The following is a 115,343-nucleotide window of genomic DNA, read 5'->3' on the forward strand; positions in this document are numbered from 1 at the left end:
AGATCGGTTCCAGTTATATCAAAGGTTCTTATAATGGAAAGGAAACCATTAAGGTATTAAGAGGAGAAACTCTCCTGGGTTATGGGATAACAGGGGACAATGGATATATAATAAACTTTTCCCAGCCTATCACTGTAGGAACTCAATTAATCCTGAAAATAGAAGAAACAAATCTAACAAAAGTCGTTACCTATAACCCGGCAGTTCTTAATAATGTGAATGATAAACAAAAAATTATTTCCGGCCGGGTAACACCGGGTGCATTGGTAACGGCAAGTGTTAACGGAAATGTGATCCCGTTAAAAGGACAGGTTGGAAACGATGGGAAATTTGAATTCACCCAGTCAACTTTACTCAAATATGGACAATCAATCAGAGTAGTTTCAGTGACTGATGATATACAGAGCGTTATTACAACCAAGGTAACTGCAGCTCCAGCTCCAATGAAACCTAAAGTAAATACCGTTACAAATAAAAATACATATATATCTGGTTATGCGGAACCAGGAAACACAGTCATAATTTATGCAGGAAAAATAAAATACACAGCAAAGGCATCCATGACTTCAGGCTACTATAGAATATTTCTGCTGAATAAGCGACCGTTGGCTTCTGGAACAACTGTTTCAATATACAGTGTCGCTGATCGCTATAACAGTACGAGCTCCAAATTAACCGTTAAGGTGTTAGATAAAGTCCCTCCTCCAGCACCAAGAGTGAATAAAATTACGAACAAATCATTCACGCTGACCGGCAGTGCAGAGGCCAATTCCGTCCTCTATGTCTCTAAAAACAGCAAGAGCTTTAAAACGGTAAAGGTAAATTCGAAAGGGAAATTTTATATAAGAGTCCCTTTACAGGCTGCAAATACTCGTTTTGAACTATATGCGAAGGATGTAGCAGGAAATCAAGGATCAAAAACAAAGATATACGTTTCTAATCAAAAACGGCCAGTAAAAAAACTGATTTATACACCTGTAATAAGACAAATGCCAGAACTGCCTAGAGGATGCGAGGTTACCAGCCTGGCTATGATGCTAAATCAGGCTGGTGTGAAGGCAAATAAAATGACTCTAGCAAAACAGGTAAAAAAAGATCCTACTAAATACAGATATACCAATGGAAAAAAATATTTTGGCAATCCAAACTACGGTTTTGTAGGAAATATGTATACCTTCAGCAAACCTGGATTTGGAGTGTTTAATAAGCCTATAGCCGAGCTGGCAAATACATATATGCCAGGCAGAATCGTGAATCTATCAGGACAATCCTTTGAATCTGTCTTGAACTATGTTGGGGCGGGACGTCCTGTGTGGGTTATCAATACAAGCTGGTTCAGTTACGTTCCAGGCAAGTACTGGCAAACATGGTATACTCCGCAGGGACCTGTAAGAATCACGATGAAAGAACACTCTGTCCTAATAACAGGGTATGACAGTAAGTATGTATATTTTAATGATCCTTTGGATGGAACTAAAAATAAGAAACGACTTAAGAAACACTTTATCGAAGGGTGGACCCAGTACGGGAAACAAGCAATCAGTTATTATTGATTGATGTGAAGTGTAAATGTAATTAAGAAAACTACTATATTGTTCTATAAAAAACCAAATCGCACTTGATTTGGTCTTTTTTATTCTGGTTATGAATTTGATCTTTTGAATTGTAACCTTTTCATATCTAATTATAAGCAGGATATAGGTCTATTTAATCATTTCTGTAATTACCATAAACTAACAGGTTTAACCTTCTCATAGTTTTAAAAGATGTGCCGATAAATAAGATAAGAGTTTACATGAGGAGGTATGTCAAACGTCATTCTCTCATTCTATTAATAAACAGATGCCAGCCAAAGCCGTGGAGAAAATAAGACTGGAAGTGTATCGATGAAAAATATTGGAAAAGTGCTTGTTCTATCAACGAGCATATTAGTAGGGAGTTCATCTCTTCCTTTTGTGCCGAATTATGTTGAAACAGCAGAGGCTGCTTCCGTACGTATAAATACTGCTTATGCAACTACTGCTAATTTAAATATGAGATCTGGGCCTGGAACGAACTACAAAGTAACATTCACGGTTCCAAAAGGGAAAACAATCTCTGCAACAGAACGGTCAGGGAATTGGTACAAGGTTACCTATACCTATATTGTAAATAAAAAGAAAACGACCAAAACAGGATGGGTCACTGGTGCTTACCTGAGAGTTTACCAGGCGAATCAAAAGACTTCCGTAAGAAAAACATCTTCAGCAACAGCAGTCGTATCTACTGCAAAAACTACCTATCAGACTACTGATAAACTAAATATTCGTTCAGGGGCAGGAACGAAGTATAAAGTTACCAGAACCATCCCGAAAGGCGTAATCGTTTATTCAACTGCCAGGATGGGAAGCTGGTATAAAGTTTCTTACACATATACGGCAAATAAGAAAAAGTATACAGTCAATGGCTGGGTAAGCGGGGGTTATCTTAAGGAGTATTATCAATACTACAATATAAAGGGTACTTATTATTTTACTTACAAAAGTACCAGCCTTTTTGCCACACCAGATACTAAAAAGAAAGCAGTCTTCGCTATAGGGACTAACAATGGTTTTTACACCACTCAAAAAGTAACAAATAGTGTTGGACAAATGTGGTACAAGGTTTCTTATCAAGGCAAAAATGTTTTCATTAACTCAAAAGATGTAAAACAGGCAGCTTTCCAATCCTTTCTGAAGTCCGAATTTATAACGAATAAGGATGCTTATTTATTTTCTTCCTACGGAATCTCATATGGAAAGTTGATTAAGATTCCAAAAAATACAAAATTTTCTTCAACTACAAGAGTTGGAGATTGGTATAAGGTAACCTATGGAGGAAAAACAGGATATATTTACTCAAAGGATTTTATAAAGTATGTTCCTCCTGTTGTGCAGCCAGTACCTGAAGCCACACCGGTTGAACAAACTCCGGAACCGGCACCTGCTCCTGTGGAGACAACTGTACCAGAAAAAGAGCCCGTTAGTGAGCCAGTCCAGGCACCAATACAGCCAGTTCAGACATCACCAGTTCAGACTCAGCTGCCTGCACTGCCTGCACTGACAGAAACGGCGATAAGCGGCAAAACCTTTGTAACTACTTCTAGCTTAAACCTTAGGCAAACTGCGGGAACAGACTCTGCGATACTAGCTGTCATCCCAAATGCTACCTTTGTTTTTCCCAACGCGCTAGTCTCAAATGGCTGGTACAAGGTTTCATACGCTGGGAAAACAGGATATGTGTCAGGGACTTACCTTAAAGAAGTCGTTACAGGTGATCCTATGCATAGAGAAGGTTATCAATTTATTGATTTAAGAAAACCGTCTAAGGTTTCTGCAGCACAAATAGATTTATATATTAATAACTACCTGAATGGCAAAGTGAGTGTATTGAAAGGAAAGGGACAAGCATTTATTAATGCCGGCAACAAATACGGTGTAAATTCCCTTTACTTAGCAGCTCACGCTATTCATGAGAGCGGTTATGGTACTTCTAATATCTCACTAGGCAAATATAACTTATTTGGCTTCGGAGCATATGATGCTTCACCGTTCATCGCTGCAGTCCGTTTTAGTTCCGTAGAGCAGAATATTGAATATATTGCTCAAGAAATGAAGGCCACTTATCTGAACCCTCTTAGCTGGAAATATAAAGGGGCTCATCTTGGATTTAGTACAAAGACAGTATCTTCAGGCACCAGGATTGATGCGAATAGTGAGGGTATGAATTTTTATTATGCTAGTGATGTAAAGTGGGGTCAAAAAATCGCAGCCCATATGCAAAAAATTCTACCTTACAACAAAGCCGATTATGATTCAGCGCAAATTAATAGTACAAGCTTTCTTTTCCCTTCCAGACCACTTGGTTTTGATCGATTCCCGCTGGGAGTTAAAGCAATGGCCAAGACAACTATAAATCTGAGCAGCCAAAAAGGCAGTACAGTAATTGCTGCTTACCTGAAGGAAGGCACTATTTTCGACATTGTCGAAAAGCATAATGATTATTGGGTAAAAGTCATGCTGGACAATAAAGAATATTGGACAAACGATATAAAGTTCGACCGTTATAATCAGTTCATTTCTGTTAAAAATCTAGGAAGAGTTACAGCGGATTCATTGAATATTCGTCCGACTGCTTCAACAGCCCTAAGCCCTATCGGTACCTTTACACTAAATGAATATGTACATCTGGTTTTAGACACTGCCGGAAATCCAACCACGGATAGCACTAAGGGCTGGTATCAGGTGAAACTTGCTGATGGCCGGACTGGCTGGGTTAGTAAACTCTACATTATTCAAGAATTGAAATGATTCTTAAGGGTTTACCTGCACCTTGTAAGTCAGGTAAACCTTTAACTTAATTTATTAATAACGGATGTGACCGAACATCGATAGAAAAAATACAACAAGGTGGGAAAAAAGTGAGATTTGCTTCTTTAGGTAAAACGATCCTGTGTTTTTTGGTCTTATTTTCTTTTTTAGTATCTTTTCATGCTGAAAGTACAGAGGCAGCCTATTCTTTTCAGGCTAAAGTAACTGCGGATGTACTTAATGTTCGTTCTAAACCAGGTACAACCTATTCGATAGTAGGCAAAGTTTCGAAAGGTCAGGTTGTAACTGTTTTAGAACAGAAAAATGGCTGGTCCAGAATAAGCTATGGAACAAAGAGTGGCTGGGTTTCTTCGAAATACTTAACAGCTATCACTTGGACAGGTTATGTAACAGCTACAAAGTTAAATTTGCGAAGTACACCTGGAGGGAGTGTAATAGGAACACTTTCTAAGGGGACGGCACTTACTGTATATGGTAAGGATGGGACATGGTTAAAGGTATATTCGTCATCAATACGAAAAACGGGATGGGTTTCTGCATCCTATGTTACAACTCAAAAACCGATTATAAAGGCAACGTATACAAAATTAGTTTTTAAGGTTAACAGTAATTTAAGGAAAGGACCAGGTACCAGCTATCCAATTTTATCGACAGAAAGCGCTGGAACTTTCGTTGATAAGCTAAGTGAAAAGGATGGATGGGTACAGGTTAAAAAACTAAATGGAATGATTGGGTGGGTATCTGCAAGTCTTGTTAGAGATCCCGCTACAGTTTTAAAGGGCAGGGTAATAGTACTTGATGCTGGCCATGGTGGTTATGACAGCGGGGCAAGAGGAGTCACTTTTCTGGAAAAAAACCTAACTTTTACAACAACCCTTACACTAACGCCGCTATTACAAAAAGCGGGGGCAAAGGTTATATTGACACGCAGCACTGATAAGTATTTAACTCTGGCACAACGAGTTAACATAAGTAATTATTATAAAGCAAATGCATTCCTAAGCCTTCATTATAATGCTTACTCTACAACGAGCACAGGATTAATGACGTTTTATTATAACTACTCGAAGGATGCCCCATTAGCAAGATCAATTCAAAATGGGATTGTTGCTTCTACTAAGCTAAGGAATATGGGTGCCAAATACGGCAATTACCACGTACTTCGTGACAACAGACAGCCAGCTGCATTAGTTGAATTAGGGTTTTTATCTAATCCTTATGAAGAAAAACTAGTTGCTACTTCTTCCTATCAGCAGAAAGCAGCACAAGGACTGTATAATGGATTATTCCTTTATTTCCTTCCTAGATAAATGAACAAATTAATAATAAGTGTGACTAACCTCAGTTTAATACTGAGGTTTTTCTTCTCGAAATTTATAAAATTATCTCCTCATTTATGAACGCTCAGAAAATATAATAAAATAGACAGCAAAGAAGTTGCTATCTGTCTTTATATAAGTCAAAAAGTATACACTTAGTTTTCATTGATATATAGACCGATTTTGCCTGTATCCCAGCTGTTGTATATCATTACTTTTACTATCGATGTATTTTGAAATTCTTGAATAATAGTTCCCTCTTTCGATATGGACACAGTATTATCAGATTTATTCCAGTATACATAGCTTCCTTTTATATAACATAAATCCCCATAATCCTCATTTACGCCTAAGCTTAAACCTGTTCCGCTTGTAAAGTGTTCTTCGACTATAGCCAATATTAGGGGAATGCTAGTCCAACTTTCTGTAGTATTTTTAACGATACCCAAGACAATATAAGTCCCGGCTGGGTCATACAATAAAGTAAAAGTTGAATCTGAGGCCGTGCCACTGGCGATATCCACGCCATTTTTTGTTACTGAATAACCTTCTGCATTCAATATAATAAGGTAGTTTCCAAAAATGACTTTTTGGTTCTCCTGAATAGTTCTCTTGCTAGTGATGATATCTACCGCTGTATAAGTAATTGTTTGTTCTGTGGGCTCATGTGAAATTTTCCCCTGTTTTATTAATCCATAATGATTGCCATTGCTTTCATTCCATCCGTGATGGTTTCAGTTATTACTTTGATTGCTTTTGGCCAATGCTAACTTATTCATAGGGGAAACAATAAGTAAAGCTGTAACTATTGCTCCAACAAAGACTAATCTCTTTCCCATTTAAATCCACCTCCATTGTTAATTATTAACAATTTTATATTAACCCAAATGACTGGAAAAAATTTTTGTTTTTATAGAGGTTTTAGAACACTTTTTACTATAAAAATACGGCAAAACAGTCATTACATTATATTTTATTCATTAACTCCTATTTTAGTATAAATGCTTGTTCAACTACTCTTTTAGAATTCCTGTAGAGAGCTAATTCTCAACTTTGAAAAAAATAAGGTCCCTCAGTAAGATATGAGTATAGACACCACTCTAACTCAAAACCCTAGGAGGAACCCTTACTATGAAGTTTAAAATGCAGGACAAACAAAATCAACTAATAGAAAGAATTTCAGATAGCCATCTTGTAGTTGGTGTGGATATTGCACAAGAATTACACGTAGCTAGAGCTGTGAATTTCCGTGGAATAATAGTCGGAGATTCACTTACATTTGAAAATAATGAAGAAGGTTTTGCTAAATTACTACAGTGGATAAACCAGTTAAAAACCTTAAGAAAAGACAACCTGGGATAAAAAAAGCACAAGCGTTAATTGAATTAGCTGTGCATTCAGTCGGCACTCGACAAGCACTCGAAGCTTATAAACTACACTTGGAACAGTTAATTGAAGAGTTTGATTTAGCCACTGTGCAACTTGAACGAATTGAACAAGAAGTCACTTCCCTACTTAAACAAATTCCTTTCGCAAGAAAGTTGCTTGCCATCAAAGGAATTAGTGAAATTGCACTTGCAGGCATTCTTGGAGAATCAGGTGACCTCAGTGGTTTTGCGCATGGTAATTCTCTATTGCGCCATGCTGGATTACATCTTTCAGAGGCCAGTTCAGGTAAATGGAAAGGACAAATTGTCCTTTCTAAGCGTGGCAGATCTCGTTTACGGCGGTTTTTGTATTTAGCGACAATGAGTCTTGTCATGAACAACCCTGATTTTAAAGAGCTGCACGCCAATAATGTTAATGTGAAGAAGATGAAGAAAATGAAATCAATAATGAAATTAATCCATAAACTCGCCAGAGTATTAGTAGGAATGGCCAGAAAGAATGATTCTTATCGTTCCGAGAAGATCCAATCGATTTCACCAATAGCTGCCTAACGTTTAGTTGATAATTAAAGAAACACTTTAGATTTAATACCTTTCGAATACTGACTTATTCGCAGGACTCAAAGAAAGTACGAGTACCGGATTTATTGAACAAAAGGGCTCCGACCCGTTCCTTTAGAAAGACCGGCCTCTACCACTTGGATAGGTGTAACGAAGGAATGAGAGGGCATTTGACCCGTTGAGACATGGGAGTGAAAACCTCCAAGGGTAGCGTGGAGAAAATGTACATTATATGGAAATCATTGGATTTAGCATTAAATCCTTTATTAAAGTACGCCTTCTTGTAGCCATAATGTTCAAACTCATTCAATCAATCCCCTACTATTCTTTCAAGTGATTTGAAATCCTGCGAATAAGTGAGTATTCGAGAGATAATCGTATCTAACTGAGGGAGTTAAATAAGCTTCTTGGGTAATACCACCATATATTTGAAAAAACTCAAAAACGACAAAAGCAGTGGGATTTCAGGTGTGAAATCCACTGCTTTTGTAATTGTTTTATATTTGCTATTTTCTGTGTGTGGACTCAAAATAGAAAGGCTTAGCCTAATGCCAACCTTTAAAAAATTATTTTAATTCCTGGATAATATATTGCTCGTATTTTGATTGTTTGCTTACCCAACCAATGCGCCCGTCAGCAAGCTTTACTTTATACCAAGTTTTTGATCCATCCATTGTCGGATTACCTGCTGTATCTAAAACAAGATGGACATATTGGTTTAAGTAAAAGGTACCAATAGCTGCTTGAGAAGTCGAAGCAGTTGGACGAATATTTAAGGAACTTACTGTAACACGACCAAGATTCTTAACTGATAAATAATCTTTATACTTATCAAACTGTATATCCTTAGTCCAGTAATCCTTATTGTTAAATTTAATCTTTATCCAGTAATCATTATGCTTTTCGCTAATGTCAAAAAGGGTACCTTTCTTAAGTGTAATGGCAACGACGGTACTTCCCTTTTGGGTTGTTAACTTGATGTCCTTGTTGGCTACAGCTTTAATGCCAGCAGGGAAAACATCTGCACCAGCAGGTCTTGAAGGATAATCAAACATCCTGGTATCAACAGCTGCGTTATCATAATCATTATTATTATAAGGAAGGATCCTTTGCATGTGAGCCGCGATCTTTTGTCCCCACTTAGGATCGCTAGCATAATAGAAATTCATGCCTTCACTGTTTGAGTTGATTCTGGTATTGCCGTATACCGTTTTAGTACTGAAGCCTAAATATGCCCCATTATATTTCCAGCTATTTGGATTAAGGTAGGATGCTTTCATTTCTTGAGCAATGTATTCGATATTCTGTTCTATGGTAGAGAATCGTACTGCTCCGACAAATGGTGCTGCATCATAGGCTCCGAAACCAAATAAATTCTTCTTTCCTAATGAAATATTAGAAGTACCATAACCGCTTTCCAATATCGCGTGAGCAGCTAAATACAGGGCGTTAACACCATATTTATTACCAGCATTAATTATAGCTTGTCCCTTTCCTTTCAACACACTGGCTTTTGAACCCAGGTAGTTATTAATATATGAATCAATTTGTGCTGAAGTAACCTTAGAAGGCTTTCTTAAGTCAATGAACTGGTATCCATTCCTGTGAAACGGATCTCCAGTGGTTACTTCTTTAAAATAGTCACCTGATACATAACCTGAAACCCCATTAGCAGTTACCTTAACCCATCCATTTGAAACCTTATGTGTTGGATAATAGAAGGCACCACCAGGCAAAACAGTTAAGATTGATGATTCAGTATTAGCAGCTTGTCTTAGGTTCAAACTAGCGGTTGTTACAAAAAGTTTTCCGCTGATCGGAGTCTCTGTTATCACAGGAGGCTGATTTGCTTCATTTTGATTCTGATTTACGGCCCCATAATATCTGTCTAAATCACTTATGTGAATATATCCTGCTTTTCCACCATAGGATAATCTCAGCCAATTTCCCACAATAAGACCAGATGAGACGATAGAACTTTTAGGTACACTCGTTAGCTTTGAATGAATGTTCCCGTAGGATGCATATAAAAAAGTGTCTTTATCTGTAATGTAATTTGTCTTCCCAAAGGTCTTTACAGAAGTAAGAAAAACATTACCAGATGGGAGGTAGGCAACTTTGCCTTTATACGACACTCTTAACCATGTTTGACCAAGACTATTAATTACTTTTTGGGATGAATAAAACACATTGTTACTGCCAATAGAGGAAATGGCTTTTTTCTTAGTATCTGGTGTGGCATAAATACCAGTTGTCTTCTTAGTGTAATAGTAAGTTGTCTTAGTTTTATAATACCTATAGTATTCTTTTAAGTAGCTTTTACTTATCCATCCACCTGTTGTGACTCTTTTACCTTTTGAAGTATAAGTATAGTAGACTTTTTGCCAGCTTCCTTTCCGTTCTGTGGAAGATACAATAGCATATTTAGGCAAAGTTTTTACAATTTTGTAATTGGTCCCTGCACCAGACCGCATATGTATTCTAGTTGTAGTCTGGTAATGAGTTTTGGATATTTTACTTGAGCTCGCTGCAGTGCTCTGTTTTGAAATAGTACCTGACGAAGACTTTATGACTGATGATTTGTTAACAGGTTTATAGGTCTTTAAAAAAGAAACCGAAACCCATCCTGTCTTTGTGTAATTCTTTTCTTTAGAAGAGTATGTATACGAAACTTTGTACCAGCTGCCAATGCGTTCAGTCGCTGTGACCAGTTTTCCTTTTGGGATTGTTATCAATACCTTGTACTTTGTCCCTGCACCAGATCTCAAATTAAGGTTTGCTATCGTCTGGTATGTTGTCTTATTAATTTTCGTCACAGCGGCAGCTTCGGCCTGTAGTACTGTTAATGGGGTAACTGGAATAGACGCGCTTCCAACTAATAAACTAGTCGATAAAACCAATATTTTTCCTATACTCTTCATTTCTCCACTCCTTTTAATTTTCACACTCCAAGAAAACTAAATTAGATTTGCATATATTGAGTTAACCGCTCTATCAAAATATGACTTAATTTTTCTATCGGCAAAAACGTTAGATTTATAAGCCTTTAGTATTGTAACATAATGGAAAATATTAAAATAGTAAAATATACCTAATTACATAAAAATCCCGAACAATGAAACTCCAATAGAGTAATCACATTATTCGGGATCTGATTATGAAATAATTTATTTTAACTTTAAATGATTTTTTAGTTCCTTCTGAACCCTTTGCTTTTCTTCCTCTGAAACCACTTGATAATAAATATTGTTAATTCTTGTTCCTTTCCCGGAGACTTGTAGCTGGTCGATGTTATGACGAGCATCTTTATAGTTTTTTTGTATTTCAACTATCTCATTAAAGGTCATGTTTGTCCTTATATTTTTCCCTAGTGCTGCAAAAATATCATCAAACTGGGTTAAAAAATTTACGCTTGCCCCTTTGTCTATTACGCCCTGGATAACCTGCCGCTGCCTTTGCTGACGTCCGAAATCACCTTTAGGATCGTTTTTCCTCATTCTGACGAAAGATAAAGCCTCTTTCCCATTTAAGTTAAGCTCTCCCTCATTAAATTGGTGGCCACCTTCAGTAAAGCTGAAATTATTATTTACGGTGATACCACCCACTGCGTCGACAATATCCTCAAAGCTTTCCATATTGATTTTCACATAATAATCAATCGGTATATCCAAGAAATCTTCCACCGTGGCCATGGACATTTCTTCACCGCCAAATGCATAAGCATGGTTGATTTTATCAACAGTCCCATGTCCAATAATATCTGTTCTAGTATCCCGCGGAATACTTAGCATTTTTACTGAATTTTTTTCAGGGTTAACTGTTAATACAATCATCGTATCAGAGCGCCCTTTGTCTCCTTCTCGTTCATCGACTCCCAGCATTAAGACTGAAAAAGGATCTTTCTTTCCAAAATCGATTTCATTTGTCCGTAAATCAGAAATTTTTCTATCTGTAGGTTGATGCATGGTTTTAACAGCATCTGTTAAAGATTTATAGACAGAAAAGGAATACAACCCTACACCTAAAATTAACAAAACAAAAATCAAACCTATAATACTAAGCCATTTACTTTTCTTTTGTTTATTTCGATCGGTTCTCATACCGCAATTCCTCCAAAAAATTACCATTTACTTTTGATTCTAAATAATACAATATCAAAAATGTTGATAGAAGAATATAGAAACTTTGTTTAAAAATCCTTTTTATTGTAAGAAAGTGGTAAAAAATTAAATTTGGTTATAAATTACAGTTAAAATACAACTAAGTTATGGTAAAATTAGACTGTATTTTTAAATTTTTTGGCAATTAAATATCTAAACGTAACATAATGTAAGAATTATTTAATCTTATTTTAATATTTTATAGAAGAAAATGTCGATTGATGTTAAAATTTATACAGATTTTTGAATTTAATTTATTAAGGGGATAAAGGAATGCAAGAAGAAATTAAGTTACGTGATTTAATAGAAGTTATTATCAAAGGTAAAAAGCTAATTATAGCTATTATGATAATTTTTGTTTTATTGGCAACAACATTAAGTTACTTGGTTATAAAACCAACCTATGAAACAAAAGCGACTATTTTAGTAAACAATTTGCAGATAGAGGAAGGGGATGAAATATCAGCATATCTTAATGAAGTTATTTCTCCTCAAGTATATAGTGAAAGAATAACATCCCAGCATTTGTTAAATAGGGTCATTGATAATCACAGTTTAGATAATGAGTGGGATGTTAAAACTCTGAAAGAGAAATTAACAGTTGAAACTGAAAAAGATTCAAAAATACTTATTATAACTTTACAAGGTAATGATCCGAAAATAATTAAAAAAACACTGGAAGCTATAATTAAAGAGGCAAATGAGTTTATTGGTGAATCTATTTCAAAGCGTCTATTAATAACAGCAGAACAATATAAAGAGCAAACTAATGAAGAGAAAGAAAAATTAGAAGAGGTACTGAAACGATATAATGCTGCCCGAGTAGATGAGGATTTACCTACGATTGTTTTACTTGATGCATTGATATCTGGGCAGAAACAATATTTATTAGATGTGGATGAAAAGTATTTAGATGAACTTCAAAGCCTTGACAAGAATAAACAAGTAGAATTTCAAAAGTTAAACAACCAAGTCAACACTCTTACTACCCTTTTTAATGAGTACAATGCTAAATATGAAAAAGCGAGGAGTGTCTCGCAATTATTTAATGTCGAAAATGAACTAACTGTTGTTTCAGGACCTGAATTGCCATTAGAACCGATTTCGCCAAAGAAAGCTAGGAATATAGTAACATCCTTGGTACTTGGATTTATGGCTGGAGTAGGAGTTGTGTTTTTCCGTTATTATTTGGATCAAACAAAGAAAGGCTCTAATTAGGGCCTTTTTATGTGAACATTATAATATTTCATTTTAATGATTATGAGATTACCTAGAAGTGAAAGGTATTCGTAAACAAATGTCAGGTAAAATTAAAATGTATTCTATTTTAAAAAACGAAAAATGAGGGGATAACAGTTGAGTTATAAAAAACGTGTTCCTATGATAATTTTATTAGATTCAATAGTAGTGTTATCTTCAATCTTCTTAGGTTTTTTCATTTTAAATCCATCTATGAATATCTTTACATTGCCTCTGCTATGGATTAGTTCTATTGCATTGTTATTAAGTCATCAAATTTCAGCGATGATTTATCATCTTTATCAAAAAGCATGGGAGTATGCAAGTGTCGGGGAACTAACAGCAATTGTTAAAGCGGTAACATTGTCGGTCTCTTTAGCGGGAGTTGTCCAGTTAGTTTTAGTTCAGGATATTTATTTTAGAGTGATGGGGATTACATGGATGCTACATGTAATACTCATTGGTGGCACACGTTTTTCGTGGCGAGTCTTTCGAGATAGATTTATTTCTCCAAGTCCAAATATGAAACGGACGTTAATCGTAGGTGCTGGATCAGCAGGGACAATGGTTGCTAGGCAACTATTAAGGAATCCGGATGCTGATTTATATCCCATTGCGTTTGTGGATGATCATCCTAAAAAGTACAGGCTACAAATCTACGGAATAGAAGTTCAAGGGAAAATTAAAGATATTCCTCTTTTGGCAGAAGAGCTAAATATAGAAAATATAGTAATTGCGATACCTTCTCTTCAAAAACAAGAACTTAAAAGGATATATGAAGAATGTGCAAAAACCCAAGCCAAGACCAAAATTCTTCCAATGATAGAAGATCTCGTTACTGGTAGAGTTTCTGTAAGTCAAATTCGTGATGTTCAAGTAGAAGACTTATTGGGACGGGAACCAGTAGAGTTGGACTTGAGTAGTATATCAGAGAAAGTCACTGGGAAAATAGTGCTAGTCACTGGAGCTGGCGGATCTATAGGTTCAGAAATTTGCAGACAAGTTTCACAGTTTTTCCCTCAAAAAATTGTTCTCGTAGGTCATGGAGAAAATAGTATTTACACAATTGATATGGAACTTCGTAACCAATTTGGGCAAGTGATTGAAATCATTCCGTTAATCGGTGATGTTCAGGACCGAAATAGAATGTTTGAGATTATGGAAGAACATAAACCTAATGTTGTTTACCATGCAGCCGCTCATAAACACGTTCCGTTAATGGAATATAATCCACGTGAAGCAGTAAAAAACAATGTTTTTGGAACAAAAAATGTTGCAGAGGCAGCCGATAAGTTTAGGGTAGAAACCTTTGTATTAATTTCCTCTGACAAAGCCGTAAATCCTACGAACATAATGGGGTCAACAAAGAGAATTGCAGAAATGATAATCCAAAGATTAGACCAGAATAGCCAAACAAAATTTGTCGCAGTTAGATTTGGTAATGTTCTTGGCAGTCGAGGCAGTGTAATACCGCTATTTAAAAAGCAAATTCAAGCAGGTGGACCTGTTACAGTCACTCATCCTGATATGACAAGGTACTTTATGACGATTCCTGAAGCATCTCGATTGGTAATTCAAGCAGGTACACTTGCTCGAGGTGGAGAGATATTTGTCCTTGATATGGGCGAGCCTGTGAAAATTACTGACCTTGCGAAAAACCTGATTAGACTCTCGGGATATACAATAGAAGAGATAGGGATTAACTATTCAGGATTAAGACCCGGGGAGAAAATGTTTGAAGAGTTGCTGAATGAAAGAGAAATTTATCCAGAACCAATTTTCCCTAAAATCTTTATTGGCAAAGCTGTACTTGAGCAGGAAGAGGAAGTCAATTATCTTCTTGAAAGATTTGAAAACTTCGATTCTAAGCAACTAAAGGACTTTGTAATTAATTTGGCTAACCGGAGAGAGAATAGGTTTTTTTTGGTAGCGAAATGACCACACCTTCAAGATAACCGGTATCAAATAAGAAAAATTACTAAATAGTAAGCCCCTGTCTATATTTATATGGGCAAGGGCTGTTATTTTGATGTCCTTGGTCAGTTAGTAGAGTTATTCTAGAACGGATTTATCCAAAAAGTTCTGTTAATAAAAAACAACAGATAGAAAAATATAGATTGATGGAAGGAAGATATTAATTATGGGAGATAGAATATTTCTCTCTTCGCCTCACATGAGTGACGAAGGTTATGAAATGCAATATGTTAAGGATGCTTTTGATACAAATTGGATAGCACCTTTGGGTGAAAATGTGAATCAGTTTGAAAATGAACTGGCAACTAAAGTTGGCTCTAAAGATGCTGCAGCATTATCCTCAGGGACAGCAGCAATTCACATGGCTTTAAGAGCAGCTGGGGTCGTTGAAGGCGATATAGTGTTTTGTCCTACACTGACATTCTCAGCGACTGCCAATCCTATCATTTATCAAAATGCTATTCCTGTCTTTATAGATAGTGATTACGAGACTTGGAATATGTGCCCTAAAGCGCTGGAGAAAGCCTTTGAGAAGTATCCGAATGTTAAAGCAGTTCTTGTTGTTCATTTATATGGGCTTTCTGCAGATATGGATAAGATAATGGAGCTTTGTAAAAGACATAAAGTAATATTGATTGAGGATGCAGCAGAATCCTTAGGGACTTATTATAAAGGTAAACATACTGGGACTTTCGGAGAGTATGGAATTTTTTCTTTTAATGGCAATAAGATAATAACTACATCTAGTGGTGGAATGCTAGTCTCTAATGATGAAGAAAGAATTTCAAAAGTGAAATTCTGGTCTACGCAATCCAGGGATCAAGCGAGGCATTATCAACATAGTGAATTAGGATTTAACTATCGAATGAGTAATGTTGTTGCTGGTATTGGAAGAGGTCAACTTAAAGTATTAGATAAAAGAGTGAAAAAGAAGAATTATATATTTGAGTTTTATAAAAAAGAGCTGGGTGAACTTGAAGGGGTAAATTTCATGCCTAGTAACGAATGGAATGAACCAAATTATTGGTTAAGTAGCTTGACTTTAAGTGGCCGTGTAAGACCGATTGATGTTATGGATGCTCTTGAAAAAGAAAATATAGAATCAAGACCAGTATGGAAGCCTATGCATTTGCAACCATTCTTTAAAAAATATGATTTTATAGGAATAGATGTATCTGAAAGATTGTTTGAAAACGGTATTTGCTTACCGTCAGATACAAAGATGACAGATGATGATCTTTTTAGAGTCGTAGAAGTTATTAAAGGATTGTGGTCGAAGTGATAAATCCTTATAAAAGAATATTTAAAAGACCTCTAGATTTGATACTATCTTTATTTGCAATTATTTGTCTCAGCCCCCTAATTCTAATTATTGCCATTTTGGTAAGGATTAAACTTGGAAGTCCGGTCCTATTTAAACAAAAAAGACCTGGGTATAATGAGAAGGTTTTTACAATGTATAAATTTAGAACTATGACCGATGAGAGAGGTTTAAATGGAGAATTGCTTCCAGATAGTATACGATTAACTACGTTTGGGAAGTTTTTACGTTCTTCTTCACTGGATGAACTCCCTGAACTATTTAATATCCTTTTAGGTGATATGTCGATTATTGGACCAAGACCTCTCTTGGCACAATATTTACCTTTATATAATCCACGTCAAAAGCGACGTCATGAAGTTAGACCAGGTTTATCTGGATTAGCCCAAGTAAGTGGCAGAAATGCATTAAGCTGGGAAGAAAAATTTAATTTTGATATAGAATACGTAGACAATGTTAGTTTTCTTGGAGATTTGAAGATTATTCTTTTAACTTTCAAAAAGGTTTTGGTGAGAGAGGGAATAAATTCAGAAACAGCTGCAACAATGGAGTATTTTGAGGGTAATAAGATTAAGGAGGAATAACTGAATGAAAGACATAGTAATTATCGGTGCGGGTGGGTTTGGAAGAGAAGTTGCTTGGCTTATTGAAGAAATTAATAAAGTTAAACATGAATGGAATATTTTTGGATTTGTCGATGATAATGACAATATACATGGAACAGAAATATTTGGATACCCTGTTGTTGGAGATATCGAGTGGTTAAGAGGCCAAGAACTGCATGTAGTAAATGCAATTGGAGATCCATTAATTAAAAAGGATGTTATTAACCGAATGATAGGGAGTAAGAATAAATATCCCGTTTTAATCCATCCAAGTGTAATTTACTCAAATAGTGTAATTTTTGGAGAAGGTAGTATTATATGTCCGGGGACTATACTAACCGTAGACATTCAAATTGGCAAACATGTAATTATTAATATAGATAGTACTATAGGTCATGACGCTGTAATTGGTGACTATACAACCATACTTCCAAGTGTAAATGTATCTGGTTATGTAGAAACTAAGGAATGTGTAAGTGTGGGAACTGGATCGGCAATTATACAAGGTATAACCATTGGGGAAAATACTATCATTGGTGCAGGATCAGTGGTGGTAAAAGATTTACCTGCTAACTGTACAGCTGTAGGTGGCCCTGCAAAGCCTATTAAGTATCATATATAAATATAGCACAAGAATAAAATTTTTAAGTAATTTGTGTTGAATATTGGACTAGATTTATACACAACTCAAGTATGATGTAAGGAGCAATCAATGTAATGAATATACTTTTTTTATCACTTTCAGACTTTTCGACCATAGAAGAAAAAGGTATATACACCGATTTAATGCGAGAGTTTGTAAGTGAAAATCATAATGTATATATTATTTCTCCAACTGAAAAGTGGAAGGATAGACCAACAAAGTTAATAGATAAAGGGAGTTATAAGATACTTAAACTACAAATTGGTAATACACAGAAGACTAATTTGATAGAAAAAGGTGTTTCAACCCTCACATTGGAATCCAAGTTTCTAAAAGGAATAAAAAAGTATTTTTCAGACATTAAATTTGATTTAGTTATTTATTCTACACCGCCAATAACCTTACAAAAAGCAGTTGAATTTATAAAAAAAAGAGACAATGCAAAAACTTATTTATTGTTAAAAGATATATTCCCACAAAATGCAGTCGATCTAGGCATGTTGAAAAAGACAGGGATAAAAGGCCTTTTATATTTTTATTTTAGAAACAAGGAAAAAAAGCTTTATCATATTTCTGATTATATTGGATGTATGTCACAAGCAAACGTAGATTTTTTATTAAATAATAATCCTGAATTATCTCGTGAAAATGTTGAGGTATGTCCAAATAGTATAGAGCCTTTAATAATAGAAAAAGATGAAAATAGGATTGCTGAGATAAAAATCAAATATGAAATACCAATAAATAAAACAGTATTGATATATGGAGGGAATTTGGGTCAACCTCAGGGCCTTGATTTTTTAATTGAATGTTTGCGAGCTAATGAGAGAAATGAAAATATGTTTTTTATTATAGCTGGGTCAGGAACGGAATATTATAAACTCAAAAATTTTTTTGAGAACGAAAATCCCAAAAATGCACGGTTGTTCCCACACTTACCAAAAGATGATTATGATTTACTAGCTAACTCTTGTGATGTAGGGTTAATATTTCTAGATAAAAGATTTACAATTCCAAACTTCCCTTCGAGGCTGCTTTCTTATTTGCAGGCATCGATGCCAGTGTTGGCAGCAACAGATATTAGCACTGATATTGGGCAGATAATAGAGGGAGCCAATTTTGGCCTTTGGTGTGAAAGTGGAAATCTTGAAATGTTTAATAGTCATATTGATAAATTGTGTAATAGTAACCTAAGAGAGCAAATGGGTGTAAACGCAAGAAGATTTTTAGAAAATAACTATACGTCTAAACACTCATATGAAATAATAATGAGTCATTTTAAATAAGAAAGAGGTCTAATAATAATTATGTTTAAGGATCAAACTTTGTTAATAACTGGAGGTACCGGTTCTTTTGGACATGCAGTTATGAAAAGATTTCTAGATACTGATATTAAGGAAATAAGAATATTTTCTCGTGATGAAAAAAAACAAGATGATATGAGAAAACAATATAGGAATGACAAACTTAAATTTTATTTAGGGGATGTACGTGATTTGGCAAGTGTGAAAAATGCCATGCATGGAGTTGATTACATTTTTCACGCAGCTGCCTTAAAACAAGTTCCTTCATGTGAATTTTTCCCTTTAGAGGCTGTGAAAACCAATGTAATAGGAACAGATAATGTTCTAACTGGTGCTGTCGAAACAGGAGTTAAAAAAGTAATTTGTCTTTCCACAGATAAAGCAGCTTACCCAATTAATGCTATGGGAATATCTAAAGCCATGATGGAAAAAGTTTTTGTCGCAAAGTCAAATACGGTTGATTCAAACAAAACTCTTATTTGTGGAACTCGTTATGGGAATGTAATGGCTTCTAGAGGTTCTGTAATTCCACTATTTATTGAACAACTGAAAAGTGGTAAACCTCTAACAGTAACAGACCCAAACATGACAAGATTTTTAATGAGTCTTGAAGAAGCAGTAGAACTAGTAGTCTTTGCATTTGAAAATGCCGCGGCAGGGGATATTATGGTTCAAAAAGCACCAGCCTCAACAATTGGCGATTTAGCGCAAGCGATTAAGGAATTATTTAATGTTCAAAATGAAATAACAGTTATTGGTACACGGCACGGTGAAAAATTATATGAAACGTTACTTACTAGAGAGGAACATGTAGTTGCAGAAGATATGGGTGGTTTTTATAGGGTTCCTGCTGATAAGAGAGATCTAAACTATGATAAGTACTTTGTGGAAGGCGATCAGAAATTATCAGTTCAGGAAGAATACAATTCTCATAATACACAGAGGTTAAATATCGACCAAATTAAGGATAAACTTCTAATGTTAGATTATGTCCAAGAAGAGTTGAAAAGATGGAATCGAGTATGAAAATATTAGTTACTGGTGCAAATGGCTTCATTGGTAAGAATTTGGTATCGGAATTAAAAAACCGCAACTATTCGGAAATCTATGAGTATGTGAAGGATACAGATCAATCTTTGCTTAATGAATATTGTAAGAATGCTGACTTTGTATTCCATCTTGCTGGGGTAAATCGTCCTGAACACCTATCTGAATTTATGGAAGGTAACTATGGTTTTACTTTTAAGTTGTTAGAAACTTTGAAAAAACATAAAAACACCTGTCCTGTAATGATTTCTTCATCTACCCAAGCAATGCTGGACAATTCTTATGGTATTAGTAAGAAGGCCGGTGAAGATTTGTTATTCGATTACAGTAAAGAAACAGGAGCAAAGGTATTAGTTTACCGTTTCCCTAATGTATTTGGTAAATGGTGTAAACCGAATTATAACAGCGTAGTCGCTACATTCTGTCATAATATTGCTAATGAGTTACCTATCAAAGTAAATGATCCGAGTGTTGCTATGAATTTAGTTTACATTGACGATTTGGTTGAAGAACTTATCAATGCAATGAACGGAAATGAAAACTTGGTTGGTCATATTTGTGAGATTCCAATGATGCACAACATAACACTACAGAAGATAGTTGACTTACTATACTCATTTAAAAATAGTCGTAACGAACGGTCAATTCCTGATATGTCTGAAGAGTTCACAAAGAAATTATATAGTACGTATTTGAGTTATCTTCCCGAGAATAAATTCAGTTATGAACTTAAAATGAACGTAGATTCAAGAGGCTCATTCACCGAGTTTATCAAGACTCCCGAAAGAGGCCAAGTGTCTGTTAACATATCTAAACCGGGTATAACAAAAGGAAACCATTGGCATCATACGAAAAATGAGAAGTTTCTTGTTGTGAGTGGAAAAGGAGTTATTCGTTTTAGGAAAATTGGATCGGAAGACATCATCAAATATTTTGTTAGTGGAGACAAATTAGAAGTAGTAGATATACCACCTGGTTACACTCATAATATTGAAAATCTAGGTAAAACAGATATGGTAACGATAATGTGGGTTAATGAATTTTTTGATCCTAATAGACCAGACACATACTACTTGGAGGTTTAGCAATGAAAAAATTAAAAGTCATGACAGTTGTGGGTACGAGGCCTGAAATAATAAGGCTTTCAGCTGTTCTGAATAAATTAGAGGAATCAAACGCTATTGACCATATATTAGTTCATACTGGTCAAAATTATGATTATGAATTGAATGAAGTGTTTTTTAAAGACTTTAATTTGAAGAAACCTGATTATTTTCTAGAGGCGGCTACGGGAACTGCAGTAGAAACAATAGGGAATATTTTGGTTAAAATTGACCCTGTTTTGGAGGCAGTTAAACCAGAGGCTCTTTTAGTTCTCGGAGATACAAATAGCTGCTTATGTGCGATTGCAGCCAAAAGGAAACGAATACCGATTTTTCATATGGAAGCTGGTAACAGATGTTTTGACCAAAGAGTTCCGGAAGAAACAAATAGAAAGATAGTGGATCATACTGCGGATATCAATTTAACTTATAGCGATATAGCAAGAGAATATTTGTTAAGAGAAGGACTACCCGCGGATAGGATAATTAAAACTGGAAGCCCAATGTTTGAGGTTCTTAACTCTCGAAAAATGGACATCGAATCATCGGATATATTGGAAAGATTGAATCTTGAAGAAGAAAACTATTTTGTAATATCGGCACATAGAGAGGAAAATATAAATTCAGAAGTTAATTTTATGGACCTGGTTGGAAGTTTAAATGAAATTGCAAGAAAATATAAAAAGCCTGTTATTGTTAGTACACATCCTAGAACTAAAAAAATGATTGACATAAAGGGAATAGAATTTAACCCTCTGGTGAAAATCATGAAACCCTTGGGTTTTAATGATTATGTTAAACTTCAAATTAAGGCTAAAGCAGTTCTTAGTGATAGTGGGACAATTAGTGAAGAATCTTCGATTCTTGGATTTAAAGCCCTTAACATAAGACAAGCTCATGAGAGACCAGAGGCTATGGAAGAAGCATCTGTGATGATGGTGGGCTTAAAAAAAGAAAGAGTTTTGCAGGGATTGGAGATTTTAGAGTTACAAGAAAAGAATACCTTAAGAGTTGTAAATGACTATAGTATGCCTAATGTATCTGAAAAAGTATTAAGGATAATATTATCCTATACGGATTATGTGAATAGCGTTGTTTGGAGGAAGAGCATGTAATGAAAATTGCTAAAATTGCTCTTATTTGTCCTTCCAATTTGCTCTATATGCCATATGTAAATAATTACTTAAAAATAATTGAGTCCAATAATGTTGCATATGAAATCATTAATTGGGACAGATTTAATATCGAAGATGAGAATGATACCCTAAAGTATAAAGATTCTAAAATAGGACATCAGAGAAACTATTTAGATTATTTTAAGTATAAACAATTTTTAATTAAAGTATTAAAGACAAAAAAATATGATAAAGTAATTGTATTTGGCATCCAATTGTCATATTTTTTAAAAAGATTTTTAATTCAAGAATATAAGGGGAATTATATTCTGGATATCCGTGATCACAATCAAATAATAAACTTTTTTGGGATAAAAAAAATAGTTGATAACTCTAATTTTACTGTTATTTCTTCTCCAGGGTATAAGGATTGGTTACCGATGAGTAATAAATATATAGTCAATCATAATACAGTTATAGATTGTATAGAGGATTTAATGGAGGCTAAACTTAAATCCAACCTAAATAAAATTAATGTATCCTTTATTGGGGCAATAAGGGATTATAACATTAATTTTGACTTTATAAATGTCTTAAGAAACGATGAAAATATTAATATGTTTTATCATGGAGAAGGAGACATTAATAAAGATATTGAGGAACATTTAAAAAAGAATGAAATAAAAAACGTTTTATTAACAGGAAGATTTAATAAAGAAGATGAAGCTTATTTATATAAAAAAAGCGATTTGATTAATGTACTAAGATTTAATGATGGAATTAATAACAAAACTGCGCTCCCTAATCGATTGTATAATGCCATTCTTTATGGTAAACCACTCTTAGCTTTTGAAGGAACATACTTAGCTGAGCAAATTAAAGAGTATAATCTTGGTTTGGTAATAAGTTCATTTAACAATGTTGAAGAAAAAATAAAAATGTATATCAAAAGTTTTGATATTGAAAGTTTTGATAATGGTAGAAAAAAATTTTTTGAAAAAACGATTTCAGACAACCAGTATTTTAAAAGCCAATTAAATAAATTTTTAGGAATTTAAAAATGGAAAAAAACCATATGAATAAGAATGCATTGAATGAAAATAAAATAAATATTTTATCATCAAATAAATTTATATTTATAGTAACATTTTTCCTTCTTATTATTATCACTTCGATTTTCACTTTTTCATTTTCGGTATTTGTAGCTCAAATATTATTTGCTACTTTTACTATAATTTTTATTAATAGAAAATTTGAACGAAGTGCAAACATATATCTTTTAATATATTTAGTTTCTATTTCTTTTGTATTTTTAATTTACTATGCAAACCAGATATATTATGGTTCTCCGTATTATATTGGTGGGTCAGATGATTTGAATTTTGAAAAGTGGGGCATTGATGTATATGATGCAAATCTAGTTAATCCCCATAAAGTATTAGAATCCGGGATAATTGGTCAGTTTCACAACTCACCTTTTTTTGCTGTATATATGTCTATATTGATAAGATTTTCTAACATCTTTGGTGAGTATAGTACTTTTCTTCCTAGAATTCTAAATGTATATTATTTAATCTGGATTTGTATGTTGTTAGAATTTTTACTGAAAAAATACGCTGACTTTTCTTTTAGAAAAATAAAGCTAAGCATTATTATATTCGCATTGACACCAAATATACAATTTATTAATGCCCATGTTTTCAGAGACACTTTCAATTTACTTCAAATAATGCTGATAGTAATTTTATTTGATCAACTAATAAGTCGAAATTTAATCTTAAAAAAGTTAATCTATATAATTTTTCTTTCATTTATAATTTTTATAACGTTTTATACCCGGACAAATTCTTTAGTTTTTTCAGGTGTATTAATTATCTTTATATTGGCTGTACGATTAAAAATCAACCTGCATTTTTATCTCCTAGCAATCATTCCGTTTGTCATTCTTAGTGATTTTACAGAATTAATCGGATTAAAGAAGTTTACAGAAATTTATGGTAGTTATGTACAAACAAATGCCGGTGACGGATTAAGTAGGATCGTGTTTACACAGCCACTAGTACCTTTTGGAATAATATTACGTGGGTTTTATGCTTTTATAACACCTTTCCCGAATTTTTTTGATTTATTCAAAGAACCGAATAAGGTTTTGTTTGATATAACCATGTTATTAGTTTATTTAGGTGTTGTACTACAAATATTCGCTATTCCTTTTATTATAAAAAGGATATTTAAAATTGATTGGTTATCGTTATCCTTCTTAATATGGTTTCTGGCGATAATTGCTACTACATTTACATTTAGGCATATACTTATTTACTATCCTTTTTTGGTTGCTGTGGGGGTTGATGGTTATATTTTATCTAGCAAAATAAATAGAAAGATATCTGTATTCTTTGTTGGATTAATGGGTATATCCTTAGCGGTCATCTATATCTCACTTAAATTTTTATAGGAGTGTTCTAATGAAAATTTTGTTTGTTTCAATGGTTAGTTTTGAAAATAATACATCTGCCACAATACAAAATAAGGGTATTATAAAAGGCTTATCATCTATAGGTCATGAAGTTGATATTCTGACTTTAAGGCCAGATCCAAATTCTTTCAGTTTTGATGATTCGATAAATGATATTAAGGATGTTATTAAGGATGCATATTATATTGATATTGATAAAAAGTATTCAGCCTTAATGTCTAAAAAATCAATGAGTATGACACAAATAGAAAATACTGCTAAGGTTAATATTCTTAAATTAATAAAAAAAAATGTAAGAAAATTTTTAAAAAAAATTTATGAACATACTTCTATTTTTGATGCTCAGAAGATAAATGTTAAAGGTGTATCAAATGTTAACATTGATTATTCAAAATACGATTTCATAATATCAGCTTCGGACCCTAAATCCTCACATTTAATAGTTGAAAAGATTATTAAAGAGAACAAATTGTTTAAAGGTAAATACATTCAATATTGGGGGGACCCAATGTACAATGATATTACTCGTGAAAGTGACTGGAGAGATGTATTAGTTAAACATAAGGAAAAGAGATTGCTATCTTTAGCTGATAAAATTGTTTATGCCTCTCCATTAACATTAAAGATTCAAAAAAAAACATACCCAGAGCTAGCATATAAAATGGATTACGCTAATCAAGTATATATTAATGAATCATATGAGCAAAAAGGTTTAGAAAAAGTGGAGAGAGTAAGTTCAAGAATCACAGTTGGATATTTTGGTGCTTATGATTCTTCTGTTAGGAACATAGTGCCATTGTATAATGCGGGTAAGACGGCGGACTTTAATTTGAATATATGTGGTGCAACTGATTTATCGCTGCCAAGTATAAATAATGTATATATTCATGGAATGCTATCCTATCAGCAGGCGGTCAAAATGGAGAAGGAGTCAAATATTTTGATTTGTATTTGTAATAAGAGAGGGACACAAATACCTGGTAAATTATACTATAGTACAGGCTATCAAAAGCCTATTGTTGTTATATTGGATAGCGAATACAAAGAAGAGTTAAAAGAATATTTACAATCGTTCAAAAGGTTTATTTTATGTGAAAATGAAGAAGGTTCTATTAAGGAAGCAATAGAAAAAGCTAAGAACCAATTAGCAAAGAGAGATTTTCCAATTTCAAAGAATTTAACTCCGGAATTTATGGCCCAGAAAATATTGGATATTAATTAAGTATTTATTACAGTGAGCAAGGATATGAAATTTATCATATGAAACTAAATCAAATAATCAAACAAACTCAAAATTCGAATGTTGTAAAAAATGGAGTATGGCTATATGTTCTTCAAATATTCAATACAATTATACCTTTAATAACATTACCATATGTCACTAGAATTCTTGGACCGACACATTTCGGAATGTTTTCGGCTGCTTTAAATTTAGTCGGATATTTTCAAATTATCGTGGAGTATGGTTTTAACTTATCAGGTGTGAGGAAAATATCCCTTGCAAAAGATAAGAATGAAATATCAGGAATTTATAGTCGGATTACTTTCAGTAAAATTCTGTTATTTTTTATTAGTATTTCAATTATGATTTTTGTATCCTTCTTAGCAGGTATTTCCAAAGTCCAATTTATATGTATGTTTATACTATACATAATGGTCTTAGGTACAGCACTCCAACAAACTTGGATTTTCCAAGGATTACAATTCATGAAATATATTACTATTATTAGTGTTTTATCGAGAACTGTGTCTGTATTAATGATTTTTTTATTGATAAAAAACCCCGAGCATTTATATTTATACTGTATTTTGTATTCATTGACTTTTCTTCTTATGGGAATAATTAGTCTTTTAATCATTAAGTTTAAGATAAAATTACATTTAAAGATTGTTAACTGGAAAGACATTCTAGAAGAGCTTAAAGATGGTTGGGATTTATTTACTACAAGTGCCATGACTAAAATATTTAGTGGCATCGGTATAACTGTATTGATATTTACAAATACAAGTAGCAGTGTAGGAATATATTCTGCTATTCAAAAGATACCATTAATTATAATATTATTTTATACTCCAATTGATCAGGTAATATTCCCGTATATAAGCCGGCACTATGATACTTCATTTAAAAATGGCTATGAAAAGGTTAAAGGTATAGCGAAAATTGTTGTCCCAATTGTTCTTATTTTAAGTTTAACAATGATTCTTGCATCTAAATTAATTATTGATATATTATTTGGTGAGCAATATTCAGTTTACTCATATTTACTATTACCGCTTGTGATATGGATGAGTTTAAGCATTTTCAACAATTTATTAGGCATTCAAATTTTAGTGGCAAGTGGACATTCTAAAGAATATAGTTCCTCTTTCAAGATTGGTGTTATAGCAATAATTATATTTAATGTCGTGTTAGGAATTATAGGTGGTATGAAAGGCATTGCTATAGCTGCCATGCTTGCAGAATGCATACTGACTATAGCAATAATTTATCAAATTAAAAAAATAAAGCACTCGGATACTCCTAAGGTGAAATCGACTTAAATTACAAATCAATTTAGCGCATACAACTATTTATTAAAAGATATGTTTAAATGGTACATGCTTTGTTTATAAAGCTTCTGTAATTGAGATAATCTAAAGAAGTTGGTTGATGACATGAAAAATAAAGTTATTGTTGTATTTGGTACGAGGCCAGAGGCTATAAAGATGTGCCCATTAATTCAGGAATTAAAAACGCGCCCGAACTTGAGTACAATTGTTTGTGTTACGGGCCAGCATAGAGAAATGTTAGATCAAGTCTTAAAGGCATTTAATATCATCCCGGATTATGATTTATCTATTATGAAAGAAAAACAAACCTTATTTGATGTAACAATTGGTATACTTGAAAAAATGAAAGAAGTGTTAGTTGAAACAAATCCTGACGTGGTTTTGGTTCATGGTGATACTTCTACTACTTTTGCTACAGCATTAGCATGTTTCTATTTGCAAATACCTGTTGGACATGTTGAAGCCGGATTAAGAACTTATAATATAACTTCTCCCTATCCAGAAGAGTTCAATCGACAAGCAGTAGGAATTGTTGCAAAGTATAATTTTGCACCCACTAATATGTCTAAAGAAAATCTTCTAAAAGAAGGGAAAAATTCATCTGCAATATTTGTAACTGGTAATACTGCCATTGATGCCCTTAGGACTACTGTAAAAGAAGACTACTTTCATGAGCATCTTGAATGGGCGACTGGCAGCAGACTCATTATGATTACTGCTCATAGAAGAGAAAACCTTGGCGAACCGATGAAAAATATGTTTAAAGCTATTAAAAGAATTGTCAATGAACATAAAGATCTTAAGGCTATATATCCTATTCATATGAACCCAGTAGTGAGAGAAGCGGCTAATGAGATTTTAGGTGATTGTAATAGAATAAAGATAATAGAACCATTGGATGTTTTGGATTTTCATAACTTTCTTTCGAGGTCATATTTGATTCTTACTGATAGTGGCGGAATACAAGAAGAGGCACCTAGTTTAGGTAAGCCTGTACTTGTTATGCGTGATACTACCGAGCGTCCAGAAGGTATAGCTGCTGGCACTTTAAAACTAGTTGGAACTGATGAAGAGGTAATTTATCAATCGTTTAAAAAGCTAATTGTAAATAACGAAGAATATGAAAAAATGAGTTGTGCTAGTAATCCATATGGTGATGGACATGCAAGTAAGAGAATAGCAGATGTCTTGGAAAAGAGTTTAACGATACAAAAAAATTGAAGAATCAAATATAACAAAAAAATAGCTTCCCATCTTCTTTTTTTTATCGAAATTTCAAGATTTTAATAATATACTGATATTTACAATTCACTCTTTGATCCTTAAAATGTTTTGATTATTTTTATGGGAAGAATAAGTTCCCAAACTAGTTAACATACAATAACGAAGCCCGTGAAGAGGTTATACCCTATGCTTAAAACTAAAAGAGAAATAGAATTAACCCGAATTTTTAGTATCTTATTTTTTCCGTTATTATTATTTAATGTACTAGGAGAAACAGTACTTCAGCCTTATAGAGATCAAGCTAGGGTTGCAGTTGATATTACCCTTGTTATTTCCTTTCTTTTACTTATATATTTGTTAATAAAAGATAAAGGTATTGGATTTGAGTATAAGAAAATATATTTAGGTTTTATTTTATTGAGTGGTATTTACTTACTTACCCACATAATAAATGATAATTTTAAGGAAAATGAACAGCTTCTACTTTTATATCTCACTTTTGCTTTTATAATATTAACTATGAAAATTAAATGGCGCCCGGATCATATCATTATCTTTGGTTATATTGTAAATATGGTTATTATATTTTTCTTTTTTCATTGGATTAATAATGATTATACTTTAAAAATGTATAAAGGGATTTTTGGAAACTCAAATGTGTTTGCAACCTTCCTTTTTTCTCTTCTATATTTTCAAGCAATTAATATTTATAATAAATCGGTAATTAATAGAGTATTATTTTTATTGGGGACAGCATTAAACCTAATATTAATTTATATGACAACTTCGAGAGCAGCTTTATTATCTGTTGTTGTTATACTTGGTTCATGGTTATTATTGAAATTTTCGAGACAATTATTCTCAAAGCTTTTTTACCTAGTTATAGCCGCCAATTTCCTTTTTTTAGGATTGTATGTATTATTGGCTAAGTCATCGTACGCAGATACAATTAATAATCTATCTCTTAGATATACTCAAAAGCTTTTCTTTTCAGGAAGGGAAAATATTTGGGGTGATGTAATAGATTTTGGCATGACTTCACCACTGTATGGTCACAAGGTAGGAATCCATATTAAAGAATATATATTTACTAGTCCTGTCTATCATGTTCATAATCAATATCTGCAAGTTTTCGTTGAAGTTGGATTTTTAGGATTATTTACTTTCCTACTTCTATTATTTTTTATTTGGAAGTCTTTTCAAAAAAATTTAGACTGTAATTATGTTCAATGGTCAGCGTGTTTCTTTCTAGGTTTGCTAGTATTCCAAAACATAGAAATCTCACTATTTTTTAATATGCAAGCTATTGGAATGATTCAATGGCTAATTATATCTATTGGTGTCAGTATGTCAATGCAAAAGATTGAATATAACAATCATGAGCCAAATATTAGACGAAGGTATAGAGGGAAATTGCTATCCAAAGTATAAAGTACTGCTGCAGAAAATAAATGATAGGGGTATCCCTGTCGTCAATTCAGGTTGTGGATAAAAGGGGGATAAGAATGCACTCAGTCCGAACCCCTTTTTCACTTTTATTAATTTTACCTAAGGACAGACTTTCCCAAAGTCCATTTTTACGGCATTTTTGGGCCTTCCCATATCCAATTGGATATCTTTTCCATATTAAAGGCAGCAAAAGTAAGTATCACCTGCAGGGGAAATATTTTTAGTCCCCTAAGGGTTGTCCAACTTCTTTTCTCTTTTAGAATACCCGCTCGATCATCTCCTTGCGCTTTGCATTATTCTCTGCTTCAAATGGTCCGCCTAAAATGCACTCCTTAAGGAGTGGGAACTCTGAACACTTTTTAGAATTAAACTTATATTCTCGATAACCTTCTCTTGTGGTACTGCGATAACTAATTCTTGGACATTGGGATAAACATAGACATCTTGTTCTTTGTGATATGTAAACTTCCATTTTGGAAAAAGTCTTTTTGGGAGTTGATACCTATGAAGGCGATTACATAAAAATACTTCGGTCGTGAAGACTTTTACAAATTTGATTCCTTAAATAACCTGAGTCGAGTGCCACTGCTTCTACTTTAAATCCAAAAGGTCAATCCGGGGATCCAACTTAGAAAGGTAAGGGACAGTGTTTGGACTTTTCCTGGAGTAACATAGGCGTTATGATATTAATCCTCATATTAGTAGTAAGGTGGTCTAGATAACAGAACATTTATTGCTTATTTCTTTGGACATGGAACCACAATCAGGATCGGTTGTACTTTTTCGGACCTCCTTGGTCTCTGTCACCTTCTCTCTTTCTTTTAGAGCTTTTTTCCGTGGTTTAATCTGTCATCATCAACAGTCTATTGAATTCTTCTAAGTATTACCTAGGCTTAGCTTCTACTTCTTTACGAGTCAGTTTATGCCTATTGGCAATTTGCTTTAAGGTGAGTGGAATTAGTAAATAAAACTCTCCCACCGACCATTCTATGATTAATGCTTGAAGTATTATTTCATCAAGGATTACTTGAAAGATGTTTGTATCCTTTAAACAAGTTCATTGATTCCGACTGATTGTTCCAATGGTCCACTACAGGGTTATTGAGCTTCAAGATTAGGAACCATCGATAGGCCACATTTATCTGCACTTCGCGTTCTAATTCTAGTTCCGAACGGATGCCATAAAAGTCACCCATAAACATAATCTTAAAAAGAATAATCGGTCCTAAGGACGCCCATTATTCTAAGAATATAAGGGACGGACTTTCTCCCTATAAAAGAAAAATTCCGTATACTTATCAACCTTTCTTAAGAGGTGATACTAAGGGACCAAGTCTTCAAAAAAGACAAATTTCACTTCATTATGTGAATCTCTTTTCGGTTTGAACATTCAATTCACCATTCTAAGTATAATTAATTATATTATAATAAATTTACGAGGTGAATTAATGAAGAGAATAAACAAAAATAAAGGCTATCGAGAGTTTCTCGGCAGCCTGAGGAACATCTCAAAAGTTCCTTCTTAGTAATAATATATTCTATTGTCTAAGCTTCTCCCACTCACTATAAGGAATAACCTTAAACTTAATCTCTTCAGGTATACCATGATATTCCTTGAAGGTTTCATATTGATATCCATCTATAATCGGTGTGCTTAACCATAAATATTGCTCATAGGGTAACCGGGTTAAAATGATTTCTTCCTCTCCGACTGCAACTTTTTCTTTTATATAGGCCATCCTCTCACGATCAACGGATCCATTCATTGTAAACACGTAAATATAGCTGATGGATAGGGCAAGAACTAATATGGTAAATACTTTATTTAGGGCTGCTAAATTGAAGTACTTATCTCTTATAATATATAATCCCATTTCAATTGCTGCTAGGACAAAGAATGCATAGGGAGCGATGAAGTTTCTTGGTCCAAATGGATGAACGAAGACAAGAGGTCCCGCAAGTACCAATACAGAAAGTAAGTAAAAACATATTTTGTATTTAAGGTTTTTGTCAGTAATATACAATAATACAGTCAAAATGATACTTATATAAAACACCAATGAGAAAATGGATTCAAATATATGTGTATCGAGTTTGAAGAAGCTAATTCTCAGATAGGTCACAATAAAAATTTTATAAAATGGATAAATACTCAGCACATACAATAGAATTGTTTTTAATCCCTTGAGAGCTTTTTCTGATTTTATTAAAAGAATAATACAAAACAGGGAAAGCACCAGGTTTAAGATGACATTGTTTAGAAACAGCATAGGATATATTTGCTCACTATACACATCAAAGATCCTCTGAAAAAAACCAACCTCTTCTCCAACAGAACTTTCTTCAGGCTTGATGGATCTATAGGTATCTGCCCCGGTTAATATTTTAGAGTAAGCTCCATTGGTAAACATGATTCCTGCCCCAATAATAGTGGAAATTAAATAGGAAACATGAACAGCATAAACTTTTCTAAATCTCAGAAAGCAAAACAAGATAACGAAAAACGCCATTACAACTGCATAAATTGTAATATGCTCAACAAATAGCTGCGTCATAATGCCTAAAGGGATAACAAAGACTGTCAACCAGCTTTTATATTGGGGAGGAGCGTCCTCAAATATATTTTTTATTAAGACAAGATACATTAAAACAAAAGCAATTGAAGTGATATAATTTGAAAATCCGGCAACCCAAGCATAAGTCTGGCTTATAATATTGACAGGCACACATAGGAATAAGAGAAGACTTAAAAGATAGCCAAATACTGAAGGAGTCTTAAGCATGCTTCCTGCCAGAATTACTATTAAAGTAGAAAAAACCGCCATAATGAAAAATCTTGGCCACTCAACACGTGTAAGATAAAGTTCAAAAAGGTTGCCTAAATATCGCCCATTATAATTTTCAAACCAATTTTTTAAACGTGCCCACCCATCAGAACTACCCCATGTCCAGTCATCATGGGTTAAAGGGGTATTATAGGCAAGGTAAAAATATAACAAAAAAACAGCAATAGAAAAGATACTTATAAATCCTTTGTTCTCCCGAAAAACTGAGGTTTTCACAATAGCACTCCATTCTTGAATCAAGATGTCAAAAAATAAAATAATGCTGCTTAAGAATCTTTTTGAGTTTTAAAGATAAATTGTTTGCTAAAAATATAGTTGGCAACTAGCACTACAAAGTTTGCAAGGATTTTTGAGATCGTTCCATTTATGCTTAAACCGCTTACTAATAAGATCATGATGCCTAAATCCATGAAAAAAGATAAAAGCCGGAAACCAAAAAAGGATGACATTTCGGTGAGCCGGGCTTTCATGGTTGGTGTATGACTTTTAAATACATATTTTTTATTAGAAAAATACGCAAAAAGTACAGCAGCAATCCAAGCAATAGTGGTTGAGACTCTATAATCTAATCCCAAAATTTCTTCTGAAATCCAATATGTCACAATGTTAACTAGAGTAGTAAAGCCACCCATGATGATATACATGGCAATTTTATGAAAGTCTTTTTTCATATTGTTTTAACTCTTTCTGATTATTGTATTCTTCTACAAAATATAGGGGCCTATTTTTTGTTTCATTAAAAATTCGCCCTAAATATTCACCGATGATGCCGAGCGATATGAGCTGTATCCCTCCCAAAAATAATATTACAACCATTAGAGACGGGTAACCGCTAACGTTAGTTCCAAACAATAAAGTTTGAAAAATGATAACCAAAAGATAGATGAAAGATAAAATAGAAATGATAAATCCCATAATTGAAGATAATCTTAATGGGAAGGTTGTAAATGAGGTTATACCTTCCAGCGCTAATTCGATCAGGTTAGAATAGCTCCATTTCGTATCTCCTCCAGCTCTTGGTGCCGCTTCATATTCGATTTCTTTCTTGTTGAAGCCAATCCAGCTGTACATTCCTTTAGTATAACGCTGCGATTCTCTTAGTAATTTAAGAGCATCTACACAACGCCGGTCAAGTAATCGAAAATCACCGGCATCTGGAAGTATATGAATCCTTGTCGTCTTCTGTAAAAATTGGTAGTACTTCTTGGAGGTGAATTTCTTCAGCCAGTTTTCACCCTCGCGTTTGATTCGTTTGGCATAAACATCCTCGTATCCCAATTCCCAGTATTTGATCATTTCCGGGATTAGTTCTGGTGGATGCTGCAGGTCCGCATCCATGATAATAACAGCATCTCCTTTTGCATAATCAAACCCAGCTGCCATGGCTGTTTCTTTCCCATAATTTCTTGAAAGATCGACATATGAAATACGTCTATCAAACTCTCGCAATGATTTAATGGTATTGAGAGTATGATCTGAACTTCCATCATTTATGAATAAAATCTCAATGTTATAACCAGGCAGTTCGTATGCAACATTACTGATCCTTTCATATAACATATCGAGAACCTTTTCTTCATTGTAAGCAGGCACTAATATGGTGATTAACTTCATTCGATTAATACCCCCATTGTTCTATTATCCTCCTGGTAAATTGACATAAAAGATAATACCCCTATTTAATTTGAATAAACAGAAACTAATATATCAATCTAGATATTGTATCTTAATATTAATTGACTCATTGTTAAGTTAACAAATTTTTAATGTTTATGGAATTTATAACCATCAACTATGTAAAATGGAAAATTTCATAAAGGAATCATAGAAAAAGTAGTGGAAGGTAAGTCATTAAATAGTTATTGGAATATTCGTAAACTTGACATGATTCGACAATCCCCTTTTAATTAGAAGAGGATTTTTAAAGCCTGCTAATAGAAGGGGAAGAAATCATGTTATTTAGTTCTACGGTGTTTTTATTTGCGTTTTTGCCTATTGTTTTTTTATTGTACTTTTTAGGTCATCCTAAGCTTAAGAATATGATCTTACTTGCGGCAAGTTTGTTGTTTTATGCTTGGGGAGAACCGAAGTTTACAATCATCATGCTTCTATCCATTTTAATGAACTATGTTTTTGCTTTGATTGTCGATGCAAAAAGAGAACATGGTACAGCTGTTAAATGGGTTATGTCCATTATGGTGCTTGCAAATTTACTTTTATTGGGCGTATTCAAATATGCCAACTTTATTGTTGATAATTTGAATGCTCTGATTGGCACCACTATTGAAATTCCTTCAATTCCATTGCCGATTGGGATTTCCTTTTTTACTTTCCAGGCGATGAGCTATGTCATCGATGTGCACCGAAAAGATGGTAGGGTACAAAAGAACCCAATCAATATGGCCCTTTATATTTCTTTATTTCCACAGCTGATCGCTGGTCCAATAGTACGTTATCAGACAGTCGCTGATCAGATTAATAAGAGAATAGAAAGTCTGGAGAAAATTGCTGAAGGGGTTAGAAGATTTCTGATTGGTTTAGCAAAGAAGATGTTTCTGGCTAATAATGCCGGTCTGGTCGCGGATCAAATCTTCTCACAGAATCCCGGAGAGATGTCAGTAGGAATGGCATGGATTGGGATTATCGCTTATTCCCTGCAGATTTACTTTGATTTCTCTGGTTATTCGGATATGGCGATTGGCTTAGGGAAGATGTTCGGGTTTGATTTCCTTGAGAACTTTAACTATCCATATATCTCAAAGTCAGCAACGGAATTCTGGCGCCGCTGGCATATTTCCCTCGGAAGCTGGTTTAGGGATTACTTGTATATCCCTCTGGGCGGGAATCGAAAAGGGGAAATAAGGACTTATATGAACCTTTTCATCGTCTGGTTTGCTACAGGCCTGTGGCATGGAGCGAGCTGGACGTTCATAACCTGGGGTCTTTATTATGGGTTCCTGATTATGTTAGAAAAAGCATTCCTGTTAAAGTTATTTAAAAGGATTCCAAATTTCCTGCAGCATATTTATGCGCTATTGATTGTTATGATTGGATGGGTATTCTTCCGGTCTGAAACTTTTACCTACGCATTTGACTATATTAAAACAATGTTTGGTTTAAATGGTATCGGATTATGGGATGAAAAAGCCGCATTCTATACCTATGAGCATGGAGTTATTCTGGTACTGGCTATAATTGGAGCTACTCCTATAGTTAAAATGCTGCTAGATTGGCTGTCTGCTGAAAATCAGAATAACGTCGCTAGTATAGGTAAAAATATTGCTTTAAACTCATACTATGTAGTTATTTTTGTACTATCGGTCATTTATGTGGTTTCAACAACCTTTAATCCGTTTATTTATTTCCGTTTCTAAAAAAATTAAAGGGAAAGGGGTGTGAAAATTGCCTTATAAAATGAAAGATCTTTTTATAGTATCTGTATTTTTTGGTGTGATTTTTTTCTTTGGTGCTGCTGCACTACTGTCAAACGACAGAGCTTCTTCGCAGCTGGAGGGAAGAACACTAGCTAAAAAACCGGTTGCTGACCCGGATGAAATGGTCTCAGGCGAGTACTTCAAAAAGTACGATCGTTATTTTTCAGATCAGTTTCCCTTACGTGATAAATGGATTGAAGGGAATGCCTTTATAGACAAAAATGTCTTAGCAAAAAACTATATAAGAGGTATTTACATCAATGATAATGGCTACATGATTACGCCTATAAATCCTCCGAATAATGGAAGTTCCATCGTTAATATTAATAAGACAATGAATTCATTTTCGGCAGACTTAAATCGAAGTAATGTAAAGACCTATTTTGCCTTAGTTCCAAATAAGTCTACGATGATGGAGAAGGACCTGCCTGATTATATTGAAAGCCATGCTAATGAACTGACAGATAAGCTCTTGAATGGCTTTTCAAAAGATGTCAGGGCAATTGACTTCAGGGAAGAAATGAACACCCGGATGGAACAGGAGAATAACCTATATTTTTATACTGACCATCATTGGAAGCCAAAGGCTGCCTATTATGCATACGAAAGAATAGTTAATGAAATGTCAGGAGATTTTCCACAGATTGGGAACCCGGTTAAAAAGGATTACTTTGAGTGGAAAGAGCATCCTGCCCCATTTTATGGGTCGGAAGCAAGAAAAACAACAGAAGTAAACGCTGCTAAGGCAGACACGATTACACTTGTGAATCCAAAAAATGAAAAAGAACCTTTAACTGTGTGTTACGGTGGATCCTGTGATAAAACATTCTATGATCTAGACGTCCTCGAAGCTAAGGATGTTTACAGTAATAAGTACGTAACATACATGTCAGGGGATGTTCCAGAAGGAATTATTAAGAATCCAAATGTTAAGAATGGGTTAAAGGTACTTATTTTAAAGGATTCATACGCGAATCCGATGATTCAATTTATGGCCAGGAGCTTTGAAGAGACAAGACTTCTTGATTTGAGAAAACATGATAATCTGGATGTAAATCAGTACGTTTTAGAAAATGGAATTGATGCAGTAGTCTTTGTTCACAATATCAACTCGATTGTTGTTACTCCTGCCTTCCTCAACCTGTAAATTTACAACTCGAAAGACCGGATTTCTATCTGGTCTTTTTTTTGTTTCGAAAAAGACAAATTTATCGTTTCTTTTACAAGTTTCGATAAATTAATAGGTAATTTTAAGCATTTTTAATAAAACTATTAACTTTTTTGAAAGAATTTAGGATAATAATAGAGAATTATGAAAAAGGAGGAGAGTTTGCTATTAATTTTCGACAACTGAATAATCCTTTGTTCTCATTGTTTTTTTTGATATTATTGGCATTTGGCTTTTCAGGCAATGATGTTAAAGCGGCTGAAGGGGATTGGACTGCTTCTTTTTACCCGAATATGACTCGGAGCGGAACACCAATAACCAAGACATACAGCAATCTGAATCTATCTTGGGGATCGGGTTCACCTGACTCAAGAATTCCTTCAGATTATTTTTCTGCCAAAATATCAAAACGTGTTTCAGTCAGTGAACCAGGAAATTACCGGATAAGTGGAGTTGCAGATGATGGAATTCGCATCTATGTTGACGGTGTTAGAAGGTTCGATTACTACACAGATGGAGTGCATAGATTCAATAACGAATTCTACTTATCGCAAGGAACTCATGTTGTGACCATTTTGTATTACGAACGTAAGTGGAGTGCATCATTGCAGGTCGACCTGGAGAGAATCCAGGAGCATATTTCTTCCGATAATTGGAATGTATCTTTTTATCCGAATTTTAGTCTTAGCGGGACACCGATCACTCGAAGTGTCGGTGATTTGAACTATTATTGGGGACATGGTTCGCCTAGCCCATATATCCCAACAGACTACTTTACGGCAAAGGCATCCAAGCGTGTTTCTGTCAGGGAACCAGGGAAGTATAGGATTAAAGGTCTTGCAGATGATGGTGCCCGGATTTATGTTGATGGTAAACGTAGATTCGATTACTGGACTGATGGAATTCATCGTTTCAACAATGAAATCTATTTAACCGAGGGTACCCATGTAATTACTATTGTCTACTATGAACGTAAATGGAGTGCAGCTTTAGACGTTGACGTGGAAAAAGTAGAGGAACAGCCTCCAACAGATAGCTGGAAGGCTACATACTACCCTACAGTGAATTTTGTAGGAACTCCTGTTGTACGTTCAGCCAACGAGCTGGATTTTTATTGGGGTTCTGGGTCACCTGCATCTGGTATACCTACAGATAATTTCTCTGCTGTATATGAACGAAAGCTGGTGCTTGATTCACCAAGGACATTCAAGCTCTCGGGATTAGCAGATGACGGAATCAGAGTATACATTGACGGCATAAAACATCTTGACCTTTGGGCTGATGGTGTAAATCGTTTTAACAAGGACATTTCACTTACTGCTGGTACTCATATTGTTAAAGTAGAGTACTATGACCATAAATGGAGTGCAGCTATTGATTTGGATTTACAAGACATAACGCCTGTCAATGTTCCGCCGGGATACTGGAAAGCGACATTGTACCCATCTGCAGATTTAACTGGAACACCGGTAAACGCTGCATACCAGGATTTAAACTTCTATTGGGGAAGTGGTTCACCGCATGTGAATATCCCAAGCGATAATTTTTCTGGAGTCTTTGAAAAAACGATTACAGTAGCGCAATCCGGAAATTACCGTTTTGTCGGAAAAGCTGATGACGGTGTCAGAGTCTATGTAGATGGCGTAAAGAAAATCGATTTGTGGAGAGATGGCGTCCAGACAATTAATACTCCAATTCCGCTTTCTGCAGGGAATCACCAGGTTAGAGTAGAGTACTATGACCGTAAGTGGAGTGCTGCTCTAGATTTGCAGTTAATAGAGGATTTTTGGGATGCTAAGTTTTACCCTAATTCAAGCTTGTCTGGAACTCCAGTTAACCTGGCTTACAACGAGCTGAATCTTGCATGGGGTGCCGGTTCACCGCACACAAGCATTCCTGTTGATGAATTTTCTGGTGTTCTTGAAAAGCAAGTCTTTATCGATAAGGCAGGCAAGTATAGTCTTACGGGAAAAGCTGATGATGGAATCAGAATTTACGTCGATGGCGTGAAACAGCTGGATTTATGGAAAGACGGAGTAAATGAGTTTAACCATAATATAAACCTGTCTCAGGGTCTTCATACCATAAAGGTAGAATATTATGACCGTAAATATAGTGCTACTCTTGTGATGGACTTAAAAGAAGTAACCATTCGTAAGGTAACTACCTATACACAGTATGATGTAACTTATACTGAAGCGCTTAATAGGCAAATAGGTGTTTCTCAAACCGATAAAAGATACGATGCATACGTAAGAAGTGATGCGCTGATTGTAGATGCTGCCACTCCTAATGTGGGATATGTCAATGGGGCTGGCTGGAATGTCCGAGGAGTGCCAGTAGATGGATGGGTCCTTGGTAAGTTGAATGATAAAGAAAAAGTTACAATTTACTCAAAAGCTAAGCAATCAGATGGGTATGACTGGTATAAGATTTATTATAATAGAACTTGGGTAAATCCTAGTCCAACAGATATCTCTTACTACCTGAATCCTAATACGTTTGCACTGGGAAGTTCACAAAGCTATCAGTTTATTAAACTATCTCAGCCGGCTGATTCTGATCCAACCGAGGTTAACCAAAAGGTCCTAACCAACAAAGGTGTTCTTTCTGGTAAAGCTTCTGTGTTCCTGCAGGCTGGCAGGTCCTACAGCGTGAATGAGATCTATCTAATTTCTCATGCATTGCATGAAACAGGAAATGGAACATCAAGGCTTGCCACTGGAGTTAAGGTAAACCAGAAGCGCGATGCAAATGGCAATGTCATGATTGATCCTGCTACTGGTGAAAAGGAAATCGTAGTCTTGGATCCTTCTGCAACAAGTTATGAAGCAATTGTTTTTAACATGTATGGAATTGGTGCCTTTGATAGATGTCCTTTAGAGTGCGGCTCACGGAAGGCCTTTAACGAAGGTTGGACAAGCGTTGACAAAGCGATCATTGGCGGTGCACAATTCGTTGCTGAGAAATATGTCCATGTTGGACAGGATACTTTGTATAAAATGAAGTTTAATCCTGCTAATCCTGGAACGCACCAGTATGCGACAGATATAGGTTGGGCAGTTAAACAGACTCCTAGAATCTATAATATTTACAGTATGCTAGAAAGTTATTCTTTGATTTTTGATGTTCCAAGATACAGATAATGCTTCTTTGCATGATAGAGTTTTCTCTATCATGCTTTTTTTATTTATATCCGTTTCACTGTAATTGTAAACCGCTAAATTAATTACTTAGCATGGAATGGTATGTCATTTTCGTTTCCTTGAAAAAGAAAATAAAACAGTGTATAGTTTTAAATGAGTTTTTATGTCAAAGTCTGTCGCAGACTGACGTTCATATTTTTATCTAAATTCAGAAACGTTAGGCATTTTAAATTAAATAAGGAAAGAGGTTAGGAATGTGATTTATGCAGAAATTCTCGCGGGCGGAAAAGGTACACGCATGGGAAACATCAATATGCCAAAGCAATTCTTAACATTGAATACTAGGCCTATCATTATTCATACGATTGAAAAATTTTTGCTGAATGACCGGTTTGATAAAATAATTGTCGTATCTCCTAAGGAATGGATCAACCATACAAAAGATATCATTAAAAAACATATTGGTCCTAATGACCATATTGTGGTTGTACAAGGTGGCAACGACAGAAATGAATCAATCATGAGTGGAATCCGCTATATAGAGTCTACCTTTGGACTTGAAGATGATGATGTAATTGTTACTCATGATTCTGTACGTCCTTTTTTAACACATAGGATTATTGATGAAAACATCGACGCTGCCCTCGAATATGGAGCAGTCGATACGGTGATTGAGGCAATCGATACGATCATTCAATCTGAAGATGGCGAAGTGATTTCAAATATTCCGGTCAGGGATCAAATGTATCAAGGTCAAACTCCTCAAAGCTTTAACATTAAAACATTGGTCGGACATTACGATTCTCTTTCTAAAGAGCAAAAGGAAATCTTAACGGATGCTTGCAAGATCTGTGCTCTTAAGGGAGAAAAGGTTAAGCTGGTTAAGGGAGAAGTGTTTAATATAAAGGTAACTACTCCGTATGACTTAAAAGTAGCCAATGCTATTTTACAGGAGCGGATCTCACAATGATAAACCAAGTTTATAGACTCGTTTCTCCGCGCCAGTTTGAAGTCACATATAAAGATCGTTCGCTGCAATCCGACCGTGTTGTTGTGCGACCGACACATTTATCTATTTGCGCAGCTGACCAGCGTTATTATACAGGTACTCGAGGAAAAGAGGCACTAGCCAAAAAACTTCCTATGGCTTTAATTCATGAGGGAATTGGAAAAATTGTATATGATCCTAATGGTGAATATAAACCTGGAACGCCTGTTGTATTAGTTCCTAATACCCCTATGGAGCAAGATGAGATCATCGGAGAGAACTATCTGCGGTCCAGCAAGTTTAGATCTAGTGGCTATGATGGTTTCATGCAGGATTATGTATTCATGAAGAGGGACAGGATCGTTACTTTACCAGAGGATTTGGATCCGCATGTAGCTGCGTTCATCGAGTTAATTACAATCAGCATGCATTCGCTGATTCGCTTTGAAGCAAAGGCCCACTCCCGCCGAAATGTCTTTGGGGTATGGGGAGATGGAAATCTTGGATATATTACATCGCTCATCTTAAAGAAGCGTTACCCAGAAAGTAAGGTTATGATTTTCGGTAAAACTCCTTACAAGATGGAACACTTTTCTTTTATAGATGAAGCGCATCAAATCAATGAAATCCCAGACGACCTGCGTATTGACCATGCGTTTGAATGTGCGGGCGGAATTGGAAGCCAGTACGCTATTAATCAAATTATTGATTATATCCATCCCGAAGGGTCAATCTCGATTTTAGGTGTTTCGGAATATCCAGTAGAGATCAATACGCGGATGATCCTGGAGAAGGGGTTAACTGTGATTGGCAGCAGCAGAAGCGGACGAGCAGACTTCCAGAACACTGTTGATTTCATGAGGGAGCATCCAGAAGTGGTTGAATATTTATCTACCCTGGTGGGATCAGTTCATGAGGTAAGAACCATTCAGGATATCATTGATGCATTCGAAAAAGACTTAACTACTTCATGGGGCAAAACAGTAATGGAGTGGAAGATTTAATAATGGTGGTCATGGAATTGAAAGGCAGGCTCAAGGATGAAAACCTTAAGGTATTTGCCAACTATACTTGTAAAATGGCTGGTTAACACTTCCTTTAGCCTGATCAGCCTTTTCTTTAAGGTAAAAGTGAAAAAAGTGACATTTGCTTCATATCGAGATACAGAATTGAAAGGGAACTTGGCCTTTATTTATCGAGAGGTAAATGCTAAGTATCCTGATTATGATATACACTTTTTATTTAAAAAGTTAGACAGCTCCAGAATAGGCAAGCTTAACTATCTTCTTCACATGTTAAAGGCCAGCTACCACCTTGCCACCTCAAGATATTTTATAATTGATGATTTCTACTTCCCTGTGTATGCAATTAACCCGCGTAAAGGAACCGATATCATACAGTTATGGCATGCAGCAGGTGCTTTTAAAAAGTTTGGTCTTAGTACCACTGATAAACCGTTCGGCCCAAGTACAGATTATTTGAAACACCTTAAGATCCATTCAAACTACTCAAAGGCTTATGTAAGTTCAAAGGAAGTTGTTCCTTTCTATGCAGAAGCATTTGATATGCCGAGCGAGAATATCTATTCTCTTGGGATACCCAGGACAGACTACTTTTTTATGGAAGATGTGCATAGTCAGCTAAAGGACAGCTTTTATAAAACATATCCGGATTTGAAGGAAAAAAAGCTAATTTTATATGCTCCCACTTTTCGGGGAAAGAGCCACTATCAAGACCAATTTGAGCTACCCTTGGATTTTAAAAAAATGAAACAAATTCTCAGCGATGAGTATGCTCTGATTGTTCATCTTCATCCTTACATGAAAGGTCACTTGCCTGATCAAACGGGACTTGAAAAATTTGTATATCATATTCAAGGTGACTATAAGATTGAAGAACTGCTAGTTATGTCAGATCTGTTAATTACAGACTATTCCTCTGTGATTTTTGATTACAGTCTTCTTTGCAGGCCAGTTGCATTTATAGCCGATGATTTAGAAGAATACAAAGCAGAAAGAGACTTTTATTTTCCATTCGAAAGCTTTATTCCCGGTCCTTTTTTCACTGAGTCCGAATCACTTTCTAGGTGGATCAATAAAGGTGAATTCGATATACAGGCAGTCGTTGGCTTTAGGAATCGTTTCTTTGATTATCATGATGGACAATCAAGCAAGAGAATTGTTGAGCATTTTATGAATAGCTGATCAGCTGCAAAGGGGATTATAAATTCCCTTTTTTCATTATTTAGGACAAATGGGGAAGACTAATGGGAAAAATAAAGCAAAAACTCATTAATAGTATAGAGGTACTTAGGAGGAATAGAGGTTCTATTTTCTATCGCCTATTTTATACAAAGGGTTTTAGGTTATTATATAAGATGTTCTGTTTAATGCCTTTGGACACACGAAAAATAATATTTGCTTCTGATAGCCGGACAGATATGAGCGGGAATTTTCAGTTTGTTTATAACGAACTGCTTAATAGCAAAAAGAAATACAAATATCAGTTTATGCTAAAAGGCGGAACAGCTGCGCGAAAATCTTATAAGGAAATTATTTTACTTGCCTATCACTTGGCTACATCAAAGTTTATCCTGCTGGATGATTTTTATCCAATGGTCTATCCGTTAAGAATCAGACAGGGTGCAGAGCTGGTTCAGCTCTGGCATGCAGTAGGTGCCTTTAAGACGTTTGGGTACAGTAGAGTAGGTTTGCCAGGTGGGCCATCAGCTGATTCATTGAACCACCGAAATTATACTAAAGCGATTGTAAGTTCGAGAAATGTAGCAGAACATTATGCTGAGGGATTTGGAATTAGTATAGATAAAGTTGTCGCGACTGGAATTCCACGAACAGATATCTTCTTTGATGAGCTTCATAAAAAAAGAACTAGAGAACGATTATATGAAAAATACCCATTCTTAAAGGGAAAAAAAGTGATTATGTTTGCTCCAACCTTTCGTGGGCCTGGACAGCAAACAGCATATTATCCGATTGAAGAGCTGAATCTCGACAAACTTTATGATGCTTTGAAGGATGACTACGTTTTTCTTGTTAAAATGCATCCCTTTGTTAAAAACTTTTGGAATGTTCCTGATGAGTACAGTAAATTTTTCTATGACTTTTCATCATACCGGGAGATTAATGATTTATTGTTTATAACGGATATTTTGGTTACTGATTATTCTTCGGTTTGTTTTGAATTTGCTTTGCTTAATAAACCAATGGTCTTTTTTGCGCCTGATGTCGAGGAGTATATCGCCTCAAGAGATTTCTATTATAATTATTTTTCATTTATCCCCGGCCCGCTGGCCAGAACAGATGAAGAGTTGATTTCAATTATTACTGAAGAGAACTTTGAAGAGCAGAAACTTCAATCGTTTATCGAATATTTTTATGACCATCTTGATGGGAAATCCAGCGAAAGAGTGGTCAACAGCTTAATCATTAATAAATAGCATTTTATACTGCTTAAGCAAAACTCTGTAAATTGGTTAAAAGAGGAGTAAGTCCAGATGAAACTTCAAGATATAAAAGTAAGTGTAATCACACCTGTGTATAACGTAGAGGATTATCTCGAGGAAACATTGGATTCACTTGTAAATCAAACGTGTAAAAATATCGAGATTATCATGGTTGATGATGGATCAAGTGACCGGAGTCCAGAGATAATTGAGAAATATACCAAGCTATACGATAATATAGTCTTTATCAAACAAGAGAACTCTGGACCGGGTGCAGCCAGAAATAATGGGCTGGATGTAGCGAGGGGGGAGTTCGTTAGTTTTGTTGATTCTGATGATCTGCTGCCGCTTGATGCTTTGGAAACTATGTATAATGCTGCAATCGAGCAGGAAGCAGATATTGTTACCGGTGCTTCTCTAAGCTTTAATAGTAAAGAGACTTGGTTTATTGGCAGTCATTTGAATAATGGGGTGTACCGTCCGGGAGAAAAAAATCTCATTGCCAATCAAGAACTATTGTATTCCCTTGGACCGTGCAATAAGTTATATCGTCGTACATTAATACAGGATATTCGTTTCCCATTGGATATCAAAGTGACCGAAGATCAGCCGTTCGTCATTGAAGCATATCTAAGGGCAAGAAAAATGTTTACGGTTGATAAAATTATTTATAACTATCGCTCAAGAGAGACAGAAACGAATATTTCCTTATCACAAACGGTAAGAGTCAAGTCAGTAAAAGTTCTTTCTGACATTTTTAAAAGCCTTAAGCTTTCAGACCAGCTTTGGGACAAATATATCGAAAATAAAGAAGCAAGATTCGCGGTTAAAACAAGTTATTATCAGCGTATTGTCCTTGCTGATATTTGGCCTGCTGTAAGAAGTGCACTCAATAGCAAAAAATGTGATGTCCAGGTAAAATCCTTTAAAATGGTCCTGGAATGGGCAAAAGAAATGGATATACATTTATTCAATAGTGTGACCGAACTTCACCGTGTCATGACCTATGAAATTGCTGATCGGTTTTTAAGCTTGTGCAAGGAATCCCAAAAGCTTTATTTAGAATGGCTAAAGGTGGCTTTCGCGAAATTCAATCCGGGTTCTTTGCATCAGCTGGAAATCTCCAGAAAAAAGGCCGTTTTCCTTGCAACAAAGAAGTCAGCTAAAAAGAATAGCCTTATGCCGATAAGGACTTTTCTATTAAAGCGAAAAATTAAAAAGGTAAGAACATTGGGCAGAATGGCTGTTGCTCGCCGTATCGTCCTGCCATTAGCAGGATTGCTGCCCCAAAAGAAAAAGATTACGTTTGCCAGTAATAAGTTTCCTGTGCTGGCAGATTCTTTCCTGGAGATTTATAAACAGCTAGTAGAACTGCGACCAGGTTATGAAATAAAAGGACACTTAAAGAAAAAGAAGACTTTTAAGGATTTTTGCCGACTTTACTATGATATGGCGACCTCAGAGTACGTAATCCTTGATGACTACTATCGTCATTTGTATAAACTGAAACTTCCGAAACGTACTGAAGTTATACAAATATGGCATGCTGCCGGTGCTTTTAAGAAATTTGGCCACAGTGCAGTTGGCTATTTGGAGAGTAATACTCGAGAGTTTGAAAACCAGGCTCATCAATCTTATACGAAAGCTGTCGTCACAAGCCAGGAAATAGTTCCGCACTATGCTGAGGCGTTCAATATGCCGGAAAAAGACATTTATCCTCTTGGATTGGCACGTACCGACTTTTTCTTTAATAAAGATGCTCTTGAGTACAATCGGGAAAAGTATTATGGCACCTACAGCAAATTGCGAGGGAAGAAGGTTATTACTTACGCACCTACCTTTAGGGGAGGGCCGGGTAAAAGATCTAATTTCCAAATGAACCTAGATTTAATAGGAATGGCAAAAGAACTAGGGGATGAGTATATCCTTGTTTTAAAGCTGCATCCTTCGGTAAATAGAAATGTGAAAATTCCTGAAGAGGCCCAGGAGTTTGTTATTAATATGAGCGCGAATGATATCAGTAATGTTTTAGCAATAACCGATATCCTAATCAGTGACTACTCATCGTTGGTGTTCGAGTATGCATTGCTTGAGCGTCCGATGATCTTCTTTGCTTATGATTTAAAACAGTATTTAGAAGACAGAGGATTTTATTATGAATATACAGATTTCGTTCCAGGTCCGATCGTCTCAACGACAGAAGAAATTATTGAATTGGTCAAGAAGGATGATTTTGATTTAGAAAAAGTTAAGGAATTTAAAGAGCGCTTCTTTGACCATCTGGACGGACAATCTGCAAAAAGATTTGTGGAAACACTTATAAAACCATAAAATAAGAATCCTGACTTCGGTCAGGATTTTTATTTATTAACGGAATTTGGTTTTAGTGGTAAGCACATTTGCTTAAATGGGTTTGAAATAACTACTTTTGAGTTATATAATGAAGAATGGGTTAATTTTAAGTTAACCTTTTGTTAATTAATTTACCTGTTACCCGGTTTTTAAAAACTTGGTAAGGAGATGATTATAATGAAAAAAGTAATTACTTATGGCACATTTGACCTTTTGCATCCAGGCCATATCAATATATTAAGACGAGCTAAGGAACTCGGCGATTATTTAATCGTAGGGCTTTCTACTGACGAATTCAATCTGCAGAAGCATAAAGAGGCGTACCACAGCTATGAGGATCGAAAGCTTATTTTAGAAGCTATTCAATATGTTGATGAAGTAATTCCCGAGGATAATTGGGACCAAAAAATTAAGGATGTACTTAATCAAGAAGTGGATATTTTTGTGATGGGCGATGATTGGAAAGGCCACTTTGATTTCTTAAAAGAATTTTGTGATGTGATTTACCTTCCCAGGACTACAGGTATTTCTACCTCGAAAATCAAGTCAGACCTTCAGGAGGTTGGCGATGATTAGGGAATTTTCCATCTCAGTATACCTGATTCTTTTTAAATTGATATTTAGTTTTTTTAAGTTATTTCCATTAAAGAATAAAGTAACCTTTGTGGTTAGCTTTGGGGATAATGCAAAGTATGTTTTAGATGAGTTAAAGAAGGGGAATTCAACATCTGATATAGTGTGCTTATACACCAAGCCTTCTGTAAAATCAATATTTGAAGGCTATAGTGACATTGGATTGATCCCATTTGAATCAAAAGATATTTTGAAGACAATCTTATCAATCTATCATTTAGCAACCTCGAAATATATTATTATAGATAATTACTATGGCTTTCTGGCAGCAACCGAATTTAAACCAGGTGTTGAATGTGTGCAATTATGGCATGCAGCTGGAGCGGTAAAGAAGTTTGCACTGGAAGACCAATCAAATGCTTCAAGGAGCCAGAGAGCGAATGAGCGATTCTTAAAAGTATATAGGAAATTTGATAAGGTCGTTGTTGGCTCGGATGCTATGGCGGCTGTTTTTATGAAAGCATTTGGTATTCCTTCAAAAAACATTCTTAGAACAGGCATCCCGAGAACAGACTTTTTCTTTGATAAAAATAAGAAAAAGCAAGTAATTGAAAAGCTCGAATCAGATAACCCGGATTTAAAATCAAAAAAGGTCCTTCTCTATGCTCCAACCTATCGGGATGGGGAACTAGAAGCGTCGGATATTAAATTGGATCTTGCAAGAATGCAAAAAGAGCTGGGTGATGATTATATTGTGCTTTTAAGGCTCCATCCAGCAATTAGAAAGACTTTTTCTTATAATGATAAGTTTCCCGGTTTTGTATATGATTATTCAGGACCAGACTATGATGTTAACGAATTACTTCTCGTGACAGATATTCTTATTTCAGACTATTCGTCAATTCCTTATGAATTTGCATTACTCAATAAACCGATGATTTTCTATGCTTACGATTTAGAAGAATACACAAAAAGCAGAGGTTTGTGGGAGAATTATTCCTCCATGGTTCCAGGTCCTATGGTGAAAGAAACTGCTGACATCATTAAGGTCATTAAAAAGAACCAATTTGACCTGGACTTAGTGAGAGATTTTTCAAAGAAGTGGAACAAGTATTCAAATGGGAATTCCAGCTTAAATTTAGTAAATTATATCAGCAGTCCAGCGGAAGAAAATTTGCAAAAACGAGAAACTGCTGTACAATAAGTTTGCCCATGGAATTTAATTAAAAAGTGTATGTATCTCCATTCCTGCTTCGGAGAATGTCTCTCCGAAGCAGCTTTTTGTAGTGAAATGTTATATTTATATTACATTGCCATGCACACACAGGATTAATTCAGAAATTGTGTTTATAATATTTTTATTACTATGTTTAGGATGGTCATTTGTTATGAAGTCGTTGTTTACAGTATTAAAAGAACAAATATCTAGTATCTATTTAATTGGTCGGCTCTCTCTCTTTGAGTTGAAGAGTTCAAATAACAATAATTATTTAGGGATGCTCTGGGAATTGATCAATCCAACAATCCAACTTGCCATTTACTGGTTTGTTTTTGGTTTTGGAATTCGCGGAGGGGAAGACGTTAACGGAATTCCTTTTGTCTACTGGCTGCTTTCTGGTATGTCTGTCTGGTTTTTTGTTAACCAGTCTTTGTTGGAGGGATCCAAGTCCATTTATACAAGGATTAACTTTATATCTAAAATGAGTTTTCCAATGAGTGTAATTCCAACATATGTAATAGTATCGAAATTTTATTCTCATCTTATGTTAGTAGGGTTAATTACTATTGTATTGCAATTTACAGGGTTTATTATTTCGCCATACTTTATCCAATTGCCATACTTCATGTTTGGTACATTGATGTTACTGGTGGCCATTTCATTAATTACATCCACTTTATCAACAATTGTTCGAGATGTTCAAATGATTGTAACTTCAATTGTAAGGATGCTGTTATATTTGACGCCGTTATTATGGGTGCCAACTGGTTTTATTAAGAAATTAATGATGGTTAATCCATTTTATTTCCTGGTTGAAGGATATAGAGCCTCTTTGCTGGGTACATCATGGTATATGTTTGAAAATTTAGAGCTGACATTATATTTTTGGGGACTAATTCTTCTCCTTTTAATTATCGGATCAGTTCTACACGTTAAATTCCGGAATCATTTTGTTGACTATATGTAAAAAGGAGGTTACCTCTTTTGAGTGATACAGTGATTGTTAAAAATGTATATAAAAAATATAAAATGCATAAAAAGAGTTCTGAAAAATTGCTCGACGTTATATTGCCTGGCGGATATGGGGAAGATTTTTATGCCCTACAGGATATCTCTTTTACTGCAACGAAAGGTGACGTTATTGGACTGGTTGGTGTTAATGGTTCTGGTAAGTCAACACTTTCGAACATTATTTCTGGTGTTATTCCTCCTACTTCAGGGACAGTGGAAACCAGAGGGCAAACTTCATTAATTGCCATTGCATCCGGTCTGAATAATCAGCTGACAGGCCGAGAAAATATCGAATTGAAATGCTTAATGCTAGGTTTCAATAAAAAACAAATTAAAGAAATGGAACCAGAAATCATTGATTTTGCTGACATTGGAAAATTTATTGACCAGCCTGTTAAGAAGTATTCTAGTGGTATGAAATCAAGACTAGGTTTTGCAATTTCTGTAACGGTTGATCCGGATATTTTAGTAATAGACGAGGCCCTGTCTGTCGGAGACCAGGCTTTTGCACAGAAGTCGAAAAATAAAATGTTTGAATTTAAAGAGAAGGGCAAAACAATATTTTTTGTCAGTCATGCGATGGGTCAAATCAAAGAATTCTGCGAGAAGGCTCTATGGCTTGAATATGGAGAAATAAAGGCCTATGGTCCTGTTTCCGAGGTTATCCCGGAATATGAAAAGTTTTTACAAAAGTATAAATCGATGACTCCTGCAGAACAAAAGAAATTTAGGGAAGAAGTTATAAAAAAACAGAGTGGTTTGTCTGTAAGTACAAATTGATGAGAAAATCTAAGCATTTATTATTAAATGCTTAGATTTTTTTACATTACCATGGTTTTGGTGTTTGATTTGCAGGGTAAAAATACCAGTAAAATCTTGTGAATCGAAGTGTTTATTTTTGCCGTTTTATGTGCTCATAGGTTCAAATTAGTGCATTTTCCAGCAATAGAATAAAAAAGAACTATTTCATCTACTTACATTTCGTGATAATGTTAATTAGATAATGATTCTTTTAGTAGAGGAATAGTGCAATTTTTATGAGAAAAAATATAGTAGACATTCTAGATATTCCATTCATGAATGTTAAATTTAATGAAATGGTCAATGAGACTGTACAAAGAATAAAGACAACTACCAAGACTTTTATTGTTACTGCCAATCCAGAGATTGTTATGTACGCAAAGCGAAATGATTTATATAAGATGAGCCTTATGGTTGCTGATTTTATTGTCCCTGATGGATATGGAATTTTGCTTGGTTCAAAAATCCTGAAATCCCCCTTGCAGGAGAGGGTAACAGGTTTTGATCTGACAATAAAATTATTGGAATTAGCTGCTGAGAATGGGTGGTCTATATTTCTTCTTGGCGGAACAGAAGAAACGAACGAGAAAGCTGCAAATAATATACTGCATAAATACCCTGGGATAACATTAGCTGGAAGGCATCATGGTTTTTTTGATGATAGTGAAGAAGAAATAATTGAAAAAGTTAAATCTTCTAAACCGGATATCGTTCTAGTTGCGATGGGCTTTCCTAAACAAGAACAATGGATCTCAAGCCACCTAAGGTTATTTGAAAAAGGAATTTTTATTGGGGTTGGAGGGACGATTGATGTTCTCGCTGGAACAGTTAAACGGGCACCTCTCTTTTGGAGAAAAAGCAATCTTGAATGGCTTTATAGACTAATTAAGCAACCATCTAGGTGGAAAAGGATGTTGTTTCTCCCCTTATTTGTTCTATACGTTATTAAATCCCGGTTCAAGAAATAGTTGATTTTATACTCATTTGCTAATGAAACTTTTTAATTATAGTCTCGTCATATAAATGTGCATAAAAAAAGAACACAACGATATTTTTTTGTGCTAAACTAGGAACGTTTGGAAAACATTACGTAAAAATAATGCCTGCAATAAATTTTTATTAGGGCATTCTATACATGAGGAGGGTCATTATGTTTTATTTGACCTTAATATTATGTTTTATATGCTCTATTCTTATAACACCGATTGTAAAAAAGTTGGCGTTCCGGTTAGGGGCTACAGATGCTCCAAATAAGAGGAAAGTGCATGTAAAGGTAATGCCTAGAATGGGCGGCCTTGCCATTTATCTAACTTTTTTAATTGGTGTCTTTATAATGAATCCGGATAGTCCGTACCACTTTGCGATTATAACTGGAAGTGTGATTATCATCCTTACGGGTATCCTGGATGATATCTTTAACTTATCCGCCAAAGTAAAGCTAATTAATCAAGTTGCTGCTGCTCTGGTTGTAGTACTTTGGGGTGGGATCGACGTTGATTTTATTAACCTCCCTTTTGAAGGAAAGCTTGAATTTGGTGTCCTAAGTGTTCCCATTACCATTCTATGGATTGTTGGGGTAACAAATGCAATAAATTTGATTGATGGTCTAGATGGATTGGCTGCCGGTGTTTCTTCAATTGCTTTAATATCTATTTCAGCAATGGCGATTGTTATGGGAGACATCTATGTTATGACTATTGGATTTATTCTCCTAGTCAGTACATTGGGGTTCCTGTTTTATAACTTCCATCCTGCCAAAATTTTCATGGGTGATACAGGGGCGTTATTTCTTGGTTATATGATTGCAGTACTTTCATTACTGGGATTTAAAAATGTAACTTTTATTTCCTTCATCGTTCCGGTCATTATTCTTGGTGTTCCAATGACAGACACTATTTTCGCTATAATTCGCCGGTTAGTGAATAAAACTCCTTTAGCAGCACCGGATAAATCCCATTTGCATCATCGTCTGCTGGATCATGGTTTTACTCATCGTCAAACGGTTATATTGATATATGCAATCAGTGCAATGTTTGGTTTAACAGGGTTTATCTTTTCCTTTACAACGATGTGGGGTTCATTGTTAATTCTTTTAATCATTTTCTTGGCAATCGAGTTGATCGTAGAGAGTGTTGGTTTAGTTGATAAAAATTACAAACCACTCCTTAATATAGTTAGAGGAATTAAATTTGAAAAGAATAGATAATGAAAAAGATCCTTGCTCAACTGCAAGGATCTTTTTCATGTTTTAGTGTAAGTGAAGAAGGGTAAAGATAAAAAAAATCCCCTTCTAATTAGAAGGGGAAACGGTATAACCTGATTCGCTAGACTGGTTATTTAAATCTGTGCCGAGGTTCAGGTGTGTTTTAAGCTTTGCCTTAGTTTCAGTTAATGCTATATCATCAAGCTGGTAATAATAAACGCCATCTATTCTGGCGTCAGTTCCAGTTAGGGTCATTGTTTCTGTATTGAGGTTACTGCCTGCAGTTGCATATTCTATGAATGACTTCATATCATCAAACCTTAGGTCTGTTGTCATATTGTCACCAACTGCTTCCATTACATCAGAATAACTGGTAACCGATTTTACAGATACAGCCTTTTTCATAATTGCTTTAATAATTTCTTGTTGTCGTTTTCCACGTTCGATATCATTATCGAGTTTTCGTGTCCGAGCCAAGGCAAGAGCTTCCTCGCCATCAAGGGTTTGCAGTCCTTCAGTAAGCGTGATTGCTCCGGCCTTATCATGTGAGTCCTGTTCTGTAAAAGTATAAGGCACCTCTACTTCAATTCCGTTTAAAGCATCAATTACGTCAATAAATGCATCGAAGTTCATTTTCACATAATAATCAACAGGAACATCTAATAATTCTTCTACGGTTTCCAGTGTTAATTCAACACCGCCATAGGCATGTGCATGATTAATCTTTGTGTAAATATTCTCTTCAGGGATATGAACATAAGAATCACGAGGAATACTAAGTAATTTTACTGATTTATTATCTTGGTTAAAGGTTGCCAACATTAAAGCATCTGTACGAGAACTGCCTTCAAACTGCCGCTTATTACTGTCATCCACCCCGATAAATAAGACTGAAAAGTTTTCATCGAATGGATTTACTGCTCTTTTACCAGCCCGATCAATTGGATTATATGAATCACCCATTACAGATTCTGCTTTATTATATAGGAATGTGCCGTAAGCGACGAAACTTAGGGATATAAGTAAAAGTGGCATTATAATCCATCGAAAAACTCTTTTTTTTCTTAATCGTTTTTTATTTAAATTGTTACTGCTCCTTAGTGCAGTCATATATGAATCTCCTTTTCTTCTGAAAAATGAAAATTAAATATTATAAATGAAATTTGCCTAAACTCCATTTTACAACTTTTTTGGTTGTACGTAAATTGAATTTTTTGTCAAGTGTCGTACTCCAAATATACAACTTCACCAGTCCGGATTTCTCCCTGTCCACTTGTCATCTCAACCATCCATACTTTAAAAGCTTCTGCTTGAGCCTCTTCTACGTAAGTCTCAATTTCAACTTTATCAAGGTAGTGAATTTCCTTCAATTGATAAGTAGAGGACCTGAGTTCGTTTTCTACTTTTCCAAGTAAAGTGTATTCGATAGTCGTGTGCATGATTCTCATGAGCTTGCGTTCCACAATGCCAGTCTCTTTAAGCCCCTCGGAAGTGGCCTTTCCATAAGCGCGTATTAAGCCTCCTGCACCGAGTTTGATTCCCCCGAAGTAGCGGGTTATCACTACGACAGTATCCTTAAGGTGTTTCTTCTTTAAAACTTCTAAAATCGGTACACCCGCGGTCCCGCTTGGTTCCCCATCATCATTAGCCTTCTGGATTAGGTCATTCTCACCAATCATGAAAGCCGAACAATTATGGTTCGCATTCCAGTTTTTCTTTTTGATTTTATGGATGAATTGCTGGGCTTCTTCCTCTGTTTCTGCTCTATCTATATGTGCTATGAATCGGGATTTCTGAATCTCGATTTCGTGTTCTCCATATCCTTTTACCGTATAGTAATTTGGAAGCAAATCTAGCTCACCTCTCTCAAGAAATTTCCCAACACTATCTTCGACATAGTTTTTATGTTCGACATTCGTACTTAATGCTACAATTCATTATAAGTTGACGGCAATCGTGGAACAACGGTGTCTTATGATTGTAATATAACTTTAATACAGTAAATGTGTTCGAATGTTATAATAGTTAGTGGTCTGACAAGGTAGAATATACTTTTGGAAAAATGTTTTTATTTTAAAATTGGAGTTTAGCTCCTAAAATAATAGGATATAAGACTTAGAATAAAAAATCAATTCTGTGCCTTTGTATCGATTTTAATGATAAATGGCATGATTTTCTTGTTGAAAATTAGTAACAAATTAGTTTTCAAGTTAAAATATCTTTAGTGCCGCCCGTGGGGGAATTTACATGGCGATTAAAAAATTCGACACAAAAGCCCTTGATCTGATTTTAGAAAAGATGATCGAAACAGTTGGAGACAGCAAAGACGAAATTTTTCGAATAGCAGAACAGTGCCGAACTGACTATGAATCTATTACGGACGAATTGAAAGACATTAAGAGGAAGGTCGCCCAAATCATTAATGAGGGCGAAAAGCTGGACGCCCAGGTAAGAAGGGCCAGATTAAGGCTCTCAGAGGTGAGCAAGCATTTCAAGGATTATTCCGAAGCGGAAGTTCGTGAAGCTTACGAAGTTGCCCATAAGCTGCAGATGGACCTGACAATGAATCGGCAAACGGAAAAGCAACTGCGTGAAAAACGGGATGACTTAGAGCGCAGGCTTGTTGGCCTGAATGAGACAATTGAGCGCGCTGAACATCTAGTTTCACAAATTAGTGTGGTCATGAACTACATGATGAGCGATATCAGGCAAATGGGAGAGGCGCTTGAAACCGCTAAGGAAAAGCAGGACTTTGGACTCAAGATTATCGAAGCACAGGAAGATGAGCGAAAAAAACTTTCTCGAGAAATCCATGATGGACCAGCCCAGATGATGGCAAATGTCATGATGCGATCCGATTTGATAGAGAGAGTTTATAAGGAACGTGGAGCAGAAGAGGCAATCCGTGAGATCAAGAGCATGAAGACGATGGTCAGATCTGCTTTATATGAGGTCCGGAGAATCATCTACGATTTACGGCCTATGGCGTTGGACGACCTTGGCTTGATACCTACCCTCAAAAAGTATTTACAGACAATCGAAGAGTATCATAAGACAACCAGAATCCAATTTACCAATATCGGTGAGGATAGAAGGCTGACATCTAAGTATGAAGTAGCTTTATTCCGAATGGTCCAGGAATCGGTCCAAAATGCCCTCAAGCATGCGCAAGCAACTCTGATTCAGGTGAAGCTGGAAATAAAGAGAGATCATGTAATGGTGGTCATAAAGGATGATGGCAAAGGCTTTGACATAAATGAGAAGAAACCTGAGTCATTTGGTCTTCTTGGAATTAAGGAAAGAGTCGAGCTGTTGGAAGGCGAGCTATCCATCCATTCAAAAATTGGCACTGGGACATTGGTCATTATCCAGGTTCCAATGAACTTATAAATAAAGAGACAGCAAAACTGAAAGAGAAAAATAGAGACAGAAGCAATAAGGGAGGCGAAGGCTATGACAACAAAGATTGTCATTATTGACGACCATCAACTTTTCAGAGAAGGGGTAAAACGGATTCTTGATTTTGAATCAACATTCCAAGTCGTGGCTGAAGGTGATGACGGCAGCGAAGCGATTACGCTAGTAGAACAGTACCAGCCTGATGTTATCATTATGGATATCAATATGCCTAACAGAAATGGCGTTGAGGCGACAGCTGAATTGATTGAGAAGTATCCAGATTCAAAAGTCATCATATTATCGATTCATGATGATGAGAATTATGTAACACACGCTCTTAAAACCGGAGCAACTGGTTACCTTTTAAAAGAAATGGACGCAGATGCTCTAGTAGAAGCTGTAAAAGTCGTTGCTGACGGTGGCTCTTACTTACATCCAAGGGTAACTCATAATCTGGTCAAAGAATATCGTCGTCTATCAGCTGATGATGGCGGAACCGACAAATACATATCACAGGTTGAAATTCGTCGACCACTCCACCTACTTACACGTCGAGAATGTGAAGTCCTTCAATTGTTGGCAGATGGAAAGAGCAATAGAGGTATTGGGGAAGCGTTGTTCATCAGTGAAAAGACTGTAAAGAACCACGTAAGTAATATATTGCAAAAAATGAATGTAAATGACCGTACTCAAGCTGTTGTTGTTGCAATCAAGAATGGCTGGGTAGAGGTTAGATAATTCTTAAGCAACCACATTTGTCGAAACGACAGATGTGGTTTTTTGTCGATTGCTGTATGAAAGTGTTGGAATAATACGACAGAAAATCCCCTAAACATTTACAAAAACTTAATAAAATCCGATATAATTAGAGAAAGTAATCAGAAGGGGTGGTCATCATTTCTTTACTATGGGAACTATCAGATGAAAAATTAATTGAAGCATACCAACAGGCTACTCTGTTGAATTTAGATGAATCCTTTATTGAAATGCTAATAGAAGAACTTGATAACCGTGGACTAGAAGCTTTAAAAACCCAATATGTTTCTTAATTTTTACAACACTGTGCAATCGATTGCCAGTGTTTTTTTTGTTTTAACGAAAAAGTTCCCATGGAAAGTGGAGAAGGAACTAAGATCATCCTTTTTCTCTTTTCTAAATCTCTTTATCAAAATAGTTTTCCTGAAAGAATGCAATTTGCATAGAGTTCATATAAAATGGGATTGTACATACTGTAGAAGAAAAACATAAGGATGGTAAAATATTAATGAAAACGGCAGTTGTTACGGATAGTACTGCGTACATCCCGAAGGAGTTGCGGGAGAAGTGGAATATCCACATGATTCCGTTAAGCGTGATTTTTGATCATGAGACATATAGAGAAGAAATAGACATCCAGGCGGAAGATTTTTACGAGGTGGTAAAGCAGCGCGAACTTCCGACAACATCGATGCCGCCGATTGGAGAGTTTGTAGAGCTCTTTGAAAAATTGGCGAAAGATTACGATTCGGTTATCAGCATCCATTTGTCCAGCGGGATCAGCGGAACATACCAGGGTGCCGTGAGTGCAGGAGAGATGGTTGAGGGTATCGAAGTTCATACTTTTGATTCTGAAATCAGTGCGATGGTACAGGGGTTTTATGCTCTGGAAGCGGCAGAGTTAGCAGAGCAGGGTGTTGAACCTGAAAAAATCATCAAGCGTTTGAATGAAATGAAGAAGTCTATCCGTGCTTACTTCATGGTGGACGATTTGAGCCATCTTCAGCGTGGCGGGAGGTTATCCAGTGCCCAGGCTTTAATTGGAAGTTTGCTGCAGGTCAAGCCGCTGCTTCATTTTGAGAATAAAATGATCGTACCATATGAAAAGATCCGTACGCGGAAAAAGGCGATGAACCGTGTAGTGGAATTGCTTGCGGAAGATGCCAACAGCGGTGATGAGTACCGGGCGGTCGTCATCCATGCCAATCGTGAAACAGAAGCGCTTGAATGGAAAAGCGAGCTTGAGGCTCGGTTACCAAATGTGGAATTCATGTTAAGCTACTTTGGTCCGGTCATCGGAACCCATCTTGGAGAGGGTTCGATGGGAATGGGCTGGTATAAGAAATAATCACGGAGAAGTTTTTACTACAATGCTTAAGCGCCAAATCCGTATAAGGAGTTGGTGCTTTTTTCTTTTATCCACATAAAAACAGTAGTTATCAACAAAACAGTCCACTTATCAACAAGTTTTTGTTTTATCTTCCTCCTTATCCACATCGATAAACGCTTTCATTTTGTGAAATACAAACTTACCAACAAAGTAACCCACATTATACACAGAAAAATGTTGTTATCCACAAACAAATCCACAAAAGGCTGTGATTAACTTTGAAAAACCTAAGAAAAGATATCCACGATTTAAAAATTTCTGTTGATGAACTGGCATTCAATTCGGCAATGATCCCTCAGTTACCCTCTCAATCCACAAAGCGATTTTTTAATTACAATCCTAAAATACAAAACATATTAGCAGGTAAACAACTGCTGATAGAAGAATTGCCTTTTTCCCCAGAAGAAATTAAACAGCACTTTGAACATGGTTATTTAGCTTACCGCAAGGGAATTCATAGAAAGCCGCTTACTTGCACAAGGTGTGGTACGACTGATCCTTCCTGGTTTGCGAAGTTTCCCTGTTCACGTTGTGGAAAAGTTGAACTTTATTGCCGGAAGTGCTTGATGATGGGGAGGGTTAGTGAGTGCACACCGCTTGTCAGTTGGGCGGGACAAGAGCCGATGTTTGATAGAATCGTAGAGCCGCTTCAGTGGAATGGTCAATTATCAGAAGGACAGAAGGTTGCCTCCCTACGAGTTGTGGAAGCTGTGGAAAACTCAGCAGAGCTCCTTGTCTGGGCAGTGGCCGGAGCGGGAAAGACGGAAGTACTGTTCGCTGGTATTGCCCATGCTTTATCTACAGGCAAGCGGGTATGCGTGGCTACACCAAGGACCGATGTGGTTCTCGAACTTGTCCCTCGTTTACGAAAAGTGTTCCCCGATATTAAGATTGCCGCTCTATATGGCGGGAGCGAAGAACGTCATGAATATGCCCAGCTAAGCATCTCCACCACACATCAGCTGCTCCGCTTTTATAAGGCATTCGATGTCATGATCGTCGATGAAGTGGATGCCTTTCCTTATTCAATCGATGAAACGCTGCAATATGCCGTCCAGCAATCAAGGAAGCCTGAATCTTCATTGATTTACTTAACTGCCACACCAAAAAAGCAATGGCAAAAAGAATGCCGCTCGGGAAAGAGAAACTGCGTTACTATTCCTGCCCGCTTCCATCGTCATCCACTGCCGGTACCCGAGTTTGTGTGGTCCGGTAATTGGGAGAAGCTTCTCCACAAAGGAAGGCTGTCCGTACAGATAAAAAAATGGGTAGAAGCCAGGCTGGCCACCGGGAAACAGGCACTGATATTTGCCCCCAAAATAGCCGCCATGGAAAAACTCCTTAAAATTCTCCGAAACATCGATCCCCCCATTGAATCCGTCCATGCTGAAGACCCTGACAGAAAAGAAAAAGTAATGAAATTTCGAAACAAAGAAATTCCCATCTTGCTGACGACAACAATCCTTGAGCGGGGAGTAACGATCCCGAATATCGATGTGGCTGTTATCGGCTCGGAAGACAGGATTTTTACCGAGAGCGCCCTTGTCCAGATTGCTGGCCGGGCAGGGAGAAGTGCGGAATACTCTACTGGTAATGTGACGTTTTTCCATTATGGAAAAACAGAAGCAATGCTAAGTGCCTGCAGCCAAATTGTGCTGATGAATAAAGAAGGAGTCAGGAAGGGGCTGATTGATGTATGATTCATTGTCTATTATGCCATGGAGAAATTGAACACAAATTATCATGGCAATCTCTTTTAGGTAAAAAAGAAATCCCTAAAATTTGTGAAGAGTGCAACGAAAATTTTGCGCCAATTACAGGGGAAGTATGCGAAATCTGTGGCAGGCCATTTGCCTTTTTGGAAGGGGAATTCCGGGCGGGAAAAGTGTGCCTGGATTGCAAGCGATGGGAGGAAGACGAGCACTGGAGTGGATGCCTTGATCAAAACAGGTCGCTGTATCGTTATACCGATTTCACAAAAGACGTGATCGCAAAGTTCAAGTTCCGCGGGGACTATGTATTGGCGGATATTTTCGCTGGAAATTTCCGGCAGGCTTTGCGAGTTTTCCAATATGACTATATTTCCCCCATTCCTCTCAGTAACGAACGACTATATGAAAGGGGCTTCAACCAGGCTGAAGCACTCATCAAAGCAGCCGGTTTCGAACCCACCCACCTGCTCTCCAGAGTCCATACCGAAAAACAGTCAAAAAAATCGCGCTCAGAAAGAATTCTTATTGAGCAAATATTCAAGATGGCGGAGGGAATGGAAATCGGGGGTAAAATAATTATGATAATTGACGATATATATACTACAGGCTCAACGTTAAGACACGCAGCCAAAATACTAAAAGAAAACGGAGCTGCGAAGGTGTATTCATTCACTTTGGCACGCTAATTGAGATAAAATTGAAGGAGGAAGGACATTGGACCTTCAAAATTGCCCTAAATGCGATTCCATATTTGTTAAAAATAAATTCCGGGATGTTTGTGAGAAATGCTGGAAAGAGGAAGAACAGGCGTATGATATTGTTTCTAAATTTATGAGAAAGCGAGAAAATAGGGCTGCAACGATCTTACAAGTTGTAGAGGCAACAGGCGTGTCCGAAGATCTGATTTTAAAATTCATCAAAACAGGACGTTTCCAATTAGCTCAATTTCCTAATTTCGGCTACCCATGCGACAAATGTGGGAGCATCATTCGCGAAGGCAGGCTTTGTGCTTCGTGTGCAACTGAGCTAAAATCAGATTTAAAGAGTGTTGAATATGAGGAGCAACGGAAGAAGGAACTGGCAAAACGCGCGACTTTTTTCACACATAGAGATTAGGCGAAAAGTATTATTAAATACCGGCTGAGGATGGCCGATAATACAAGTAGAAATCGTTCTGAAAGTGAGGTTTAGACGATGAAAATCAATAATAATTTTGGTACATCGGGGATTAACCCTTATAAACGCCAGATGAACAAGCTAGACACTGCTGCGAACACGCAGAACAAGAAAGCGGATAAAGTGGAGATATCTTCAACTGCAAAGGAAATGCAGCAGCTTTCCCAGGTATCTGTGGAACGCAAACAAAAGGTTGATGAATTGAAGATCCAGGTGGAGAACGGTACGTATAAACCGGATTCAAGAGAAACAGCAAAGAGTATACTGAATTTCTTTCATAAAAAATAGAAGAAATACTCGTCTTGGGACGAGTGTTTCTTTATGCCTGAGAAGGAGGGCAGCCGATGTCTGCTGAAACACTGGTATCTATCATGGATAAAATGCTAAAACTTCATAAAAGTCTTTATGAAATAGCCGTAAAGAAAACCGATATTGTGAAAAAAGGAGATACAGCTGCCCTCAACCTGCTGCTAAAGGATGAGCAGGCCCATATGACGGCCATAAATAAACTAGAGCAGGAGAGGCTTTCTGTTTCGGAAAAAATCCTACCTGCCAATCAGAAGCCATCCTTGCTGGAAATTGCAAAAGCAAACGGTAAAGAAAAGGATGAGCTTTTGCAAATCAGGGATGATTTGATAAATGTGATTTCTAAAATTAAGTCACGAAATGAATTGAATCAGCAACTAGTTCACCAATCAATTCAATTCATCAATTTTTCAAAAAGCCTAGTGATGCCACAGGAGAAGGATTTCAACTACGGACCGCCTGCCGGCCAGAAAAAACAGGCCGGGCAATCTACTGGAATGTTCAACTCAAAAGCATAATTTAATTGGAGGAACGAAACATGCGTTCAACCTTTATGGGATTAGAAACAGCGCGTCGCGGAATGTTCACGCAGCAGAGCGCTTTGCATACAACAGGACATAATATTTCGAATGCCAATACACCTGGCTATACACGTCAGCGCATTAACTTTGAGCAGACAGAGCCTTATCCAAACGCTTCACTTAACCGTCCGCAAATTCCCGGGCAGGTTGGGACAGGAGTCAAGGCTGGATCGATTCAGCGTGTGCGGGAAAGTTTCCTGGATATTCAGTACCGGAGCGAAAATAATAAACTGGGATACTGGGAAACTAGGGCAGAGGCATACACTAAACTTGAAGAAGTGTTAAATGAGCCTTCGGAATCCGGACTGGCTAAAACCATGGATCAGTTTTGGCAGTCTCTGCAGGATTTAGCGGTAAACCCGACAAATCCTGGTGCTCGCTCAGTGGTTCGCCAGCGCGGGATAGCGGTAGCTGAAACATTCAATTACCTTCACAATTCTCTTTCCTCTATTCAAAGAGATTTAAAGAATGAGATTTCTGTTACGGAAAAAGAAATTAATTCGTTAACTTACCAGATTAGTAAAATCAATGGTCAGATTGCTGACGTCGAGCCACACGGTTATTTACCAAACGATTTATACGATGAGCGTGACCGATTGATTGACCAACTAGCTTCTATTGTAAATATTAAAGTCGATTACACAAACTCAGGTGGCTGCTCGCTTCAAATGGCGGATGGACAAGCGGTTATTAAAATGGTCAGTGATAGTGGAAAAGAGTTAGGAATACTTGTAAGTGGTGACCGTAATAATGCTTTAACTACTAAATTTGATGGTATTGAGGAATCGGTTAAGTCCATTTCTATTGGTAATTCCAGTTTTGATTTTACAGAGTTGAAATCAACTGGAAAGCTAAAAGCTATAGTAGATTCCTATGGTTATGAACAGAGCGGAAAAGTAGTGGGTGTGTATCCTGACATGATGAAAGAGTTAGACAACCTGGCTTTTACCTTTGCGTCGGAATTCAATCAAGTCCACAAAGATGGAATGAGTCCAAATGATATCGCGAAACAGACCAAGGCCGGCAATCCATTCTTTGCTGATTCCGAGAATGCTCAACCTCAGCGTGGAGGATTTGCAAGCAGGATTCAACTGGCGGATGCAATCAATCAGAGCCTCGATAATATCGCAACAGCTGATGGATCGGATATCGTTGCAGCTACAATTGGTGACTCTACTAACATCTTAAGATTAGCAAACATCATTAACGATAAATTTGATTATGCCGGTGACAGCGAACAAGCAAACTTCCGTAATTATTATGAAGGAGTAATCGGCGGCATGGCGGTTGAATCGCAAGAAGCTGTGCGGTTAACGCAAAACAGTGGCTCCCTAAGAGAGTCTGTGGAAAGTCGCCGAAAGTCAGTGAGTTCTGTATCATTGGACGAAGAAATGACAAATATGATCCAGTTCCAGCATGCCTACAACGCATCAGCCCGGATGATCACCCTCCAGGACGAAATGCTCGATAAAATCATCAACGGCATGGGAACCGTAGGAAGATAGGTGAAATGAAATGCGCATAACACAATCAATGCTTTCTTCCAATTCGTTAAGAAACCTGAGTGAGAGCTACCGCCGAATGGGGCAGTATCAGGATCAGCTTTCGACAGGCAAAAAAATTACTAAACCATCTGATGACCCGGTAGTAGCGATGAAAGGGATGTTTTACCGATCGAATTTGACTGAGGTTGAACAATATAAGCGAAATCTCGCTGAGCTTTATTTATGGATGGAGAATTCCGAGGCGGGAATTGAACAGGCAAACAATGGGCTACAGCGTGTACGTGAACTAGTCATCCAGGGAAAGACTGGGTCATTGAGTCCGACTGACCGAGAGGCAATTGCCCGTGAGGTTGAGCAGATTAAAAACGATTTAGTACAAGTGGCGAATACACAAGTCTCAGGTCGATACATTTTCCACGGAACAGACACTGATCATCCGCCTGTAACAAGCGAAAATCCACCGACAGTAGCGGAAAACCTTACTGATTCTGCTATTGATACTTATAAGGTTGAAGTCTCGCGCGGAGTTTCTTTAAGGGCAAACGTAAATCCTGCCAATGTTTTTAATCAAGAAATGTTTAATGTTGTTCAGGAGATTGAGACGGCTTTAAAAGAAGACAACCCTTCCGCATTAGACAATTTGCTTAGCAGGCTAGATAAAACAATGGACAACCTATCTGCAGAACGATCAGAACTTGGCGCCCGTTACAATCGTCTTGAAATGATTGACGATCGAATTGGTCAGCAGGAAGTTATGGCAAACCGGGTTCTGTCTGATAATGAAGATGCAGATATCGAAAGAGTTATAACTGACCTGAAAACGCAGGAAAGCGTTCACCGTGCAGCACTCGGCGTGGGTGCCCGGATTCTGCAGCCAACACTTTTAGACTTTTTAAGATAAGCTATTCTCACTGGGAATAGCTTTTTTTTCTAGGAGGGAGAACAAATGCAATTTCCTCAAATACGATTACAATCTACTTTCGGCCAAACCGATATCAACACTTATAATGCGAAGCTTGAAATCGAACAGCCGAAAGCAGAATTGAATATCCAGCAGCCACATGCTGAACTAGACCTCAGCCGCGCTCCGTCAAAATTAACAATTGACCAGACTAAGGCAAGAGAAGATATGGATCTTAAATACATCTCTAGGCGGATTGAAGAGTTCGCCCAGCAGGGATATGAGGATTGGCTCACAGGACTTGCCCGTGTTGCACAGGACGGTGATGAATTGATGATGATTGAAAATGGAGGTCATCCCATTGCTGACCAGGCTAAACGAAATAGTGAGTCACCGTTGCTTGACTTTAATATTGGATGGATACCATCAGCAGGCGGAGTAAAAATCGGGTATGATCCAGGTAAAGTAGAGATTAACTGGAAGGTTAACAAGCCAATTATTGAAAGCAGGATTAATAAGCCAATTGCTAATTATACGCCTGGCAAAGTAGAGGTTAGTTTAAAGGAATATCCGTCATTAAAGATAGATTTTGAAAACCTAAAGTATGTCGGAATTAATTATGAACAATCTATTTAAAGGAGATTGAATTATGAAAATAACAACAAAATATCATGGAGATGTAGAAATCAATTCGGAGGAAATTCTTAAGTTTGAAAAAGGTATTCCTGGTTTTCAGGATGAGAAGGGGTTTATCCTTCTTCCGCTATCTGATGATGACATTTTTTATGTTATGCAGTCAGTTTCCAATGGACAAATTGCATTTGTTCTCTCTAATCCTTTTAACTTTTTTAGAGAATATGATTTCAAGCTGGAAGATTCAGTTGTCGAGGAAATCGAGCTGGAATCCGAAGGTGATATACTTGTGTATTCAATCCTGACAGTTCAGAATCCGTTCGACAAAACAACAGCCAACCTCCAAGCCCCAGTTATCATTAACTCAAAAAATCGTAAAGGAAAACAAGTTATTTTACACAATGAGCAATACAGTACAAAACACCCAATCTTTGAAAATACAGAAGTAAAGGGGTGATTAAAGATGTTAGTACTTACAAGAAAAAATGGAGAAAGTATAAAAATTGGGGATGATATCGAAATTACAGTCATCTCTTCAAAAAATGACCAGGTTAAAATCGGCATAAAAGCACCAAAAAATATAGACGTATTCAGAAAAGAAATCCTGGAACAGATTCAATGCGAAAACGAACAAGCCTCAAAAGATATTTCCTCCATGATCCAATTTATAAAAAATAACCAAAAAAAATAAAAAAACTATTAAACATCTTTTAATAGAGACGATAAAACTATTGTAAGAGAAATAAGGGCGGCCGACCTTATTAGCTCAGACAAATAAAACCATTGTTCACAAGGATGTGAACAACAAATTCAAGGAGGAAAATAAGCAATGAGAATCAATCATAATATTGCAGCTCTTAACACTTACCGTCAATTAAACAGTGCTACAAATGCACAATCTAAATCTATGGAAAAGTTATCTTCTGGTCTACGTATCAACCGTGCGGGAGACGACGCAGCAGGTCTTGCTATTTCTGAAAAAATGCGTGCACAAGTTCGTGGATTAGATCAAGCTGGACGTAACGCTCAAGATTCTATCTCAATGATTCAAACAGCTGAAGGTGCTTTAAACGAAACTCATGATATCCTTCAACGTATGCGTGAACTTGCAGTTCAAGCTGGTAACGATACAAATACTTCGGATGACCGCGGTGAAATCCAAAAGGAAATTAATCAATTAACATCTGAAATCAACCGAATTGGTAATACTACTGAATTCAATACTCAGAAGTTATTAAATGCAAGTGCAGGGACAGTAACACCTGCAACACCGTCAGCTGCCGTAGCTGCTACTGCTACGGCTTCCCAAACTGCGGGAACTAGTGGAAATGTTACATTTACTGATGCGACAACTTTCACTGGTACTACTGGTACTTGGACTCTAGCAACAACTGATGGAACTGCTTTTACTCTCGATAAAGGTGATGGTAATGGAGCACAAGCTATTACTTTTACTGGAGGTAAAAGTACAGTGGAAGGTTTAGAACTGGTTTTACCTACAACTCCAGCGGCTAACAATGCATGGAAAATAGAAGTAACAGCATCAGTTGCTGCAGGTGTAACTACTGAACCAGCAAAATCATCATTTTCAACACAAATCGGTGCAAACGAAAGCCAAACTATGACACTTGATTTTACTGATATGCGTGCTGCGGCATTGGGGATTACTGGTACTGGGACAGGTTACACAGGTACTGCAACAGTGACCGATGGAACTGATAACAGCGCAGTAGAAAATGCTTTAGATGTAAGTACTTCAGCTAATGCAGGAAATGCAGTAACTGCAATTCAATCCGCTATTGATAAGGTTTCTGCTGAACGCTCTAAATTAGGTGCAAATCAAAATCGTTTAGAACACACTATTAACAACTTAAATACTTCTTCAGAAAACCTTACTGCTGCTGAATCACGTATTAGAGACGTAGATATGGCGAAAGAAATGATGAACCAAACAAAGAATTCTATTCTTTCTCAAGCAGCACAAGCAATGTTGGCTCAATCTAATCAAATGCCTCAGGGAGTTTTACAACTTTTGAGATAGTTGTTTGGAAGGGCGTCTAGTTTGGTAACGAGCTAGAGTATAACTGGGTGAATTGCTGGAACTTCCTAAAGCTTCATCAACCACAACGTAACTGGAAACGGTTAGCGTGAGGGTCTGAGAATGATGAGGATGTTACAATGGACAATCAGCAGCCAAGCTCCTGTGAGGAAACTCTGGAGAAGGTTCAACGACTAGGGAACACGGTCTAAGGCATACGCTAAGACTATGAATCTCGTAGGGCAGCCAATGCTGTTCGAAGTGCCCAGCCCCTTGAAAGATAAGGGTGAAGATATAGTCTATTCTGTCACTGAAAGGTACAGTCGCAAAGCAAGCGAACCAACAACCACAAGGAGTTCTTCAACTTCTTCGTTAATTTTAATAGAGGATGGGCGTTTTATAAACGTCCATCCTTTCTTAATTCTCGGATTTTATAGACGATTGACCAGTATGAACGATTAAGTGCATTTGCAATTGTCTGATCAGTGTAATTATTCTTTTTTAATTCAATGATTTTATTAACATCTTCTTCAGTGTAGTTTCTCCACCTCTCCGAATCGGAAGATAGAATTTGAAAGCCAGGATATAGTTCCTGCAATTTTACTTTTTCAAGTTCAAATCTCATTTTCCAGTCTTTTTTGTAGTCCATTGTACATCCTTCTGCAGACTTTTCAATTAACTCTAAAAATTTAATAGTGTCACTAACCTTTGTTAGCTTTTAAAAGTGGCCGAATCCATCTTTTCTTTTACTAGGTTTAAAATTAATACCAAATGTTTGACTGATATGTTTCTGAAGATGCAGTAAATCGTCTTGTGGGAAGTTTTGAAGGTATAAGTAAATGTGAGGGGTGAGGTATATTTGTTTATTTAAGACATTGACCCTTTTTGATATGCATAGAGATCCATCTTCTAAATAAAGAACAGCTAGAAAAACAGGCATTGTACATAAAGGTAAGAGTTCATATGGTAACTGCTTGTTACCTTCTTTGTTGTAAAAGTGTGAATAAAATTAGTGAATAAACTGTTAGATTTAGAAACTAAGTATGTTTTTGAAGACCGTAAATAAAACAAGTTGGGAATCATCCTAGCTTTCCATTCCCGATAACCGAGTTGGTTTAAACTAAAGTGTTCACGATAGCTATTATTCTTTCTTCGGCTTCCTGGATATATTTCGCCATCTGCCATGATACTTGTTATCAATATATTTATTTGTTCCATTGATAGACTTTCAAAGAGATCCTTCATGCTCATTACCTCCTTCTTTTAGAAAAAAGGAACGAGTGTTCTATTTTATTTTATCAAATTGAATAAGATTAATAAACTAAACAAACTAGCCCATTCTCCGATAATAAAAGTAAAAGAATTTATATTCAGGGGGACCCGGAGATGATTGATCGCTTATCATCCAATCAATTTACCTCACAACTCAGAATCACTGATACCGGTGATACAACTATCCAGAGTCAGGAAGAAGGACAAGAAACATCGACAGAAGTAACCGAAGGAAATCAAGAAAGTATCACTTTCCCAAAAGAAAAGGTAAAAGAAATTGTCGATGGCATGAATAAATTCATGGAAGCATCACCCACAGCTTTAAAATTCGAATTCCATGAAAAGCTGAATGAATACTATGTCAAAATCATTGACGAAAAAACGAAGGAAGTTGTAAGAGAAATACCCCCAAAGAAAATGCTCGATTTTTATGCGGCAATGACTGAATTCCTTGGACTAATGGTGGATAAAAAGATCTGAAGGTGATTAAAAATGGCGAATTTACGAATAGGCGGTTTGGCCAGCGGAATGGACATCGACCAGATTGTTGGCGACCTGATGAAGGCTGAACGAATGCCGCTTAATAAATTGAAACAACAGAAGCAAATTCTGCAATGGCAGCGTGATGACTACCGTTCGATGAACAGTCTACTGTTGAATTTCAGGACGGAACTGACGAACATGAAGATGACTACTCAGTACCGGGCTAGATCGGTTACTTCGACGAATTCTGAGTTACTCACAGCAACAGCGAGTAGTGCGGCTTCGCAAGCTTCCTACACTATAAATAGTGTGAGCAGCTTAGCGTCTGCCGCCACTAAAGTAAGTGGAGGTATTTCGGCATCGAAACTGGATAAAATTGACCCTGCTCAATCTCTTCTCAGTCAGCGGTCGAAATTGGCTGATGCAGGAACCTTTCAATGGTCTAAAGGTGCCATAGGGAGCCAAACACTGAAGGGCGATGGCAACTTGGATCGTTTTAAACTGACTTTGAACCCGGGAGAGGTAATCGATACATCAAATGCTGAAAATATATCAATTAAAGTAAACGGCAAGACACTTAATGTGGTTGCTGGAGATACGAATACACAGCCACCAGCTGACACTGTGTTCATCGATACTGCGGGAAATCTAAAGTATAATTCAATCATCCCTAAGGATGCTACAATAAAAGTTGATTATATTTTGCAAGAAAAAATTGATACAAAGCCACTTGCCGCGGGCACAACTGATTTTCAGATGGGTACAATGCCATTATCCAGCTTTAAATTAGAAAAGGGCGGAACCGTATATACTGCAGGACCGGCTGATCCAGTCACCGGAAAAAGCTCTTTAGTTGATGGTGGAGGGAATTCCATCGGTTCCATCAACCTGGAGACTGGCAAAGTGGAATTTGATGCTGCTCTTACTGCTGATGAGAATGTGAAAGTTTCCTATACTCAAAATTATTCAACATTCAATATAACTACCCAGACATCAAAGGGTTCTATAAAAGAAAATTTCCTAATTTCCGCTACTGAGTCGTTAAATCAAGTCATTAATAAGGTAAATATATCTAATGCGGGAGTCACCATGTTCTATGATTCTTATTCTGATCAGATTTCCATCACAAGGAACGAAACAGGGGATTACCTTACTAACGGAAGCTTGTCAGATGATACGTATAAAATTAACCAGATAGCGGCTGGTGGTTTGTTTGCTTCGAGTGTATTAAAGATTGATAATCTTGATGTAAATGGCACCAATGCTGTATTTAATATCAATGGTTTGAATACAAGCCGGGCAACGAATACATTTGAAATGAATGGTGTAACTTTTACTTTAAAAAATAAATTTGATACTGCTACAACACCAGTTTCCTTGTCGGTTAACAATGATTCTAACAAGGTATTTGACAACATAAAAGCTTTTGTTGAAAAGTACAACGAATTAATTGATAAAATACAAAAGAAGACATCTGAAGAGTATTACCGTAGCTATAAGCCGCTGACTGATGAGCAGCGTGAATCTCTTTCTGAGAAACAGCAGGAGCAATGGGAAGAAAAGGCAAAGAGTGGGCTGCTCAAACGAGATCCAATCCTTACTGGGGTTCTTGGTGGCATGCGAAGTGACTTTTACGCACCAGTCAAAAATGCAACTATAGATCCGCTCATGAACCAGTTGGCTAGTATCGGAATTAAAACAACCGCCAACTATCTAGAGGGCGGCAAGCTCGAGATTAATGAGGCAGCTTTGAAGAAAGCAATTGAAGATAATCCTGAGTCTGTTGAGAACCTGTTCCGTGGGACAGGAAGAACAAGTGACGAACAAGGGATTGTTCACCGTTTATATGAAACAGTAAATGGAGCAATGGACAAGCTTAAGGCACGTGCAGGGAATTCATTCTCTACCACGAAACAGTTTACGCTTGGCCGCCAGCTGGATAATGTAGATAATCAAATCAATCGTTTTGAATCACGATTGACTCAAGTCGAGGACCGCTATTGGCGCCAATTTACAGCAATGGAAAAAGCAATTCAGAAGGCGAATAGTCAGTCAGCCTATATAATGCAACAATTTAGCGGTGGAAATTAAAATGCCCTTTTAAAAAGGAGATTAAAATATGGCTCTAACTAATCCTTACCAATCTTACCAGCAAAACTCTGTCAACACTGCGTCACCTGGTGAATTGACATTAATGTTATACAACGGCTGCTTGAAGTTTATCAATTTGGCAAAGCATGCGATTGAAACAGAGGACATTCAGGCGAAAAACACAAATATCCAGAAGGCACAGAAGATTGTGCAAGAGTTGATGGTCACGCTAAATATGAATCTCGAATTATCACAAAATATGATGCCTATATACGACTTTATGAATCGTAGGTTAATCGACGCGAACATTAAGAATGACACTGCGATTTTGGAAGAAGTGGAGGATCTTGTCACGGACTTCCGTGATACGTGGAAACAGGTCATCCAGCTGAATCGCCAGAAGCAGCACGGTCAGGGTGGAGCAGTCTAATGAGTGCTGTCCTTCAGTTTCATCAGCTGACTATTGAACTTATACACTTTTTGGAAAATGCTGATATAGATCGCGATGATAAAATCACTCAAACTGAAGCGTTACTGAGCCAACGAGAGGCACACATGATGGCGATTGTTCCCCCTTATACATCCGAGGAAATGGCAGCAGGGAAGGAAATCAATCAGCTGAATATGAAACTTTCTCAGCTTTTAAAAGTTGAAAAGGCTTCGGTTCAAAAAGATATTAAAGGTTTGCAATCAAAAAAAGAATCCAATACAAAATATGTCAATCCGTATCAAAGTCTTTCAACGGATGGCATGTATTACGACAGGAGAAAATAGGTGAACGTGTTAAGCGAAGAAAAATTTCTTTTGGTCAATCAGTATATTGGATTACTGGATATCATCGAAGAAGCTTTTGGCCACATCTTTCTTTGTCTAGAGGAACTTAGGTTTGAGGATGCTGGAAATTTGGGGCATGACATCCTGGCGGCTTTTTGTCAGATTCATCAGACTAACCAGGTTCTTGCTGAGCATTTTTCCGATCGACCAGGCATACTGAACAAGTTCGAAGATTTTGAGTCTGTTTTGGAGAAGGCTCAACCAATCCAATACACTAACTACACTTTATGGAAAGGTATCTTAGGAGAAAGCATCTATCCTGCTTTTTCCGAATGGTACAGGGAAATCAATAAACAATTCCGCTCTTATTTCATCAACTGAACCGCCCAATTTCAGGCGGTTTTTACATATTAGGACAACCTGTATCAAATTATCCACTATTCCGACAGTAAAAACAGACATAAAATCGTCAAATCTTCAGACTGTTTTTGCAGGAGTTCTTTGGGGTAAAATAGAATTAGTAATACATAGTCATATCCCAAAGGAGGAGTCCACTATGAACTACAACATTCGTGGAGAAAACATTGAGGTAACGCCAGCAATCAGAGAGTATGTTGAGAAAAAGATTGCGAAGCTTGACCGGTATTTCACCGAGTCACCCAATGCCAATGTGAACGTGAACCTGAAAGTGTACCAGGATAAGAAATCAAAAGTTGAAATTACAATTCCGATGAAGGACCTTGTGCTCCGCGCCGAGGAAGTTCATGAAGATATGTATGCTGCAATCGACTTGATTACGGATAAGCTTGAGCGCCAGATCCGCAAGCACAAAACAAAGGTCAACCGCAAATTCCGTGAAAAGGAAAGCCTGAAGGATTACGCTCCAATTTTCACAGAAGTTGAGAATGTGGAAGAAGATGACGATCTTGAGGTTGTCCGTACTAAGAGCTTCGACCTGAAGCCAATGGACAGCGAAGAAGCGATCCTGCAGATGAACATGCTGGGCCACAGCTTCTATGTATTCACAAACGCTGAAACAAACCAAACAAATGTCGTTTATAAGCGTAACGACGGCCGTTATGGTCTAATTGAAGCACAATAATCATCTAACACTCCACCCACAGCCAGAAATTGGCTGTGGGTTTTATTGTGTTCTTTTGAAGGAAAAATTATACCGAGTGACGAAATACTTTTTCACAGGAGGCGATACATAATGACATTTTCAATCGTAGGTTATGATCCGCGGGAAAAGGAATGGGGGATTGCGGTACAATCTAAATTCCTTGGCGTAGGGGCCGTCGTGCCTTTTGCCAAGGCAGGGGTCGGTGCTGTTGCTACACAGTCTTACGCAAATACTGCGTACGGGCCACAGGCGCTTGAGCTAATGGCCCAGGGGAAATCCGCTGAAGAAGCCATGGAACTGATTACAAAGGACGATCCAGATAAGGAAATGCGCCAGGTCGGCTTGATTGATGCAGAAGGTAACACGGCAACCTTTACTGGTACATATTGCTATGACTGGGCAGGCGGAGTGACGGGCAAGCATTTCGCAGCACAGGGAAATATTTTAGTAGATGAAAATACTGTTAAGGCGATGGCTGAAACCTTTGAATCTACTGAAGGCTCGCTCGCACACCGATTGCTTCAGGCGCTCAATGCCGGCCAGCAAGCGGGCGGCGACAGCAGGGGCCAGCAATCAGCAGCACTTCTTGTTGTTAAGGAAAAGGGCGGCTATGGAGGTTATAACGACCGTTATATCGATCTTCGTGTCGATGACCATCCAGATCCAATAACGGAGCTGATCCGCATCTACGGCCTGCAGCAGCTTTATTTTGCCAAGGCAAAGCCGGAGAACGTGGTAGGTGTTGAAGGAAAAGTCAGGGAAACAGTCATCCAGCACCTCAAACGACTCGATTACCTGAAAGCAGATCCAGTAGATGATGCTGAACTTCACAAGGCACTGACTGCCTATATCCATACTGAAAACTTCGAAGAGAGGGAGCAGGAGAAGGGCAAAATTGACCTGGAAGTTTTGGAGTTTATGAAAAATCAATAATACACTAGTCCCCTGTCTGCCGGCAGTGGGACTTTTCACCTTTCCCCATTGGTTGTCACCCCCTGTCGTAAGTGGTAATATAGAAAAAGAAATAAATCGAATTTTTCTAAAAGGGATTCGGTGCATTCAGGGCGAATCTTTTTTCTTTGGGGCATTTTTTACAAATCGTATTCAACGAGATTCAATAGATAAAAGGAGCGTCTGTATGGGGATTTTAACGAAAATTTTCGACCAGAATAAACGCGATATCAAAAGATTGACTAAAATGGCGGATCAGATTGATGCGCTTGCAGGCGATATAGAAAAGCTGACTGATGACCAGCTCAGAGAAAAGACAGAGGAGTTCAAGAACCGTTACCAGAATGGCGAGACTGCAGATGATATGCTTGTTGAAGCATTCGCGGTTGTCCGTGAAGGCGCTAAGCGTGTTCTTGGCCTGTATCCTTATAAGGTCCAGCTGATGGGTGGTATTGCCCTGCATGAGGGGAATATTGCTGAGATGAAGACTGGTGAAGGTAAAACCCTTACAGCAACAATGCCAGTTTACCTTAACGCGATCACTGGACGCGGTGTGCACGTTATCACGGTCAACGAATACCTTGCTAGCCGTGACGCCGTCGAGATGGGCAAGCTGTATGAGTTCCTTGGCCTTTCTGTAGGCTTGAACCTGAACAGCATGACGAAGGAAGAAAAGCAGGAAGCGTATCGCGCTGATATTACGTATGGTACGAACAATGAGTTCGGTTTCGACTACCTGCGTGACAACATGGTACTTTACACAGACCAGAAGGTTCAGCGTCAGCTGCACTTCTGTGTTATCGATGAAGTTGACTCCATCTTGATTGATGAAGCACGTACGCCATTGATCATTTCTGGGTCTGCACAAAAATCTGCGGCGCTTTACATCCAGGCGAATGCATTTGTTCGCACATTGAAGCGCGAAGAGGACTACACATATGATGAAAAAACAAAGGGTGTCCAGCTGACGGAAGAAGGGATTACCAAATCCGAGAGAGCTTTTGGCATTGATAACCTTTTTGACATCAAGCATGTGACACTGCTTCACCATATCAATCAGGCAATGAAGGCGCACGCAAGCATGCACAAAGATGTTGATTACGTCGTCCAGGACGGCGAGATTGTCATCGTTGACCAGTTCACAGGCCGTCTGATGAAGGGCCGCCGCTACAGCGAAGGCTTGCACCAGGCGATCGAGGCGAAGGAAGGCCTTGATATCCAGAACGAAAGCATGACGCTTGCGACAATTACTTTCCAGAACTACTTCCGTATGTATGAAAAGCTGTCAGGTATGACGGGTACAGCGAAGACAGAGGAAGAGGAATTCCGCAATATTTATAACATGAACGTTGTTGTCATCCCGACGAACCGTCCGATTGCCCGTGACGACCGTCCGGATTTGATTTATGCATCGATGCAGGGCAAGTTCAAGGCAGTTGCTGATGACATCGCAGAACGCCACCAGGCTGGCCAGCCAGTTCTTGTTGGTACAGTTGCGATTGAAACATCTGAAATCATCTCTGCCTATTTATCGAAAAAAGGCATCAAGCACAATGTCCTGAATGCGAAAAATCATGAACGTGAAGCGGAAATCATTGCTGAAGCCGGTCATCAGGGCTCGGTAACTATTGCTACAAACATGGCGGGCCGTGGTACAGACATCAAGCTTGGCGAGGGCGTAAAAGAGCTTGGCGGTCTTGCTGTTATTGGTACAGAGCGTCACGAGAGCCGTCGTATCGATAATCAGCTTCGCGGACGTTCCGGACGTCAGGGAGACCCAGGTGTGACGCAGTTCTATCTTTCAATGGAAGATGAACTGATGCGCCGCTTTGGTTCAGATAATATGAAAACAATGATGGAGCGTCTTGGTATGGATGACAGCCAGCCAATTCAGAGCAAGATGGTTTCTAGAGCGGTTGAATCCGCGCAAAAACGTGTTGAGGGCAACAACTTTGATGCCCGTAAGCAATTGCTTCAGTACGATGATGTCCTTCGCCAGCAGCGCGAGATCATTTACAAGCAGCGTGATGAGGTTCTTGAGTCTGAAAACCTTCGAAGCATCGTTGAAACTATGATTCGATCTTCATTGGAGCGCAATGTCTCCGCTCATACTCCGGCAGGCGAGGAGATGGAAAAATGGGATCTGAACACAATCATCGACTATGTGAACGGCAACCTGCTGCACGAAGGCGACATCACTGCCGAAGACCTTCGAGGCAAAGAGCAGGATGAAATCATCGAAGCGATCATGGCGAAGGTGAAAGAGCGTTATGATGAAAAAGAAGAAATGCTGACTGACGAGCAAATGCGTGAGTTTGAAAAAGTCATCGTCCTTCGTTCAGTTGACTCAAAGTGGATGGACCACATCGACCAGATGGACCAGCTGCGCCAGGGTATCCACCTGCGTGCTTATGGCCAGATCGATCCGCTTCGCGAATACCAGCATGAAGGCTTTGCAATGTTCGAAAACATGGTTCTTTCCATTGAAGACGATGTGGCGAAGTACATCATGAAGGCTGAAATCCGCAGCAACCTTGAGCGCCAGGAAGTAGCAAAAGGTCATGCGGTGAATCCGAAGGAAGACGAAGGCGGAAAAGTGAAGAAGAAGCCTGTTACTAAGTCTTTGGATGTTGGCCGTAATGACCCATGCATCTGCGGCAGCGGCAAGAAATACAAGAACTGCTGCGGCAAGGCAGAATAAAAGCTGCCGATCCTTCAGTACACTAACGCATCGGCGGTTAAGGCAGAATAAATTTTACAATAAAGAGGGCCCGTTTTTCGGCTCTCTTTTTCCTTGAATCATACAATACGGTATAATAGTAATTAACTTTTTTATGAGGTGAACGATATGGAATTAGCAGATATCAGGAATGAGCTTGAAAAATCAGCTAAGAAATTAGCGGACTTCAGGGGGTCTCTTTGACCTCGAAAATAAAGAAGCGCGGATTGCGGAGCTAGAGGACGGCATGCTAGCGCCGGACTTCTGGGATGACCAGCAGAAGGCACAAGTTGTCATCAACGAGGCAAATGCGCTTAAAGAACAGGTGAATGTCTTTAACGAGCTGAACGAGGCGTATGAAAATCTCGATTTGACTTATGAGCTTGTAAAAGAGGAAAATGACGCCGATCTTCGTGAGGATCTTGAGAAGGAACTTCTTGAGTTTAAAGAGCGAATGAGCGAGTTTGAACTTCAATTGTTATTGAGTGAAGAACATGATAAAAATAATGCGATTCTTGAATTGCATCCAGGCGCTGGCGGAACAGAATCACAGGACTGGGGCTCGATGCTTTTGAGGATGTACACTCGATGGGCAGAAAAGCGCGGCTTCAAGGTTGAGACTCTGGATTACCTGCCAGGAGATGAAGCGGGCATCAAGAGTGTCACGTTGAAGATTAACGGCCATAACGCTTACGGCTATTTGAAGGCGGAAAAAGGCGTACACCGTCTCGTACGTATATCGCCATTTGACTCTTCAGGACGCCGTCATACATCATTCGTCTCCTGCGAAGTTATGCCGGAATTCAACAATGAAATCGAGATTGAAATCAGAACGGAAGACTTGAAAATCGATACGTACCGTGCAAGCGGCGCCGGCGGACAGCACATCAACACGACTGACTCCGCGGTCCGGATTACGCACTTGCCAACTGGAGTCGTTGTATCATCTCAGGCAGAACGTTCCCAGATCAAGAACCGTGAAACGTCGATGAAGATGCTGAAAGCTAAGCTTTATCAGCGCGAAATCGAACAGCAGCAAGCCGAGTTGGATGAGATCCGCGGTGAGCAAAAAGAAATCGGCTGGGGCAGCCAGATCCGCTCCTACGTCTTCCATCCATATTCCATGGTCAAGGATCACCGCACAGGCGCCGAATCCGGCAACGTGCAGGCAGTGATGGATGGTGATATTGATATGTTTATTGATGCTTATTTGAGGTCGAAGTTGAGTTTGAGTGAGTAATTTTCAGTGGTCCCCCGCTGGGTTGAGCGGGGGATTTTTAATTGTGAAGGAAATCTCTCGGCAAAGAGGTATAATCTCTCGGTAAAAGCTTATAATCTCTCGCATATTTTGGCTAATCTCTCAAATTAGAACAAGAATCTCTCGCCAACATATTATATTCTCTCGTTTACCCAAATTTAGGGAAAGTCAAAAATCCCCTGCCAAACAAAAAGGCAGGGGATTTCTTCATTTTGGATAATAAACTCTATTTTTCGTGGTTCCGGAAAAAGGAAGATCCATTTTGAGAAGTATTCTAGAGGCTGTCTTATCCGAGGAAAGTCGTAAGAGCCTTCTAAGCTGCTTGTTTGTAATGGAAGGGTTACCAATCAAAAAGTAATCCATTATTACTTGTACGTGGGCATCTGCTGATCTATATCCGCAACTAGTACAGTGCCAGCTTCCGGAAATTCTCTCCATATATAACTGTCTGCAAGATGGACATGCAACACCCTGAAGAAAATCAGCTGGAGAAAGATTGAATTTACTTAAATGGGATCCCTCAGGTTGGTGACTTTTAATCAACAATTTAGTTAACTTTTTTAGTTCTTTCTCGGAAAATATGTCCTTCTTGTGTTTATTTTTGAACTCTTCCACTTTCATCACTACTGAGCCACCCTTACAAACTCTTTTATAAATTTCTTCATTTTTAGTTGGATTTTGAAGGATGGAGCCTTGATTGCTGTACGTAACGAGGAATTCAATTGGAGGAATAGTGAAGCGGTTAAGTTTGAGCCAATGGACAAACTGGATTAATTGCCTTTTTACTTGTAATACAGGATCATCATAAATTTCAACTTTATCATTATGTTTTCGAATGACTTGGTTAAAGTCGGGGTCGAATTCAATGATGCCTGGCATATTTTTATTTTCGATTAAAAGGAAGAATGCATGTGAGAGTATGAGGAAATCGATTTGGAAGTGATTTTTTCCCAAGGGGATACGTAGATCCTGGAGAATATTGAACTCGGAATCATTTAAAAGGCTTAAGTAGTAGTCCATGTCCTGTTCACCTTTGAAACCAGATTTTCGAATCAAAAGATCCTGCAGAATTTCGCTCCTTTTTGGATGATTAAGAGGAAGGCGCCTCAATAAAGCTTCATCAATAAGGATACGTAAAGGTATTATTCTTTTTTTGACAATCAAAGTGTTATCACTCCTTACTATTTTGGTGCATATATTCGACATTAAGGCACAAAAATCCTGCTTTACGGTGGAGGAGTTACGAATTCAAAGACCTGATAATGGAATCTCTCACTAAATCAGGTTAATCTCTCGACAAGCAGCCAAAATCTCTCATCCTAATTAAACATTCTCTCGGATGGTTATAATAATCTCTCACACAAAAGACAAAATCTCTCGTTTTGCCTTAAAACGGAAAAACCAAAGTGCAAATTACTTTTTTTTGAATAACACCACACGCAATAAAAAGCGGCCTCCCACATAGGAAGGCCGCTCCACAATATTAGATAAACAAATTCAACCCAGAATCTTCAGCATCCCCAAGGTAGGCAGCAACGCCGCCGATCTCCACGCCATCGATCAGCTCTTCTTTGGAAATCCCCATGATATCCATGCTCATGCCGCAGGCTACTAGTTTGACACCGGCGTCCATGGCGTTTTTCATCAATGTTTCGAGACTGTCGACGTTTTTGTTGCCCATGACGGTCTTAATCATCTTGGCACCCATGCCGCCCATATTCATTTTGGAAAGAGGCAGGTCGCCAGCACCTTTTGGCATCATCATGCTAAACATTTTTGCCATCATGTCTTTCTCGGTTGATGGAGCGTCGTTTCGCTTCAGGATGTTCAGTCCCCAGAAGGTGAAGAACAATGTTACCTCTTTACCCATCGCCGCGGCCCCGGATGCGATGATGAAAGTTGCGATAGCCTTGTCAAGGTCGCCGCTGAATACGACCATCGTCGCACCATTTTTAGCCGGAGCTGGCACGCCGGTTGGGATCTCAACAGGAGCTGGCCTCGTATTCAAAGGTACAACAACATTTCCCTTCATGATTTGCGCTTTGAACTTCTTATCCTCAAACTTGTTGCTGATCAGCTTATTGCCTGTCTTTTCACACCATGCCTTAATGTCCTTCGCAAAGCCTGGATCTGTTGCGTGTACTTCCATCACTTCACCATCCTCCATTTCGCCAATCGTCTTATATACCTTCATGATTGGGCCAGGGCAGGACAAGCCGCAAGCATCTAGCGTGGTCTTCACCACCGGCTGGGCAGCTGCCATAGATGGGGCAGTAGGTGCCTGAGTAACAAGAGCCTCCTCCACAGCCAAACCAACACTAGACTGAGCCGTACCAGCAGCCATCTCTTCCATCGCATGCTTCCTCTGTGCCACGCCATTGTCGCTAATTGGTGTACCACAGTTCTCACTCGCAGCTGGCTCATACACACAAGAATAAGTTTTATATCCGCCATCCAAATTGCGAACCTTGAAACCAGCCTGCATCAAAATCCTTGAAGCGAGGTAACCGCGAAGACCGACCTGACAGTAAACGTACACTTCTTTAGTAGGAATTTCACCCAGACGTTCACGCAGATCTCCAAGCGGAATATTCACAGAGCCTTCAATCATACCCATGTCACGCTCGATCAGCTCACGAACGTCGATCAGGTAACCGCCATTAGTCAAAATATCGTTGATTTCATGCCATTGAACTGTTTCCACGAGACCTTCCGCAATATTTTTCGCTGCATAACCGGCCATGTTGACTGGGTCTTTTGCAGAAGAATATGGCGGCGCGTAAGCCAGTTCAAGATCCGGCAGATCAAAAATCGTCATGCCGCCTTTGATGGCAGTTGCCAGAACGTCGATGCGCTTGTCGGCACCATCATAAGATACCGCCTGCGCACCGAAGATTTTTCCTGTCTCCCGGTCAAAGATTAATTTTAGCGCGATAGGGAATGCTCCTGGATAATATCCGGCGTGAGAGCTTGGGTGAACGTGCACCACATCATATGAGATGCCAAGGCGTTTCAGAGTCTTTTCGTTGTTGCCTGTTGCTGCGACGGTCATGTCGAAAACCTTAGCGATAGAAGTGCCAAGTGTGCCCTGGTATTTTGAATCAATGCCGTTGATATGGTCAGCCACGATTCGTCCCTGGCGGTTGGCCGGCCATGCAAGCGGGATGTGCGTAGCCTGGCCGTTAATATAATCTTTGACTTCAATCGCGTCACCGATTGCGTAGATACTTTCATCAGCTGTCTGCAGCCGCTCGTTAACACGAATCGCACCACGAAGGCCGAGTTCAAGTCCCGCTTCTTTTGCCAGTTTATTTTCTGGTGCTACACCTATTGCAAGAATCACAAGGTCCGTCTTAATTTGCTTGCCGCTATTCAGGTTAATGACCTTGCCGCTCTTTTCAAAAGACTTCACACCATCTTCAAACACAAGATTCACGCCTTTTTCCCGAAGGTGCTGATGTAAAATAGAAGCCATCTCAAAGTCAATCGGCGCCATGATCTGATCTGCCATTTCAACTAGTGTCACTTCGACCCCGCGTTCCCAAAGGTTTTCTGCCATTTCCACACCAATAAAACCGCCTCCGATGACTGTAGCCTTTTTCGGTTGTTGCTCATCGACATACGCCTTGATTTTGTCAGTGTCAGGAATATTGCGAAGCGTGAACAATGCTTCCGCTTCATCAATACCAGGGATCGGAGGCTTGAATGGGCTTGCTCCAGGTGATAACACAAGCACATCATAGCTTTCCTCGTATGTTTCGTCAGTTTTAAGGTTCTTGATCTCAACTACTTTGCGCTCGCGATTGATACGTGTCACTTCGGTCAGGTTTCGGATATCCATATTAAACTTCTTTGACATGCCTTCAACTGTCTGCACAAGCAAGGCATCCCGTTCCTGGATCGCACCGCCGATATAATAAGGAAGTCCGCAGTTTGCGAAAGAAATGTATTCACCGCGTTCGATCATTACGATTTCTGTTTGTTCATCCAATCTTCTTATACGGGCAGCTGTTGTCGCGCCGCCGGCAACTCCACCTACGATTACGACTTTTTTAGCCATATATATTACCTTCTTTCTGAAAGATTTAATGTCACATTGCTAATAACTTTGTGTATTAGTGAGCAAGTTGAGCTAAAAAAATAATTTCCTCTTGTTATAGGAAAGACTAATCATTATGACCGCCTCCTTATACGTGAAATATATCACGATTTACATGTAGGGGTAAGGGTATATAGAGAAACTTCAAAAAATGTTCATATTTTCACAAACAAAGGCAGCGCAAGTAAAACTTTCTCTTGCTATTTGAAATGCAGATTTATTTCCTTTATATATCTAGAATCTTTCACCCTTTAACACGGCGCACTACTAGCGTTTACAGAAATTTCGACACGTGCTATACTCACTGACGGCAATAATGGAAAAAGGGGATAGGACTTTGAAAAAACGGCGTAATCATACGATAAATCCTACTTTAGAAAAGCTGATTGAATATGTTTATGTACTGATTGGTTCAGGAATTGTAGCCATTTCGTTTAATGTGTTCCTGCTGCCGAACCGGGTTGCTTCCGGTGGAGTAAGCGGAATCAGTACTATTTTAGATGCGACGCTTGGCTGGGAGCCGGCGTATGTCCAGTGGGCGTTTAATATCCCGCTGTTTATTGCAGGGGTAGTTTTACTTGGACGACAATATGGGTATAAAACTCTTGCAGGAACCATTTTCCTTCCATTTGTGGTTTTTTTAACGAATGATGTGAAGCCATGGACACTGGATCCGCTGCTTGGGTCACTTTTCGGCGGCATTGGGGTTGGCTTGGGTCTTGGAATTGTTTTCAGAGGAAATGCTTCCACTGGAGGTACGGATTTGGCAGCACAAATCATCCATAAGTTCACCGGGCTTTCACTTGGTACCTGCGTGGCGATGATAGATGGGTTGATTGTATTGTCTGCAGCGATTGTATTTGATATTGAACGAGGTCTGTACGCTTTGATTGGGCTTTATGTTACCAGTAAAACCATTGACCTTGTGCAGGTGGGCATTGGGCGTTCAAAGATGGCGATGGTAATCACAAACCGCCAGGATGAAGTACGTGAAGCGATTTTGAATAAAATTGACCGTGGAGTGACAAAACTATCAGCATACGGCGGCTATACGGACCAGGAACGGCCGATTATTATGTGTGTCGTTGACCAGACGGAGTTCACAAAATTGAAACAATTGGTTCAATCCATTGATCCATCTGCCTTTGTGATTGTTATGGATGCTTCAGAGGTTTTGGGCGAGGGTTTTAAAAGGTCGTAGCATTGGTATAAAATAGTCATGTATGCAAAATTTTCTTAGGGGGAGTTAAGTTTGAAGAAGAAATTATTAGCTCTATTAATGGGAACCTCCTTGGCACTGGCAGCTTGCGGCGGTGGCGGCGGCGGTGACGAAGCTGGCGGAGACAAAGCCGGTGCAGATCCAGAAAAGCTTTTCAATCAGAAATGCTCAAGCTGCCATGGCGGCAATCTTGAAGGCGGCGTAGGACCAAAGCTTAGTGACGTAGGATCCCGTCTATCTCAGGATGAAATTGAAAGTGTCATCGCAAACGGCCAAGGCTCAATGCCTCCAAAATTGCTTGAAGGCGACGATGCATCAGCAGTAGCTGAATGGCTGGCTAACAAGAAATAGATTTATGAGAAACGTCCTGAAATGTTAGGGCGTTTTTTTATTTCACTCAGAATTATAAGTTATTTTTACCCCAGAAAGAACTTTGAATAGTCGAATCCTATTTCAGGATAGGAATTTAAATAAAAGGATGACCAACTCGGGGAGCTTATTTCTAAGTCTATGAATGATTCTTTAGGCAATTGTTAAACTAATTTCAACCTAATGTTTATAAAAAGCAGTATCGGGTAAATAATTAAGTCTTTATTTATAGAAAATTTACCCAGAGTTCATTCTTCTAACTCTAACAAACAATTTTATAATCAACTAAAGGTTAGTCAAGGAGTATAGAAATGGATACTAAAAAAAACGTATCAGTATTAGGAAGTTGTGCAACAAGAGATAATTTTAATTCAAAATTTAACGAAAATTATAAAGAATTTTATGAGTGTATACTAACCCAAAATCAAACTTCAATCATAAGTTTAATGTCTGAAAAGATAGGTTTTAGTGAAGAGGACTTAGGGGACTTAGAAGAATATACAAAATGGAATGTTAGAACAGACTTTAATAAAGAATTTTTACTGTTGCTAAAAGAAAAAGCTCCTGATTATCTGATAATGGATTTTTTCGCTGATATCCACTTTGGCTGCATTCAATTAGAAGGGAATAAATTCATTACCAATAATCGGTGGATGGTATGGAAAACCGAATATTATAAAAGGTTAAAGGCTACAGAGGATATATTAACTTTAAATATACAAGACCATACTGAAAAATATATAGAGCTATGGAAATGTTCATTGGATAAGCTTGCGAATTTTTTAAAGGAAGAATTACCTGATTGTAAAGTGATTATCCACAAAGCTAGAAATGTAAGAAAAATCCTGACAGAAGACTGTGCAGAATTTATCGATTTAAGTACTAGTGGAAAAGTTAAAAAGGAAAATGTAGAAGTGCTGAATTCTTTATGGGATCAGTTGGATAACTATGCTATCAATGCTCATAACTGGAATTTTATCGAACTGCCGGAAAGTACTACTTTCGAGGGCCATCCTTGGGGACCATTTTATGTCCATTATACAATGGATTATTATCATCAATTCTTAAACCAGCTTCATGGAATAGTAATTCAGGATATTGTGAATGATTCGGATAATGAATTATTACGTGATATTGTTCATGACTGGGCAAAAAGAAATAATGAAAACTTACTTTTAGATAAAAATATTACCTTAACATTAGAGCGATTAATATTTGAAGAGAAAAGAAAAAATCATAAATTAAAATTAGAAATTGAAAAATTAAAAAAAGAATGTAATTTAAATTACCAATTTAAGAAGACATTTAAGAAAGTCCCTTTTGTTACTAAATTTTATAGAGTAATAAACAAAGGTATTAAATAAAAAGACACTCATACATCTCTAAGGGAGATTTGTATGAGTGTTTTTTGTTGAGAAATTCGATGAACCTAATAATTTAAATTGATTAAAAGGTTTTAAATGTAATTTCTATGTAAATTATATATTAAATTAATGTAAATCGATTTATAATGAACTGAGATAAATTAACTAATATTCATATCTGGAAGGTGGTTTGTTTTTTTGGCTGGGTTGGAGAAAATTTTGAAGCAGAAGCTGTCACTTCCCAAGACATCGGGGGAAGTAGCAACTCGTTTGCTCACCTTCTTATTTATATTTGGAGTCCCATTAATTACCCTTTTGGCTAGTGAGTTAATAGTCAGAGAAGCTTTAGAAATGCCATTTTTGGTTTGGGCTTCTGAGTTCACCAAACGTTTTGCGGTTAATGTCATTTTTTTAATAGCATTGTTTAATGTGTTTTATATTTTACCTCGGAAATTTTATATGTTTGCAAGTATATTGGTTAGCGGACTACTGTTATTTTTTGCATATGCAAATAAATTGAAACTAGAATTGCGAAATTCGCCTGTTACCCCTGGGGACTTTTCATTGTTAAACGAACTAAGAGGTTTAGAACAACCTGTTGAAATTAATATATGGCTATTGTCCTTTTTATTACTTATAGTTATTTCTGTAGTTGTCGCAATATTTTTTTTCTTGCCAAAAGTTAAAGAGAATTGGTTGATGAAAATTAGTATATTCCTTTTATCAATGACTTTTATATTTTCTTTTTGGACTGACTATCCAATTTCACCGATGAAAGAAACACAATTTCAAAATACTTGGTGGAGACAAGAACTTGGTACAATGCGAAATGGGTTATTCGGAAATTTTGTACTATTGGCGAAGAATTCCCAAATTACTCCACCAAAGAATTACTCAAAAGAAAAGATTAAAAACATTGTAAACGAATATAAGCCATCGAAGGTAAATTCAGTTGAAAATCCAAATGTAATCTTTATTATGAGCGAAGCATTTACAGACCCACTTCATTTCGGAAAGGAACATTTTACAGAAGATCCTATTCCGAATTTTCGAAAGCTATATAATGAATCACTGCATGGAATGATGTATTCACCAGAATTTGGCGGGGGTACAGCCAATGTGGAATTCGAAGCTTTAACAGGCTTTAGCAGACAGTTCCTGCCAGATAACAGCGTAGCATATCAATTGTATGTCAAACGACCAACACCCTCGGTAGCTTACTCGTTTAGAGAAGCGGGTTATCACGCTACGGCCATACATTCTTTCTATGGCTGGTATTATCAACGTCAGTCTGTTTATCGCTATCTTGGATTTGACCAATTTATTTCAGGTGAATTTATGAATCTGGATTATAGCCTTGGCTCTGGCCATGGATATCCAAAGGATAAACACATGACTGATTCCATTCTGTCTCAGATTGAGAAAACAAAAGAGAGAGATTTTATCCATGCCGTAACAGTAGAGGCCCATCATCCGTATAAACCAATAGTGGATTCTAAGTTTTTAAAAAAAGGGACTCTACCTGATTCAACAAGGCAATATTTGAACTCATATACGGAGTTTTTGCATAGTGTAGACAGAGAATTAGGCAGATTGGTTGAAGAGTTGCGCAAGAAAGATGAACCTACTATACTTGTATACTTTGGTGATCATTTTCCAACATTCATCTCCAATGCTCAGGTTTACGGACAACAAGGGACAGGTATTGCTAACAATATCCTTTATGATTATGAGGATTATTTGAATACTCATAAACTGCCCTATTTCATCTGGCATTCTAAGAGAAATACACCGAGAGAATTAGATTTATCTCCTAATCAGTTCAGTGCAATTTCCTTAGAACTCGCTGGAGTTAAAGGCAATACAGTTACAGCAATACTAGACAGGATGAGAGCGCAGAATAAGACTGTAATTCCATATAACCTTTTTCAAAAACAAATGGGTTCCCAAACAAATGAAATGAAAGACCTCCGTATGCTTCAGTATGATTTGTTACATGGTAAGCGATATAGCAAGAATGTAAATGCAGAACTGGATTTAAAGCCAAGTAAAGAGTATTTTCTTGGGCAATATAAAAACCTGAAGATGATTAGTATAAGTAACTCTTCGGATAGTTATCGTATTTTGGTTGAAGGTGTACCAAGATACTCGAGATTAATAGATAGTAAAAATGAAGAGATCGAATCAGAATGGGTAGGGACAAAAAATGGAGTATCTGATTTTATAATAAATAACAAAGATATTCACCCAAATGAGGAATACAGATTTGCTATTTTTGACTCAATGGGAAATGTATTGAAAGCCACCGAACCCTTTAAAATTGAGTGAAAATGAGTGAGAAAGATGTGAATCCAATCAATCCTGAATCCTAGGATTTATTGGGTTCTTTTTTATGCAGCTTCACAATTTGTACATACAAGTTTGATAAATTTCCGTAACACGAATGTAATGTTACAGAAAATTCGACTAAAATTAAAAGGTTATTAAACTAACATTTTACTTGGTAAATAGCTAAGTTCGCAATTGAAATACTAAGGAAAAAGGTAGATATATTATCCTCCACAGGAATAAAATGGGACTTTATATTCAATTTGAAAAGAAACTGTAATAATTAAAGGGGTTTTTTTGGTAGAGTGAGATGCTATAATAGGTTTGTTACAAATTGTCGAAGATTAGCCGAGTGATAAGACTAACTATCTAAGGTGATACCGAAATGATTGATATGCAGGATGTTTATAAAACATATTCCAACGGCATAGTCGCCGCAAATGGAATTAATGTTCATATAGATGCAGGTGAATTTTTATACGTGGTAGGGCCCAGCGGTGCTGGAAAATCTACTTTTATAAAAATGATGTACCGGGAAGTTAAGCCTTCTAAAGGTTCCATCATTATAAATGGTGTCAATCTAGCAAAGCTTAAGGACAGCAAGGTACCATTGCTCCGCAGGAATATCGGCGTCGTGTTCCAGGACTTCAAATTGCTGAACACTCTCACAGTCTATGAAAATGTGGCGTTTGCAATGGAAGTTATCGAGGAATCGCCGCAATATATCAAAAAGCGGGTAATGGAAACTCTTGAGCTTGTTGGACTTAAACATAAGGCCAGGGCGCTTCCTACTGAGCTTTCAGGCGGGGAACAGCAGCGTGTTGCCATCGCTCGTTCAATAGTGAACGCACCAAAGGTAGTCATTGCCGATGAGCCTACAGGAAACCTTGATCCCGATACTTCTTGGGAAATTATGAACATTTTTGAGGAAATTAACTTAAGGGGAACCACGATTGTCATGGCTACCCACAATAAAGAAATCGTCAATACAATTACACATCGCGTTATCGCGATTGAAAACGGCAGGATTGCCCGTGACGAAATGAAAGGTGATTACGGATATGAAAGCTAGAACATTCCGCCGCCACGTCCGCGAAAGCTTCAAGAGCTTAGGCCGAAACGGCTGGATGACGTTTGCATCCGTGAGTGCCGTAACGGTTACCTTGCTTTTGGTCGGTATCTTTTTCGTCATTATGATGAATTTAAATAAAGTCGCAACCACAATCGAGGAAGATGTAGAAATCCGAGTCCATGTGGATGTAGCAGCGAATGACAAAGATAAAAAGGTATTGGAACAGCGTATCAACCAGATCTCTGGTATCAAAAATGTTACCTATTCTCCTAAGGAAAAAGAACTTGAAAGCTTAATCGATAGTTTGGGAGAAGAAGGGGAAGCCTTTCAGCTGTTTGAACAAGACAACCCTTTGAACGATGTCTTCGTCGTAAAGACGAAAAATCCTACTGACACAATGAAAGTTGCCAAGCAGATTGAAAAATTTGAATATGTCGCTACTGTAAAGTATGGGCAAGGCAAGGTTGAAAAGTTATTCAGTTTTATCAAAATCAGCCGTAATGTCGGGCTTGTCCTGATTGTCGGACTTCTTTTTACAGCTATGTTCCTGATCTCGAATACGATTAAGATCACGATCATGGCGCGAAAACGAGAGATTGAAATCATGAGGCTAGTGGGTGCAACGAACGGATTCATCAGATGGCCATTCTTCCTTGAAGGACTCTGGCTCGGAATCCTCGGGGCAGTAGTGCCGATTGGGGTCGTGTCGGCAGCCTATTTCTACGCTTATGACTTCCTGAATGAGAAGCTAAAAGACCACTTTATAAGATTACTTGAATTCAACCCGTTTGTTTACCAGTTATCAGCCATCCTGATCATAATGGGAGCTGCCATTGGAATCTGGGGTAGTCTCATGTCCGTCCGCAAGTTCTTGAAAGTGTAAGGAAGATTAAATTCTTCCTAAACACTACATAACCAATAGACGATAGATAGAAAGACAAAGTTACGAAACTATCATGAGTAAGAGAGGGGAAAGATCTAGTGAAAAAGCAGATACTCTCACTAGCAGTAGTCAGTACTTTAAGCCTGGGTTCATTATTAAGCCCATTATCGGTAAATGAAGCATCAGCCACAAGCATTTCGGAGATGCAAAGAGAAAAGAATGAACTGCAAAATAAGCGTTCAGGCATCAGCTCTGAGATTAACCAGAAGAAATCTAAAATCGGTGAGCTGCAAACTGAGCAGCAGGATCTGAATGCTCAAATCAAAAAACTTGATTTAGCTGTTGAAGATGCAGGAAAGAAAATTGAAATGAAAAATGCGCAGATCGCACAAACTACTGCTGAAATTGAAAAATTAAAAGTAGAAATCGCAGAATTGATCAAGCGCATCGAAAAGCGTAATGAATTATTGAAGGATAAGGCACGTTCTTTCCAGGAAAATGGCGGGACGGTCAACTATATGGATGTTCTTCTTGGAGCGCAAAGCTTCAGCGATTTCGTTGACCGCGTAAATGCGGTAACAACAATCGTCCAGGCTGATAAGGATATTCTTGAACAGCATAGAATGGATAAAGAAGAGCTTGAGAAGAAGCAAAATGAAGTAGAAACCAAGCTTAATAGTCTTCAAGAAATGAAAAAAGAACTTGAGGGTTTACAGGCACAGCTTAATAGCCAGATTAAAGAAAAGAATAAGCTTATGAGTTCACTTAAACATGAAGAAGAACAGATGCATGCGGAAGCTGTTTCACTGGAGGAAGAAGGAGAAATCCTTGCAGCACAGGAAGCTGCACTGCAACAGGCAATTGCACTTGAGCAGAAGCGCCAGGCACAAATTGCAGCCGAAAAAGCCAGACAAGCTGAACTTGCAAGACAAAGAGCAGCAGCGGCGGCTAAGGCTAAAAGCAGTGGCGGAAGCAGTTCAGCCTCAGCACCAGCTTCAGAACCAGTTGTATCAGCACCACCTTCTTCAGGTGGAATGATTATTAGGCCTGCAAGCGGACGCATCTCTTCCGGCCTTGGACAGCGCTGGGGAACATTCCATGCTGGAATCGATATTGCTAACAGTGGCGGAAATGTTCCGATTTATGCAGCAGCAGACGGAGTCGTCATCCGTTCTTACTACTCTTCTAGCTACGGAAATGCAATTTTTGTTGCTCACTCAATCAACGGGCAAACTTGGACAACGGTTTACGCACATATGAGTGCCCGAATGGTTGGCAGTGGTGCAGTCGTTTCCAGAGGCCAGAGAATCGGCACAATGGGTAACACTGGACAATCTTATGGCCAGCACTTGCACTTCGAGCTTCACAAAGGTTCTTGGAATGCATCAAAATCAAATGCTGTAAATCCAGCTGCATACTGGTAAGAAACATCGGGAAGAGACGACATGTCTCTTCCTTTTTTATTTTCCCGGTTTAAAGCCTCAAAAACTTGTAAAATAAAACCAGCATGAATCTCCTCCAAAATTAATTCTTCATACCCTGTCCCAGTTCGTCATATAATTGGAATCATAGAAATTTTTACGGCAGAGGAGCAGTAGATGCGGTAAACAGGGAGGAGTTTGGCAATGGAACGCAAGTGGATTGCCATTTTGATGGCGGGCTCGCTGCTTACTGGAGCGGGGAGTACATACGCTGGTATGCAATGGTATGAGAGCAAAGCGGGGGTGCTGGAGCATCAGATTGTGCCTGCACAGGAAATTAAGAAGTCCCAATCTGGCAAGCAGGGCAGCCTCGACAAAGTCGAACAGGCCTACAGTTTGATTTTTAACAGTTATGTTGAAAAAGTAGAGGGGGATAAGCTGGTCGAGGGTGCAATCCAGGGGATGCTGTCGACTCTGGAGGATCCTTATTCCGTTTATATGGACAAGGAGACGGCGAAACAATTCAATGACACGCTGGAGTCGTCCTTCGAAGGAATTGGTGCTGAGGTCAGTTCGGTCGATGGCAGAATCGTGATTGTTTCGCCTTTTAAAAATTCCCCTGCGGAAAAAGCAGGTTTGAAGCCGAACGACCAAATTTTAAAGGTCGATGGCGAAAGTATCGAAGGACTGGATCTGTATGAGGCGACACTGAAAATCAGAGGCAAGAAGGGGACGCCTGTTGTCCTCGAGATTGAGCGGAAAGGTTTAAAGGATCCGCTTCAAGTCAAAGTAGTTCGTGATGAAATTCCGCAGATTACCGTCCATGCTGATATGAAAAAGGTAAATGGTGAAAAAATTGGTTACCTTGAGATTACTTCTTTTTCTGAGGAAACATCAAAGGAGTTCAAAAAGGAGCTTAAAGCTTTTGAAAAAGAAGGTATGGATGCCCTGTTGATTGATGTGCGCGGAAATCCTGGCGGGCTGCTTTCCAGCGTGGAGGAAATTTTACGGGAGATTATTCCTAAAAGTAAACCGCTCTATCAAATCGAAGAACGCAGCGGCGATAAGACACGTTATTTTTCCGATCTCGATCAGGCAAAAGACTACCCAATTGCCGTGTTGACTGATGATGGCAGTGCATCCGCATCTGAAATATTGGCAGGAGCCATGAAGGAGGCCGGCGACTATCCGGTCATTGGCGAGAAAACCTTCGGCAAGGGGACTGTCCAGCAGGCTGTACCGATGGGAGATGGCAGCAACATTAAGCTGACACTGTTCAAGTGGCTGACACCTGACGGCAATTGGATCCATAAAAAAGGCATCGAGCCGACCGTAGAAGTCAACCAGCCTGCGCTGTACGATACCCATCCTATTCAGGCTGAGAACCCGCTCAAGCTGGACATGAATAACGAGCAGGTGAAGAATGCCCAGGAAATTCTTGACGGCCTCGGATTTGAGCCTGGCCGTACAGACGGCTACTTCAGCGATAAAACGGAGATTGCTGTCAAAGCATTCCAGCGGAAAAATGGCATGGATGTAACGGGTATAATTGACGGCAAGACAGCATCCGCACTGGAGAATGCCGCCAGGGAAGCGATGAAGCAGGAAGAAAATGATTTGCAGCTGCAGACCGCATTGAGACTGCTGGCAAAGTAGTGATAATTTTGACCTTCATCGGTTTTAAAATGTTGGGGAGATGGACTGTAAAACAGCCGCACTATAATATGGTGCGGTTTTGTTTTTTTACAACGAATTGTAAAAAGTAGTGATTAAAGAAAAATGGATTGATTATATCCAGAACCATAGTGATGCAAGCTTAAAACGTAGTGATTCGAGTGTGAAAAACATAGTGATGCAAGCTTAAAACGTAGTGATTCGAGTGTAAAACATAGTGATTCAAGCTTAAACAGTAGTAAATAAATTCTAAAACGCAGTGATTGTACAAATGATTCAAAACCACTGCAATTAAACACAAAAAGATATGTTTTCTCCACAAGAAAAAAATCCCATCAAGATTCCGCAACTATTGATAGGTTTTAACCTTTAGATTTGATAGAATAAGCTTAATATCAAGTAATTTACGAAGGCTGGTGACATAGGGTTGGCACAGGATTGGTTCATTGAACTTTTGAAAGGGACGGGCAGGCTTCTGCTTCACCCTGTGTTCTATTATTCTTTCTTTATAGCAGCAGTCCTTGGGGTATCGCGCGTGAAACGGGAGCGGAAAAATTTCACGGTCCGGTCGAAGGATGCATATTTTGAGCTCAGGCAGCTGTATCCTCTGGGACTGCTGATCGGGCTGGTGGTTTCCATCATCACCATTGCAGCAGGGATCACGATTCCATTCGCGGCAATTATTTTAGTTGCAACTGCAACCATATTATTGAGCTTTACAACCAGAGTCAGGCTTCTGGCTCCTGCCTATACTGTTGGCGTTGCTTTTTTTGCTTTAATTTTTCTATCAGGTAAGGAATACAAACTCCCGTTAATCGGTGACCTTTTTTCGAGCCTTGATGAAAAAATCTATCCCTCCATCGCGATTTTGTTGGCGTTACTGACAATTGGCGAAGGGTTCCTTATTTTGAAAAATGGCAAAAAGGGGACTTCCCCTAAATTGGTCAAGAGCAAGCGCGGCCAGATGGTTGGTGTCCATGAGGTGAAACGCTTGTGGATGGTACCGGCATTTATGCTTGTTCCGGGCAGTGTGCTTACACTTCCGTTCGACTGGTGGCCGGTGTTCACACTTGGCGACAATACATATTCATTGATTCTTGTTCCATTTGCAATCGGCATGCATCAGCAAATCCAGGGCATGCTGCCGAAGGATGCTATCCAGCAGCAGGGGAGCCGGGTAATTGGCCTTGGTATACTGATCACTTTGATTGCTGCAGCGGGTTACTGGTACCCCATCGCAGCCATCGCAGCCGTGTCAGCTGCCATAATCGGCCGCGAAGCCCTGACCTTTACTCAACGAATGCACGAAGAGGGCAGGCCGTTTTATTTTTCGAAAAAGAATCATGGGGTGATGATTCTTGGTGTCCTGCCAGAATCGCCGGCAGAGAAGATGGCTCTTGAAGTCGGGGAGCTTGTGACAAAGGTCAATGGCACGAACGTCAATGACGAAAAGACATTCTATGAGGCTCTGTCGCGCAACAGGGCACATTGCAAGCTTGAAGTGCTTGATACAAACGGTCAAATCCGCTTCGTCCAGAGAGCGTTATATGAAGGGGATCACCACGAGTTGGGCATCCTTTTTGTCCAGGACGAGAAGAAGTGGGACAGTGCAGTGGTTTAATGCATCAAATTCAAATTTATGACTTAGCGGGAGCCAATCAAGAGGCTCCCGCTTTTTCAGGTTATTCGACCACACCTGTTCTCATAATTTCAAAATCAATCTTCACATCGACTTTGCTTTCTGGGTACATGCTATGCCATTTCTCAGTTGTTAAGTTAGTCCCCCTGACACTCTTTCGATAAATTTCTCCAAATCCGAATGGATCTGCCCCCAACTCCCGTGCTTTTGTAATGAGATTTTCAATTTCGGATGTGATTTTTTCGTCAAGCTTCGTTTCTAGTTGCTTAAGGTATACGGGGTTTTTTAAATCCAGCGCCTGGTTGATTTCGAGAAGCCTTGTTTCCATTTTGACTTTCAGCTCGAACTGCAGGTTATCTTTGTTAATCAGTTTAATGTCGCTTCTGCTCTCGATTGTGTCAAGAACGACTGCCAGATTGTCTGGCTGTTCATGAGTCTCTCGAAGGTCAAAATCTTCTTTAGGAATTTCAAGTTCAATCGCTCCGGCGTCGTATCGGTCGTTGACAAGCTTTAAATAAAAAGCCTCTTTTGCACTGATTTTACCGACCATCTTTTCATTTTTTAACAGGGCCATTCCAGTTATTTTTACAATGCCTTTTTCACCTTTTAAAGTGGGCGCGATTGGATCAATACCTGGTGCGTAGTAATCATGCAATACTTCCTGAAGGGTGGAAGACGGGATTTTTTCACCCTTTATGTTTTGATCCAGTTCCTTATATATGAGCTGGCTTATATCGGAAAATTGTTCGTTATTTTGGTTAAGGAGATCATTTGCCCTTCCCTCTACCACGGCAAGATAGGTGAGATCACTTATAGAGGGGTCACGTGCGAGCGTATCTGCCAGATTGATGAGGCCGGCTCGGACAACTTCCTCACTGAAAAGCGCAACCCGCAGCTGCCCCGACTGCAGCTTTTTAGGGCTTTTTAAATCTGCCTCATTTCTGGCTCCTTTACTGGTTGCTGACTTTGCGGACAGGATAACAGAACTTTTGGGAGCCTCCGGGTCGATTTGGAGCAGTACCATTGTCGCCAGAATCTGCCTATCCTCTGTGAGATCATAGCCTACTGTTGTAAGCAAACCCATCCGCTCCAGTGTTTTCTGTTCTGCACAGCCAGAGAGGATTAACACAAGTATGACAATCAGGATTTTATTCCCCTTTTTGCGCATGTGCCTCCCCCTTTTTACCGAAAAGTTTCTTTCTAATCAGTACAGCACCGAATAGAAGCAATGGATAAACAAAGACAATATAGAGTGCGCCCCTTGCGAAATAGTCATTCATCATGTTGGTTTGCACCCTGGTGAGTGGATATAGCAGGGTCAAAAAAATAAAGATAAGGAGAACCCAGCTGACTTTCTGCTCCTTCTTATTAAAAATCCTGGAAATCCCTCGGGTGGCTGCCCACATATAGAGCATCAGGTTTGGTAAAACAAGCAGGACCCAGAAAGTGATCGCAACGTACTCAAACCTTTCAATGAAAGGGAAACGGACAATTTTAAAAAGGGAGAGCGTGCCCCAGATGGTCCGTTCAAGCTGGCCGCCGCTGAAATAGGCAAGGGAAATAACCATGAGGGCCAGATACAGGATGGTTGTAAAGCCAAGTCCAAGCTGCATATATTTATGGACACGGTCTTTTTCTTTTAAAAAGGGATAGATCACATAGATGATTTCAAAGCCGATGACTGTGAAGGTCATTTGTTTTGTACCCTTTAAGATTTCCGGAATGCTCGCTTCGAATATTGGAAATAAGTAATCCCAGTTAGCGAATTGAGCTGGATAGGCAATCAGGAGAATCAGCCATAATGACAGAACAACACTAAAGAAGCTGACCCCGACTACTGTCCTCAAACCGCCATTCAGGCCGTAATAAACAAGGTAGGCGAGGGTGAGGGAAAGCAGCCAGGTCGGAACTTCAGGGAAAATCCATGCCTGGATAACCTCAATATAATTTCGGACGATGACGTGGAATCCTCCGAGAAAGTATAAAACATACACGATATTAAGAAAATTCCCAAGCCATTTACCAAGTACATCATATTGAATCCCGTATAGATCAGAATTCTCATATGCCTGTAAAGTCTTTACCATAATAAACCCTACAATGGCAGTTGCGACGCCGCTTAGTATGACGGAAACCCAGGCATCATGCTTGGCCTCCAAGTATATAATTCGCTGGAACCCCTGGATGCCAACACCTACCTGCATTGAATGGATCACGAAGAAAAGCAGTAAAGTATTGATCATGTTTTGGGGTTTAGGCTCAATGTGAATTTTCATTCAATAACACCACGACTTATTCTTTGGTTTTTCGTTCTGCGTACTTTATCCTGTCCAATGGCCTAGTCTGCAACGGACGCTTGTTGGTCCATCCAATAGGAAGACGAATGATACTGTCACGCCAATCTTCAAATCTCGGCGGGTAAAACGGAGCCAAAAACGGTGTATCCAGGCTGGATAGGCGGAGCAGGTGGATCAGCAGGAAGCAAAAGCCAACCATAAGTCCGTAAAATCCCCATAAACCTGCCAATATGATTAATGGAAAACGCAAGACCCTGATGACGTTGCCCATCATATAGTTTGGCGTCGTGAACGAAGCGAGTGCGCTAACAGCGATGATGATAATCAGGATATTGCTGGTGAATCCCGCGTCCACTGCCGCTGTTCCGACGACAATACCGCCTACGATACCCATTGTCTGGCCGACCTTGGTTGGCAGCCGTGCCCCGGCTTCCCGGAGGAGTTCAATCATGGTTTCCAGCAGCAATGCCTCAATAATAGGCGGAAAAGGTACCCGTGATCTGGATTCACCAAGCGGTATGAGCAGTGTTTGCGGGATGATCTCATAATGGAAAGTCAATGCTGCCACATATATCGCCGTAAAAAAAATCGACACAATCATCGAGAACACTCGTAAGACTCTGAGAAAGGTCGCGATTTGCCATCTGACACTTTGATCCTCCATGCTCTGGAAAAATTCAATGAAGGTTTGCGGTGCTCCGATGACCTGGACACTGCCATCAACCAGGACGATCATCTTACCATTCAACAGCCAGGCACAGGCACGGTCTGGTCTTTCCGTCAGCAGCATTTGAGGGAAAATTGCAAATGAGTTATCCTCAATGAGCTGGACAAAAATAGAGCTGTCAAGGATCCCATCCACTTCAATGGATTTGATTCTCTCACGCATTCGGTCAATCATATCATCGTCGGCAATCCCCTTCATATAGAGAAGTGAAATCGCTGACTTCGTCTGTTTTCCGACGGAATAGCTTTCATTGCATAGATTTGGATTGGTAAGGTATCGACGGATTAGTGAGATATTGGTCGCAAGGCTCTCATTGAAAGCGATTTGCGGCCCCAAAACCTGTGATTCATTTTCCGGGCGGGTCAATGATCGGTTTTCCTGGGTAGCGACTACAGCACTAATGATGACTGGGTGTCCCGGCGAATGGACCGCCACTGCTCCATGTAAAACGGAATTAATCACATCTTCGACATATTTTTGCTTAGAAGTACCTGAAACTGTAATATGCTTGAATGCTTCGCTTGGATTAGGCTCAGCATCTTCGAGACGAGCTAGAACATTTTCATTCAGCATCTTCTTATCTGTCAAAGTATCTAGGAAGATAAGGGTGAAGCCGTTCGAGAGTTCCTTGATATTCAAGTCTGCACTGTGATGAAGACGCTCCTTCATTATTGTGATGAACTCATCTTTGTAAACAGGGATTAACTCCTTGTCGTCGAAGTTTTTTTCATTCTTGCTGTCAGGAGTCTCAGGTTTCTTTTTCTTGAAGAACATCAAAAATCCCTCCGATGCAGTCATCTACACAAAAGGTTTTGCATTAAAGGGAAAAATTATACTGCTGATAGATTTTGTGATTGCATGAAAAAAGAAGCTGACGTAAAGTCAGCTTCCCATTAAATAACGCCAAGTGAATCAAGGAACACGATGATGATGACTACAGGAACGATAAACCTCATCACATTATACCAGAGGCTGAAGAGCAAGCTGCCGGCCTTCGACTGTTGCAAAAGCTCCTGCCTTAAGATTTCTTTTTTGATTTTTAGCGGAACGAAAATCGAAATCAGAAGAACTCCCAGCGGCATCAGGATATTGCTTACCAGGAAATCGGCTGTGTCGAAAATGTTTTTTCCGAAAATCGTTACATCTGCCAGTGTCCCGAAAGACAGGGCAGAAGGGATGCCAAGCAGGAAAATCAGGCCCCCAGCAATCCATGCGAATCTTGCGCGCTTATTTGGGTCTCCTTTAGCGAGTGTGGCGACGACAATCTCAAGCATCGAGAATGCGGAGGTCAGTGTCGCGAACAGGAATAATGCCAAAAACAGCAGCAGGAACAGCTCGCCGAAGACCATTTTTTCAAAGACGGCGGGAAGGACGACGAATAACAATCCAGGTCCTTCTGCCGGTTCGAACCCGAGTGAGAAAACGGCTGGGAAAATCGCCAGCCCGGCAAGCAGGGCAATAAAAAGGTTCATCCCGACAACAGACAGGGCAGGCTGAACGATGCTGCCTTTCTTCGGCAGGTATGAACTATAAGTCACCATTACCGAAACGCCGACGCTGAGGGAGAAAAAGGATTGTCCCATCGCGAACAAAATGCTTTCAGAGGTGATGCTTGAAAAATTCGGAGCGAGGAAAAATTTTACGCCAGCAAGTGCATTATTGAGCGTTAGTGAACGGACGATTAGAATGATGAAAAGCAGGAATAAGGCCGGCATCATGATTTTGCTTGCTTTTTCAATGCCAGACTGGATGCCTTTAGCGACCACGACGATTGTGATCAGCAAGAATGCAGCCTGGGCAGCAAGTACACTAGATGGGCTGCCGATCGTGTTTTCAAACATCTTACCGTAATCAGCACCTTCCTGAATAACTCCTCCAGCCAGTCCCTTTACAAAATAAAGGCTGATCCAGCCGCCGACTACACTGTAAAAGCTGAGCAGCACGAAGCTGGTCACAACACCGAGTATCCCGATTAGATACCAGTTGCTTTTTGGCGCTATTTCCAGGTAAGCGCGGATCGCTTCCTTACCGGTACTGCGGCCAATCACGAATTCCGCAAGCAACAGCGGAAGGCCGATGAACAGCGAGAACAAAATGAACATGAGGAAAAAGGCTCCGCCCCCGCTTACCCCGGTAACATACGGAAGCTTCCAGATCGCCCCGATTCCGATGGCGGAACCGGCTGCGGCAAGGATAAATCCAATCTTTGATGACCACTGTTCTTTCTCCATAAAAACTCTCCCTTTTCTCTCCCTATTTCAGCGTTGCATGATCGATGTCCGGGCAAAATAAAAAGCCGCGCCGCTATCCATCGATCTGGATAGGGACGTGGCTGAACACGCGGTACCACCCTATTTGGAAGCAAAAATCGCTTCCCGCTCAAGTTTTACGATAACGGTTTTTGACCGCCCTTTTTAAAATGCTATTCAAAAGCATTCTGTTTAAGGGATAGCTCCAAGAACGAAATTCACCATGTCTTTGTATCAGTTCTCACCAACCACTGATTCTCTAGTAACAGGGAGACCGGCTTAATAGACTCTCTTCAACGCTTCAACTTATTAAAATATATAACCGAAATTATAGTACGATACCAAAATGTTGTCAACCTTCTTTTTCAGATTATTGAAACAGGATATAATTGAACTACTAAAGAATATATGGAGGATCGCGTATGCTGACACTGATCAAAAATGGAGAGATTTACGCACCAGATCACCTTGGAAAAAAAGATATCTTACTTGTTGATAAGAAAATCGGATACATACAGGATGAAATTGAAGTTCCAGAAAAATTCGTTGATATGAAGGTCATTGATGCTTCCGGCAAAAAAATCGTGCCTGGGTTCATTGATTCACATGTCCATCTGATTGGCGGCGGGGGAGAGGGAGGCTTTCGAACCAGGACACCTGAAATCCAGCTCACCCAGGCGACAACCTCGGGCATCACTACGCTTGTCGGCGTTCTTGGCACTGACGGCACTACCCGGACAATGCCTAGCTTGATTGCCAAGGCACGCGCATTAGAGGAAGAAGGAATCACCACCTATGTCCAGACTGGATCCTATCAGGTCCCTGTCAAAACACTCACTGGCAAAATCGAGGATGACATCATTTTAATCGATAAAGTGATTGGGGCAGGAGAAATTGCGATTGCTGATCATCGTTCATCACAGCCTACACCCGAGGAAATGGCGAAGATTGCTTCGGCTGCCAGGATTGGCGGGATGCTCGGCGGAAAAAGCGGCATCGTCAACGTCCATGTCGGCGATAGCCTGGATCATCTTAAACTGATCGAGGAGGTGGTCGAGAACACCGACATCCCGATCAGACAATTTTATCCGACCCACATCAATCGCAATCCTCATCTGTTTGAAGCTGGCATCGAGTACGCGAAAAAAGGCGGCTGGGTTGATTTTACAACCAGTTCCATTCCCAAGTTTTTAGAGGAAGGGGAGGTAAAATGCAGCGTCGGATTGAAGCGGATGCTCGAAGCGGGTGTTGACATCAGCCAGATTACCTTCACATCCGATGGCCAGGCAAGCCTGCCTGATTTTGATAAAAATGGTGAATTGATCGGTTTGCAGATCGGCCAGGTTTCTTCTTTGTATGAAGCTGTTAAGGAAGCGGTCGTAACAGAAGGAATCCCTCTTGAAGTGGCCATCCGTGTCATCACCGCAAACCCTGCGGCTATCCTGAAGCTCAGCCAAAAAGGCCGGGTTGAAGCTGGCCGTGACGCAGATCTTGTCCTGCTCGATGAGAATCTCGAAGTCAACACCGTGATTGCTATGGGGCAGTTGATGGTGGAGAACCGTGTGGCTTTGGTAAAAGGAACGTTTGAATGATAGGGAGAACCTTGACCGCGAGTGGTCAAGGTTCTTTTTTAATCTGGTTGATATATCTGGAAAAGTGGTCGATATATTCTAAAATGTGGTCGATATATTTTAAAATCGACTGATATATTCAAAAAAGTGTTCGATAAAATCTGATTTTCGCCAATAAAATCTACTCTGCGTAAATCTGAGCCCGGAATAAGCGTGTCTATTTATTAAAAAGCAAAAACCGGGCCGCTGCCCGGTCTTTTTAAAAAATCATATACAAAATCATGCCGCCTACAGCTCCAGTAACTACAACAATCCATGGCGCAAGCTTCCAGTACACCAGCATGCTGAACAACACGGCAGCGAACACAAAGTCGATTGGTTCTAGAATCGAACTTGTCCAGATTGGCTGGTAGAACGCCGCGATCAGGATACCGACCACGGCGGCATTCACACCCATAAGTGCCCGGCTGATTTTGCTGTTCCGTCTTAACGCATCCCAGAATGGCAGTGTCCCCAAAATCAGCAGGAATGCCGGCAAAAAGATGGCAGCAGTTGCAAGCAGGCCGCCCTGCCAACCGTTGATGATCGCTCCGATATAGGCAGCGAATGTGAAAAGAGGACCTGGAACTGCCTGGGCAGCGCCATAGCCTGCCAGGAATGCTTCTTCACTCAGCCATCCGGTCGGGACGAATTCACGTTCAAGCAATGGCAGGACAACATGGCCGCCGCCGAACACAAGTGAGCCTGAGCGGTAAAAGCTGTCAAACATCGCAATCCAATTAAGTGAAGTAGCTTCACGTAAAATCGGCAGGAGAATCAGCAAACCGAAAAACAAACCAAGACTTACAAAACCCACAGTTTTTGAAATTGAAAAGGTCATTCTTTTATCATCTGTGGCGTTGTGGGACTTGAACAACACGTAGCCTAAAATTCCGGCGATGATAATAACGCCTATTTGCGTGAACGCGGTCTGCCATAGCAGAGTTGCTGCGAGCGCGAACAGGGCAATCGTCTTTCTCGGCAAATCAGGAGTCAGCTTTTGGGCCATTCCGAGAATGGCATGAGCAACGACGGCAACAGCAACGACTTTAAGGCCATGAATCCAGCCTGCGTCTGCGACATCAAATCCCTGTAAAATCAATGCGAAAATAATAAGGGCAAAAACAGAGGGCAGTGTGAATCCAAGGAAGGCGAATAATCCTCCGAGCAATCCTCCGTGCATCAGGCCTACTCCGATTCCGACCTGGCTGCTTGCGGGTCCGGGCAGGAACTGGCATAAAGCCACCAGATCCGCATAGCTTTTTTCATCCATCCATTTCCTGCGGCGGACATATTCTTCATGGAAGTAGCCAAGGTGGGCAACAGGACCGCCGAAAGATGTCAGTCCGAGCCTTGTGGATACCATCAAAATCTCCAACAGTGACTGGAATGAAACACTCTTTTTATCTGTCATTTCTTTTTCTCCTTCATAACTAATTGTAATCGATCATTGAAAAAGGATTTGTATGCGAGCTGCAAATACAGAATCACTGTCAGCGACACGCTTCCGACGATGCCTAGCATAATCGCGATCTGATATTCCACCGCTACGATGGGCGACGTTCCGGACAGGATTTGCCCTGTCATCATGCCGGGGAGGAATATGATCCCCATGCCGACCATCGAGTTGATCGTCGGCAGCATCGCTGCATCAAAGGCCTGGTTGACGACTTTTTTTGCAGCGTGCTTTGGAGTTGCCCCAAGCATTAATGCACCTTCAATTTGTTCTTTGTTCGCTTCAAAGCCTGATATTAGATTGTTCACCCCAAGTGAAATGCCCGTCATCGAGTTCCCAATAATCATCCCGGCAATTGGGATGAAATAACGAGGCTCATACCACGGCGTGACGTTAAGGACGAAGAGAATGAAAAAGAACAAACTTGTCAGGATGCCGATTGCCATGGCTAAAGCGATATACTTTTTCATCATGTCGCCAAGCGGATGCTTTGTCCTTTTGTAGACATTATAGATGGCGAAAATTTGCATGATGGCAATGATCAACAAGGTATAAAAGGGGTTCGGGTTGTCAAACAGATAGACGAGCAGATATCCCACAAGGATGAGCTGCAGCGACATCCGGGCAGTTGCCAGCAGGATTTCTTTTTCACGAGGAATCCCGCGGACCCTGACAATCACGATTAAAATCAGGATGAAAATGTAGGCAGCAGCAAGCTGCCAAAAGCTCAAATCCATAACATCATCCATTAGCTATGCCTCCCATCATTCCATTCCGCCTTCAATCGAATAACGTGACATATCAATCTTATTTTCGGCAACAATCTCAGCAAGCTCCTTCGAATGGGTAATCATAATGACCGTTTTGGAGTGCTTCCTAACATATTCAAGGAATCGCAGCAAAACAGTCCTGGCCGTATCCTCATCCAATGCAGAGGTCGGCTCGTCCAGCAGAAAAACCTCGGGATCAAGAAGCATCACCCTTGCCCAGGAAAGCCGCTGTTTTTCACCTCCGGAAAGGTGGTCTGCTTCTTCATCCAACCGCTTATCCAGCAGAAACAGCTGAAGCAATTCTTCTATGTCCTTTTTGCTCGCTGGCTCTTTTTCGGAAAAAGCGAGGCCAATCTGCAGATTATCCTCAATGCTGCCGTCAAAAATGACTGGAGCCTGGGGCACCATTCCAACCGTTCTTCTTAGTTGAAGGGGATTTATTGTGCTGATGGCTTTATTTTTAAAAAGAATCTCTCCCTGATCAGGGCTGGATAGGTCATTCAGCATTCGCAGCAAGGTTGATTTTCCGCTGCCGCTTGGACCGGTGATGCAGGTGAACTGATTGCCTGGAATGGTTAAGGTGTCAACATGGATAATCCCGTCCACTTTTACATCTTTAAGTTCAAACAAACTCCTCACTCCAATCAATCCTTGATTTCCTTGAACAATTCATAAGCCTTTTTACGGGCTTCGTCCAGCACACTGCTGCCTTTCTCTGTCGTCCGGTAATATTTTCGGATTTTCCCTTCAACATTTCTTTCTTCTTTTAAAAGAAGGCCGTCCGATTCCATCGAGTGGAGAATCGGATACAGGGTGCCTGCGCTGATCGTATACCCATGTTCCTTAAGCTCCTCGAGCATCCACAGTCCAAAAATCGGCTGTTCCTTCGCATGGTGCAAAATATGAATATGGATGAATCCAAGAAACAATTTCCTTAAAACCTTGTCCTCCATTTTCATCCTTCTTTCCTTGATATCGAAATTCGATATCATTATAACGTAACCGGGAATTTAATCAACTGTTATACGTATCGCTGGTTTGGAAAAACAAAAATTTTACAATAGAATTTTGCAGAAATTATCAATTTCAAAAAGATGTTGAAATTAAAATAGAATATCTGATTAAGTGATGTAGTTCACATTTCCGAGTGGTTTAAGCGGATTATCATAATGATAGATTCCCAATAAGGAGGGCTCAACATGAGTCGTATGAATGTAAAAATCATTAGTGTATTAGCATCTGTTGGTATAGCTCTGGCGGGGTGCGGATCAACAGCCACCAAGGAGGCAGAAAAGCCTGCAGTAAATGCAGCCAAACAGGAACATACTGTGGAAAGGTTCTATTTTACGGCGAATGAGGGCGGGACCATCAGCAAGGTTTCTGCAACAGACAATAAAGTGGCTGCAACCATCAAGGCGGATGGTGTTGTCCATAATATCCAGCTGTCCCCTGACGGTAAAGTTGTTGCTGCTACTCTCATTCCGGAGACAGGGCACAGCCATGGCGGTCACGAAGAAAAAACACCAGGGAAAGTAGTATTCTTTGATGCTTTTACAAACCAACTTTTAAAAACGGTTGAAGTCGGGAATCATCCGGCGCATGTGGTGTATTCAGAGGATGGAAAATACGTATTGGCAACAAACAACGAAGATAACACGGTTTCGGTAATCAATGCAGCAACCTATGACCTGGTAAAAACTGTTCCAACCGGCAAGGGCCCCCATGGGTTCAGGATTTCGGCAGACAGCAAATTTGCCTATATTGCCAATATGGGAGAGGACACGGTAAGTGCAATTAATCTGGAAACATTTAAAGAAGAAAGAATCAAAACTGGCAATACCCCTGTGACGACCGGAATTACAAGGGATGGAAAGACCCTTGCGGTGACCCTATTCGCTGAAAGTTCCCTGGCCATAGTCAATGTGGAGACAAAAGAGATTGTGAAGGTGAAAGTTGGCAATGGACCTGCGCAGGTATATATAGGTCCGGATGACAAATTTGCCTATGTCGCCAATCAGGGAACAGAGGAATCTCCATCGAATTCACTTTCAATAGTAGACCTCGAAACAAAGAAGGTTGTCGAGGAAATCGAAACAGGGAATGGAGCGCATGGTGTAACTGTCAGCAGTGATGGTAAGTTTGCCTATGTAACCAATATGTTTGACAATACCGTCAGTGTGATAGACCTTGAAAGTAAGCATGTAAACACAATCGACGTCGGGGAAATACCAAACGGCATCACAATCATGGACTGATGTTATCATGCATTCAAAAAAATCCACACTTTCTCCACTTTTTCACGGTATTATGTAAATAAATCAACTCGTGAAAAAGGAGGAAGGCAGATCATTGGAAGCGACAGAGAAAACAATCAAGCTGGCGGTTAACGGAGGGATTGGTTTTGGATCCAAGCTGAACGCCAGACAACTGCTCGTCCTGGCAAAGTATATGGAAGAAGATCAGGAATTGGAACTGACAACATTCCAGCAACTGTATATTGAAATACCGGAAAGCCGGAAAGACGAGGCGTTGGCTGAGTTTGAACAGGCGGGACTCAGCTGTTATCCGGTCGGAAGCTTTGTGAAAAGCCTGCGAACCTGCAATTTTTGCAAGGGAGCTGAGGAGGAAGGCATGCCGGTCGCGATTGAACTCAATAAAAGAATGGCCGGCAAACCCGTACCTTTCACGCTTAAGCCAGCATATACCGGCTGCCCGGTTGGCTGCGGCGAACCGCTGATCAACGACATCGGGATCATGAAGATTAAAGATGGATACAATTTGTATGCAGGCGGCAAGTCAAAAGGTCAGGATGCCGCTGCAGGAACTATGCTGTTCGAAAATCTAACACCTGACGAACTTTATCAAAAGGTCGACAGATTGATAGAAATCTATAGTGAACAAGGAAGAAAGCGCGAACAGATGCACAAATTCATCAGCCGATTTGAAAAAGATGAGCTCATGGAGCTTTTGAATTAGCAGGATAAAAGAAGCGAGTCTAAAAACATTGCTTGTAACAATTGGAATCATTACAAGCAATGTTTTTCTTGCCTTTTAAAAAATAGTCCAACCGTTAATTAAAATGTTCCAACCGGCAATAAAATCGCTCCAACCGGCAATAAAATCGCTCCAACCGGCAATAAAATGGCTCCAACCGGCAATAAAATGGCTCCAACCGGTAATAAAGTTGCTTGAACCGGTAATAAAATCGCCTCAACTGAAAATAAAGTTATTCGATCGGTAAATAAATCCGATTCAACTGACTTTTCAGAGGTTCTGACAGGAAATAAAGCGACCAAACTATTAAAACGTCTTATTTAATTGGCAAAAATCCGCGAAAATGCAATATACCTTGCACCCCCCTCAAAGTCTTATTTCCCGCATAAGCCACCCAGGCTTATGCTTTTTTACGCCAAAAAAAAGCCCCGGAAAAATACCGGAGCCTGCATTATTTATTCTTCTACTTTAAATTGTCCCATCATTCCAGCATCTTCATGCTCAAGGATATGGCAGTGGGACATAAAAACTCCTTTAAAATCTTGTCCTTCATTTTCATCCCTCTTTTGACAGAAGAAGATCCAATAACGAAATGCGATATCATTTCACCTAAATATAGACAGATATTCAAGCCAGACCATCGTGTCGCGAAAAATAGCATATTTTTAAGATAGGGTGTAAAAATGAGCATATGGAGAGAAAAAGAGGAGTGGAGCGGAATGTCCAAAAATGCTTTGTCAAAATGGATTAAATTTGGCGGCTGCACCGTTATTGTAATCTCTGCAGGATTATTCATCCTGGGATTTATGACCGGTGAAACAGATTTGATGAGCGAGTTTTTCGAGAAGGTCGGAACTATAGCCGAAATAGGGGTGATCACTGCATTTGCATTATGGATGGCCAGATTATTATTCCTTCAGCTAAAAAAACGAAATTTTATATTTGTAAAGTCGGTTCAACTGGCTTTCAAGCTATTAAGAGAACATCACACCCTGATTGGCTGGGCTGCTTTTTCTGCCGCACTTGCCCATGGTTCTTATTTTTTCCTGCAGACAAACGAAGAATGGGAAAGCATCTATAGCGGATTGGCGACTTTAATTGGTTTTGGCATCCTTGTGATCTTCGGCTTGATCCTGGACAAGAGCGCCAGGGGGAAGAAGTATCTTACTTTTAAAAAAGTTCACCAGGCTATGGCAATTGTCTTTGGATTTGCATTAGGAATACATCTTCTGTTTGGATAATAAAAATAAAGACTTCTGCATTCGTTGTCTTAGTTTTCCCAGAGTCGATAGGGATAAAATCGCCTAAAGAGGGAGACAGCTAAAAAGGTGTGACCTACTATTATTAATAAGGATGTTTCTATGCCTCTCCCAATTTATCTCACCATTGCAATCTTGTTGATTCTGTATATGTTTTTTATGCGCAAACCGCTGAACTTTCTGCATAATTCCATAATATATATGGTCATTGTGTTTTTCGGTACGCAATTCATCACGATTGTACGGATGGAGTTTCATTTAATGGAAAAATCCAGCGGCCATTTGGATTACGTATCATTTCTGCTGTATCGCAACATTTTGCTGCCTGCAGTGGTCTTGATTTTTCTCAATTACTACCTGCAGCAGCAAGCGGGAAAATATAAAATGGTTCTATTATTGTTCTGTACATTATTGTTGGCTGGACTTGATTGGCTTAACAACTACTTCGGAATCCTGATGTATACCCGCTGGAACCTGTTGTTCAGTGTGGTTGTTGATGTAGTGTACCTGCTAATTGCCCTGGGAGTCTTGAAGCTGCTTTTGAAAACCAATATCCGGGAGAGCAACCGAGATGAAAATATATGAGGATGCTTTTAATCAGAATGAGTGGTTCATTATTGGCAGCCTCCTTGTGCTGCATGGTGCCCTCTGGTTTGCACCGAAAATATTCAGTAAAATCGAAACGATAGCCTATTACTTGTTTGGTGTGAGTGTTGTCTTATTTTTTGACCATACCATCAGTGTGAAGCCCTGGGATTTTTATGATGTGAATGACAATTCCTCTTATCAATTCATAGACTTCCTTAGTTATATAACGTATGGACCATATAGTTACTTCTTTATTTATTTCTATGAAAGATGGAAGGTTTCGGGTTTAAAGACGATTCCTTATATATTGATCTGGTCGGCCTTTTCGGTACTGATGGAATGGATTGGTGTCCAGATTGGCATGATGCATTATGAAAAAGGGTACAAGATGCATTGGTCTTTTCCGATTTATTTTTCTGTTCAAAGTTTGTTGCTCGCTTTTTATCATCTTGTAAAAAGGCAGAGGGAATAAGCGTCTGATTTTAAATGTTCCTGTCATATTTTCGGAAAATTATATATAATTAGGAAGGAATTTAAAGTAAGGGGATCAATAGATGATAAAGACCAGTGCGATTCATTTAATCAGATTCATTATCCAATACATCACAGGTGTATTTATTTTTATTGCCATTGGCAGCCTTCCCATTTTGCTGAGTGATCTTGCATTTGATACTGAAGGGTACTTTAATAGTGTCAAGGTGCTGACAGTGAAAATCTTTACATTGAGTGACTTGACTTACGATGGTTTTCACGAAATGCTGCCGGCGGTGATGGACCGTTTTCTCTATTCGATGAAGACATTGGGAATCGCCCTCGCTGTGGCTGCAGGAGCGGCGTTCCTGTTGTCCTATTTGCTCGTCCTTTTTTTTGAAAAGAAAAAAGACTATATTTTAAGCTTCATAGAAATCATCCGATCCATCCCTGATGTGTTATGGATGTTCCTGCTCCAGGCAGGTGTCATTTGGCTTTTTAAATCAACTGGAGTCAAATTCATCCAGACGACTTCACTGGGCAGCGATAACGAGGCTGTCCTGCTTCCGCTCATCAGCCTGAGCCTGCCGATTTTTCTATTTTTGACACAGATTATCGTCCTTAAAATTTTTGAGGAACTGGATAAACAGTATATTTTCCTGGCAAAAGCGAAAGGGCTGTCCAATTTTTACATACTGAATGTCCATGTGATACGCAATATCAGTCAGGACCTGCTGGGACATTTTAAGACGATTGTTTGGATGATGCTCTCAACGCTGGTCATGGTGGAATACATTTTTAACCTGGAAGGTTTGATGCTGTTCAATTTCAAGCATATTTCCGTTGAACTGTTCGTTTTTAGCTGCATTCTATTTTTTACTCCGTTTTTCCTGATTTACAGACTAATAGATTATAGAAGGTTATCAATATGATTAGATTGCTGAAAACAAAGAAATTCATGATTGGTTCTTCATTCCTGACAATCCTGCTTACGCTTAGCATCTTGAATACCCTTGTGAATGATGGGGAAATCAGGCAGGTTCAATTCGTCTATCATGAGGATGGCAGTCTGGAAAAGGCGCCACCGTACCCGCCGTTTGATGTTTTTCTTTTGGGCTCGGACATGTATGGCTATGACGTGCTCCATACAGTGATCGAAGGGGCAAAATACTCAATTGGAATTGTATTGATTGTCGCATTTTTAAGGATGATGCTTTCCATTGTGCTCAGTTATTTTCTATTCCGGGTGCCGGAACGGATCTTCAGGCTGATAAAAGCAGTCTCGGAACCGTTATCCTTTGTGCCGCAGACCTTGATTGCCTTTTTCCTTCTATATACAGTGGTCATGTATACCATTGAAGGCTTCCATCATCCCTTTTGGGTGAGAGCATTGTATGAATTCGTCATTTTGATCCTGGTGGCACTGCCAGCCTTGACGGTTCAGCTTATGGAACAAAAACGGCTTGTCTGGAAAGAAGAGTTTATTGAATCCGCGATCACCCTTGGCGGTTCCAAGCGCCATATTTACTCTAAGCACGTCCTTCCGCAGCTGTATGAAGAATGGATCATAATGTTCGGTCAGCAGTTCCTTCAGGTACTGACGCTGCTGGTCCATCTTGGCGTGATGACGGTCTTGTTCGGCGGCACGATAACGGGTGAAGGCCCTCCATCCTCTGTCACCCATGAATGGGCAGGGCTGATTGGACTGAATAAGCGCTTTATGCTGTCATACGAGTGGATTGTTTATGTGCCAATCCTGTTTTTCGCACTGACCGCCCTGAGTGTTGCGATGATCAACAAAGCCATGAGTGACTTCTTCAACCAGAAGGATATTGTGAGGAAGGACAAGGGGCTATAACACTTTTGTACTATAAAAATACCCCGTTTGATGAATGGTCAATGCCAGATGCTTTTGTCATAATAATGTTCAACGAAACTCTTCGTGAGTTTGGCCCATTCATTGGCTAGTGGCATCCCCATTCGGCCAGTGAGTGGGTTTTATTTGTATTTTGCTATCCGCCGGGATAAAATTAATTGACTGAAAATTCTAAAATAAGGCAGGCGAGTTGCTTGGAACGTGTCAGAACAAGGGAAAGGTACGCAAAACTGTTCATGAATTCAGTTACGCTGATTGGCTGGCTGCTCATCCTTTTCTCCTTTGTAAAATTACAGGTGCCAGATGAACCTGTTGTACTGGCTCTTTTATTTATCTTTTTACTGATCAGTGAGTACTACCCCATGCCGGTGTGGAGGGGACAGACTGCGATTACTTTTCCGGTTGTTTATGTCCTGTTTTTACTTTATGGATTCTCCTGGACGGCAATTGCCTATGCAGGTGCTGTCCTGGCCGTAAATCTCCTTCACAGAAGGCCGCTCCGGACAGTATTGTTCAATCCGGCCCAGCTTGTGCTCAGTTTCTTAGGTGCGGCTTCCATGCTTCCGCTTGCGGAATCCCTTCTGGAAAAACTGGCGCTGACACCGACTTTACAGGGGATCCTGGGTTATTTTTTCCTGTTAGCTGTTTATGTCATCGTTAATAACCTGATTGTCGACCTGGTGTTGTTCATCAGGCCGCAGCCGTACTCCTTTCAGTTTTGGAAGCAGAAATCTCTTACGGAACTGAATAGTGCTGGTATTTCCTTGATTTACGGAATCACCCTTTATGTTGTCGGCAGTCAAAACCGCGGCGAAATCGATGTGTTTGCTTACTTTTTCTTTTTTTCTCCCCTTGTCGGAATTTCACTGTTGAGTGCGACCATTGCGAGGCTGAGAAGAGAAAAGAACCGGCTGAAGCTGCTTTTCTCGATTACATCGGAGTTAAATCAGATGCTCCCTTCCCAGGACTGGCTTTCCGCGTTGAAAGGGAGCTTCAATGAGTTGATTGGGGCAGATGCAAGTGTATTATGGAAAAAAAAAGATGGGGAATGGGTTTTGAGCTTCAAGGATGGCAGGACAAATCCAGATTTCAGGCTGCCGCCAGAAGTGTTTGCTGAATTCGAGGAGATGCGCCATCCGGTAATCTATAATGACCGAAAAAAAGATGGCGGTATTGCCGCTGCCTGCTTTGAAGAGGATGTGAAGGCGTTCGTTTACTCACCCCTTGTCATCGAGAACGAGACGATTGGAATGTTCATTGTCGCCCGCAGCCGGACGAAAAGCTTTGAGGACCATGATGTCCAATCAATTGCAACGCTCGCCAATCAGCTTGCGGTCATCATCAAGACTCGGATGCTTTTCACCGAAAAAGAAAAGCGGATTGTCCTTGAAGAACGCAACCGGATTGCGCGCGATATCCATGACGGCGTCGCCCAGACACTGGCAGGTGCAGTGATGAAGCTGGAAACCGCGGGAAAGAAGTTCAGCAAAAATCCTGAAGAGACAAAGAAGCTTGTCGATGAAAGTGTCCTCGGCCTCCGGGAAAGCCTGAAGGAGGTCCGTGAATCGATCTATGCGCTGCGTCCATATCCAACCCAGAAAGCGACACTTGCAGAAGCGATTTTGCAGAAAATCGAAGCTGTCCAGAAGGAATATGGGCAGGGGATTGAATTTGAGATCAGGGGACAGGAGCAGGGCCTTAGCCCGATGGTAGAGAAGGTGTTATTCGATACCTTTCAGGAAAGCCTGCACAATGCCATCAAGCATTCGCAGTCAAAGAAAATAGAGGTTCTGTTAAGTTATCAATCGGAGCATATTCTGTTAAGAATCAAGGATGACGGAAAGGGGTTTTCGCTGTTCCAGGCGATGCTGAAGGCAAGGAACCAGCCGCATTTTGGCATCCTGCAAATGAATGATGCCGCTGAAAAAATAAATGCTTCCTTGCAAATCGACAGCAAGGAAGGCTCGGGAACGGAAGTCAGCATCACCGTTCCAAAAATGGGAATCGAGGGGGAGAACAACCATGATCAGGCTCATGCTAGTGGATGACCACGCGGTGCTGCGTGATGGACTGCGCAATATCCTGTCAGTCGAGGAAGATATCGAAGTCGTCGGCGAAGCCGTTTCCGGCGACGAAGCCCTTTTACAGGTAGAAAAATGCAAGCCGGATATGATCCTGATGGACATCAATATGCCAGTGAAAAACGGAGTGGAAGTGACAGGGATCCTGAAAAAGAAATATCCTCATATCAAAATCCTTGTGCTGACGATGCATAGCCACGAGGAATACTTCATGTCTGCGATCCGTGAAGGAGCGGACGGCTATTTATTGAAGGACGCCCCATCCGACCAGGTCGTACAGGCAATCCGGACTGTCGCCCGCGGCGAATCGGTCATCCATCCGTCGATGACCAGGAAGCTGCTCGCCTTTCATCAGCAAAAACAATCCGAACAGGAGGACAACACCCTGACGGAAAGGGAAAAAGAGGTTCTGCTCTGCCTGGTGGAAGGGTTGAGCAACAAAGAAATCGCCGACCGGCTGTTCATCAGCGACAAAACGGTTAAGATCCATGTCAGCAAAATCTTCAAAAAGCTGAACGTCAAGAGCCGTTCCCAGGTCGTCATCCATGCTGTCCAGCACCAGTTAGTACCGATTCCGCCTACATCGAGCGGGGTATAAAGGAGTCCTCCTCAGGAGGCCTCTTTTTCTTTTCGATACTACTTTGGTAGTATCGAAAATTAGTACAGAGGATATTATTTTTTAAACACAATGCAGAATAGTTTTTATGTAAATGTTGTGGGAATATTAAGAAAAATAGCTAAGGAGCTGAAAAACTCAATGAAGTTGAAAGCTGCATTTTTCTCATTTATTCTCATGGCCGCAACTATCTTTGCTTCTATCGTTCCCGGAACTAATACAAAGGCAATCGAGCCTGTCAAAGCAGTTGTTGATGCTGAACTGACGAAATCTCTTTTAACAGCATTAGGTCCAGTGGAAGCAATTGTTACGTTTAAAAGTGACGCAGGAGTGCTGCCGGGACAGGTGAAGCTTCTTGAAGAGATCGGCATTACGAAAGGGTTGACATTAAAAAGCCTGCCAATCGCAGGGGTTCTGGCAACAAAAACACAAATTGACAGACTGGCGCAGAGCGACCAGGTGGTTTCGATTTATCTGAACAAGAAGCTGAAATATGAGAATGCCGAAGCGACCGATCTGACAGGTGTAGACAAAGTCCGAACAGACGATGCGATGAGAAAGCTGAACGGCGGATTGCCAGTAACGGGTAAAGGAATCGGAGTTGTCATTAATGACAGCGGTGTCGATGGCACACATAGGGATCTGGAGTTTGGGAAGCATCTTGTACAGAACGTGCTGGGGTCCACTAACTTGAATGCACTAAGCACCCTGCTGCCTGTCACATATGTTGAAAACGTGCCTAATACGGACTCTAGCTCTGGCCACGGCACTCATGTCGCGGGAATTGTCGGCGGGACTGGCGCGATGTCAGGCGGCAAATATGAAGGTGTGGCACCAGGTGCAAACCTGATAGGCTATGGTTCTGGTGCGGCAGTTGCGATGCTTGATACAATCGGCGGTTTTGATTACGCACTAACGCATCAGCAGCAGTACAATATCCGTGTCATTACAAATTCATGGGGAGACACCGGGGATGCCGGGACAGATTTTGATCCCTACAATCCTATTAATATCGCAACAAAAAAGCTGTACGACCGGGGAATTGTAACTGTATTCTCCGCAGGTAATTCAGGTCCTGATGCTAAAACCATTTCCGGAAACTATAAGAAAGCACCCTGGGTAGTGACGGTCGCTGCCGGAGATAAATCTGGCAAGCTCGCAGACTTTTCTTCGCGCGGTGAAAAAGGCCGCGGCGGAACCGTCACAGTCGACGGGCAGTCCTGGACATGGGTAGACCAGCCGACGGTGACTTCACCGGGAGTCGACATCATTTCAACACGAGTCATCAGCCCGCTTGTAGCACTTGGTGCAACAGCAGATGCGGAATACATTGAGCCAGCCTACCTGCCTTATTACACGACGATGAGCGGAACATCGATGGCAGCTCCGCATGTCGCAGGGATCATCGCGTTGATGCTTGAAGCAAACCCCTTGCTTTCGCCTTCCGAGGTAAAATCTATCCTTGAAAACACGGCAACAGCGATGCCGGACTACGAAGCATGGGAAGTAGGCTCAGGCTATGTGAATGCTTATAACTCAGTTGACGCAGCATTTAAAGCAAGGAAATAACCAGTTTTTTAATCTCTCTTGTCTTGGCAAGGGAGATTTTTAATTCTTCCGAGGATCAGGCGAATAAGAAGCACTACTCATCTATAACTTTTGTACGATGCCAAAATAGTCATTCCGGAAAAGGAGTTTACAACCTTTGAAGAATAGTTTTCCAGCAGAGCATTCATGATAATTAAGTTGGGAATATTCAAAATTTTATAGAATGTGAGGAGAATTTGATGAAACGCTTTATGTATCTGTTGTTCGCACTCCTGCTTGTTATTCCGGTATTTGCTGTACCCCCGGGGAAAGCGAGCAGTCTTGCGGTCATTGATCCGCTTGTCAGCAAGGCAATGGACACGGCCAGTTCACTGGAAGTGATCGTCACCTTTAAAGGAGACAGCGCACCCACTGGTTCCCAGTTATCGCTGCTAAAGACGCTCGGAATTGAAACGGGAGTAAGCATGAAGTCTCTGCCAATTGCCGGAGTCATCGCCACGAAAGTCCAAATTGAAAAGCTTGCGGCAAATCCGGAGGTACAATCGATCTACATGAACAAAAAGCTTTCCTACTTCAATGCGGATGCAACAGCCATTACTGGCGTCGATAAAGCAAGGACGGACGACAGCTT

96 protein-coding genes, 5 pseudogenes and 1 other annotated feature (2 of these 102 cut by a window edge) are annotated in these 115,343 nt (G+C 39.2%); of the genes and pseudogenes, 78 read left to right on the forward strand and 23 right to left on the reverse strand.

Going from position 1 to position 115,343, the window contains the following annotated elements; genetic code table 11:
- The 3 genes from B5X77_RS23255 to B5X77_RS07170 all read left to right on the forward strand — a co-directional run.
- Positions 1-1,553 carry the 3' portion of a C39 family peptidase gene (locus tag B5X77_RS23255; protein ID WP_176167258.1) on the forward strand. It extends 97 nt beyond the left edge of the window, so the window shows 1,553 of its 1,650 coding nt (coding positions 98-1,650); the start codon falls outside the window, past its left edge; the stop codon is at positions 1,551-1,553.
- 333 nt (positions 1,554-1,886) lie between these two features.
- Positions 1,887-4,328, forward strand: a complete 2,442-nt coding sequence (locus tag B5X77_RS07165; RefSeq protein WP_079506578.1) for an SH3 domain-containing protein — start codon at positions 1,887-1,889, stop codon at positions 4,326-4,328.
- A gap of 110 nt (positions 4,329-4,438) precedes the next feature.
- A complete protein-coding gene (locus B5X77_RS07170) occupies positions 4,439-5,659 on the forward strand; it encodes an N-acetylmuramoyl-L-alanine amidase (protein ID WP_079506580.1) in 1,221 nt (406 codons plus the stop codon).
- Between the two features lie 164 nt (positions 5,660-5,823).
- Here the strand turns inward: B5X77_RS07170 and B5X77_RS07175 are convergent, their stop codons facing one another.
- The gene (locus tag B5X77_RS07175) at positions 5,824-6,228 is read right to left on the reverse strand and encodes a hypothetical protein (protein WP_079506582.1); all 405 of its coding nucleotides are present in this window, start codon (positions 6,226-6,228) and stop codon (positions 5,824-5,826) included.
- A 571-nt stretch (positions 6,229-6,799) separates the two neighbouring features.
- Here B5X77_RS07175 and B5X77_RS07180 point away from each other — a divergent pair.
- A pseudogene (locus tag B5X77_RS07180) lies at positions 6,800-7,608 on the forward strand (transposase).
- A 575-nt stretch (positions 7,609-8,183) separates the two neighbouring features.
- Here B5X77_RS07180 and B5X77_RS07185 read toward each other — a convergent pair.
- Complete coding sequence (locus B5X77_RS07185) at positions 8,184-10,538, reverse strand: SH3 domain-containing protein (RefSeq protein ID WP_079506584.1); 2,355 nt, start codon at positions 10,536-10,538, stop codon at positions 8,184-8,186.
- 246 nt (positions 10,539-10,784) lie between these two features.
- The gene (tagU, locus tag B5X77_RS07190; protein WP_079506586.1) at positions 10,785-11,717 is read right to left on the reverse strand and encodes a polyisoprenyl-teichoic acid--peptidoglycan teichoic acid transferase TagU; all 933 of its coding nucleotides are present in this window, start codon (positions 11,715-11,717) and stop codon (positions 10,785-10,787) included.
- Positions 11,718-12,050: 333 nt separating this feature from the next.
- On the opposite strand from tagU, the gene B5X77_RS07195 reads away from it, so the two are divergent.
- From B5X77_RS07195 to B5X77_RS07265, 15 genes are all read left to right on the forward strand, one after another.
- A complete protein-coding gene (locus tag B5X77_RS07195; RefSeq protein ID WP_079506588.1) occupies positions 12,051-12,995 on the forward strand; it encodes a Wzz/FepE/Etk N-terminal domain-containing protein in 945 nt (314 codons plus the stop codon).
- A 138-nt stretch (positions 12,996-13,133) separates the two neighbouring features.
- Positions 13,134-14,954, forward strand: coding sequence for a polysaccharide biosynthesis protein (locus B5X77_RS07200; RefSeq protein WP_079506590.1), 1,821 nt, complete (start codon positions 13,134-13,136; stop codon positions 14,952-14,954).
- Between the two features lie 202 nt (positions 14,955-15,156).
- Positions 15,157-16,272 (forward strand): DegT/DnrJ/EryC1/StrS family aminotransferase, encoded by a 1,116-nt coding sequence (locus B5X77_RS07205; protein ID WP_079506592.1) that lies wholly within the window; start codon positions 15,157-15,159, stop codon positions 16,270-16,272.
- Entirely contained in the window at positions 16,257-16,895 is a 639-nt protein-coding gene (locus B5X77_RS07210; RefSeq protein WP_079506594.1) for a sugar transferase, read from the forward strand. Before B5X77_RS07205 ends, B5X77_RS07210 begins: the two co-directional genes overlap by 16 nt.
- Positions 16,896-16,899: 4 nt before the next feature.
- Positions 16,900-17,538 (forward strand): acetyltransferase, encoded by a 639-nt coding sequence (locus B5X77_RS07215; protein WP_079506596.1) that lies wholly within the window; start codon positions 16,900-16,902, stop codon positions 17,536-17,538.
- Between the two features lie 95 nt (positions 17,539-17,633).
- Positions 17,634-18,845: a glycosyltransferase family 4 protein gene (locus tag B5X77_RS07220; protein ID WP_079506598.1), complete on the forward strand. Its 1,212-nt coding sequence runs from the start codon at positions 17,634-17,636 to the stop codon at positions 18,843-18,845.
- A gap of 21 nt (positions 18,846-18,866) precedes the next feature.
- On the forward strand, positions 18,867-19,889 hold the full coding sequence (locus tag B5X77_RS07225; protein WP_079506600.1) for a polysaccharide biosynthesis protein: 1,023 nt from the start codon (positions 18,867-18,869) through the stop codon (positions 19,887-19,889).
- Complete coding sequence (locus B5X77_RS07230) at positions 19,886-20,995, forward strand: capsular polysaccharide biosynthesis protein CapF (RefSeq protein WP_079507622.1); 1,110 nt, start codon at positions 19,886-19,888, stop codon at positions 20,993-20,995. Before B5X77_RS07225 ends, B5X77_RS07230 begins: the two co-directional genes overlap by 4 nt.
- A 2-nt stretch (positions 20,996-20,997) precedes the next feature.
- Complete coding sequence (gene wecB, locus B5X77_RS07235; protein ID WP_079506602.1) at positions 20,998-22,128, forward strand: non-hydrolyzing UDP-N-acetylglucosamine 2-epimerase; 1,131 nt, start codon at positions 20,998-21,000, stop codon at positions 22,126-22,128.
- Complete coding sequence (locus tag B5X77_RS07240; RefSeq protein ID WP_079506604.1) at positions 22,128-23,186, forward strand: glycosyltransferase family protein; 1,059 nt, start codon at positions 22,128-22,130, stop codon at positions 23,184-23,186. The genes wecB (B5X77_RS07235) and B5X77_RS07240 overlap by 1 nt, the downstream gene beginning before the upstream one ends.
- Before the next feature lie 2 nt (positions 23,187-23,188).
- Complete coding sequence (locus tag B5X77_RS07245) at positions 23,189-24,583, forward strand: hypothetical protein (RefSeq protein WP_079506606.1); 1,395 nt, start codon at positions 23,189-23,191, stop codon at positions 24,581-24,583.
- A gap of 10 nt (positions 24,584-24,593) precedes the next feature.
- Positions 24,594-25,826 (forward strand): hypothetical protein, encoded by a 1,233-nt coding sequence (locus B5X77_RS07250; protein WP_079506608.1) that lies wholly within the window; start codon positions 24,594-24,596, stop codon positions 25,824-25,826.
- A gap of 38 nt (positions 25,827-25,864) precedes the next feature.
- Positions 25,865-27,148 (forward strand): flippase, encoded by a 1,284-nt coding sequence (locus tag B5X77_RS07255; RefSeq protein ID WP_079506610.1) that lies wholly within the window; start codon positions 25,865-25,867, stop codon positions 27,146-27,148.
- A gap of 114 nt (positions 27,149-27,262) precedes the next feature.
- Positions 27,263-28,378, forward strand: a complete 1,116-nt coding sequence (wecB, locus tag B5X77_RS07260; RefSeq protein WP_079506612.1) for a non-hydrolyzing UDP-N-acetylglucosamine 2-epimerase — start codon at positions 27,263-27,265, stop codon at positions 28,376-28,378.
- Positions 28,379-28,567: 189 nt separating this feature from the next.
- On the forward strand, positions 28,568-29,812 hold the full coding sequence (locus tag B5X77_RS07265; RefSeq protein WP_079506614.1) for an O-antigen ligase family protein: 1,245 nt from the start codon (positions 28,568-28,570) through the stop codon (positions 29,810-29,812).
- Between the two features lie 146 nt (positions 29,813-29,958).
- Here B5X77_RS07265 and B5X77_RS23980 read toward each other — a convergent pair.
- From B5X77_RS23980 to B5X77_RS07290, 4 genes and pseudogenes are all read right to left on the reverse strand, one after another.
- Positions 29,959-31,220, reverse strand: a pseudogene (locus B5X77_RS23980) (transposase).
- Positions 31,221-31,368: 148 nt separating this feature from the next.
- Positions 31,369-32,892, reverse strand: a complete 1,524-nt coding sequence (locus B5X77_RS07280; protein ID WP_079506618.1) for a DUF6056 family protein — start codon at positions 32,890-32,892, stop codon at positions 31,369-31,371.
- 50 nt (positions 32,893-32,942) lie between these two features.
- Positions 32,943-33,347, reverse strand: coding sequence for a GtrA family protein (locus B5X77_RS07285; RefSeq protein WP_079506620.1), 405 nt, complete (start codon positions 33,345-33,347; stop codon positions 32,943-32,945).
- Positions 33,328-34,290 (reverse strand): glycosyltransferase family 2 protein, encoded by a 963-nt coding sequence (locus tag B5X77_RS07290; protein ID WP_079506622.1) that lies wholly within the window; start codon positions 34,288-34,290, stop codon positions 33,328-33,330. Before B5X77_RS07290 ends, B5X77_RS07285 begins: the two co-directional genes overlap by 20 nt.
- 338 nt (positions 34,291-34,628) lie before the next feature.
- Here B5X77_RS07290 and B5X77_RS07295 point away from each other — a divergent pair, with 338 nt between their 5' ends.
- The 14 genes and pseudogenes from B5X77_RS07295 to B5X77_RS07360 all read left to right on the forward strand — a co-directional run bounded on the left by B5X77_RS07295 (position 34,629) and on the right by B5X77_RS07360 (position 53,037).
- Positions 34,629-36,050, forward strand: a complete 1,422-nt coding sequence (locus B5X77_RS07295) for an MBOAT family O-acyltransferase (protein WP_079506624.1) — start codon at positions 34,629-34,631, stop codon at positions 36,048-36,050.
- Between the two features lie 28 nt (positions 36,051-36,078).
- The gene (locus B5X77_RS07300) at positions 36,079-37,257 is read left to right on the forward strand and encodes a DHHW family protein (RefSeq protein WP_079506626.1); all 1,179 of its coding nucleotides are present in this window, start codon (positions 36,079-36,081) and stop codon (positions 37,255-37,257) included.
- Positions 37,258-37,472: 215 nt separating this feature from the next.
- The gene (locus tag B5X77_RS07305) at positions 37,473-40,424 is read left to right on the forward strand and encodes a PA14 domain-containing protein (RefSeq protein ID WP_079506628.1); all 2,952 of its coding nucleotides are present in this window, start codon (positions 37,473-37,475) and stop codon (positions 40,422-40,424) included.
- A gap of 256 nt (positions 40,425-40,680) precedes the next feature.
- The gene (locus tag B5X77_RS07310; protein WP_079506630.1) at positions 40,681-41,394 is read left to right on the forward strand and encodes an IspD/TarI family cytidylyltransferase; all 714 of its coding nucleotides are present in this window, start codon (positions 40,681-40,683) and stop codon (positions 41,392-41,394) included.
- On the forward strand, positions 41,391-42,416 hold the full coding sequence (locus tag B5X77_RS07315; RefSeq protein WP_079506632.1) for a ribitol-5-phosphate dehydrogenase: 1,026 nt from the start codon (positions 41,391-41,393) through the stop codon (positions 42,414-42,416). Before B5X77_RS07310 ends, B5X77_RS07315 begins: the two co-directional genes overlap by 4 nt.
- 36 nt (positions 42,417-42,452) lie before the next feature.
- Positions 42,453-43,616 carry a CDP-glycerol glycerophosphotransferase family protein gene (locus B5X77_RS07320; protein ID WP_079506634.1) on the forward strand — a complete coding sequence of 388 codons (1,164 nt, stop codon included), beginning with the start codon at positions 42,453-42,455 and terminating at the stop codon, positions 43,614-43,616.
- A 125-nt stretch (positions 43,617-43,741) separates the two neighbouring features.
- Positions 43,742-44,869, forward strand: coding sequence for a CDP-glycerol glycerophosphotransferase family protein (locus tag B5X77_RS07325; protein WP_257391778.1), 1,128 nt, complete (start codon positions 43,742-43,744; stop codon positions 44,867-44,869).
- 57 nt (positions 44,870-44,926) lie between these two features.
- A complete protein-coding gene (locus tag B5X77_RS07330) occupies positions 44,927-47,206 on the forward strand; it encodes a bifunctional glycosyltransferase/CDP-glycerol:glycerophosphate glycerophosphotransferase (protein WP_079506638.1) in 2,280 nt (759 codons plus the stop codon).
- Between the two features lie 198 nt (positions 47,207-47,404).
- Positions 47,405-47,803 (forward strand): glycerol-3-phosphate cytidylyltransferase, encoded by a 399-nt coding sequence (tagD, locus tag B5X77_RS07335; protein WP_079506640.1) that lies wholly within the window; start codon positions 47,405-47,407, stop codon positions 47,801-47,803.
- A complete protein-coding gene (locus B5X77_RS07340) occupies positions 47,796-49,004 on the forward strand; it encodes a CDP-glycerol glycerophosphotransferase family protein (protein WP_079506642.1) in 1,209 nt (402 codons plus the stop codon). The genes tagD and B5X77_RS07340 overlap by 8 nt, the downstream gene beginning before the upstream one ends.
- Positions 49,005-49,188: 184 nt before the next feature.
- Positions 49,189-49,986 carry an ABC transporter permease gene (locus B5X77_RS07345; protein WP_079506644.1) on the forward strand — a complete coding sequence of 266 codons (798 nt, stop codon included), beginning with the start codon at positions 49,189-49,191 and terminating at the stop codon, positions 49,984-49,986.
- A gap of 17 nt (positions 49,987-50,003) precedes the next feature.
- A pseudogene (gene tagH, locus B5X77_RS07350) lies at positions 50,004-50,789 on the forward strand (teichoic acids export ABC transporter ATP-binding subunit TagH); the annotation flags it as partial.
- 278 nt (positions 50,790-51,067) lie between these two features.
- On the forward strand, positions 51,068-51,799 hold the full coding sequence (locus B5X77_RS07355; protein ID WP_079506648.1) for a WecB/TagA/CpsF family glycosyltransferase: 732 nt from the start codon (positions 51,068-51,070) through the stop codon (positions 51,797-51,799).
- Positions 51,800-51,981: 182 nt separating this feature from the next.
- Positions 51,982-53,037, forward strand: a complete 1,056-nt coding sequence (locus B5X77_RS07360; RefSeq protein WP_079506650.1) for a glycosyltransferase family 4 protein — start codon at positions 51,982-51,984, stop codon at positions 53,035-53,037.
- An 84-nt stretch (positions 53,038-53,121) separates the two neighbouring features.
- Here B5X77_RS07360 and B5X77_RS07365 read toward each other — a convergent pair whose 3' ends face one another.
- Both B5X77_RS07365 and B5X77_RS07370 read right to left on the reverse strand, forming a co-directional pair.
- A complete protein-coding gene (locus B5X77_RS07365; RefSeq protein WP_079506652.1) occupies positions 53,122-54,144 on the reverse strand; it encodes an LCP family protein in 1,023 nt (340 codons plus the stop codon).
- Positions 54,145-54,251: 107 nt separating this feature from the next.
- Positions 54,252-54,884 carry a YigZ family protein gene (locus B5X77_RS07370; protein WP_079506653.1) on the reverse strand — a complete coding sequence of 211 codons (633 nt, stop codon included), beginning with the start codon at positions 54,882-54,884 and terminating at the stop codon, positions 54,252-54,254.
- 397 nt (positions 54,885-55,281) lie between these two features.
- Between B5X77_RS07370 and B5X77_RS07375 the strand changes: the two genes are divergently transcribed.
- The 15 genes from B5X77_RS07375 (at position 55,282) to B5X77_RS07445 (ending at position 67,434) form a co-directional block, all read left to right on the forward strand.
- Entirely contained in the window at positions 55,282-56,424 is a 1,143-nt protein-coding gene (locus tag B5X77_RS07375) for a sensor histidine kinase (protein ID WP_079506655.1), read from the forward strand.
- Positions 56,425-56,487: 63 nt separating this feature from the next.
- Positions 56,488-57,171, forward strand: coding sequence for a response regulator (locus tag B5X77_RS07380; protein ID WP_079506657.1), 684 nt, complete (start codon positions 56,488-56,490; stop codon positions 57,169-57,171).
- 149 nt (positions 57,172-57,320) lie between these two features.
- Positions 57,321-57,482 carry a sporulation histidine kinase inhibitor Sda gene (gene sda / locus B5X77_RS07385; RefSeq protein ID WP_079506659.1) on the forward strand — a complete coding sequence of 54 codons (162 nt, stop codon included), beginning with the start codon at positions 57,321-57,323 and terminating at the stop codon, positions 57,480-57,482.
- A 215-nt stretch (positions 57,483-57,697) separates the two neighbouring features.
- Entirely contained in the window at positions 57,698-58,537 is an 840-nt protein-coding gene (locus tag B5X77_RS07390) for a DegV family protein (RefSeq protein ID WP_079506661.1), read from the forward strand.
- A gap of 329 nt (positions 58,538-58,866) precedes the next feature.
- Positions 58,867-60,279: an ATP-dependent helicase ComFA gene (locus B5X77_RS07395; protein ID WP_079507624.1), complete on the forward strand. Its 1,413-nt coding sequence runs from the start codon at positions 58,867-58,869 to the stop codon at positions 60,277-60,279.
- Positions 60,276-60,977, forward strand: coding sequence for a ComF family protein (locus tag B5X77_RS07400; protein ID WP_257391750.1), 702 nt, complete (start codon positions 60,276-60,278; stop codon positions 60,975-60,977). The genes B5X77_RS07395 and B5X77_RS07400 overlap by 4 nt, the downstream gene beginning before the upstream one ends.
- A 28-nt stretch (positions 60,978-61,005) precedes the next feature.
- A complete protein-coding gene (locus B5X77_RS07405; protein WP_079506663.1) occupies positions 61,006-61,407 on the forward strand; it encodes a TIGR03826 family flagellar region protein in 402 nt (133 codons plus the stop codon).
- 78 nt (positions 61,408-61,485) lie between these two features.
- A complete protein-coding gene (gene flgM / locus B5X77_RS07410; RefSeq protein ID WP_079506665.1) occupies positions 61,486-61,755 on the forward strand; it encodes a flagellar biosynthesis anti-sigma factor FlgM in 270 nt (89 codons plus the stop codon).
- A 56-nt stretch (positions 61,756-61,811) separates the two neighbouring features.
- Positions 61,812-62,291 carry a flagellar protein FlgN gene (locus B5X77_RS07415; protein WP_079506667.1) on the forward strand — a complete coding sequence of 160 codons (480 nt, stop codon included), beginning with the start codon at positions 61,812-61,814 and terminating at the stop codon, positions 62,289-62,291.
- Between the two features lie 20 nt (positions 62,292-62,311).
- Positions 62,312-63,859 (forward strand): flagellar hook-associated protein FlgK, encoded by a 1,548-nt coding sequence (gene flgK / locus B5X77_RS07420; protein WP_079506669.1) that lies wholly within the window; start codon positions 62,312-62,314, stop codon positions 63,857-63,859.
- A gap of 10 nt (positions 63,860-63,869) precedes the next feature.
- Positions 63,870-64,760 (forward strand): flagellar hook-associated protein FlgL, encoded by an 891-nt coding sequence (gene flgL / locus B5X77_RS07425; protein ID WP_079506671.1) that lies wholly within the window; start codon positions 63,870-63,872, stop codon positions 64,758-64,760.
- A 45-nt stretch (positions 64,761-64,805) separates the two neighbouring features.
- Positions 64,806-65,396 (forward strand): DUF6470 family protein, encoded by a 591-nt coding sequence (locus tag B5X77_RS07430; RefSeq protein ID WP_079506673.1) that lies wholly within the window; start codon positions 64,806-64,808, stop codon positions 65,394-65,396.
- Positions 65,397-65,409: 13 nt separating this feature from the next.
- Positions 65,410-65,850: a flagellar assembly protein FliW gene (fliW, locus tag B5X77_RS07435; RefSeq protein ID WP_176167260.1), complete on the forward strand. Its 441-nt coding sequence runs from the start codon at positions 65,410-65,412 to the stop codon at positions 65,848-65,850.
- A 6-nt stretch (positions 65,851-65,856) separates the two neighbouring features.
- Entirely contained in the window at positions 65,857-66,084 is a 228-nt protein-coding gene (gene csrA, locus B5X77_RS07440; protein ID WP_079506677.1) for a carbon storage regulator CsrA, read from the forward strand.
- Between the two features lie 138 nt (positions 66,085-66,222).
- Positions 66,223-67,434 (forward strand): flagellin N-terminal helical domain-containing protein, encoded by a 1,212-nt coding sequence (locus tag B5X77_RS07445; protein ID WP_079506679.1) that lies wholly within the window; start codon positions 66,223-66,225, stop codon positions 67,432-67,434.
- Positions 67,435-67,828: 394 nt separating this feature from the next.
- Here the strand turns inward: B5X77_RS07445 and B5X77_RS07450 are convergent, their stop codons facing one another.
- Together B5X77_RS07450 and B5X77_RS23985 are read right to left on the reverse strand one after the other, a co-directional pair.
- Entirely contained in the window at positions 67,829-68,080 is a 252-nt protein-coding gene (locus B5X77_RS07450; RefSeq protein ID WP_079506681.1) for a hypothetical protein, read from the reverse strand.
- Positions 68,081-68,149: 69 nt separating this feature from the next.
- Positions 68,150-68,425 (reverse strand): annotated as a pseudogene (locus B5X77_RS23985) (DNA endonuclease); the annotation flags it as partial.
- Positions 68,426-68,817: 392 nt separating this feature from the next.
- Between B5X77_RS23985 and flaG the strand changes: the two are divergent.
- The 9 genes from flaG to prfB all read left to right on the forward strand — a co-directional run bounded on the left by flaG (position 68,818) and on the right by prfB (position 78,084).
- Complete coding sequence (gene flaG, locus B5X77_RS07465) at positions 68,818-69,183, forward strand: flagellar protein FlaG (protein WP_079506687.1); 366 nt, start codon at positions 68,818-68,820, stop codon at positions 69,181-69,183.
- Between the two features lie 12 nt (positions 69,184-69,195).
- Positions 69,196-71,277, forward strand: coding sequence for a flagellar filament capping protein FliD (fliD, locus tag B5X77_RS07470; protein ID WP_176167261.1), 2,082 nt, complete (start codon positions 69,196-69,198; stop codon positions 71,275-71,277).
- A gap of 28 nt (positions 71,278-71,305) precedes the next feature.
- Positions 71,306-71,707 (forward strand): flagellar export chaperone FliS, encoded by a 402-nt coding sequence (fliS, locus tag B5X77_RS07475; RefSeq protein ID WP_079506689.1) that lies wholly within the window; start codon positions 71,306-71,308, stop codon positions 71,705-71,707.
- The gene (locus B5X77_RS07480) at positions 71,707-72,051 is read left to right on the forward strand and encodes a flagellar protein FliT (RefSeq protein ID WP_079506691.1); all 345 of its coding nucleotides are present in this window, start codon (positions 71,707-71,709) and stop codon (positions 72,049-72,051) included. The genes fliS and B5X77_RS07480 overlap by 1 nt, the downstream gene beginning before the upstream one ends.
- A complete protein-coding gene (locus B5X77_RS07485; protein WP_079506693.1) occupies positions 72,052-72,432 on the forward strand; it encodes a hypothetical protein in 381 nt (126 codons plus the stop codon).
- A 175-nt stretch (positions 72,433-72,607) separates the two neighbouring features.
- Positions 72,608-73,153, forward strand: coding sequence for a ribosome hibernation-promoting factor, HPF/YfiA family (hpf, locus tag B5X77_RS07490; protein WP_079506695.1), 546 nt, complete (start codon positions 72,608-72,610; stop codon positions 73,151-73,153).
- A 111-nt stretch (positions 73,154-73,264) separates the two neighbouring features.
- On the forward strand, positions 73,265-74,107 hold the full coding sequence (locus B5X77_RS07495) for a DUF1028 domain-containing protein (protein WP_079506697.1): 843 nt from the start codon (positions 73,265-73,267) through the stop codon (positions 74,105-74,107).
- A 205-nt stretch (positions 74,108-74,312) separates the two neighbouring features.
- On the forward strand, positions 74,313-76,826 hold the full coding sequence (secA, locus tag B5X77_RS07500) for a preprotein translocase subunit SecA (RefSeq protein ID WP_079506699.1): 2,514 nt from the start codon (positions 74,313-74,315) through the stop codon (positions 76,824-76,826).
- Between the two features lie 147 nt (positions 76,827-76,973).
- Positions 76,974-78,084, forward strand: a protein-coding gene (gene prfB, locus B5X77_RS07510; RefSeq protein WP_139378319.1) for a peptide chain release factor 2 whose coding sequence is annotated in 2 segments (ribosomal slippage) — positions 76,974-77,045 and positions 77,047-78,084 — 1,110 coding nt in all. Because the reading frame shifts where the segments join, the coding sequence is not laid out codon by codon here.
- Between the two features lie 225 nt (positions 78,085-78,309).
- On the opposite strand, the gene B5X77_RS07515 is transcribed toward prfB, so the two are convergent.
- Together B5X77_RS07515 and B5X77_RS07520 are read right to left on the reverse strand one after the other, a co-directional pair.
- The gene (locus B5X77_RS07515; RefSeq protein ID WP_176167262.1) at positions 78,310-79,266 is read right to left on the reverse strand and encodes an NERD domain-containing protein; all 957 of its coding nucleotides are present in this window, start codon (positions 79,264-79,266) and stop codon (positions 78,310-78,312) included.
- Between the two features lie 319 nt (positions 79,267-79,585).
- Complete coding sequence (locus B5X77_RS07520; RefSeq protein WP_079506705.1) at positions 79,586-82,162, reverse strand: CoA-disulfide reductase; 2,577 nt, start codon at positions 82,160-82,162, stop codon at positions 79,586-79,588.
- Positions 82,163-82,517: 355 nt separating this feature from the next.
- Here B5X77_RS07520 and B5X77_RS07525 point away from each other — a divergent pair, with 355 nt between their 5' ends.
- The 9 genes from B5X77_RS07525 to B5X77_RS07565 all read left to right on the forward strand — a co-directional run bounded on the left by B5X77_RS07525 (position 82,518) and on the right by B5X77_RS07565 (position 94,152).
- Positions 82,518-83,402: a YitT family protein gene (locus B5X77_RS07525; RefSeq protein ID WP_079506707.1), complete on the forward strand. Its 885-nt coding sequence runs from the start codon at positions 82,518-82,520 to the stop codon at positions 83,400-83,402.
- A gap of 51 nt (positions 83,403-83,453) precedes the next feature.
- Positions 83,454-83,771, forward strand: coding sequence for a cytochrome c551 (gene cccB / locus B5X77_RS07530; RefSeq protein WP_079506709.1), 318 nt, complete (start codon positions 83,454-83,456; stop codon positions 83,769-83,771).
- Between the two features lie 329 nt (positions 83,772-84,100).
- Positions 84,101-85,153 (forward strand): DUF6270 domain-containing protein, encoded by a 1,053-nt coding sequence (locus B5X77_RS07535; protein WP_079506711.1) that lies wholly within the window; start codon positions 84,101-84,103, stop codon positions 85,151-85,153.
- A gap of 198 nt (positions 85,154-85,351) precedes the next feature.
- Positions 85,352-87,481, forward strand: coding sequence for an LTA synthase family protein (locus B5X77_RS07540; protein ID WP_079506713.1), 2,130 nt, complete (start codon positions 85,352-85,354; stop codon positions 87,479-87,481).
- Between the two features lie 385 nt (positions 87,482-87,866).
- Positions 87,867-88,553: a cell division ATP-binding protein FtsE gene (gene ftsE / locus B5X77_RS07545; RefSeq protein WP_079506715.1), complete on the forward strand. Its 687-nt coding sequence runs from the start codon at positions 87,867-87,869 to the stop codon at positions 88,551-88,553.
- Positions 88,543-89,436 (forward strand): permease-like cell division protein FtsX, encoded by an 894-nt coding sequence (gene ftsX, locus B5X77_RS07550; protein ID WP_079506717.1) that lies wholly within the window; start codon positions 88,543-88,545, stop codon positions 89,434-89,436. The genes ftsE and ftsX overlap by 11 nt, the downstream gene beginning before the upstream one ends.
- Before the next feature lie 98 nt (positions 89,437-89,534).
- Positions 89,535-90,860, forward strand: coding sequence for a murein hydrolase activator EnvC family protein (locus B5X77_RS07555; RefSeq protein WP_079506719.1), 1,326 nt, complete (start codon positions 89,535-89,537; stop codon positions 90,858-90,860).
- 201 nt (positions 90,861-91,061) lie between these two features.
- Positions 91,062-92,513, forward strand: a complete 1,452-nt coding sequence (locus B5X77_RS07560; RefSeq protein WP_079506721.1) for a S41 family peptidase — start codon at positions 91,062-91,064, stop codon at positions 92,511-92,513.
- Between the two features lie 445 nt (positions 92,514-92,958).
- Positions 92,959-94,152 carry a PDZ domain-containing protein gene (locus tag B5X77_RS07565; protein WP_079506723.1) on the forward strand — a complete coding sequence of 398 codons (1,194 nt, stop codon included), beginning with the start codon at positions 92,959-92,961 and terminating at the stop codon, positions 94,150-94,152.
- A gap of 61 nt (positions 94,153-94,213) precedes the next feature.
- On the opposite strand, the gene B5X77_RS07570 is transcribed toward B5X77_RS07565, so the two are convergent.
- From B5X77_RS07570 to B5X77_RS07585, 4 genes are all read right to left on the reverse strand, one after another.
- Positions 94,214-95,338 (reverse strand): Ger(x)C family spore germination protein, encoded by a 1,125-nt coding sequence (locus B5X77_RS07570; protein WP_079506725.1) that lies wholly within the window; start codon positions 95,336-95,338, stop codon positions 94,214-94,216.
- Positions 95,319-96,446 carry a GerAB/ArcD/ProY family transporter gene (locus B5X77_RS07575; protein WP_079506727.1) on the reverse strand — a complete coding sequence of 376 codons (1,128 nt, stop codon included), beginning with the start codon at positions 96,444-96,446 and terminating at the stop codon, positions 95,319-95,321. The genes B5X77_RS07570 and B5X77_RS07575 overlap by 20 nt, the downstream gene beginning before the upstream one ends.
- Before the next feature lie 16 nt (positions 96,447-96,462).
- Entirely contained in the window at positions 96,463-97,968 is a 1,506-nt protein-coding gene (locus tag B5X77_RS07580) for a spore germination protein (RefSeq protein WP_079506729.1), read from the reverse strand.
- Positions 97,969-98,087: 119 nt separating this feature from the next.
- Positions 98,088-99,425: a sodium-dependent transporter gene (locus B5X77_RS07585; RefSeq protein ID WP_079506731.1), complete on the reverse strand. Its 1,338-nt coding sequence runs from the start codon at positions 99,423-99,425 to the stop codon at positions 98,088-98,090.
- 88 nt (positions 99,426-99,513) lie between these two features.
- Positions 99,514-99,749 (reverse strand) — a binding site (T-box leader).
- 116 nt (positions 99,750-99,865) lie between these two features.
- Here B5X77_RS07585 and iadA point away from each other — a divergent pair.
- Complete coding sequence (gene iadA, locus B5X77_RS07590; protein ID WP_079506733.1) at positions 99,866-101,035, forward strand: beta-aspartyl-peptidase; 1,170 nt, start codon at positions 99,866-99,868, stop codon at positions 101,033-101,035.
- 238 nt (positions 101,036-101,273) lie between these two features.
- Here iadA and chrA read toward each other — a convergent pair whose 3' ends face one another.
- Genes chrA through B5X77_RS07610 form a run of 4 tightly spaced genes read right to left on the reverse strand, consistent with a single transcriptional unit; the run spans position 101,274 to position 104,232 of the window.
- Complete coding sequence (chrA, locus tag B5X77_RS07595; protein ID WP_079506735.1) at positions 101,274-102,467, reverse strand: chromate efflux transporter; 1,194 nt, start codon at positions 102,465-102,467, stop codon at positions 101,274-101,276.
- A complete protein-coding gene (locus tag B5X77_RS07600) occupies positions 102,464-103,258 on the reverse strand; it encodes an ABC transporter permease (RefSeq protein WP_079506737.1) in 795 nt (264 codons plus the stop codon). The genes chrA and B5X77_RS07600 overlap by 4 nt, the downstream gene beginning before the upstream one ends.
- A gap of 15 nt (positions 103,259-103,273) precedes the next feature.
- The gene (locus B5X77_RS07605; protein WP_079506739.1) at positions 103,274-103,909 is read right to left on the reverse strand and encodes an ABC transporter ATP-binding protein; all 636 of its coding nucleotides are present in this window, start codon (positions 103,907-103,909) and stop codon (positions 103,274-103,276) included.
- A gap of 14 nt (positions 103,910-103,923) precedes the next feature.
- A complete protein-coding gene (locus B5X77_RS07610; protein ID WP_079506741.1) occupies positions 103,924-104,232 on the reverse strand; it encodes a PadR family transcriptional regulator in 309 nt (102 codons plus the stop codon).
- A 246-nt stretch (positions 104,233-104,478) separates the two neighbouring features.
- On the opposite strand from B5X77_RS07610, the gene B5X77_RS07615 reads away from it, so the two are divergent.
- Both B5X77_RS07615 and B5X77_RS07620 read left to right on the forward strand, forming a co-directional pair.
- A complete protein-coding gene (locus tag B5X77_RS07615) occupies positions 104,479-105,534 on the forward strand; it encodes a YncE family protein (protein ID WP_079506743.1) in 1,056 nt (351 codons plus the stop codon).
- A 94-nt stretch (positions 105,535-105,628) separates the two neighbouring features.
- On the forward strand, positions 105,629-106,255 hold the full coding sequence (locus B5X77_RS07620; RefSeq protein WP_079506745.1) for an NAD(P)/FAD-dependent oxidoreductase: 627 nt from the start codon (positions 105,629-105,631) through the stop codon (positions 106,253-106,255).
- A gap of 98 nt (positions 106,256-106,353) precedes the next feature.
- Here B5X77_RS07620 and B5X77_RS07625 read toward each other — a convergent pair whose 3' ends face one another.
- Both B5X77_RS07625 and B5X77_RS07630 read right to left on the reverse strand, forming a co-directional pair.
- Positions 106,354-106,575, reverse strand: coding sequence for a hypothetical protein (locus tag B5X77_RS07625; protein ID WP_079506747.1), 222 nt, complete (start codon positions 106,573-106,575; stop codon positions 106,354-106,356).
- A 153-nt stretch (positions 106,576-106,728) separates the two neighbouring features.
- Positions 106,729-106,818, reverse strand: a pseudogene (locus tag B5X77_RS07630) (multicopper oxidase domain-containing protein); the annotation flags it as partial.
- A gap of 138 nt (positions 106,819-106,956) precedes the next feature.
- Here B5X77_RS07630 and B5X77_RS07635 point away from each other — a divergent pair.
- The 9 genes from B5X77_RS07635 to B5X77_RS07675 all read left to right on the forward strand — a co-directional run.
- Positions 106,957-107,514 (forward strand): ferric reductase-like transmembrane domain-containing protein, encoded by a 558-nt coding sequence (locus tag B5X77_RS07635; RefSeq protein WP_139378320.1) that lies wholly within the window; start codon positions 106,957-106,959, stop codon positions 107,512-107,514.
- A 279-nt stretch (positions 107,515-107,793) separates the two neighbouring features.
- Entirely contained in the window at positions 107,794-108,117 is a 324-nt protein-coding gene (locus B5X77_RS07640) for a hypothetical protein (protein WP_139378321.1), read from the forward strand.
- Positions 108,104-108,592, forward strand: coding sequence for a hypothetical protein (locus B5X77_RS07645; RefSeq protein WP_079506753.1), 489 nt, complete (start codon positions 108,104-108,106; stop codon positions 108,590-108,592). The genes B5X77_RS07640 and B5X77_RS07645 overlap by 14 nt, the downstream gene beginning before the upstream one ends.
- An 82-nt stretch (positions 108,593-108,674) precedes the next feature.
- Positions 108,675-109,523, forward strand: a complete 849-nt coding sequence (locus tag B5X77_RS07650) for an ABC transporter permease subunit (protein ID WP_079506755.1) — start codon at positions 108,675-108,677, stop codon at positions 109,521-109,523.
- Entirely contained in the window at positions 109,520-110,449 is a 930-nt protein-coding gene (locus B5X77_RS07655) for a hypothetical protein (protein ID WP_079506757.1), read from the forward strand. Before B5X77_RS07650 ends, B5X77_RS07655 begins: the two co-directional genes overlap by 4 nt.
- Before the next feature lie 212 nt (positions 110,450-110,661).
- The gene (locus B5X77_RS07660) at positions 110,662-112,515 is read left to right on the forward strand and encodes a GAF domain-containing sensor histidine kinase (RefSeq protein WP_257391751.1); all 1,854 of its coding nucleotides are present in this window, start codon (positions 110,662-110,664) and stop codon (positions 112,513-112,515) included.
- Complete coding sequence (locus tag B5X77_RS07665; RefSeq protein ID WP_079506759.1) at positions 112,490-113,146, forward strand: response regulator; 657 nt, start codon at positions 112,490-112,492, stop codon at positions 113,144-113,146. The genes B5X77_RS07660 and B5X77_RS07665 overlap by 26 nt, the downstream gene beginning before the upstream one ends.
- A 159-nt stretch (positions 113,147-113,305) precedes the next feature.
- Positions 113,306-114,733, forward strand: coding sequence for a S8 family serine peptidase (locus B5X77_RS07670; protein WP_079506761.1), 1,428 nt, complete (start codon positions 113,306-113,308; stop codon positions 114,731-114,733).
- Between the two features lie 218 nt (positions 114,734-114,951).
- Positions 114,952-115,343 carry the 5' end (the start) of a S8 family serine peptidase gene (locus B5X77_RS07675; RefSeq protein ID WP_079506763.1) on the forward strand. 2,065 nt of this gene lie beyond the right edge of the window, so 392 of the gene's 2,457 nt are visible here — the first part of the coding sequence; its start codon is at positions 114,952-114,954; its stop codon lies off the right edge, out of view.

The organism is Mesobacillus jeotgali (assembly GCF_900166585.1).
Lineage (GTDB): Bacteria > Bacillota > Bacilli > Bacillales > Cytobacillaceae > Mesobacillus > Mesobacillus jeotgali_A.

Bases quoted from the DNA above. Each gene is read 5' to 3' on its own strand.
- B5X77_RS07165 (WP_079506578.1), top strand. From the start codon at position 1,887: ATGAAAAATATTGGAAAAGTGCTTGTTCTATCAACGAGCATATTAGTA.
- B5X77_RS07185 (WP_079506584.1), bottom strand. From the start codon at position 10,538: ATGAAGAGTATAGGAAAAATATTGGTTTTATCGACTAGTTTATTAGTT.
- tagU (WP_079506586.1), bottom strand. From the start codon at position 11,717: ATGAGAACCGATCGAAATAAACAAAAGAAAAGTAAATGGCTTAGTATT.
- B5X77_RS07195 (WP_079506588.1), top strand. From the start codon at position 12,051: ATGCAAGAAGAAATTAAGTTACGTGATTTAATAGAAGTTATTATCAAA.
- B5X77_RS07205 (WP_079506592.1), top strand. From the start codon at position 15,157: ATGGGAGATAGAATATTTCTCTCTTCGCCTCACATGAGTGACGAAGGT.
- B5X77_RS07215 (WP_079506596.1), top strand. From the start codon at position 16,900: ATGAAAGACATAGTAATTATCGGTGCGGGTGGGTTTGGAAGAGAAGTT.
- B5X77_RS07220 (WP_079506598.1), top strand. From the start codon at position 17,634: ATGAATATACTTTTTTTATCACTTTCAGACTTTTCGACCATAGAAGAA.
- B5X77_RS07225 (WP_079506600.1), top strand. From the start codon at position 18,867: ATGTTTAAGGATCAAACTTTGTTAATAACTGGAGGTACCGGTTCTTTT.
- B5X77_RS07230 (WP_079507622.1), top strand. From the start codon at position 19,886: ATGAAAATATTAGTTACTGGTGCAAATGGCTTCATTGGTAAGAATTTG.
- wecB (WP_079506602.1), top strand. From the start codon at position 20,998: ATGAAAAAATTAAAAGTCATGACAGTTGTGGGTACGAGGCCTGAAATA.
- B5X77_RS07240 (WP_079506604.1), top strand. From the start codon at position 22,128: ATGAAAATTGCTAAAATTGCTCTTATTTGTCCTTCCAATTTGCTCTAT.
- B5X77_RS07245 (WP_079506606.1), top strand. From the start codon at position 23,189: ATGGAAAAAAACCATATGAATAAGAATGCATTGAATGAAAATAAAATA.
- B5X77_RS07250 (WP_079506608.1), top strand. From the start codon at position 24,594: ATGAAAATTTTGTTTGTTTCAATGGTTAGTTTTGAAAATAATACATCT.
- B5X77_RS07255 (WP_079506610.1), top strand. From the start codon at position 25,865: ATGAAACTAAATCAAATAATCAAACAAACTCAAAATTCGAATGTTGTA.
- wecB (WP_079506612.1), top strand. From the start codon at position 27,263: ATGAAAAATAAAGTTATTGTTGTATTTGGTACGAGGCCAGAGGCTATA.
- B5X77_RS07265 (WP_079506614.1), top strand. From the start codon at position 28,568: ATGCTTAAAACTAAAAGAGAAATAGAATTAACCCGAATTTTTAGTATC.
- B5X77_RS07285 (WP_079506620.1), bottom strand. From the start codon at position 33,347: ATGAAAAAAGACTTTCATAAAATTGCCATGTATATCATCATGGGTGGC.
- B5X77_RS07290 (WP_079506622.1), bottom strand. From the start codon at position 34,290: ATGAAGTTAATCACCATATTAGTGCCTGCTTACAATGAAGAAAAGGTT.
- B5X77_RS07295 (WP_079506624.1), top strand. From the start codon at position 34,629: ATGTTATTTAGTTCTACGGTGTTTTTATTTGCGTTTTTGCCTATTGTT.
- B5X77_RS07315 (WP_079506632.1), top strand. From the start codon at position 41,391: ATGATAAACCAAGTTTATAGACTCGTTTCTCCGCGCCAGTTTGAAGTC.
- B5X77_RS07320 (WP_079506634.1), top strand. From the start codon at position 42,453: ATGAAAACCTTAAGGTATTTGCCAACTATACTTGTAAAATGGCTGGTT.
- B5X77_RS07330 (WP_079506638.1), top strand. From the start codon at position 44,927: ATGAAACTTCAAGATATAAAAGTAAGTGTAATCACACCTGTGTATAAC.
- tagD (WP_079506640.1), top strand. From the start codon at position 47,405: ATGAAAAAAGTAATTACTTATGGCACATTTGACCTTTTGCATCCAGGC.
- B5X77_RS07340 (WP_079506642.1), top strand. From the start codon at position 47,796: ATGATTAGGGAATTTTCCATCTCAGTATACCTGATTCTTTTTAAATTG.
- B5X77_RS07345 (WP_079506644.1), top strand. From the start codon at position 49,189: ATGAAGTCGTTGTTTACAGTATTAAAAGAACAAATATCTAGTATCTAT.
- B5X77_RS07355 (WP_079506648.1), top strand. From the start codon at position 51,068: ATGAGAAAAAATATAGTAGACATTCTAGATATTCCATTCATGAATGTT.
- B5X77_RS07360 (WP_079506650.1), top strand. From the start codon at position 51,982: ATGTTTTATTTGACCTTAATATTATGTTTTATATGCTCTATTCTTATA.
- B5X77_RS07365 (WP_079506652.1), bottom strand. From the start codon at position 54,144: ATGACTGCACTAAGGAGCAGTAACAATTTAAATAAAAAACGATTAAGA.
- B5X77_RS07375 (WP_079506655.1), top strand. From the start codon at position 55,282: ATGGCGATTAAAAAATTCGACACAAAAGCCCTTGATCTGATTTTAGAA.
- B5X77_RS07380 (WP_079506657.1), top strand. From the start codon at position 56,488: ATGACAACAAAGATTGTCATTATTGACGACCATCAACTTTTCAGAGAA.
- B5X77_RS07390 (WP_079506661.1), top strand. From the start codon at position 57,698: ATGAAAACGGCAGTTGTTACGGATAGTACTGCGTACATCCCGAAGGAG.
- B5X77_RS07395 (WP_079507624.1), top strand. From the start codon at position 58,867: ATGATCCCTCAGTTACCCTCTCAATCCACAAAGCGATTTTTTAATTAC.
- B5X77_RS07400 (WP_257391750.1), top strand. From the start codon at position 60,276: ATGATTCATTGTCTATTATGCCATGGAGAAATTGAACACAAATTATCA.
- flgM (WP_079506665.1), top strand. From the start codon at position 61,486: ATGAAAATCAATAATAATTTTGGTACATCGGGGATTAACCCTTATAAA.
- B5X77_RS07415 (WP_079506667.1), top strand. From the start codon at position 61,812: ATGTCTGCTGAAACACTGGTATCTATCATGGATAAAATGCTAAAACTT.
- flgK (WP_079506669.1), top strand. From the start codon at position 62,312: ATGCGTTCAACCTTTATGGGATTAGAAACAGCGCGTCGCGGAATGTTC.
- flgL (WP_079506671.1), top strand. From the start codon at position 63,870: ATGCGCATAACACAATCAATGCTTTCTTCCAATTCGTTAAGAAACCTG.
- B5X77_RS07430 (WP_079506673.1), top strand. From the start codon at position 64,806: ATGCAATTTCCTCAAATACGATTACAATCTACTTTCGGCCAAACCGAT.
- fliW (WP_176167260.1), top strand. From the start codon at position 65,410: ATGAAAATAACAACAAAATATCATGGAGATGTAGAAATCAATTCGGAG.
- csrA (WP_079506677.1), top strand. From the start codon at position 65,857: ATGTTAGTACTTACAAGAAAAAATGGAGAAAGTATAAAAATTGGGGAT.
- B5X77_RS07445 (WP_079506679.1), top strand. From the start codon at position 66,223: ATGAGAATCAATCATAATATTGCAGCTCTTAACACTTACCGTCAATTA.
- B5X77_RS07450 (WP_079506681.1), bottom strand. From the start codon at position 68,080: ATGGACTACAAAAAAGACTGGAAAATGAGATTTGAACTTGAAAAAGTA.
- flaG (WP_079506687.1), top strand. From the start codon at position 68,818: ATGATTGATCGCTTATCATCCAATCAATTTACCTCACAACTCAGAATC.
- fliD (WP_176167261.1), top strand. From the start codon at position 69,196: ATGGCGAATTTACGAATAGGCGGTTTGGCCAGCGGAATGGACATCGAC.
- fliS (WP_079506689.1), top strand. From the start codon at position 71,306: ATGGCTCTAACTAATCCTTACCAATCTTACCAGCAAAACTCTGTCAAC.
- B5X77_RS07480 (WP_079506691.1), top strand. From the start codon at position 71,707: ATGAGTGCTGTCCTTCAGTTTCATCAGCTGACTATTGAACTTATACAC.
- hpf (WP_079506695.1), top strand. From the start codon at position 72,608: ATGAACTACAACATTCGTGGAGAAAACATTGAGGTAACGCCAGCAATC.
- B5X77_RS07495 (WP_079506697.1), top strand. From the start codon at position 73,265: ATGACATTTTCAATCGTAGGTTATGATCCGCGGGAAAAGGAATGGGGG.
- secA (WP_079506699.1), top strand. From the start codon at position 74,313: ATGGGGATTTTAACGAAAATTTTCGACCAGAATAAACGCGATATCAAA.
- B5X77_RS07520 (WP_079506705.1), bottom strand. From the start codon at position 82,162: ATGGCTAAAAAAGTCGTAATCGTAGGTGGAGTTGCCGGCGGCGCGACA.
- B5X77_RS07525 (WP_079506707.1), top strand. From the start codon at position 82,518: ATGGAAAAAGGGGATAGGACTTTGAAAAAACGGCGTAATCATACGATA.
- B5X77_RS07535 (WP_079506711.1), top strand. From the start codon at position 84,101: ATGGATACTAAAAAAAACGTATCAGTATTAGGAAGTTGTGCAACAAGA.
- ftsE (WP_079506715.1), top strand. From the start codon at position 87,867: ATGATTGATATGCAGGATGTTTATAAAACATATTCCAACGGCATAGTC.
- ftsX (WP_079506717.1), top strand. From the start codon at position 88,543: ATGAAAGCTAGAACATTCCGCCGCCACGTCCGCGAAAGCTTCAAGAGC.
- B5X77_RS07560 (WP_079506721.1), top strand. From the start codon at position 91,062: ATGGAACGCAAGTGGATTGCCATTTTGATGGCGGGCTCGCTGCTTACT.
- B5X77_RS07570 (WP_079506725.1), bottom strand. From the start codon at position 95,338: ATGCGCAAAAAGGGGAATAAAATCCTGATTGTCATACTTGTGTTAATC.
- B5X77_RS07575 (WP_079506727.1), bottom strand. From the start codon at position 96,446: ATGAAAATTCACATTGAGCCTAAACCCCAAAACATGATCAATACTTTA.
- B5X77_RS07580 (WP_079506729.1), bottom strand. From the start codon at position 97,968: ATGTTCTTCAAGAAAAAGAAACCTGAGACTCCTGACAGCAAGAATGAA.
- B5X77_RS07585 (WP_079506731.1), bottom strand. From the start codon at position 99,425: ATGGAGAAAGAACAGTGGTCATCAAAGATTGGATTTATCCTTGCCGCA.
- iadA (WP_079506733.1), top strand. From the start codon at position 99,866: ATGCTGACACTGATCAAAAATGGAGAGATTTACGCACCAGATCACCTT.
- chrA (WP_079506735.1), bottom strand. From the start codon at position 102,467: ATGACAGATAAAAAGAGTGTTTCATTCCAGTCACTGTTGGAGATTTTG.
- B5X77_RS07600 (WP_079506737.1), bottom strand. From the start codon at position 103,258: ATGGATGATGTTATGGATTTGAGCTTTTGGCAGCTTGCTGCTGCCTAC.
- B5X77_RS07610 (WP_079506741.1), bottom strand. From the start codon at position 104,232: ATGGAGGACAAGGTTTTAAGGAAATTGTTTCTTGGATTCATCCATATT.
- B5X77_RS07615 (WP_079506743.1), top strand. From the start codon at position 104,479: ATGAGTCGTATGAATGTAAAAATCATTAGTGTATTAGCATCTGTTGGT.
- B5X77_RS07635 (WP_139378320.1), top strand. From the start codon at position 106,957: ATGAGCATATGGAGAGAAAAAGAGGAGTGGAGCGGAATGTCCAAAAAT.
- B5X77_RS07640 (WP_139378321.1), top strand. From the start codon at position 107,794: ATGGAAAAATCCAGCGGCCATTTGGATTACGTATCATTTCTGCTGTAT.
- B5X77_RS07645 (WP_079506753.1), top strand. From the start codon at position 108,104: ATGAAAATATATGAGGATGCTTTTAATCAGAATGAGTGGTTCATTATT.
- B5X77_RS07650 (WP_079506755.1), top strand. From the start codon at position 108,675: ATGATAAAGACCAGTGCGATTCATTTAATCAGATTCATTATCCAATAC.
- B5X77_RS07655 (WP_079506757.1), top strand. From the start codon at position 109,520: ATGATTAGATTGCTGAAAACAAAGAAATTCATGATTGGTTCTTCATTC.
- B5X77_RS07665 (WP_079506759.1), top strand. From the start codon at position 112,490: ATGATCAGGCTCATGCTAGTGGATGACCACGCGGTGCTGCGTGATGGA.
- B5X77_RS07670 (WP_079506761.1), top strand. From the start codon at position 113,306: ATGAAGTTGAAAGCTGCATTTTTCTCATTTATTCTCATGGCCGCAACT.